The sequence below is a fragment of the Alsobacter soli genome, assembly GCF_003004785.1.
Lineage (GTDB): Bacteria > Pseudomonadota > Alphaproteobacteria > Rhizobiales > Beijerinckiaceae > Alsobacter > Alsobacter soli.
This window is the reverse complement of sequence record NZ_PVZS01000002.1, coordinates 109,710-223,309: the sequence shown is the minus strand read 5'-3', so window position 1 is coordinate 223,309 and position 113,600 is coordinate 109,710. Positions and strand designations below refer to the sequence as shown.

The window sequence follows — 113,600 nt, the reverse complement described above, 5'->3', positions numbered from 1 at the left end:
ATCTGGCCATGGAGACCCTCTGGGCGCTCGTCATCGGCGTCTCGATCGCCCTGGGGCTCGACCTCGCGTTGCGGGCCATCCGGCTGAAGATCGCGGACGCGATCGGCCTCGGAGCGGCAGCTTCCGTCCAGGCCCGGATCTACGCGCGACTGCTCGGCGCCCGGCTGGGTGAAAAGCCGGCGGCCGCAGGCGGCGTCCAGACCGCGCTCCGGGAGGTCGAGGCGCTTGCGCAGCTGCTGCCCAACCTCGTGGTCTCCGTAGCTGTCGATGGGCCCTTCTTCCTGCTCGCCCTCGCGCTGCTGGCCGCGCTCGGGGGTCCAGTCGCGTGGGCTCCGGTCGCCGCCATCCTGGCGATCACGGCGGTCCAGGCGCTCGGGAAGGTGCGTGGCGACAAAAGCGCGGAGGCCGCCCGGCTGTCGGCCACGCAGGCGAACCTGCTGCTCGAAACCGTGGCGGGCGCCGAAACCGTGAAGCTGACCGGGGCGGTGAGCGCCTTGATGCGCCGCTGGGAGCGCCTTGTCGACGCCGCAGCCTTCGTGGGCCACACCATGCGCCTGCACGCCGCCTTTTCGGCGCAGGCGGCGATGACCATCTCGCAGGCGGCCATCGCGGTCGCCATCGTGCTCGGTGTGCACCAGATCGCCGATGCGTCCATGACGATCGGCGCCCTGTCCGCCTGCACCATGCTGATCGGCCGCATCATCTCGCCGCTCAGCATGATCGGCAGCCAATTGCTTCGCCTGGCCCAGGCGTTGCGCAGCGCCAAGGCGGTGGAGGCTCTGCTGAACGCCCCCCAGGACGTGGCGCAGGACCCCACCTCGGGGCAGCGCCCCATCCGCGGCGAACTCGTGTTCAAGGGCGCCGGATTCACCTATCCGGGCGAGAAGGCTCCGGTGCTTCGCGACATCAACCTCACCATCGCTCCGGGCGAGAAGGTGGGACTCATCGGCCGGGCGGGCAGCGGCAAGAGCACTCTGCTTCGGCTGATGCTACGCCTCTATGACGTCGACGCAGGCGCGCTTCTGCTGGACGGGCACGACATCCGGCAGGTCGCGCCGGACCGGCTGCGCAGGCATTTCGGCTTCATGCGCCAGGATGTCAGCCTGTTCGACGACACGCTGCGCAACGCCATCTGTTTCGGGCTCGACGAGGTTCGACAGGACGATTTCGAGCGCGTAGCCGCCCTCGCCGGCGTGAGGGACTTCGCCGCGCGCCACCCGGAGGGCTATGGGCTGCGGGTCGGTCCGCGGGGCGAGCGGCTGTCCGGGGGCGAGCGCCAGTCGGTGATGCTGGCGCGCACCCTGTTGGGCGCTCCGCAGGCCCTGATCATGGACGAGCCGACGGCGGCCATGGACAACACTACCGAACTGCGGATCGTGCGCGACCTCAGGGACTGGATCGGAGACAGGACGCTGATCATCGCCACCCATCGCGCGCCCATGCTCGGTCTCGTCGACCGCCTGGTCTGGATCGAGGAAGGCCGGATCGTGGCGGACGGCCCAAAGGACACCGTGCTCAGGGCCCTCGCCGGGGGAACGACGGCGGCCTGAGCGCTTCGAGGGCGGCGATTTCCGACCCGTTCGCCGGCTAGTTGGGCAGCCCTGTCTGGAACATTCCCCGCAAGGAGGGCTTCGTCATCGAGGGCTCGATGCCGGGCAGACGCGGAGACACGCCCAGGAGTCGTTCGTACTCGGCTTCCACCAGGCCATAGCCCAGCCCGGCGGCCTGCTCGACGCGCGACCGATCCCGGATGGTGATCTTGCCCCGGCGTGCCCGCACGCCTCCCTCGCCTTCCAGAATGTGAAGCGCCTGCGTGACCCCGGCGCGGCGCACATGCAGCATGGTCGACATCGCGTCGTGGATGATGGAGATCTCGTCGCCGACCCGATCGGCGAGCATCAGCAGCAGGCGCGCCACGCGCTGCTCGATGGACGCCGCGCCCGCGCTGAGCAGGGCGTAGGCGGTCTGCATGTGGAGCACGTGCTGGTAGCGCAGCAGCAGCGTCCAGGCGCGCGGGGACGACCGAAGCCTGGGAAGGAACTGCTCGGCCGCGATGGACAAGGCCTCGCCGTCCACCTGGACCGTGCACCGCATGGGCAGCCGCGAGACGCCCATCAACAGGGACGCCCCGATCATGCCCTCATGGCCCACAAGGGCGGTGGAGAGTTCCGGAGCGCCTGCGCCGAAGGAGAGCGAGCAGACGCCGCTCAACGGGAAAAGCAGGTGGTCGAGCTTGTCCCCGGCGTCGAAGGGGGCGGCTCCCCTGCGCAGTTCGACGCAGGTGAAATGCGGGCGAAGCCTGTCGAACTCCTCCTCGGGCATGCGGGACAGAAGAAGGTTCGCGTTCACGTCCACTCCAGGGCTGGCCGCGGGACCGCTCAACACGGCGCGGGCGAGATCGGTCGGACGCATCGGCTTCTCGAAGCAGGGCACGCCGCGGAACTGCGCCGGGATGATCGTGTCGCCGTATCCGGTGGCGAAGACGAACTGGATGCCGCGGGTCTGCAGTTCAGTGGCGAGCGGGTACACCGTGTCGCCGCCCAGCTTGATGTCCAGGACGGCCGCGTTGACGACCTCGTTCTCCAGCAGCCTGTTGGCTGCCACGCGATCCGGAACCGGACCGACGACCTCGGCGCCAAGGGTGCGCAAGGCCGCGGCGAGATCGGCAGCGATGTAATAATCGTCCTCTACGACGAGAACACGACGTGGCGTGAGCTTGGCCAACTTGAATCCTCACCGTCCTACCGGCCCCCCAGCCGCCGGACCACAATCGTTAACTGGTCGGTTTGGTTCAATGGCTCAGGCAAAGATGTCGAAATCATTCTCCTTGACATTCCAACAAAAAACGAAATCAACCCGCTTCTTGGCGAAAGCTCAAAGTTTGAAGCTTCAATGCACGTAAAGAGCAAACTTACGCTACGACAATTTTCATCCGCAGCTTGGCCTCCGCCCCGAGCGGAGGCGGCGAACACGAGCGAACTCCGGGCCACGGACGATGGGCCGGCCGGAACTTGGTCCGCAGCCGCTCAGAAATTCACCTTGTCCCCGCCCTTGAGTTCCAGCGGGGCGCGCGCCTCGTCGGGCGTGGCGACCTCGAGGCCCAGGCCTCCGATGATCTGGCGGGCGGCCCGAGGCCGTCGCGCACGGTCTTGTCCAGGTCCTGCACGCCGGGGTGGGTCCAGGGGGCCCCGCAGAGCTCGACGAGGGGCGCCAGGTGCGGCGGGTTGCGCGCTCTGCGGCGCGCCGGGGAGCATTGTGGGACAGGTTCGCGCCTGAGGGAACCGGCTCAGGCCGTGGCGGCGCTTCTGGGAGCCATGCGAGAAACGCCGGCCCGCTCGGCCATGAAGGCCGCCAGCGCCGCCTGCTGGCTTGCGTCGAGCCGCAGCCCCAGCTTGCTGCGCCGCCAGAGGATGTCGGCCGGCTCCACCGCCCATTCCTGGTCCATCAGGTATTCGACTTCGCGGGCCGTGAGGTCGGCCCCGAAGGTCTCGCCCAGCTCGGCCAGGCTGCGGGCGCCGGCCAGGATGCGCTCGGCGCGGGTTCCATAGGCGCGGGCCAGGCGGCGGGCGTGCTCGGCCGCGATCCAGGGATAGCGCCGGCGCAGGTTGTCCACGAGCGAGTCGAATCCGAGCCGGTCGAAGTCGCCGCCCGGCAGGGGCGTTCCGCCCGTCCAGGAGGGCTTGTCGAGGGTCGGCAAATGCGGCGCGAGCTTGGCGAGCGCAGCCTCCGCGAGGCGCCGGAAGGTGGTGATCTTGCCGCCGAACACGGACAGGATCGGAGCGGCCCCTTCGGGCGCGTCGAGCTTCAGCACGTAGTCGCGCGTGGCTTCCTGGGCCTTCGTGGCGCCGTCGTCATAGAGCGGGCGCACGCCGGAGTAGGTCCACACCACGTCCTCGCGGCGGATCGGCGCCTTGAAGTATTCGCCCGCCGCGGCGCAGAGGTACTGGATCTCCTCCTCGCTGGCCGCCACCGCAGAGGGGTCGCCCTTGAAGTCACGGTCCGTGGTGCCGATCAGGGTGAAGTCCTGCTCGTAGGGAATCGCGAAGACGATGCGGTTGTCGGCGTTCTGGAAGATGTAGCACTGCGGCCCGTCGAAGATCCTGGGGACCACGATGTGGCTGCCCTGAACCAGGCGGACGGAGGCCGGCGACTGGCCGCCCAGCGTGGCGTTCGCGACCTGGGCGACCCAGGGCCCGGCCGCATTGACGAGCGCGCGGGCCCTGATCACCTGCCGCTCGCCCGAGGCCGACAGCGTCTCGACCTTCCAGAGCTCTCCCTCGCGAGCGGCCGACACCACCTTCGTGCGGGTCCGGATCGCGGCCCCGCGCTCGGCCGCGTCGCGGGCGTTGAGCACGACGAGTCGCGCGTCCTCCACCCAGCAGTCGGAATACTCGAAGCCCCGGGCGAAAGCGGCCTTCAGCGGAGCGCCGGCCTGGTCGCGGCGGAGGTCCAGCGAACGGGTCGCGGGCAGCAACCTGCGGCCGCCGAGATGGTCGTAAAGGAACAGCCCGAGCCGCAGCATCCAGGACGGGCGCAGGCCCGCGTGGTGGGGGAGGACGAAGCGCAGCGGCCAGACGATATGGGGCGCCATGCCCCAGACCACTTCGCGCTCGGCCAGGGCCTCGCGGACCAGGCGGAACTCGTAATATTCAAGGTAGCGCAGGCCGCCATGGATGAGCTTCGTGGAGGCCGACGACGTGGCGCTCGCCAGGTCGTTCTGCTCGAACAGCACCACGGAGGCGCCGCGTCCGGCCGCGTCGCGCGCGATGCCGGCTCCGTTCACCCCCCCGCCGATGATCGCCAGATCGAAGATGTCGCCTGTCGCGCCCACGCCCGTCACCCTGTCCCGAGGCCTGCCTGGCCCTCACAACAGCATAAGCGCGCATCCGGTTTCATACAATCCGCAAACGAAAGGCGAAGCGAAACTCACTCGGCGGCGACCTCCCCTTCTTCCTGGGAATCCGGGCGCGTCTCGACCACGTCAACGCCTTCCTGAGCGCAAAGGCGCCGGACCGCCTCGGACGGGAGCCGATCGGTGACAAACGTGTCGACCTCGGCGAGATGGCCGATCCGCACGGGCGCGGAGCGCTCGAACTTGAGGCTGTCGGCCACAAGAATTGCCTTGCGGGCGTTCTCCAGGATTGCGCGCGATACGCGCACTTCGCGGTAGTCGAAATCCAGGATCGCGCCCTCGGGATCGATGGCGGAAGCGCCCATCACGGCGTAGTCGACCTTGAACTGCCGGATGAGGTCCACGGCGGCGGAGCCGACCACGCCCCCGTCCGAGCGGCGCACCGGCCCGCCGGCCACAATCACCTCGATCTTGGGATGCGGGTAGAGCAGCGTCGCGACATGGAGGTTGTTGGTGATCACCAGCAGGCCCTCGTGGTCCTTGAGGCAGCGGGCGACTTCCTCCGTGGTGGTGCCGATGTTGATGAAAAGGGAGGCGTTGTTGGGGATCAGGGCCGCTGCCGCCCTGCCGATGGCGGCCTTCTCATCGCGCGCCAGGAAGCGCCGCGCCTCGTAGGCCAGATTCTCGACGCTGGAGGCCACCACCGCGCCGCCGTGCACGCGCGAGAGGATGCGGCGGTCGCACAGGTCGTTCAGGTCCTTGCGGATGGTCTGAGGACTCACCTCGTAGCGGAGCGCCAGTTCGTCGACGCTGACGCGGCCCTGGACGCGAGCCATGGCCACGATCTCGTTCTGGCGCGGCGACAAGGCGGTCATGGGCGGCTCCGGGAGGTCGTCTGCTTTCGCATCATGTTTCGTTTGCCTTCGAACTGCACGCCCAAAGGTGGCGAGCATGCACCATCCTGCCGTCGGACCCTGGTCCGGCGCGACGCGTTGTGCGTATCCGCGCCAGACGAGACGCCAAGCAGGACATCATGCCCGAACCCAAGCTGACCCACCGGCGCGTATCGCGCCTGGGCTTTCCCGTGAAGGTGATGGCCCGGGAGGACCTGAAGAGCAATGACAGCCGGCGCGCCGCCAGCAACCCGCACCTGAAGGTCTCCCTCGAGTATGTGGACGCCATCCTGGACCACCTCGACCGGCACGACATCCGCATGTACCGCATGTCCTCGGACCTGGCGCCCTACGCCACCCATCCGGACATGCCGCAATTCCACGGCATGGTGAAGGAGAGCGCGTCGGAGTTGCGTGCGATCGGGTCGAAGGCGAAGGCGCTCGATATCCGCCTTTCGTTCCACCCCTCGCAGTTCGTGGTGCTGAGCCCGGATCCCGAGCTGGTGCGCAAGAGCGTCTGGGACCTGGCCAGCCAGGCCGAGATGCTCGACCTCATGGATCTCGGGCCAGAGGCCGTGCTGGTGATCCATGTGGGCGGGGTCTACGGCGACCTGCAGGCGAGCCGGGCGCGCTGGGTCGAGACCTGGAAGACTCTGCCGGAGCCTGTGCGCCGGCGGCTGGTGCTGGAGCACGACGACCTGCGCTTCTCGGCCGCGGACGTGCTGTGGATCCACGAGCACACGGGCGTGCGGCTGATCTTCGACTACCAGCACTTCTGGTGCCTCAACCCCGAGCGGGCGGAGCTGCGGGCCACGCTGGCGGCGATCCTGCGGTCGTGGCCCGAGGGGCAGCAGCCGAAAATCCATTATTCCTCCCCCCGGACGGAGCTGCGCGAGCATGCGAGCATCGACAAGGCCACCCGCAAGAAGGTGATCCGGCGGGTCGCGCCGGTGTTCACGGGCCACGCCGATTTCTGCAACCCGTTCGAGTTCGCGACCTTCATGCGGGAGGCTGCCGGGCTCGACTTCGACGTCATGCTGGAAGCCAAGGCCAAGGACCTCGCGCTGCTCCGGCTGCGGCCGGATCTGCTGCGCTACGCCCCGGACGTCGCCGTCCGGTTCGGCCTCGCGCCCGAGGACGCGGGCCGGCTCGAGGCCGAGGAGGACGAGGTCCTGGACGAAGAGCCCGTGGCGGGCGGCGCATAGCCGCCTCCTTGGCCTGAACGGAAGCCGGTATCGGGCGTTGTTCCCTCGGCCTGCAGAGGGGGCTTCGCATGGATTTCTACAGTTTCTCGTTCGGGGAGGTCACGGCGGCGCAAGGCGACGCCGACCAGCCGCCCGTGCTTACCGCGGAGCTGAACTTCGGCTTCCGGGACGCGGGGGCCGGCCCGGTCCAGACCGTCAGCCTGCGGCTGCGCCAACCGCAGGTCGCGGGGCGCACGCCCGAGAGCTACCGCCGGGAGGCCTATGCCGCCGCCGCCGGCCTGCTGAGGGCGGCCGCGGAGCTGTGCGAAGCGCACAAGGTCGACGAGCTCGAGGCGCGGACCCGCGCCTCCACCGCCATCCTGCTCGACGAGCGCCCGTAGGAGTTCCTGCATGGCCAAGGACCGCGCCCCCAACGGGCCGCACGGCGCGTTGCAGCTGCCCTCCGTCACCATCGACAGCTACAACCTCGAACTGCGCCGCGAGGACGGGTTCATCGGCGACCGCGCCAGCAAGCGCGCCTTCGTCGAGGTGCTGGAGGACTGGCGCGAGCGCTTCCGGCAATTCGACGAGGACCCGCTGGGCGACAAGCCCAGCTCGGAGATCGGGAAGAAGAAGCTGGAGGAGATCTTCCTGACCGGCGACCCGGACGCGGCAGGCGTGATCCATGGCGCGATCGAGGATTTCGCCCAGGAGCTGGCCGCCGTCACCCGGCGGTTCCTGCGCGCCAAAGGGTGGGACGGCACGGAGGCCATCGCGGTGGGCGGGGGCTTCCGGCAGGGACGCATCGGCGAACTGGCGATTGGGCGCACGAACGCCCTGCTGAAAGGCTCGGGTCATCCCGTCAGCCTGGTCCCGATCCGGCACCATCCGGACCATGCGGGCCTCATTGGCGTGGCGCACCTCGTCCAGCCCTGGGCGCTGAAGGGGCACGAGGCCCTGATCGGGGTCGATATAGGCGGCTCCAACATCCGGGCCGGAGTCGTGCTGCTGAAGCTCGACAAGGCCAGTGACCTGTCGCGCGCCGAGGTTTGGAAGAGCGAGCTGTGGCGGCACGCAGACGATAAGCCGAAGCGAACGGCCGCGGTCGACCGGCTGGTCGAGATGGTGAAGGACCTGCTGAACCGGGCCGAGAAGGATGGCCTGCGGCTCGCGCCGGTGATCGGGGTGGGATGCCCGGGTGTCATCGAGCCGGACGGCTCCATCGACCGCGGCGGCCAGAACCTGCCCGGCGGGAACTGGGAAAGCGACCACTTCAACCTGCCGGAGACGATCGCCAAGGCCGTGCCGACCATCGGCGACCATGAAGCGGTGGTGCTCATGCACAACGACGCCGTGGTGCAGGGCCTGAGCCAGATCCCGTTCATGACCGACGTGGCGAAGTGGGGCGTGCTGACGATCGGCACCGGCCTCGGGAACGCCCGGTTCACGAACAAGGGCGCGCAAAAGGACAAGTAGCGCCGACGGGCTCGTTGATCACAATCATTCCGTGCAGGCCGGCGGCGCCGCTACAACTGGCGTCAGCGCCCCCGAGCCCGACGGAGCGAACCCGTGGAGCGGCATCACAAGCTCGACCTCGGCTTCATCGCCTTCATGATCCTGGCAGGCCTGCTGCTGCAACAGACCTGGACGACCTGGCGTGAGGTGGAGACCGTCCCGTACAGCGAGTTCCAGACCCTGCTGAAGGACCACAAGTTCGCCGACGTCACCGTGGCCGACCAGTACATCCGGGGCACCCTGAAGGAGCCACAGAAGGACGGGCGCAAGGTGATCATGGCCGTGCGCGTCCGGGGCGACATCGCCAGGCAGCTGGACGAGAGCGGCGTTCCATATTCCGGCGTGGCGGAGTCCGGCTGGGCGGGCACTCTCCTGGGCTGGATCATCCCGGGCCTGCTGATGTTCTGGCTGTGGCGGTCCATGCTCGGCCGCATGGGCGGGCGCGGCGGCTTGGGCGGGCTCATGTCCATCGGGCAGAGCAAGGCCAAGGTGTTCGTGGAAAAGGACATCAAGGTCGGCTTCGACGACGTGGCCGGCGTGGACGAGGCCAAGGACGAGTTGCGCGAGGTCGTGGCCTTCCTCAAGGATCCCGCCAAGTACGGCCGGCTCGGCGCGCATGCGCCGAAGGGCATCCTTCTGGCGGGGCCGCCCGGGACCGGCAAGACGCTGCTCGCGCGGGCGGTGGCCGGCGAGGCTGGCGTGCCGTTCTTCTCCATGAACGGGTCGGAGTTCGTGGAGCTCTTCGTGGGCGTCGGCGCCGCGCGGGTGCGCGACCTGTTCGAGCAGGCGCGGGCCAACGCGCCCTGCATCATCTTCATCGACGAACTCGACGCGCTCGGCCGGGCCCGGGCGCTGGTCGGCATCGCGGGGGCGAACGACGAGAAGGAGCAGACCCTCAACCAGCTCCTGAGCGAGCTCGACGGCTTCGACCCGAGCGTCGGCGTGGTGCTGCTGGCGGCGACCAACCGGCCGGAGATCCTCGATCCGGCGCTGCTGCGGGCCGGGCGTTTCGACCGGCAGATCGTCGTCGACCGTCCGGACAAGCGCGGGCGGGAGGAGATCCTGCAGGTGCACCTGCGGAAGGTGAAGGCCGCTCCCGACCTCGACATCACGAAGGTCGCAGGGCTGACGCCGGGCTTCACCGGCGCGGACCTCGCCAACCTGGTGAACGAGGCCGCCATGCTGGCCACCCGCCGCGGTGGCGACGCCGTCAACGGGGACGACTTCGTGCAGGCGATCGAGCGCATCGTCGCCGGGCCGGAGAAGCGCAACCGCGTGATCAAGCAGGAGGAGCGGCGGATCGTGGCCTATCACGAGATGGGCCACGCGCTGGTGAGCCTGCGCCTGCCCGGCGTGGAGGAGGTGAAGAAGATCACCATCCTGCCCCGGACGGTCGGGGCGCTGGGCTACACGCTGCAGATGCCGACGGAGGACCGCTACCTGATGCGGCGCTCGGAGCTGGAGGCCAAGATGGCCACGCTCCTGGGCGGGCGCGCCGCCGAGGCGCTGGTGTTCGGGGACGTCTCGACGGGCGCCAGCGACGACCTGCAGAAGGCGACCGAGATCGCCCGCGCCATGGCGGCGCAATATGGCATGGAGCCGAGCCTGGGAGAGGCCGTGTTCGAGGCGCCGCCGAGCCGGTTCCTGCCCGGCCAGCCGGGCGGCGGCGAGGTCCCGATCAGCGAGGCCACCGCGGCCACGCGGGACGCCGCCATCATCCGGCTGGTCGGCAAGGCGGAGGAGCGGGCTCGGGCCATTCTCACCGCCGACCGCGCAATCCTGGACCGGTGGGCGGCTCTCCTGCTGGATCACGAGACGTTGGGCGAGGCGGACATCGCGGAGCTCAAGGCGGAGCTGGCGCGGGCCGAAGCCGAGCGCGGCCCGCGGGCGGTCGCCGGGGGCTATAAAGCCTGAGGGAGGCCGCCATGGGCGAGGACCTGCTTCGGATGCGGGCCATGGTGCTCGACGCGCCACGCACGCCCTTGCGGCTGGAGCGCAGGCCCCTGCCCTCTCCCGGGTCCGGCGAGATCCGCGTGCGGGTCGAGGCCTGCGCGGTGTGCCGGACGGATCTCCACGTGGTGGACGGGGACCTCCCCGAGCCGAAGCTGCCGCTTGTCCCCGGGCACGAGATCGTGGGCGTCGTGGACGCGCTGGGGGAAGGGGCGACCGGCCTGAGCCTCGGGCAGCGGGTGGGCGTGCCATGGCTGGGGCACGCCTGCGGGCATTGCCCCTATTGCGCAGCGGGGCGCGAGAACCTGTGCGACCACCCGGCCTTCACGGGCTACACCCGCGACGGCGGCTTCGCCACGCACGCGATCGCCAGCACCGACTTCGTGTTCCCGCTGGACGGCTTCGACGATCCTGCTGCGGCGGCGCCGCTCATGTGCGCCGGGCTGATCGGCTGGCGCTCGCTGCAGGCCGCCGGCGACGCGCGGCGGATCGGCATCTACGGCTTCGGGGCGGCGGCGCACATCATCGCGCAGGTGTGCGCGTGGCAGGGCAGGCGCGTCTTCGCGTTCACGCGGCCGGGCGACGGGGCCGCGCAGACCTTCGCGCGCGCGCTCGGGGCCGAATGGGCCGGCGGCTCGGACGAAGCGCCGCCGGAGGAGCTCGACGCCGCGATCCTGTTCGCGCCGGTGGGCGAACTGGTGCCGACAGCGCTGTCGCACGTCCGCAAGGGCGGGCGCGTGGTGTGCGGCGGCATCCACATGAGCGACATCCCGCGCTTCCCCTACGCGCTGCTGTGGGGCGAGCGGGAGGTGGTCTCTGTGGCCAACCTGACCCGGCAGGACGGGGTGGACTTCCTCCGGGTCGCCCGGCAAGCGGGCGTCAAGACCTCGATCACGCGCTACCCGCTGGAAGAGGCGAACGCCGCCCTGGACGACCTGCGATGCGGGCGCCTCCAGGGCGCGGCGGTGCTGATCCCGTAGCGGCTCGTGCTCACGGAAGCGTGGCGCGCCGCCGCGTCGCAGATGCCGAACCGACGGCGCCCTGCCGCGTTGGGCCGTCTCCCCTCTCCCCGGAGACCCCGATGAGCGCACAGGAAGGCGAAGGCATGTCCAGACGTCAGATGGTCGGCGCGGCCGGCATGGGATTGGCCGCCATGGCGGGCGGGAGCAGCCCCGCCATGGCGCAAGGCGGCGCCGGCGGCGGCGCGTCCCAGCCGGCCTTGCAGGACCCGATCAACAAATTTCCCAAGCCGCCGTTCAAGCGGCAGTCGCAGCCCTGGCCCGGGTTGGCGCGGGACATGGATCCCAAGCCGGACCACGGCGAGACGAGCTACAAGGGCTCCGGCCGCCTCGCCGGCCGCAAGGCGCTGATCACGGGCGGCGACTCCGGCATGGGCCGCGCGGCGGCGATCGCTTACGCCCGCGAGGGAGCGGACGTGGCGATCAACTACTTCCCAACGGAGGAGCCCGACGCCCAGGAGGTGATCGCACTGATCAAGGCGGAGGGCCGCAAGGCCGTCGCCATCCCGGGCGACCTCCGGGACGAGGCGTTCTGCCGGCAGCTGGTCGAGAAAGCCGTGCAGGAGCTCGGCGGGCTCGACATCGTGGTCAACAACGCGGCGCGGCAGCAGTCGCGCGTTTCGATCATGGACGTGTCGTCCGAAGACTTCGACGCCACCATGAAGACCAACATCTACGCGCCGTTCTGGATCCTGAAGGCGGCGCTGCCCCACCTGAAGGCGGGCTCCTGCATCATCGGCACCACCTCCGAGCAGGCCTATGACCCGTCGCCGGAGCTCTACGACTACGCCCAGACCAAGGCGGCGACCATGAACTACGTGAAGTCGCTGGCGAAGCAGCTCGGGCCGAAGGGCATCCGGGTGAACGGCGTGGCTCCGGGGCCGATCTGGACGCCGCTGCAGGTATCCGGCGGGGCCAGCATGGAGAAGCTGGAGAAGTTCGGCGGCCAGACCCCGATGGGGCGGCCAGGCCAGCCCGTCGAGCTCGCCTCCATTTACGTCCAGCTCGCGGCGGCGGACGCCAGCTACGCCACCGGGCAGGTCTACGGCGCGGCGGGCGGCAGCGGGCAGCCGTAGGAAAGGCGGTTCGTTCCCCGCGCGTCATCCCCAGCGGCCTGCGCAGCAGGCCGGGCAGGGGATCCCGGGCGTGCATGGCCCTGGATCCCCTTCCCCTTCGCGCCTGCGGCGCTCCGGCCGGGGATGACGGCGCGTTTCCTCCATCGGGGATGCAAGCTACAACGCCCATCCGCGAAGAACGCTGGAGCGCCTCGCCATGGCCGACTGGAACGCCGCGCAGTATCTGAAATTCGAGGACGAACGGACGCGGCCTTCGGTCGACCTGCTGGCGCGGGTGCGTCACCCTGGACCGAAGCGCGCGGTGGACCTCGGCTGCGGGCCTGGAAACAGCACGGAGCTTCTGGTCCAGCGCTATCCCGAGACGGCGGTCGAAGGTTTCGACAGTTCGCCCGACATGCTGGAGAAGGCGCGCAAGCGGTTGCCGGGCGTGGCCTTCACGCTGGGCGACATCGACGGCTGGCGGCCGGCGGAACCCTGTGACGTGATCTTCGCCAACGCGGTCATGCAGTGGCTGCCGGACCATAGACGGATTTTCCCGCAGCTCGTGCAGGCGCTGGCGCCCGGCGGCGTTCTGGCCGTGCAGATGCCCAACAACCTCGACGAGCCTTCCCACCGGCTGATGCGCGAGACGGCGGCGGACGGGCCCTGGGCCGCGGCTCTCGCCGGGGCCGCGGAGGCGCGCACGAAGATCGAAAGCTTCGAGACCTATTACGGGCTGCTGCAGGGAGCCGGATGCGCGGTCGACATCTGGCAGACCACCTATGTGCACCCGCTGCAGGGGCCGGCGGCCATCGTGGAGTGGCTGAAGAGCACGGGCCTGCGGCCCTTTCTGGATCCGCTCGACGCGGAGCAGCAGCGCGGTTTCCTGGACGCCTACCTGCGGCGGATCGTCGAGGCTTATCCGACGCAAGCCGACGGGAAGGTGCTGCTGCGCTTCCCACGCCTGTTCATCGTGGCGCAGCGCGGATGAACGCATTCCGTCCTTGTAAGGACGGCTAAGGACGGCGCCTTATGCCGTCATCCCCGGGCTTGTCCCGGGGATCCACGCGCCGGGGCCAAGCGTGGATGGCCGGGACAAGCCCGGCCATGACAGCCCTTCGTTGCTTCCCTGCGAGGCGAAGCAATCCAGGGGGCTGCCGCAGCGCCAGCCGGCCAGCAGTCCTGGATTGCTTCGTCGCTGCGCCCCTCGCGGGGGCGGAATTGGGAGCCGCTCCGGCGGAAAGACGGCGTGCCTGGGCCAGTGGTCAATGCAGCGTCACGGATACCGGGGCGATGCCGTCGATGAGGGCGTCTCGGGCGCGGCGGGCCTTGTCGAGCGCGGCGAGGCTCTGCTCCAGGCTGCTGCGGCTCGAGCCGGAGAGGACCATTCCGCCGAGCAAGGCTGCGATGGCGAAGAGCGTCAGCGCCGTGTTCCAGGCCAGCAGGCCAGCGATCACGCCGAGGAGCACGAGGCCGCCGAGCCCGGCGGCTCCGCGGGCGATGACGATGAGCTTGCGGGAGCGCTCGGCGGCGGCGGCGTGCAGCTCCATCTGATCCTCGAGGCGGGCGATCTCGTCGCGCGGCGAGGTGAAGCTCATGGAGGCGCCTGGGTTGCCGGGATGTCCAAGCCCTCACATAGGCGCTCTCCGGCGCGGCGCCAACGCGCCCATCGCCACCTTCGACGCGGGCCGTCTCGCAAGTAAACCGCAGCCACAGACGTCGTATTCAGGGATCTCCGCCGGGTGCGAACACACGGTCACCTTCCACATGCTTTCCGGATCCTGAATCGATCCCCAAGCATTCGCGTGATCAGATTCACTTAACCTGAACATCGATTCAGCATGGCGCTTAACGCCTCGGCCAGTTCGCCGGGGTGAAATTGCCTCAACACAGCAACGCCTCCCGAGGGAAGCAGCCATGATCGCCACCGACCTCAACGCCTTCGCCGACCTCGTCATCCGCACCGGGCGCGTCACCTTCGGGGACGTGCAGAGGCTTCACCGCAACGTCCTGCCGGACGGCGTCAGCTCGCGCGAGGAGATCGAGACGCTGCTGCGCATCGAGCGCGAGGTGCGCCGATACGATCGCTCCTTCGCGGCCTGGCTGGTGGCCAACGTGGTCGACTACGCGGTCTGGGGCGAGCGCCCGACCGGCGTGCTGACCGAGGAGATGTCCGACTGGCTCGCGCCGCTCCTCGACAAGAGCCGCCCGGTGCTCGTGCGCATCGCCAAGGAGATCGCCGCCGAGGCGCAGGAGGTCGGCACGTCGCTCGACGAGATCGTGGCCGCGGCGGACGCCTGCCCGGTTCCGGCCGAGGCCGAGTCCGCCGCTTCGCCCGTGGAGCTCGCAGCCTGATCGGCGCCCCGTGGACGGCGCCGCCCCTGGGCGGCTAGGCTCGCCCTTCCCTGGAGAGGCGCGCCATGATGATCGACCATATCGGATTTCCGGTCTCCGACTACCAGCGCTCGCTGGCGTTCTACACGAAGGTGCTTCGCGTGCTGGGCTACGGCCTGGTGATGGAGGTCGACGCCGAGACGAGCGGCGGGGGCGCCCACGCGGGCTTCGGCCGGGACGGCCGGCCGCAGTTCTGGATCACGGAAGGAGAGCCCATCGTGGGGCGGCTCCATGTGGCCTTCGCCGCCGCAGACCCGGAGGCGGTGGACGACTTCTACGCCGCCGCGATGGCGGCCGGCGCCACGGACAACGGTCCGCCGGGGCTGAGGCCCCACTATCACCCCAACTACTACGGCGCCTTCGTGTTCGATCTGGACGGGCACAACATCGAGGCCGTGTGCCATGAGGCCGGGCTGCGGTGACGCCAGGCGCGGAAGCAAAAAGCCCCGCTCACGCGGGGCTTTCGTTTTACGGGACGCCTGGGATCACTCGGCAGCCTTCTTGCGGCGGCCCTTGGCGGGCGCCTCGGGCTCTGGCTTACGCCGCCCCTGGCCAAGGCCCATGGTCTTCGCGAGAGCGGAGCGCGCGGCCGCATAGTTCGGCGCCACCATCGGATAGTCCTTCGGGAGGCCCCAGCGCGCACGATAGTCGTCGGGGGTCATGCCGTACTTGGTGGCGAGGTGACGCTTCAGGGACTTGAACGCCTTGCCGTCCTCCAGACAGATGATCGCGTCCGGCGTGATGGACTTCTTGATCGGAACAGCCGGCTTCAACTCGGGCGCAGGCTCTTCGACCTTACCATTTGCAACCTGATTTAATGCGCCATGCACGCTCGCAATGAGGGCCGGCAAATCCGTCGCGGAGATCGTGTTGTTGGCAACGTAAGCGGAAACAATATCGGCCACGAGGTCGAGCGAGTTCTGGGCTTCTTCAGTCATGATGCGCTCCGCATAGTTCGGAGCGGCAACTAGAGCCATAGCGATTAATTTTCAAGTCCAGAGTCGCAACATTGCGAGTTGTTCAGCTGAAGAAATTAGCGCCGGACCGGCACAATGACGGCTTGCGCGGCCAAGTCGATCGCCTCAGAGGCCCAGACGTGCTTCCAGAAGGCTGGCGCATTCCGGAGCGGGAAGGCCGAATCGCAGCCAGCGGGGACGTTGCGCGAAGGGCCTCGCCAGCACCCCACGGCGGCACAACTGATCGAACATCGCACGGGCGTCCTCGCAGGCCGCCAGCCGGAAAAGCGGACAGCCGCCCAGCAGCTCCAGCCCGAGCGCCTGCAGCAGGGCGTCCATGCGTCGGGCGTCCCTGCCCAGGCGCTCCGCCGCCTTGGCCAGCCAGGCCTCGTCCCGCAAGGCCCTTCTGCCTATCGACACAGCGGGACCGCTGACCGCCCATGGCCCGAAGCTCTCGCGGATGCGCTCGGCCAATCGACGCGGCGCGAGGGCGAAGCCAAGGCGCAGGCCGGCGAGCCCGTAGGTCTTGCCGAAGGAACGCATGACGAGGAGGCCCGCCTCCGGCATCCGCGGCGCGACGCTCGCGCCGGCGCCGAGCACGTCGATGAACGACTCGTCCAGGATCAGGAGCCCGCCGCGCGCCGCCATGCGGGCCGCCGCGGCGAGGAGATCGTCCGGCGAGAGGAGGCGGCCGTCGGGATTGTTCGGGTTCACGACGACCACCGCATCGAAGCGATCCGCCTCGCTGAGGCGCTCGACCGTCTGCACCTCCGCGCCCGCCCTGCGGAAGCAGCGCGCATGCTCCGCATAGGTGAAGCCGAGCACGCCCACCCGACGGGCGCCCGTCAAGGCTGGAGCGAGCTGGATCAGGGCCTGAGCGCCGGGGACGGCGACCACGCTGGCAGGATCGCGCACGCGGTAGGCCTCGGCTGCAGCCTGCTCCAGGGCGGCGATGTCGCGCGCCTCCGGCAGGCGCGCCCAGGCGTCCGGCTCGATGCTTCCGACCGGATAGGGCACGGGGTTGATGCCCGTCGACAGGTCGATCCAGGGCTCCGGCGCGTCGGGACAGCGCGCCCTTGCGGCGGCCAGGGCTCCACCGTGATAGAAGTTCGCGCTTCCTGCTTCGCTTTCGCCGGAGACGGCGGCGCATCCACCCTGTCCGAGGCCGTCCGGCGCCTGCAATGACATCCCACCCTCACCTGATCCTGGGGCTCGCGGCCCTCGCTCTCGAGGCCGCGGTCGGCTATCCCCCGGCTCTCTACCGCGCCATCGGGCATCCGGTCACCTGGATCGGCGCGCTGATCGGCTGGCTGGACCGCGCGCTCAACCGGGACACGGACCCGCCCGCGCGGCGGCGGGCGCGGGGCGTCGTGGCCCTCCTGGCGCTGCTCGCGATCCCGGGAACGTTGGCGCTGCAGCTTCAACTGGCGCTCGGGTGGTTCTGGGTTGGGTTCGCGATCCTGGTCGTGCTGGCGTCGAGCCTGCCGGCGCAGCGCAGCCTGGACGAGCACGTACGCGCCGTCGCGGACGCCCTCGACCGGGAGGGGCTGGAGGGCGGACGGCGGGCCGTCTGCATGATCGTGGGCCGCAACCCGCAGGCGCTCGATGAGGCCGGCGTGTGCCGGGCGGCGATCGAGAGCCTGGCCGAGAATTTCTCGGACGGGATCGTGGCGCCGGCGTTCTGGACCTGCGTGGGCGGCCTGCCCGGCGGCGTGCTCTACAAGGCGGCCAACACGGCGGACAGCATGATCGGCCACCGTACGCCACGGCATGAGGCCTTCGGGTGGGCGGCGGCGCGGTTTGACGACCTGGTCAACCTGCCCGCCTCGCGGCTCGCGGCGCTGTGGCTGGCGCTGGCCGCGCTTGTCACGCCATGGGCCTCGGCCGGCGCGGCCATCCGGGCCGTCCGGCGGGATGCGGGGCGGCATCGCTCGCCGAACGCGGGATGGCCCGAGGCCGCCACCGCGGGCGCGCTCGGGCTCAAGCTGGCGGGGCCGCGCGTCTATGGGGACAAGCTGGTCGAGGACGCCTTCATGGGGGACGGGCGGCGCGAAGCGAGCGCGGCCGACATTCGCAAGGCGCTGGCCTTGTACCGGCGCGCCTGCGCCGTGCAGTGGCTGACCGGGGCGGCGCTGGCCGCGCTGCTCATCGCGCGAGGGTGAGCAGGCGATCCAGGTCGACGTGCCGGGCCACGTGGTCGGCCAGCGCGTCGAGCGTGGCCTCCACGTCGGCCTCGTAGGCATAGGCGGAGGTTTGGGCGCCCATCCACCGCAGCCAGGCGGCGCGATGGCGATCGTCGCCGAACAGGCCGTGCACGTAGACGCCGCGCACCCGGCCGTCCGCCGAAGAGGCGCCGTCCGGGCGGCCGTCGGCGAAGCGCAGCACCGGGCGCGTGGCGTCCGGGCCTTGGGTGTCGCCGATGTGCATTTCGTAGCCCGAGAAGGGCGCAGGGTCGCCCAGCATCTCCCCCGACACAGCTTCCAGTCGCTTCTCGGGCGTCATCACCGTGTCGACCGCGAGCAGGCCAAGGCCCTCGACCGTCCCGGCCGGGCCCTCCATGCCGTGGGGATCGGCGACCGTGCGGCCCAGCATCTGGTAGCCGCCGCAAATGCCCAGCACGCGGCCGCCGCGGCGCAGGTGGGCCTTGATGTCGATGTCCCAGCCTTCCGCACGGAGGGCCGCGAGATCCGCGATGGTCGCCTTGGAGCCCGGCAGGATGACCACGGCCGTCTCGGCCGGGATCGGCTCGCCCCGCCTCAGCATGAGGAGACGCACGCCGGGCTCGTTCCGGAGCGGGTCGAGATCGTCGAAATTGGAGATGCGCGGCAGCACCGGGACGGCGACCGTGACGGGCGCGTCGGCCGGGCGCACGCGGTGGTCGAGCGCCACGGCGTCCTCGGCCGGCAGGCGGCCGGCGTCGGCGAAATAGGGGATCAGCCCCAGCGCGGGCCAGCCGGATCGCTCGGCGATGAGGTCCATGCCGGCGGCGAACAGGGTCGGGTCGCCGCGGAACTTGTTCACCAGGAAGCCGACGACGGTGGCGGCGTCCTCGGGATCGAGCACCGCGCGCGTGCCGACCACCTGGGCGATGACGCCGCCGCGATCGATGTCGCCGATCAGCACGACGGGCACGTCCGCCGCGCGGGCGAAGCCCATATTGGCGATGTCGTTGCGGCGCAGGTTGACCTCGGCGGCGCTGCCGGCGCCCTCCACCAGCACGAGGTCCGCCTCCGCGCGGAGCCGGCCGAAGCTGTCCTGCACGGCCTCCATGAGGCGCGGCTTCCAGGACTGGTATTCGCGCGCCTTGGCGTTCCCCAGGACCCGGCCCTGGACCACGACCTGGGAGCCGATCTCGCTCTGCGGCTTCAGCAGCACCGGGTTCATGTGGACGCTGGGCGCCACCCCGCAGGCGCGCGCCTGCACGGCCTGGGCGCGCCCGATCTCGCCGCCATCGGCCGTCACGGCGGCGTTGTTGGACATGTTCTGCGGCTTGAAAGGCCGCACCACGAGTTCGCGATTGCGGAAGGCGCGGCACAGGCCGGCGACGAGGAGCGACTTGCCCACGTCCGACCCCGTGCCCTGGAACATCAGGGCCCTGCCGCGCGCGCCGCTCAAAACTCGATGCCCTGCTGGGCCTTCACGCCCGCCTTGAAGTGGTGCTTCACCAACGTCATCTCGGTGACCAGGTCAGCGGCCTCGATCAGCTCCGGCTTGGCGTTGCGGCCGGTGACCACGACATGGAGGTCCGGGCGACGCGCCCTCAGGGTCTCGACCACATCCTCCAGCGACAGGTAGTCGTAGCGCAGCGCGATGTTGAGCTCGTCCAGGACCAGGAGGCGGATGGCGGGGTCCGCCATCAGCTCCTTGGCCTTGGCCCATGCGGCCTGCGCGGCCGCGATGTCGCGGGCCTTGTCCTGGGTCTCCCAGGTGAAGCCCTCGCCCATGGTGTGCCAGCGCACGAGGTCGGGGAAGCGCTCCAGGGCATGGCGCTCGCCCGTGTCCCACGCGCCCTTGATGAACTGCACGACGCCGACCGGCCATCCGTAGCCGAGCGCGCGCATGATGAGCCCGAAGGCCGCCGTGGACTTGCCCTTGCCGGGCCCGGTGTGGACCATCAGCAGGCCCTTGGACGCGACGGTCTTGGACGCTACCTCGGCGTCCTGCACGGCCTTGCGCTTGGCCATCTTCTCGCGATGGCGGCGGGCCTCTTCGGTCTCGGCGGGCTCGGTCATGGTCGCTCCGGGGTCGGGAGCGCATCAAGAGCATGGGGCGGAGGGTCGAGGCAAGGCGCGACCGCGCGGCACGGGGCTCGCCCTTCGCTTCATTGACTCCCCTCCCCCGGCCCGCCTAAGACTGACCACGTGACGGTCCCTCGCGAGAGGGCGAAGAGGGAATGCGGTGAGAGGGCCTCGCGCCCCCAATTCCGCGGCTGCCCCCGCAACTGTGAGCGGTGAGCCCCGCGCCACGACGCCACTGGGCGCAAGCCCGGGAAGGCGGCGCAGGGCGGCGATCCGCGAGCCAGGAGACCTGCCTTCACGCCAGACGACGCTGCGGGCGGGGCGCCCCGGAGCGGCCAGCGGCCTCGGCCGCACCAGCGGAGGCGGCGTCCGTCTTCGCAGCGCCCGGACAGGATACGCCGACAGGCGGGAGCGCCGGGAGCATGGAGCCCACCACCATCCATATCTGCGTCACCTGCCGGGTGACGGACGACCCGCTCGAGGCCGAGCAGGGGCGCGCCGGCGCGCGGCTCCACCGCGAGGTGGCCAAACTGGCCGAGGAGCGCGGCGCCGCCGTTCGCGTCGTGCCGGTTGAATGCCTGAGCGTGTGCAAGCGGCCCGTCACGGTGGGCTATGCCGCGCCGGGCAAGTGGACCTACGTGTATGGTGACTTCCCGCCCGAGGTCGGGGCCGAGACCGTGATCAACGGCGCCCTGCTCTACCGCGAGGCGCCGGACGGCCTCATCCCGTGGCGGCAGCGCCCCGACATGCTGAAAAAGGGCGTGATTTCGCGCTCGCCCCCGCTCGCGGCCGCGGCCGCATCTCCCGAATCCCCCCTGCCCGAGGCCGCCGAATGAACGCGCTCGCGAAAGTCCCCGTCACGATCGTCACCGGCTTCCTCGGCGCCGGTAAAACCACGCTGATCCGGCACGTGCTGGAGAACGCCGGCGGGCGCCGGCTGGCGCTCGTCGTGAACGAGTTCGGCGACGTCGGAGTCGACGGCGAGATCCTGCGCTCCTGCGGCATCGAGAGCTGCCCGGAGGAGAACATCGTCGAGCTCGCCAACGGCTGCCTGTGCTGCACCGTGGCGGACGACTTCGTGCCTGCGATCGAGGCGCTGCTGTCGCACGAGAAGCGGCCGGACCACATCATCGTGGAGACCTCCGGGCTCGCCCTGCCCAAGCCGCTGGTGAAGGCCTTCGACTGGCCGCCCATCCGCTCGCGCCTCACCGTGGACGGCGTGATCGCCGTGGTGGACGGCGCCGCCGTGGCGGCGGGCCGTTTCGCCGACGACCCCGACGAGGTGCTCGCCCAGCGCGAGGAGGACGCGGCTGTCGACCACGACAACCCGCTGGAAGAGGTCTACGAGGACCAGCTGCTCTGCGCCGACCTCGTGATCCTCAACAAGGCCGACCTGCTGGACGAGGGCGAGCTCGCCCGGGTGGCCGAAGACATCCGCAAGACCATTCCGCGCTCCGTGAAGGTGGCCCCGACCCGCGAGGGCAAGGTGGACGCAGACGTGCTGCTCGGCATTGGAGCGGCGGCCGAGGACGATCTCGCCCACCGCCCGTCGCACCATGACGCCGAGGAGGAGCACGACCACGACGACTTCGACAGCTTCGTGGTGGAGATGCCGGCGGTGTCCGACCCCGCCGCGCTGGTCAGCAAGCTCGCCAAGGTGGCCGAGGACCACGACGTGCTGCGCATGAAGGGCTTCCTGGAGGTGTCGGGCAAGCCGATGCGCCTGCTGGTGCAGGGCGTCGGCGCGCGTTTCCGCCATCACTTCGACCGGCCCTGGGCCGCCGGCGAGCCGCGGCGCAGCCGCCTCGTGGTGATCGGCGAGAAAGGCCTCGACCGGGCGGCCATCGAGGCGGCGCTGGCGGCCTGACGCCATGCACCTGCTCCGCACCGAGACACGCACGCTCGACGAGGCCGAGGCCGCGGTCGACCTGGCGCAGTCCCCGGCGGAGCTCGTGTTCCTGTCCTTTACGGACAGCGACATGACGGCGCTCGCCCGCGCCTGGGAAGCAGGGCGCGAGCGCTATCCGACCCTGCGCATCGCGTCGCTGGCGCAGTTGAAGCATCCCTATTCGGTGGACCTCTACGTCGCAGGGGTCGCGGCGAAAGCGCGCTTCGTGCTCGTTCGCCTGCTGGGCGGCATGGACTACTGGCGCTATGGGGTCGAGGAGCTCGGCCGCGCTGCGCGGCAGCATGGGTTTCAGCTCGCGATCGTGCCGGGAGACTACCGCCCCGACGAACGGCTCGAGGCTGCGTCCACCCTCCCTCCGGACGACCTGCGCCGCCTCTGGGGCTGGTTCCACGAGGGCGGGCCGGACAACCTGGCGAGTTGTCTGGCGTTTCTATCGACCCGCACCGGGCGCGCCCTCGCCTGGCGAGAGCCGGCGCCGGTGCCGTCCATGGGGGTTGCGCGGGAGTTCTGTCGCGAGCCCGTGGCGGCGGCCGGCCTCGCCCGCGCAGCGCGGGGTGGCTGGAAGGATCTGGCTAAAGACGCCAGCCTTCCGCCCCGTCCTTGCGAGCAAGGGAGCGACGAAGCAATCCAGGGCGAAGGGCGCGCACCCCTTGATTACTTCGCTGCGCTCGCAATGACGGAGGCGGGACCTCCGCGCGCGCTCGTCACATTCTACCGTTCCGTCCTGATGGCCGGCGACACGGCCCCGATCGCTGCGGTGGCGGACGCCCTGGCGAAGCGCGGGTTCGCGGTGACGGCGGCCTATGTGTCCAGCCTCAAGGATCCGGCGGCTGCCGAGGGCCTGGCGGCCCTGCTCGCGCGCGAGAAGCCGGACGTCATCCTCAACACGACGGCGTTCTCGGGGCGAGCGGACGCCGGCGGCGGCGTGCTGGACCGGGCGGACGCGCCGGTGCTGCAGGCCATCCTGGCCGGGTCGCGACTCGAGCCCTGGCGCGAGTCGAGCCGGGGCCTGGGGGCCGCGGACCTCGCCATGAACGTCGTGCTGCCGGAGCTCGACGGGCGCATCATCGCGGGCGCGGTCTCGTTCAAGGCCGAGACCGAACGCAGCGAAGCGCTGGAGTTCGCCGCCGTGGCGCATCGGCCGGAGCCGTCGCGGGTGGCGGCCGTGGCGGACCTTGCGGCGGCTTGGGCGCGGCTGCGCGGGACGCCTGCGGCGGAGCGGCGGATCGCCTGCGTGTTGTCGGACTACCCGCACAAGGGTGGACGCGCGGGCTATGCGGTGGGGCTGGATACGCCGGCCAGCGTGGCGGCCATCGTGGAGGCGCTGCGCGGGGCGGGGTACGCCGTTGGAGAGTCGCCCGACCCGCAGGATCTGATGCGGACGCTTGGCGGTGAGGGCTGCTGGGCATCAAGCTCAAACGGCGACGAACCTGTTCTCCCGCTCGTCGACTACGCCGCCCTGTTCGCCAGCCTCCCCTCCGCGCTGCGCGCCAGCATCGAAGGGGCCTGGGGCTCGCCCTACGCTGATCCTTCAGTCCGGGACGGCACATTTCGTTTCCGTGTCTTGCGGTGCGGAAACCTTCTTGTCGCCCTGCAGCCCGCGCGCGGGCTGGACAGGGACCGCAAGGCCGACCACCACGACCCGGCGCTGCCGCCCCGACATGGCTATGTCGCGTTCTATCTGTGGCTGCGCCATGTCGAGCGAATCCACGCCATGGTCCACTGCGGCACGCATGGGACGCTGGAGTGGCTGCCCGGCAAGGCCGTGGCGCTCTCGGCGGAATGCGCGCCGGAGGCCGTGCTCGGGCCCGTGCCCGTCGTCTATCCTTTCATCGTCAACAACCCCGGCGAGGCCGCACAAGCGAAGAGGCGCATCGCGGCCGTGACGGTGGGGCACCTCACCCCTCCCCTGGTGGAGGCCGGCCAGCACGGAGCCGCGGCCGAGGTGGAGGCGCTGCTCGACGAATATGCAGACGCGCAGGGCCTCGACGCGCGCCGCGCACGCATGCTGGCGGACGCCGTCCTGCAGCGGGCCGCTGAGACGGGGCTCGCTGCTGAAGCAGGGCTCGGGGGCTCGGACGACCCGCAGGCGGAGTTGCAGAAGCTCGACGCCTGGCTGTGCGACCTCAAGGAGGCGCGCATCGGGGATGGGTTGCACGTTTTCGGGCGCTCGCCGGAGCGCTGGGGCGAGGCGCCCAGCGACGTGGTCCAGGCGTGCGGGCCCGCCGAAATGGACGCGCTGTTGCGCGCCCTGGACGGCCGCTTCGTGGAGCCTGGCCCCGCCGGCGCGCCGTCGCGAGGCCGCGCGGATGTGCTGCCGACGGGGCGCAACCTGTTCAGCGTCGACCCGCGCGCCATCCCGACGCGCACGGCCTGGAACATAGGGAAGCGCACGGCCGAGGAGATCGTGACGCGGTACGCGCAGGACCATGGCGACTGGCCGAAGCGCATCGTGCTCGATCTTTGGGGCAGCGCCACCATGCGCACCGGAGGCGACGAGATCGCGCAGGCCATGGCGCTCCTGGGGGTGAAGCCCGTGTGGGACCACGCGTCGTCCCGCGTGTCCGGCTTCGAGATCCTGCCGACCGCCGTGTTCGGCCGACCGCGCGTGGACGTGACGCTGCGGATTTCCGGGCTGTTCCGGGACGTGTTCCCCGGCCAGATCGCGTTGTTCGACGACGCCGTCCGGGCGGTCTCGGAGCTGGACGAGGAAGACGAGGAGAACCCGCTCGCTGCCTCCCGGCGCGCATCCCGGGCGGATCCGGTCCGCGTGTTCGGGACCGCGCCGGGCGCCTACGGGCTGGGGCTCGGCCAAAAGCTGGCCGAGGGTCAGTGGCAGGACAGGGCGGAGCTCGGCGCGGCCTATCTGGCCGCAAGCGGCCACGCGTATAGCCGCAACAGCGAGGGCGCTGCGGCGGCGGAGGCCTTCGGCGAGCGGGTCGCGAGCGCGGACGCCTTCGTGCACGTGCAGGACATGGCCGAGCAGGACGTGCTCGATTCGGACGCTTTCGCCGAGCACGAGGGCGGCTTCGCGGCGGCCGCGACCAGCTTGGGCGCGAGGCCGGCGCTCTACCACGCCGACACGACGGCGCCGGAGCGCACCAAAGTGCGCACCCTGCGCCAGGAGGTCGCCCGCGTGCTGCGGGCCCGGGCCGCCAACCCGCGCTGGCTGGCAGGGCAGATGCGCCACGGCTGGCGCGGCGCGGCCGAGATCGCCGAGACGGTGGACAACCTCTTCGCCCATGCGGCGCTGGCCGAGGTGGTCGAGAGCCGGCAATTCGACCTGATGTTCGACGCCGCCTGCGGCGACGAGGCGATGCGCGCCTTCCTCCTGGCGGCCAACCCGGCCGCCGCGCGGGCCATCGCAGACAAATTCGACGAAGCGCAGCGACGCGGCTATTGGCGCCCCCGGCGGAACTCCACCGCAGCCATCCTGGCCGAACTGCGCGGGGAACACGGGGGAGCCGCATGACCCCGTCAAAGGGCGAGGCCGAGAGGCTGCGGAGGGGGTGGTGCCCCGGGGCGCTTCGGCCGATGCAGACGGGCGACGGTATGCTCGTGCGGCTGCGGCTGACGGGCGGCATCGTTCCGGCTGCGCTGGCGCGCGCCATCGCGGACTGCGCCCGGCGCTTCGGCAACGGCGCGCTCGACCTCAGCGGCAAGGCGAACCTGCAGCTTCGGGGCGTGACGGACGCCACGCTTGAGCCGCTGCTCGAACAGCTGCAGGCGCTCGGGGTGCTTGACCCCGATCCTGCCGCCGAGGCCGTGCGGAACGTCGTTTCCAGCCCGCTGGCGGGCCTCGACCCCGCCGAGGCCCTGGACGTGAGGCCGGTCGCGGCGGCGCTTGAGCGACGGCTGGCCGAAGATTCCTTGTTGCATCAACTCCCGGCCAAGTTCGGCTACCTCGTCGACGACGGCGGGCGCTTCGCGCCGCGGGACGTCAGCGTGGACGTCCGGTTCGAGGCTTTCCGGACGGATGCCGGCCCGCGCTTCGCTGTGCGGCTTGGCGGGTCCGAGGCGACGGCGAACACGATCGGCGCGTGCGCGCCCGATGCTGTCGTGGAGGTCGCGGCGGGGATCGCCGCCACTTTCATCGCGCTGCGCGTTGAGCGCGGGCCCGAGGCGCCGCGCCGCATGGGGGCCATGCTGGCGCAGGTGGGACTGGCGCCGTTCGGGGCCCTCGCCGGCATGGAGCCCGGTGCCGGCTCTTGGTCTCCCCCTTCGCGCAAGGCCTCGCAGCCGCTTGGGCCCATCCGGCTGGGAGCCGACAGTTCTGTGTTCGGCGTTGGCGCGCCATTCGGCCGCTGGTCGGCGGATGATCTCGAGCGTTTGGCGGACTGGTCCGAGCGCTTCGGGATCGCCGAGCTACGGCTGACGCCCTGGCGGGCGATTCTCATGCCGTTGTCCGCGTTGGCGGACCTCGCAGCCTTCGCCTCCTCCCGGTTCATCGTCGACCCTGCCGACCCACGCTTGGCCGTGGCGGCCTGCCCGGGTGCGCCCGACTGCGCCAACGCGTCGCGGCGCACCCGGGACGACGCGACCGCGTTGGCGGAGGTCGCCCGGGGGCTCGCGGCGGAGGGCGTGACCCTGCATGTTTCGGGCTGCGCCAAAGGTTGCGCGCGTCCGGAGCCGTCCGACGTGGCGCTGACCGCGCGGAACGGGCTATACGACCTCGTCCGGCGTGGGCGCGCCGGAGACACGCCACAGCGCTCGGGGCTGAGCCTGGACGAGGCCAGGGCGGCGATCGAGGAGATGAGGACGGGGTGAGCGACCGCATGGACTATATCCGCGAGGGCGCGGAGATCTACAGGCGGTCCTTCGCCATCATCCGGTCCGAGGCCGACCTGGCGCGGTTCACTCCGGAGGAGGAGGTCGTGGCCGTGCGCATCATCCATGCCTGCGGCATGGTGGAGGCCGCGGCGGACATCGCCTTCTCGCCGGGCGCGGCGATCGCAGCAAGGGCGGCGCTGAAGGCCGGCGCGCCCATCCTGTGCGACGCCAAGATGGTGGCGAACGGGGTTACGCGCGCGCGGCTTCCCGCCAACAACGACGTGATCTGCACGCTCGACGATCCACGCACGCCGGCGCTCGCCGCGCAGCTGGGCAACACGCGCTCGGCCGCCGCCATGGAGTTGTGGCGCGAGCGGATGGGCGGGGCGGTGGTGGCGATCGGCAACGCCCCGACCTCGCTGTTTCGCTTGCTGGAGATGCTTGACGCGGGCGCGCCCCGGCCCGCCGCCGTCATCGGCATGCCGGTCGGCTTCGTGGGCGCGGCGGAGTCAAAGGAGGCGTTGATCGCGGACGGGTGCGTGCCGTTCATCGTCGTGCGCGGGCGCAAGGGCGGCAGCGCCATGGCGGCGGCCGCCGTCAACGCGCTCGCGGGCGAGCGGGAGTGAGCATGGCCGGGACACTCCATGGCGTCGGGCTCGGCCCGGGCGATCCGGACCTGCTCACGGTGAAGGCCGTGAAGGCCGTGCAGTCCGCGCCGGTGATCGCCTATTTCTGCAAGAGGGGCCGGCGTGGCCATGCGCGCACGATCGTGGATTCCTGGCTGAAGCCCGAGCGGGAAGAGCTGGCGCTGGCCTATCCGGTGACGGTCGAGATCCCCTTCGCCGACCCGCGGTACAACGCGGCGCTCTCCGGGTTCTACGCCGAGTCGGCGGAGCGGATTGCTCGCGAACTCGAGGCCGGGCGCGACGTGGCTTTGCTGTGCGAGGGCGACCCGCTCTTCTATGGCTCCTTCATGCACCTCTATGTGCGGCTGAAGGACAGATTCCGGGTCAGCATCGTGCCGGGCGTGACCGGGATGTCCGGGTGCTGGACCGCGGCCGGCGCGCCCATCACCTGGGGCGACGACGTGCTCACGGTGTTGCCGGGCACCCTGCCCCGCGACCAGCTCGCGGCGAAGCTGGCGGCCACCGACGCCGCCGTGATCATGAAGCTCGGGCGCAACTTTCCGAAGGTGCGCGAGGCGCTGGCGGAGGCGGGACTTACTGACCGCGCGATCTATGTCGAGCGCGGGTCCATGGCGGAGGAGAAGGTGCTGCCCCTGCGCGACAAGCGCGACGACGAGGCGCCGTATTTCTCCATGATCCTCGTGCCCGGCCAGGGGCGTCGCCCGTGAGCGGCGGGCGGCTGTTCATCGTGGGGCTTGGCCCCGGTCCGGCCGAGTGGATGACGCCCGAGGCGAGCGCCGCGTTGGCCGAGGCGAGCGACGTCGTGGGCTATGGCCCCTATGTCGACCGCATCCCCGAGCGCGCGGGGCTCACCAAGCACGCGAGCGACAATCGGGTGGAAGTGGACCGCGCCCGGCGCGCGCTGGAGCTGGCCGAGGCTGGCCGGAGCGTGGCGGTCGTTTCGGGCGGGGACCCGGGCGTCTTCGCCATGGCGGCCGCGGTGTTCGAGGCGATGGAAGCTGGCCCAACGGGATGGCGGGAGCTCGACATCCGCGTGCTGCCGGGCGTCAGCGCCATGCAGGCGGCGGCAGCGCGGCTCGGGGCGCCGCTGGGGCACGATTTCTGCGCCATTTCTCTGTCCGACAACCTGAAACCGTGGACCGTGATCGAGCGGCGGCTGCGGGCGGCGGCGGACGGGGACTTCGTGATCGCGTTCTACAACCCGGCCTCCAAGGCGCGGCCGGGGCAGATCCATGAGGCGTTCGGGTTGCTGCGCTCGCTGAAGAACGGGTCCACGCCGGTCGCGTTCGCCCGGGCAGTCGGGCGGCCGGACGAACGGATCGTGCTCACGACGCTCGCCGAGGCGGATCCGGGGCTCGCGGACATGAGCACTCTGGTGCTGGTCGGCTCCAGCGAAACGCGGTTCCTGGAGCGCCCGGGCGACGAACGCCCGTGGCTCTACACGCCGCGCACTTACGGAGCCGGGCGGTGAGCCTCCAGCCAGGCCAGCACGGCGTCGAGATGGTGCTCCACCGGCGCGCCGGACGGCGCTGGCCGGGCGACCATGACCACCTCGACGCCAAGCCGGCGGCCTGCTTCCAGCTTCGCCGCGGTTGCGGCGCCGCCGCTGTTTTTGGTCACCAGCACGTCGACGCCGTGGCTTTGCATCAGCGCAGCCTCGGCCTCCACGTCGAAGGGGCCGCGGGCCAGGACGAGTTCGCAGCGGGGCAGCCGGTCGAGGCCGTCCGGGGCGTCGATGCTGCGCGCCACGTAGCGGTGCTGGGGCGCGGCGAAGAACTCCGGAAAGGACAGCCGGCCGACGGTCAGGAACACCGTCCGGGGCGCGACGCCGAGGGCCTCCACGGCGGCGGGCATGTCGGGGACGGTCGTCCAGCGGTCGCCTGGGCCGGGACGCCATTCGGGCCGCGTGTAGACCAGAAGGGGCGTCGTCATCTCCCGGCAGGCCGCGACGGCGTGACGCGACATCTGGGCCGCGAATGGATGCGTGGCGTCCACGACGGCATCGATGCGTTCGGATCGCAGGTAGCCGGCGAGGCCCTCGACGCCGCCGAAGCCGCCGACCCGCGTGGGAAGCGGGCTTTCGGCCGGCGCGCTGGTTCGGCCCGCCAGGGACAGGGCCGCTTCGATATCCGCCCGGCCCGCGAGCCGGCGGGCGAGCGCCGTCGCTTCGGTGGTTCCACCCAGGATGAGTACGCGCATGGCGGGTTTCTTGGCAGGAAGGCGAGGCCACTTGCAATGGCCTTCGCCGCGCGGCTTCCGAAGAAGCGGTTCAACGCCCCCACCCGTCTGGATTGCTTCGCTGCTCTCGCAATGACGAGGTGGTCGTCATGACCGGGCCGTGGCTCACCCTCGTCGGCATCGGCGAGGACGGCGTCGACGGGCTCTCGCCCGCGGCGCGGCGTTGCGTGGAGCGCGCCGCACTGGTGGTAGGCGGGGCGCGGCATCTGGCGCTGGTGGACGGGCTTGGGGGAGGCAAGCGAATGACGTGGCCTTCCCCGCTCACGGACGCCATTACCAGGATTCTGGAATGGCGCGGGCGGCCCGTCTGCGTGCTGGCGAGCGGGGACCCGTTCTTCTACGGCGTGGGGGCGACGCTCGCGCCCCATGTGCCGGCGGACGAGATGCAGTGCCTTCCGGCGCCCTCCGCCTTCAGCCTCGCGGCGGCCCGGCTCGGCTGGGCCCTGCAGGATTGCGCGCTCCTGTCCCTCCACGGCCGCGCGTTCGAGCGGATCACCCCGCACCTGCAGCCGGGCGCGCGCATTCTGGCGCTGTCCTGGGATGGATCCACCCCGGGTCGACTGGCGTCGTTCCTGGCGGAGCGAGGCATGGGGCGTTCTCGCTTCGTGGTGTTGGAAGCCATGGGGGGCGACCGGGAACGCATCAACGCGAGCATCGCGGACGATTTCGCCATGCCCGAGGTCGATCCCCTGAACGTGGTCGCGCTGGAGATCGTGGCCGATCGGGGCGCACTCGTCCTGCCGCTGGCTGCAGGGCTCGCGGACGCCCTGTTCGAAAACGATGGGCAGATTACGAAGCGCGACATCCGGGCCATGACGCTCTCAGCCCTGGCCCCGCGCCGAGGGCAACTGCTGTGGGACGTGGGCGCCGGGTCGGGATCCGTGGGGATCGAATGGATGCTGCGGCATCCCTCGCTGCGGACGATCGCCGTGGAGACGAGGCCCGACCGGGCGGCGCGCATCCACCGCAACGCGCTGGCGTTGGGGGTCCCGGAGCTTCGGATCGTGGAGGGCAAGGCCCCAGCCGTGCTTGAGGGCCTGCCCGCGCCGGACGCCGTCTTCGTCGGCGGCGGCGCGACAGATCCGGCGGTCCTGGACGCAGCCTGGTCGGCCTTGGCCGATGGCGGGCGTCTGGTCGTCAACGCGGTGACGCTCGAGACCCAGGCCGAACTGATGCGCCGCTACGCCGCCCTGGGCGGGGACCTGACCTCGATCCAGATCGCACGAGCCGACCGGGTCGGACCGTTCCATGGGTTCCGGCCGGCCATGCCGGTCGTGCAATGGGCCGTAACGAAAGGCGGCGCGGCATGAGCGCGCCCATGACGGCCATCGGCATCGGCTGCCGGAAGGGCTGCCCGGCGGCGTCCATCGTGGCACTGATCCGCCGCGCGCTGGCCGATCCGGCCTTGGCCGGCGCGGGCATGATGGCGGTGTTCACCACCATCGAAAAACAATCGGAGCCGGGCATCGCAGCGGCGGCGGCGGCCCTCTCGCTGCCGCTCGTCTACCTGCCGCGCGCGGCTCTGGAGGCCGTCGCTCCATCGGCCCAGACCCGATCGGAGCGCGTGGTCGAACTGTTTGGCGTGCCCTCCGTGGCGGAGACAGCGGCCTTGGCCGGCGCCGGGCCCGGCGCACGCCTGCTTGTGCCGCGCATCAGCGCGGACGGGGCCAGTTGCGCCGTGGCGGGGCCTGCAGAACCTTCGGAACAGACCTCATGACCGTCCACTTCATCGGCGCCGGGCCCGGCGCAGCCGACCTCATCACCGTGCGTGGACGCGACCTGATCGCCCGCTGCCCGGTCTGCCTCTACGCCGGCTCGCTCGTGCCAAAGGACCTCTTGGCCTACTGCCCGCCGGGCGCGCGGATCGTGGACACGGCGGCGATGTCGCTGGAGACCATCGCGGAGGAGTACGGGCGCGCGTTCGCCGCCGGAAAGGACGTGGCGCGGCTCCATTCGGGGGACCTCTCCGTGTGGAGCGCGATGGGAGAGCAGATCCGCCTGCTCCAGGAGCGCGGGATTCCCTACACCGTTACGCCCGGCGTGCCGTCCTTCGCGGCGGCGGCGGCGGCCTTGGGGCGCGAACTGACGCTGCCGGAAGTGGCGCAATCACTGGTGCTGACGCGCACGTCCGGCCGCGCTTCGTCCATGCCGCCCCGAGAGACGCTGACGGCCTTCGCGCAGACCGGCGCGACGTTGGCGATCCACCTGTCCATCCACGTGCTGGGCAAGGTGGTGGAAGAGCTCACGCCGCATTACGGGCCGGACTGTCCGGTGGCGATCGTGTTCCGCGCGTCGTGGCCGGACGAGCGCATCGTGCGCGGCGCGCTCGCCACCATCGAGGCGGAGGCCGCCAAGGCGCCCATGGAGCGCACCGCCCTGATCCTTGTCGGGCCGTCGCTCGGATCCCAGGACTTCCGCAACAGCGCGCTTTATGACGCGGACTATGCGCGCCGGTTTCGGACGCCGGGGTGGCGCGGGACGAGCAAGTAGCGAGCTTCCGCCGGCATATCCCGGGTTCTTTGACCGGGGGGCGAAGCCGCGGATTGGATGCGGCGTGGGGCCCCAACCCCTGAATCCCCTTCCCGACCTGCTTCGCAGGTCGCCGGGGATGACGCGGTTAGCTGGGCTCAGATCCCGGCGTGGCCAAGCGTCCATTGAACACCTCCTCCGCCTAGCTGAAGCGCAACCTTTTCTGCCGCGGCGGCGTTTGCGCTCGTGTTTTCGAAACGCGAGCGTTCCATGCCTTTCCACGCCCCTGCCGCCCTCCCCTGCCCTCGCGCACTGGAGGTACGGTAATGGCCGGGACCATGCGGGCCGCCATCCTGGAGGGCGCCGGCAGGGCGCGGGTGATCGAGGCGCCGATCCCGGAGCCAGGCGCCGGGCAGGTGCGGATCAGGCTGGAAGGCTGCGGCGTCTGCGCCTCCAACCTGACGCCGTGGGCCGGGCCGGCGTGGATGCAGTATCCGACAGCCCCCGGCGACCTCGGGCATGAGGGCTGGGGCGTGGTCGACGCCCTCGGAGATGGCGTGGACGGGCTCGCGGTCGGCGACCGGGTCGCGGCGCTGTCCTACAAGAGCTACGCGGAATACGACGTGGCAGAGGCCACGAACGTGGTGAAGCTGCCCGCCGCCCTGGCAGGGCAGCCCTTCCCGGGCGAACCGCTGGGATGCGCCTTCAACATCTTCCGCCGAAGCGACATCCAGGCGGGGCAGACTGTCGCCATCGTGGGGGTCGGGTTCCTCGGGGCGATCCTGACGCGCCTGGCGTCGCAGGCCGGAGCGCGGGTGATCGGGATCTCCCGGCGGGGCTACTCGCTCGATCTCGCGCGCCGCATGGGCGCCGCCGAGACGATCGCCATGGACGACCACAACGGGATTATCGCGCAGGTGAAGGACCTGACCGGCGGCGCCTTCTGCGAACGCGTGGTCGAGGCGGTGGGCAAGCAATGGCCGCTGGACCTCGCGGGCGAACTCACGGGCGAACGCGGCCGGATGATCGTCGCCGGCTACCACCAGGACGGGCCGCGGCAGGTCAACATGTGGCTGTGGAACTGGCGCGGGCTCGATGTGATCAATGCTCACGAGCGCGATCCGAAGGTTTACATGCAGGGTATCCGGGAGGCCGTGGACGCGGTGGCGTCCGGCCGGCTCGACCCTTCGTCGCTCTACACCCACCGTTTCCCCCTGGAGCGGCTTGGCGAGGCGCTTGACGCCACGCGCGACCGGCCGGACGGGTTCCTCAAGGCCCTGGTGACATTCTGATGAGCGATTTCACCGCCGCGGCGCAGCAGCCGCAGTCTTCGCGTCCGCGGGTCGGCTTCCTGGGCGTGGGCTGGATCGGGCGGAACCGGATGGAGGCCATCCTGGCGACCGGAGCGGTCGAGGCTGTCGCCGTCTGCGACGCGTCGGACGACATGGCCGCCGAAGCATGCCGCCTGGCGCCTGGCGCGACCCGAGTCGATTCGCTGGACGCGATCCTGGACGCCGGCGTGGATGGGGTCGTGATCGCGACCCCCAGCGCGCTTCATGCGGAACAGGCCATTCGGGCGCTGGAGCGCGGCGTCGCGGTGTTCTGCCAGAAGCCGCTGGGCCGCACAGCCGCGGAAGCGCGGGCCGTCGTGGAAGCGGCGCGGACTGCGGACCGGCTGCTCGCGGTCGACCTGTCCTACCGCTTCACGGAGGGCATGACCAAGATCCGGGAGGCGGTCCAGGCCGGAACCCTCGGCGGCGTGCATGCCGTGGATCTGGTCTTTCACAACGCCTACGGGCCGGACAAGCCATGGTTCTATGACCCGCTGCAGTCGGGCGGCGGATGCGTCATGGACCTTGGCGTGCACCTTGTGGACCTGGCGCTCTGGACCCTCGGATTCCCGGAGATCGAGCGCGTGTCATCGTCGCTCTTCGCCGGCGGGGAGCCACTCGCGGGACGAACCGACGCCGTTGAGGACTATGCGCTGGCCACCCTGACCCTGGCGTCAGGCGCCGCCGTGCAGCTGGCCTGTTCGTGGCGGCTCCACGCCGGGTGCGACGCCATGATCTCCGCTGCGTTCTACGGGCGGGACGCGGGCGCGGCGATGCGCAACGTGAACGGCTCCTTCTATGACTTCGAAGCCGAGCTGTATCGCGGCACATCACGCGAGCGCCTCGCCTCGCCGCCTGACGCGTGGGGCGGCCGCGCCGCGGCGGACTGGGCGCGCCGGCTCGCGGCCGGCGAGAGGTTCGACCCGCAGACCGAGCGCCTGGTGGACGTGTCTCGCGTGCTGGATGCGATCTACGGCCGCGCGACGGCGTACTGAGCCTCAGCCCGGCAGATCCACGAAGATCCTGGCCAGCAGATAGCCGAGCGAAGCCGTAACGGCCGTCACCAGCACACCCCAGGCGATATCCACGGCGGCCATGGCCGCCGAGTAGCCCTTCAGGGTGGCTAGGTTGGTGAGGTCGTAGGTGGCGTAGGCGAAGAAGCCGAACAGCGCGCCGTAGAGCGCCGCGTCAATCCATGACCCGGAGCGCGCGGCGGGCATCATGGCGAAGATCACGACCCCGACAACGTAGAGGGCGTAGAACGCCACCGCGGGCGGCAGGTTCGGGCGTTCCAGCAGCAGTCCGCCGATCTGCTCGACATAGAAGCGGCGGGCCACCACGCCGAGCCACACCAGGTCCAGCGGAATCATGACCAGGAAGGCGCAAACGTACATCACCAATGCGCGCTTCATGCTCGCCCCCGTGTTCGAACCCACCGGCCCATGTGCGGGCCAACCCGCCTGCTGGATCACCTTGCGGCGGAAGGTTCGCTTTTTTCGCAGGACTGCAACGCGACATTGAGGTTTGCGGAGGATCCTCGACCGAGAGGGCCCCAGGAGGGCGCGCCATGCTGGAACGGGACTGGAGAAGCCGCTTCCTGAAGCGGATCGTACGGCACGTCGACGAGACGGCCGAGCGGCAGAAGCAGATCACCGCGGCCAAGCAGGCGCACGCGGAGGTCCCGCTCCGGGCCGCCCACGAGCACGCGCGGCTCTTCCCCTACGGTCTGGTGGAGAAAAAGGAGGAAGCGGAGGCGCGCCGGGGAGCGATGGGCCGGTTCCCGAACAAGGCTAATACAGCGCCTGCGAAACCGGCAGAGACCAAGCAGAACGGCCTCATACGCCGGCCGCCGCCGGCGGAGAAGCCGACGCGCCAGACCTCCTGGCAATGGACGAGGCCGAAAGGACCATGAATCCGGGTCGGCGGCTCACCGCCGAACCCTCAGCCGCATGTTCAGGATGGAGGCTGCGGACGCGCATCAGCGCGGAGCGCCGCCATTAGGCCTGCGGCGGCTCACGCGCACTGGGATGGCCTGAGGCGCCGTACGATCCCAGGCCCGGGCCACGATCAGCACCAGCGTCATCGTCACCAGGGGCCCGGCGAATGCGGCGAGCGCGGCGGGGTACAGTGAAGTCATCGTCGATCTCCAGCAAAGGCTTGGACCAATGCGAAGCGACGGCGCTTGTTCCCAGCCGGCCGGCCTGGCGCCGATCCCCGAGGCTGAGCTCGGGGCCGAGCCTTATTCCGCCGCCGCCTTCGGCTTGCGGCCGCGCTTGGCGGGCGCCGGCTGGGGAGCGGGCGCCGGCTTGCGACGAGCCTGCCCCAGCCCCATGCTCTTCGCCAACTGGGAGCGAGAGGCGGCGTAGTTCGGCGCGACCATGGGGTAGTCTGAGGGCAGGCCCCAGCGCGCGCGATATTCGGCCGGCGTCATTCCATATTTGGTGGACAGATGACGCTTCAACGACTTGAAGGTCTTTCCGTCTTCCAGGCAGACAATATAGTCCGGCGTGACAGACTTCTTGATCGGAACGGCGGGACGCAACTCTTCCACAGGCTCTTCAACCGGCGCTCCGGAGACCGAAGCCAGAGCGTTATGCACGCTACCGATCAGCGTCGTGAGTTCGTCACGGGTCAGCTTGTTGTTGGCGACGTATGCGGACACGATGTCCGCGACCAGATCTATCACTGCGGTGCTGTGCTCGGACACGGTGTGCTCCGTTTATTCTCCGTCTGATCAACGTAGCTCTATTTGATTTATATGAAAAGAGGCCACTGCAACAAAATCAGGCGTGGACCGTATTGCCTTAAGACTTGCAGCTGACGGTTGTATTGCTTTTTCGTAAGGCAAGGCCCGTCAGCGTGAGCGATTCCGTCGCAGAAGCGCCGTCACCGGTCCGCCATTTTCTTGGCGTTTCAAGCATGAGCATCGCCATCAAAGGTCCAGGAAAGCACCAAGACGTGAGAACAACAGTCCTCCTGGCAATCGCCGTCAGCTTGGGCGCGCCCGTGGCGGCTCAGGCCGGCCAGCTGCGCGTGATCAACAAGACTCGCGAACCGATCGCCGAAATCCAGGTTTCCCATGGTCGCGACTGGGGCCCCGGGCAACTGGAAGGCCGCCCCATCCGGTTCGGCGAGGATCGACTGTTGCGGTGGGTCTCGGACGGCAAACACAAGATCCGGCTCATCAACCAGAGGCGGGAGGAGTGCGTGATCGACGGGATCGACTTCGAGGACGGGAAAGTCCTGACGGTCACCGACCGGGTGCTCACGCTCTGTGAGTGACCGCTGAAAATTTTTTCGTCAAAGGACGGAACCGGCGCGCCTATGCGGCGTTTTATCGTCGCATCATCGGAATGCCCCCTCCAAGATGCGCAGAGGCCCTTGCAGACCTGATCGTCTGCAAGGGCCTTTTCCTTGGCTGCCGGCCTTCACGGCGTCGCCGGGGCTCCGCTCGCCACGAGCAGGAGCGAACGGTCAATCTCCTCCAGCAGCACGCCCGCGACGTGCCCGAAGCTCACCACATCGCCAGGCCGCTTGCTCACGCCGAGCACCACGAGCGTGTGCCCGCCCAGGCGCGCCTGGCGCAGGATCGCCTCCTCGGCGCTCATGTTGACGCGCACGGCCGTATGCACTTGCACGCCAAACCGGTCGCCGAGCTGGACGATGTCCTTCAGGATGGCTTCGTTCTGGCCGCGCAGCGCCCGGAAACGGCGTCGTCGCGCGCGGTTGTTGTGGGCGCCCGGCACATACAGCGCGGTGAGCGGGCAACGGTGCGAACGGGCCAACGCAAGAGCGACTTCCGCGCCGCGGCGTGACACCTCGGTGCCCGTGACGGCGACCAGGATGTTCAGCTCTCCTCGGAGCGGCTCCTCGTGGTGCGTCCCCCGGGCGCTCACCAGCGCCACCGGGCCGTTGAAGACGGCCGTGATCTCGCTGACCCGGCGATGCAGGCCGCCTCTGCGGCTGACCACAGGCTCCAGGCCCTCGATCAAGAGGTCATAGCCGTTCTTGGCCTCGGCGGCGACCGCTTCGGCGCCGACAGCCGGCTGCGTGCGCGTGGTGACGTCCACGTCAAGCAGGACGGCGTCCTGTTCCGCCCCGTCCTGGGCCGATGCAGCCGCCTTCTTCACAGCGTCCTCCACGCCGGCTTCCGGCCCGACGGCGCGCTGTTCCCTTGCGGGGTCGACGCGCACGACCGTGACCGGGAGGCCCCGCGGACCGGCGAGCAGTCCCGCCACGCGGGACGCGAGCTTGCTGCTCGGGCTCTCGTCGGCGGCCACGAGCAAGCGCTCGAGCTGCGGGACAAACCCCTGGGCTTCGAACGCCTCGCGCTCGATCCGCTCGGCCTCTTCCGGCGTCAGCGGCAGGCGCCGGAGCGCCCATCGGAGCATGGGCGGCATGGCCATGGTCGTGAGGACCGCCATGGCGACGATCATGGTGAAGAGGTCGTTGCTGAGAGCGCCCATGGACAGCCCGATGGAGGCCACGATCACCTCCGTGGAGCCCCGGGCATTCATGCCGCACCCCAGGGCGACCGACTCGCCCCGAGACAGGCCCCCGAACCACCCGCCGACAAATGCGCCGCCGAACTTGCCGATGCTGGCGATCAGCACCAAGCCCGCGGTCAGCATCGCGATGCTGGGACTCTTGAGAATGGTGAGATCGGCGCTGAGCCCCGCCAGGCCGAAGAAGACGGGCATGAACAGGGCCACGATGAGGCCGCGGAGCTCCTCCTCGATGTGGCGCGTCAGGATGGGCGACTGACCGACGAGGACGCCGGCGACGAAGGCGCCGAGCACGGTATGCACCCCGATGGCGTTCGTGATCAGCGCCATCACGCCCGTGATGACCAGGATCACCGAGATCACCGGCATGTCGCTGACGAAGGTGTCGTTGGCCCATCGAATGGCCAGGAACACGAGGCGGCGGCCGATCGTGAGGCTCACGGCCAGAAACACGAACGTTCCGGCGAGGCTCTTCGCCAATGAGACGAGCTCGAATTGCCCATGCAGCGCGATGCCGAAGGTCAGCGCGATGATGATCCAGCCGATCGTGTCGTCGATGATGGCCGAGGCGACGATGACCTGGCCGATATTCCGGCGCAGGAAGTTCATCTCCCGGACAACCATGGCGACGATCTTCACCGACGAGATCGAGAGCGCAGTGCCCAGGAACAGAGACGTGATCAGGCGCAGCTCAGGGCGCGGCAGCATGGCGTCCGGCAGCGTCTCGCCCAGGGCGAAGCCGCAGGCGAAGGGCACAGCGACGCCGGCGACCGACACGCTGAAGGCGGCGCGCTTCACCTTCCGGACGAGGCCGAGATCGGTCTCCATGCCGGTGAGCAGAAGCAGCAGCATGATGCCGAGCTGGGAAACGGCGTCGATCATGGCCTTCTGCTCTTTCACCGGCGGAAAGAGCGCGTGCTGCCAATCGGGGGCGAGCGCGCCGAAGACCGAAGGACCGAGCAGGATTCCGCCAATGAGCTGGCCCATCACGGCGGGCTGCCCAACCCGCTGCATGGCCTCGCCCAGCAGGCGCCCCACCACAATGAGGACCAACACCTGCGAGATGAACAGAGCCTCGGATGGCCCGGAGGCTCCTGCAGGACCGGCCGCATGAGCGAGCGACGGCAAGACCAGCCTCAGCCCCGCTGCCGCGAGGAGGAGGATCACAAGGTGGCGAAGATGAAGGACAGGACGGCTGGAAAGCGAAAACGGCTGCACGCGGCGCCCTCAGACGAAGACGTCACGAGAACGGCGGAGCCGTTGGAAAGATCCGCCCTCGTCTGGGCCGTGAAGATCAGTAGAGCGCGCGCACGGTGGCGTGGCGCACCACGGTCACGCAGGGCGCAGGCGTATAGGCCCTGTACCAGCCGTGATCCCAGCGGCGCGGGCGATGTTCACAATAGCCTTCATAGCGGGCGGAGATCGGCACGCCCCGATCCGCGACCACCGGCCCGCGGAACTCGCCATTCAGTGCGATGAGCGGCTCGCTGACAATCGGCGGAGCCGCGCAAGCGCTCACCAGAACAGCCGCAGCGCCCAGCACGATGAAGCTCTTCATTCAGCCCTCCCTGATTCAGATGCGCATCGTACTGCAAGCCTCATGCTTCGCATAATGTTCCCTTGTTGCTGGAGCCCATCAGCAATTCGCGACCAGATGAGTTAACAGCAAACCTTTGTTAAGCACGATTGAGGAAACTCGCCTGTATCCCCGACCGGAGATAACAGACGTGAGCACACCTGCCCTCCGCCTGGCTGACGCTCATTCCACCAATGGGCTAGACGCCAACAAAGCCGAGGCGTTCATCCAGGGCATCTCGGACCGCATCGACCAGCTCGGCGAGATCGTCGACATCGCCGGCGACGTGAATGACGTCGTCAGGGGCGTCTTCTCCAAGGCGGCTCGTATTCACGATGTGGCCGTGGCCGCCGAACAGATGATCCGGTCGAACCAATCCATCGCGGCCTGCGCCGAACGGGCCCAAGGCTCCGCCGTCGCGGTGAAGGAAGGGCTGGCGAGCGCGACGGGCGCCATCCGGGAAGGCCTCGCCAGCGCCCACGAGAACGTCGCCACGCTGTCCGAGGCAGCCACGCAGTTTTCGGCCATCCTCCAGGAGGCCACCGCGACCGTGCAGCGGGTGTCGGAGTCGAGCGCGGCGATCAATTCGGTGGCGCGGGAAATCCAGCTCATCGCCATCAACGCCGGCGTGGAGGCCGCACGAAGCGGCGCCGCCGGGCGCGGGTTCGCGGTGATCGCGAACGCCGTCAAGGATCTGGCGGAGCAGACCCGGGCCGCGACGGCTGAAAACGCCCGCCAGCTCGCGGCCCTGGCGGAAACGATCGAGAAACTCTGCCGGCAGAGCCAAGACAGCGAGGCCAAGGCCCGGGCGGCGACCGCGGACAATGCATCCGTCGCGCAGCGCCTCGCCGCCTTCGACGAGTTCGGACAGAGCGTGCACCGCCTCGTCGCCGACATCGAGGGGATTTCGACGCCAGTCGCAGAGAACATCCGCGTCTGCGGCGCCGTCACGGATCATCTGGACACGCTGGTCGACGAACTCGACGAGTCGCGGAGCAGCTACCGGGAAGCGGCGCAGCGCATCGACTCGCTCGTGCGCACGAGCCAGGAACTGGTCGCCTTCATCGCCGGGTCCGCGGTGCAGGCCAAGGACGGCAAGCTCATCCGGGCGGCCCAGGAGGCCGCAGCCGAGATCTCGCGGCTGCTGGAGAAGGCGGTGGACGAGGGCGCCATCGGCCTCCACGACCTGTTCGACGAGGATTATCGGCCCGTTCCGGGCTCCGACCCGCAGCAGCACCTCACCCGGTTCACAACCCTGACCGACCGGCTGCTTCCGCCCGTGCAGGAACCGCTCCTCAGCCTCGACCCCCGAATCGTGTTCTGCGCCGCGGTGGACCGGAACGGCTATCTGCCGACGCACAACCGCATGTACTCCAAGCCGCTCAGCCCAGACCCCGTCTGGAACGCCGCGAATTGCCGGAACAGGCGCATCTTCGACGACAGGACCGGCCTTTCGGCCGGGCGCAACACCCAACGCTTCCTTGTCCAGACCTACCGCCGGGACATGGGTGGCGGACAGTTCGCCCTGATGAAGGACGTCTCAGCCCCTATCCGGGTGAAGGGCCGTCATTGGGGCGGCTTCCGGATCGGGGTCAAGGTCTAGACCGGGTCGGGACCTCCAGCGCCCGTTCGGGCGCGGGCGTCTCCTCCGCGGCTGGCTTGGCGTCGCGCAGCGGGCCCCACCAGCGGAAACCAGCGGGAATCAGGAAGCCGACCATCAGGAAGCGAGCCAGGTGGTGCACCCCGACATAGACGGGGTCGAGCCCGAGCGCGAAGGCCAGCACCGTCATGGCCTCCAGCCCTCCGGGCGCGAACGCCACGGCGGTCTCGCCGAAAGGCACCCCCACCGTCCATGTGACCGCGAACGCGCCGAGGGCGGACACCGCCAGGGATGCGCCGAAGGACAAGATGGCGGCCGGCGCGGTGCGCAGCACGGTCATCCCTTCCAGCCCGCGGAAGCGCTGGCCGATGAACACGCCGATCAGCGTGAATCCGACCAGCGACAAGGTCGCGGGCACGCCGGCATGGACGACGCCAGGGCCCGTGAGCACGCCCGTCGCCACCATGGGCCCGAGGATGAAGGCGCCGGCTACGTTGAATCGTTCGAAGACCAGCGCCCCGACCAGCGAGACGGCGAAAAAGGCGGCCAGTTCCCCGGGGCCGACGGGGGGCCGCACCACGGCGGCGCCCGCTCCCCCATGCTCGGCCGCGACGATCACCATGGGAAGGATCGCCACCAGCACGAACAGGCGCACCAGTTGCACGACGACGATGCGGGCGACATCGGCCCCGCGGTCAGCGGCGATCACCAGAATGGTCGAGAGCGCCCCGGGGGATGACGCCAGCACCGCATCCCGAAAGCTCCAGCCCGCCACGAGGAGAACCAGGGCCGAGGCCGCCGTCACCATCAGGACGTTGACGCCCAGGATGAGAAGGCTCGCCGGATAGGCCGCGAAGGCTCCGAGCGATTCGGGCGTTACGGCGGCTCCCATGCTCATGCCCGACACGATCAGCGCGAACTCGCGCAACGGAGCCGCCATCGGCGGCGCGACGCCAATCGCGGACAGCACCGCCACGCTCACCATGGCGCCCGTGAGCCAAGGCGCGGGGACGCCTGCCCACGCCGCCACAGAGCCGCCCGCGAAGGCGGCGGCGATCAGGCCAAGTTGTCCGATCAGCGCGGGCAGGATCGGGGGAGTTCTGCGACGCATGGATATGGCGAAAGGGGAAAGGATGGACAGGCGTTGACCTCGATCAATGACGGTCCGGAGCCTTCGCGTCAAATATCGAACCGTGATCAGCGGGAGCTGACCAGAGCCGAACCGCCGGTGGCGGGGGTCTCCGCGGTACGGCTCAGCTCCCGGTTCACGGTCTCCATGGCGACAACGCCGTGGGCCGGGGCGCCCGGCACGGTCTCGGGGGAGCCGTGTCGGGCGCTTCCGTTTCAAGAGCCCGCAATCGACGGAACAGACACAAAAGCGAACGCCTCCGGCAAGCCGGAGGCGTCAGACTTCGATTCGAGGGGCGGTCAGTGGGAGCCGGTGCACTTGCAGAGCCGGCAGACGTTGGCGATGGTCACCTCGTCGTGTCGGCCATAGACCAGGAAGCCCTCGCGCTTCAGCTGGGAGAACGCGCGGCTGACGGTTTCGAGCGTCAGGCCGAGGTAATCGGCGATTTCCTGGCGCGTGAGGGGCACGCGCACATTGGCCTGGTCGGGACGGCGTTCCGAGAGCGGGCCGGCGCAGCCGGCGCCTCCGCGGTTCGGCACGAGGCGCATCAGGAAGGTGGCGACGCGCTCAACGGCGGTCTTGCGACCAAGAAGCACGGCGTGGTCGTGCAGGGCGCAGATCTGGGCCTTCATGCGCTCGGACACCAGCCGCTGCAGCGCGGCTGAGCTTTCGGCGGTGTGACGGTCGTAGACCACGATTCGGGCCGGAAGCACCGTTTCGGCGGTGACGTCCGAGAGGCGGTTCGTGCTCAGGCCGAAAATGTCGCCCGGGCCGAGCAATTCGATGATCTGCCGCCGTCCATCTGGCAGGAGCTTCGAGAGCATCACGGCGCCCTCGAGAATCACGTACAGCGAACGGGCCTCGTCCCCCTCGTCCAGCACACATTCGCGCGCTGCGAGGTCGAGATGGCGGGTCGCCTTCTCGACCGGCTCGTCCATGGATTCGCGACGCGAAATGCCAAGCGTCCAGCGTGCGTCGTGCTTAGGCGGCAGACGGTCGCGCATCTCGTCGGAAAAGCGGGGATCGAGGGACATGGCGAGCCTCTTCGGGGGTGAGCGGCGCCAGGGAAGGCGCCCTTGCGGCGCCGCTGGGGGAATTCACTTGGGTAAAATGGAGAATACCAGCGGACGGGCGCCGCGCATCGGTGGATCGCCGTAAGCACTGCTACGGACAGCCGAAAGTCCTACCGAGGAGCCCAAAAGGGCTCACATCATGGACGCGATCGTTTCGGCGCTCAGCGGCTTGCGCAGCACCTGGATATTGCGAAGACCATGGATCTGCTTCTCGATCGCAGCCTGGGGCTGCCCCGTGATCGCGATGACACGCGGCGGCGTCTTCATGGTCTGGAGCCACTCGATCACCCGCGCCCCGCTGATGCCGGGCAGCAGCAGGTCCACGATGATCGTGTCCTCGGGGCTGGGAGGGGCGGACTCGAGGAAGCTTTCAGCGTCGGGATAGGTGCAGGCTTCATAGCCGAGCCCCTTGAGAAACGTGAGCAGGGAATCGCTCACGCCCGGATCGTCTTCGAGAATGTGGATCGTCACGGATTGACCGCCAGCTTTCGGCTCAGGGCGTGCTCATTATGCGAATGCACAGCGAGCCGGGGGCGCGCGTTGCTTTTCTGCAGTTTGGCGCCAATGAAGCTCGCGAACATCCGTATGAGTGCGGAGGAGCCGAGAAAAGCGGCGCCCGGCGCCAAACCGTGCATATCAGAAGTTGCTAAGCTGAAGCTTTGTTTTCGCGGGGGGCGGTATTGGAATGGCTAGTTTCGACGCACGTCCGAATACACGATGCGTACCAGATCAGCGGTATTGCGGGCGCCAAGTTTTTCCATGATGCGGGCCCTGTGAACTTCGATCGTGCGCGGGCTTATCCCAAGCTGGCGGCCCGCCTCCTTGTTGGACGCGCCCATGGCGATGCGCTCCAGGACCTCCCGCTCGCGCGGGGTCAACTGATCCTCTCCATTGAACGAGGCCAGGATCAGGTCTCCCGACTTGGCGCCCTTCTGCGCCCGGGCCTCGATGGCCTCGCGAACGCGCGCCAGCACCGTCTCGGCGTCGAACGGTTTCTCGATGAAATCATGAGCGCCGTGCCGGATGGCTTCAACGGCCATCGGGATGTCACCCTGCCCGGAGATCATGAAGACAGGGGCGCCGTAGTGCGGCCCCAGCTCCTGCAGCACCTCGAGCCCGGATCGCCCGGGCATGTGCACATCCAGGATGACCACGCTCGGCGTGCGCGTCCGCGCAGCGGACAGGAAGGAGCCCCCGTCCGGAAAAGCCGTCACGTGATATCCATCCATCTCGAAGACCAGGCGAAGCGCGTCGCGCACCGCACCATCGTCGTCGACGATGAACACCTCCTGCTCCATGCGATCCGCCGTGCTCATCTCTTCGCCGTTCGCCCCGCCTATCCGCAATCGTCCGGAGTGGACGGAACGCGGCTAGTATTCGATTTAAGGGTGGCGCTTGAAGCGTGCCACCGCCTTTTCATCCCTGCTGGTCCGACGCCGACGCGGGCGAGCCCCCGCCGTTGATCGGCAACTCGAGCTCGAATCGGGCTCCGCGCCCGTTACCGCCGGGGTCGACCTTCAGGTCTCCCGCATGATTTTGCGCGATCGTGCGCGAGATGGATAGACCTAGCCCCATACCGGTCCGCTTGGAAGTCGAAAAGGCCTTGAACAAGGTGGGTATGGCGGATGGCGGGAGTCCAGGGCCATTGTCCTCCACGCTGATCACGATGTGATCAGCGCGCCGCTCGGCGCCGATCGTCACCATGGGAAGCTCGCGGCCCTTCAGAGCTTCGTTGGCGTTGCGCAGCAGGTTGACGATGATCTGCTGGATTTGCACCGCATCGACCGACACGAGCGGAAGGTCCGACGCGTAGTTCCGCGTCACCCGCGGGGGGTTCCGCTGGCCCAGCATGACAAGTTCCAGCGCCTCGTCCACGATGGCGCGGATGTCGACGTCCCGACGCTGAGGCTCGCGCTTCTCCACGAAATGGCGCATGCGGCTGATGATCGCGCCGGCGCGTTCCGCTTCGTGGACCGCCTTCTCCAAGACCTGCCTGAAGGAGTCGATCGGGAGCGGGGCGCCCTGCACCGCCCGCGTGATGCTCCGGCTCGCCGCCTGCAAGTAGAGCATGATGGCGGTGAGGGGCTGGTTGAGCTCATGGGCGAGCGCCGCGCCCATTTCGTCCATGGCAGAGACGCGGGCCATGTGGACGAGGTCCGATTGCAGCTCGTTGAAGCGCCTTTCGGCTTCCTTGCGCGACCGAAGATCACGAATGATGCCGATGAACTGACGACCCTCCGGGGTACGCGCCTCTCCGACGGAGAGCTCCACCGGGAACTCGGTCGTATCTTTGTGGCGGGCGCGCACTTCCCGGCCGATGCCGATGATTCGCTTGGAGCCGGTGCTCAGGTAATTGTCGAGATACTGGTCATGGGAGTCGGCGTAGTCGGCGGGCATGATCAGCCGCACGTTCTGGCCGATCGCTTCCTCCGGCGTATAGCCGAACAGGCCCTCGCAGGCCTTGTTGTAGACCAGGATCTTGCCGCGCTCCTCGATGACGAGAATGCCATCGACCGCCGTGTCCAGCACGCTTGCGAGTCGCGCGTCCGATACTGTCGTGATTGCTGCGCCGTCGCGGAAATCCGCCATCCTGCCCGTGTCAGCCGTCCGCCCCTGGCCCAATATACTGGGGTGCAAGTGGTTGGAAGGCAACCATCCCGCATCGCGACATGTGACCTCCCTTCGTCGGGTGAGGCTCCGCTCGACGAAGATTAAACAGCCGCGGCGAGGCGGCGGGCCGCTTCCTGGATGTCCTCCGCGCGACGCGCGAAGCAAAGGCGGAAGTAGCGCTCCCCGCCAACGCCGAAGGCCGTTCCGGGCGCGATTCCCACATTCGCCTCATCGACGAGCCGGAGGGCGGCGCGGCGCGTGTCCTGCTCGCCCTTGATGGAGAAGAACAGATAAAATGCGCCGGCAGGATCCGCGAACTCCACCTTCCCGGTCGCGGCAAGGCCCGAGCAAATGATGTCCCGGCCCCGGCGAACCCGCTCGATCTGGTGCTGGACGAAGCCCTCGCCCTGCTCCAGGGCCGCGATGGCGGCGCGCTGGATGAAGGCCGGCACGCCCGAGCATGAATACTGCATGAGGTTCTCGATCACCTGGCCGAGCGCCGGGTGACATTCCAGCCAGCCAATGCGCCAGCCCGTCATGGCCCAGTTCTTCGAGAACGTCTGGACGAAGATGATGCGGTCATCCTCGGCCATGATGTCGTGGAACGAGGGCGCGCGCTCCGAACCGTCGAAGACGAAGCGCCCATAGATCTCATCGGCGATGATCCAGAGGCCGTGGCGGCGCGCCAAGGCGAGAATCGCCTCGAGCTCCTCCCGCGTGGCCGTCCAGCCCGTCGGGTTCGCGGGCGAGTTGACGATGATGAGCTTCGTGCGGGGCGTGACCGCTGCGGCGAGGCGCTCGACATCGAGCGACCAGCGATTCCGGACCGGGTCGACGGCCATGGGAACCTCGACAGGCACGGCGCCGCCGATCCCCACCGCGCCCAGGAAATTGGGCCAGGCCGGGGAAGGAATGAGAACCTCGTCCCCTGCCCCGGCGGCGACCCGGATCGCCATCTGGAGGGCGTGCATGCCGCCGATCGTCACGAAGAAGCGTTCGGCCGGCAGGGCCTGGCCGTAGACGCGGCTCATGTAGCGGGAGATCGCGTCGCGCAGCTCGGGCAAGCCGCGCTGGTACGTATAAAATGTCTCTCCCGCCGCCAGCGAACGGGTCGCGGCGTCCTGGATGAAGCTCGGGGTAGGCATGTCGCCCTCCCCCACCCAGAGCGGGATCAGGCCCTGGCGGCCGCGGCCGTAGTTGAAGACCTCCACGATGCCGCTTTCCGGCGCGCCCGCGGCCTCGGGCCGGACGGCGGACAGGAGCGCCTGCTCGGGCGAGGCGGCCTGGTCGTCAGTGGCGGGGCGGGAGTTCACGGCAAAGCTGTTCATCACGGGGTCGCTGGGGGTTCGATCGTCCATTCGGAAGCGGTCTTTCTGCCACGCTGCGGCGACCGCGTCTCGTCAATTCTCGTCATCGTTGGGATCAGCGGGGCTGCTGGATGCGCCTACGAAAAAGCCCCGGCATGGCCGGGGCTCGATGCGTGAGGCTCAGGCCTTCGCGGCCAGGATGTCGCGGATCTGTGTCAGGAGAACCTCCTCTTTGCTCGGGGCTGGCGGCGCCGCGGGCTCGGCAGCCTTCTGCTTCTGGAGCCGGGTGATCGCCTTCACGACCATGAACAGGACCCAGGCGATGATGATGAAGAACACGACCGTGTTGATGAAGCTTCCGAGGCCCATCACCGCGCCGGCCTTCTTGGCGTCGGCATAGGCCATGCCGAAGCTCACCTTGCTGGAGAGCGGAATATAAAGGTTGGAAAAGTCGATCCCGCCGGTGATCGCGCCGATGATCGGCATGATGATGTCGTTGACCAGCGAGTCGACGATCTTGCCGAAGGCGGCGCCGATGACCACGCCTATGGCGAGGTCCACCACATTGCCGCGCATCGCGAAAGCTTTGAATTCCTGGAGCATGCCGATCTCTCCCAGCGTGCAAATGACGTCTCCGGCTCCGTTTCCGCAGCCGCCCGGAAGCAAAGTTGCTCAATTGAACGCGAAAAGAAACCCGTGCGGAAAATTTTCAACCCTCAGTTTTAATATTTGTGATTTGGCAGGTTTTGGCTGTACTTCCGTCCCGTCGAGGGGCGCCGTAGACTGACGAACCCCGAAGGAACGGAGACGTCGCGTGCTGGCCGGCTGGTCCATTGTTCTGACCGCGTTGGTCTATCTCTGCGTCCTCTTCGCCGTTGCGCATTACGGTGATACGGCCGGGCGGCGCTGGGTGAGCGGCCGGGCGCGGCCCACCATTCATGCGCTGGCGCTGGCCGTCTTTTGCACGTCCTGGACCTTCTTCGGCTCCGTCGGGCTCGCGTCGCGCTCGGGCCTGGACTTCCTGGCCATCTACATCGGCCCGGGGCTGGTGATCGGGCTGTGCTACGGGCTGGTCGGACGCATCGTGCGGCTCGCCAAATCCCAGAACATTACCTCGATCGCGGACTTCGTGGCGTCTCGCTACGGTAAGAGCGAGCGCGTGGCGGCGCTGGTCAGCCTCACGGCGGTGATCGGCTGCGTGCCCTACATCGCGCTGCAGCTGAAGGCGATCGCTTCGTCCCTCACCACCCTGCTGGAGGCGGTTGACCCCGGGGCCGTGGCCCAGTCGAGCCCGTTCTTCGGGGGCGACCTCGCGCTCATCATCGCGCTGATCCTGGCCGGCTTCGCCACCGCCTTCGGCACGCGCCACGTCGACGCCACCGAACACCAGGATGGCCTGATGCTGGCGATCGCGGCGGAGTCCGTCGTGAAGCTTCTCTGCTTCCTCCTGGTGGGGGTGGCGGTCGTGTACGGGCTCTTCGACGGCGTCAGCGACCTTCTGGCCAAGGCGGCGGCCCGGGCGGACATGACCCCGATCCTCGACCGGGGGGCCGGCTGGCCGGCCTTCCTGGGCGTGACCCTGATGTCGGGGCTGATCATCCTGCTCCTGCCCAGGCAGTTCCACGTCACGGTCGTCGAGAACCGCGACGACGGCGACACGAGGCGGGCCGCCTGGCTGTTTCCGCTCTACCTGGTGCTGATCAACGTCTTCGTGGTGCCGCTGGCGCTTGCGGCCGACCTGCTGCTGCCGCTCGGCGTCGACCGCGACATGGCGGTGCTGGAGATGCCGCTGCGGCATGGCCAGAGCCTCACGGCCATGATCGCCTTCACGGGCGGGCTGTCGGCGGCGACCGCCATGGTGATCGTGGAGTGCGTAGCTCTCGCGATCATGATCTCCAACGACCTCGTGATCCCGGTGCTCCTGCGCCGACGGGCGCTCACGGGAGCCGCCGGGGCGCGCAACATGGGCGGGCTGATCCTGGCCGTGAGGCGCGTGGCCATCCTGGTGCTGATGCTGCTCGCCTATTTCTACTTCAAGAACATGGGAGAGGCGGCGCTCGCCTCCATCGGTCTGATCTCTTTCGCCGCCATCGCCCAGATCGCGCCGGCGTTCTTCGCCGGGCTCTTTTGGCGCCGGGCCACCGCGCTGGGCGCGACCGCCGGGATCGTGGCCGGCCTGATCGTTTGGGCGGCCACCTTGTTCGTTCCAAGCGTCGCCGACCCGGACTGGCTGACGTCGCTCGGCGCGCTCGGCGTGGATTGGCTTGGCGTGGACAAGTTCCTGATCGGGCCGGGCGGGCCCGAGGGATTGCGCTTCGGCCTCGGCGAAATCACACGGGGAGCAGCCTGGAGCCTGGCGGCCAACGGGCTCGCCTTCGTGGCCTTCTCTCTCGCCCGCCCGGCGACGCCCATCGAGCGGCTGCAGGCCAGCACCTTCGTGTCCCCCGACATGCCGGCCATGGGCCAGAGCTTCCGGCTGTGGCGCGCCACGGTGACGGTTGGCGAGTTGCGGGCCACCGTGGGGCGGTATCTCGGGGACGGGCAGGCGACCTCGTCATTCCAGTCCTTCTCGGCCGCCCGCGGCATGACGCTCGACCCGTCGCGGGACGCCGACATCCATCTTCTGCGATACGCCGAGCACCTGCTGGCCTCCGCGATCGGAGCGGCGTCCTCGCGCCTCGTGCTGTCGCTCCTGCTGCGCCGTCGCAACGTCACCAAGAAAGCCGCCCTCAAGCTGCTGGACGACGCCTCCGCGGCGATCCAATACAACCGCGACTTGCTGCAGCACGCGCTCGACCACGCCCGGCAGGGCATCACGGTTTTCGACAAGGATCTGCGGCTGATGTGCTGGAACCGCGAGTTCCAGGATCTCTTCGATCTGCCGCCGTCTCTCGCCCGGGTCGGCACTGGGCTCGACGAGATCGTAAGGTTCAACGCCGCGCGCGGCAGCTACGGACCTGGCGAGCCGGACGAGTTCGTCACGGCCCGGCTCGAGAGCTTCGTCAACGACGTCGAGCCGGTGCGCGTGCGCCTCCACGACAGCGGCAAGGTGATCGAGATCCGCTCGGCCCACATGCCGGACTCCGGCATCGTGACCACCTACACGGACATCACGGCCGCCGTGGAGGCCGAGGAGGCGCTCGAGCGCGCCAACGAGACGCTGGAGCGGCGCGTCCGCGAGCGCACGGAGGAGTTGCAGCGGTTGAACGAGGAGCTCGGTCGCGCCAAGGGCGAGGCCGAAGAGGCCAACGTGTCCAAGACACGCTTCCTCGCGGCGGCCAGCCACGACATCCTGCAGCCGCTCAATGCGGCAAGGCTCTACGCCACGTCGCTGGTCGAGCGCGCGGGAGACGGTGACGACGGCAACCTCGCCCGCAACGTGGACGCCTCGCTGGAAGCGGTGGAGGAGATCCTGACCGCCCTGCTGGACATCTCCCGGCTCGACTCCGGGGCCATGAAGGCGGAGATCTCGAGCTTCCGCCTGGACGACATCCTTAACCAGTTGCGGCTCGAGTTCGAGCCAGTCGCGCGCGAGAAAGGGCTGAGGCTCATCTTCGCGCCCTGCTCTCTCACGGTCCGTTCGGACCGGCGGCTCCTGCGCCGCCTGCTGCAAAATCTCGTTTCCAACGCCATCAAGTACACGGTGAAGGGGCGCGTGCTCGTGGGGGTGCGGCGCCGGCGCGGACGCGCGCGGGTAGAGGTCTGGGACACCGGCATGGGCATCCCGCCCTCCAAGCAGAAGACCGTGTTCCGCGAATTCCAGCGGCTCGACCAGGGCGCCCGGGCGGCGCGGGGGCTCGGGCTCGGCTTGTCGATCGTCGAGCGCATCGGCCGCGTGCTGGACCACGCCATCCGGCTGCAGTCACAGGTGGGCCGGGGATCCGTGTTCACGGTCGAGTTGCCGGTCGCCGCGCCCTTGCCGGCCATGGCGTCGCAGCGCGACGCCCGGCCCGCGCCCGCCGCCCCTTTGGCCGGGATGGCCGTCCTGTGCATCGACAACGAGCCCGCCATCCTGGACGGCATGGGCACGCTGCTCACGGGCTGGGGCTGTGCAACCGTCACGGCCTCCAGCCTGAAGGACGCGCAGGGCGCGCTACGCCGGCGCCGGCTGAAGCCCGACGTGATCATCGCCGACTACCACCTGGACGAGGGCGACGGCATCGAGGCCATCACGGCCCTGCGGTGGAAGCTCGGCGCCGACATTCCGGCCGTGCTCGTCACGGCCGACCGCACGCCGACCGTGCGCGACGTGGCGGCCGAGAAGGGCATCCACGTGCTCAACAAGCCTCTGAAGCCCGCGGCTCTGCGCGCGCTCCTGGCACAATGGAGGGCCACCCGGGCGGCCGCCGAATAAGGCGCGCCTGCCTGGGCGCAAGCCGAACTTTGCGCGCGCCGGCATGTTCGGGATCGCAGCGCGCGCCTATGTTTCCTGGCGAAACATCATCCGGCTCAGGAGACCCGCCATGAGCGCCGCCGCCACCTCCGCCACCGCCTTCTCGCCCGTCGCGGCGGGAACGCGCATCGGCCACGTCCACCTGAAGGTCGCCGACCTGCAACGTTCGATCGCCTTCTACTCGGGCGTGCTCGGCTTCGAGGTGCAGCAATACTATGGCGACCAGGCCGCCTTCCTGTCAGCAGGCGGCTACCATCACCACATCGGGCTCAACACCTGGGAGAGCCGGGGCGGCTCCCCTCCCCCTCGCGGGACGACCGGGCTGTTTCACACGGCGTTTCTCTACCCGAGCCGCAAGGACCTGGCGGACGCCCTTCGCCGCCTGATCGCGGCGGGCTATCCCCTGAGCGGCGCCTCCGACCACGGCGTCAGCGAGGCTCTGTACCTGGACGACCCGGATGGCAACGGGGTGGAGCTCTACTGGGACAAGCCGGAATCCGAATGGCCGCGCAACCCGGATGGCTCGCTGGCCATGGTCACGCGCCGGCTGGACCTCGATGGGTTGCTGAAGGAGCTGGAGGGCTAGCCCGCCCGTTTTCCGTCCTTGCGAGCGCAGCGAAGCAATCCAGGGCGGCAGGGCGCCAATCACGCAGGTGATTCGCCCTGCATCCGGATTGCTTCGTCGCTTTGCTCCTCGCAAGGACGGGGAGCTTACGCCGCTCGCTTGGCCCCTGCGGCGCGGCCATAGAAGGTCTCGCCCTTGGCGGCCATGTCGCGCAGGAGCGCGTTGGGCTCGAAGCGCGGGCCGTGCCGGGCGGCGAGCTTCTCGCATAGCGCCACGAAGGCTTTAGCGCCCATTCCGTCGATGTAGCTCAGCGTCCCGCCCGTGTAAGGGGCGAAGCCGAAGCCGATGATGGAGCCGACATCCGCCTCCCGGGGATCGGTGACAATGCCCTCCTCCACCGAGCGCGCCGCCTCCAGAGCCTGGGTGACCAGGAAGCGCTGCTTGAGCTCCTCCACGTCGAGCGCGTCCGGGTCGAGGCGCTGGCCTGCGATGTCCTTCAGGCCGGGCCACAGCGACTTCTGGCCCTTCTCGGGGTAGTCGTAGAAGCCCTTGCCGTTCTTGCGGCCGAGGCGGCCCTGCTTCTCCACCATCTCGACCAGCAGCTTCTCCTGCACGGGGTCGACCGCGGCGTCGCCCAGCTGGGCCTTCGTCGCCTTGACGATCTTGAGGGCGAGGTCGATGGCGACCTCGTCGTTCAGGGACAGCGGACCGACCGGCATGCCGGCCATCCGTGCGACGTTCTCGATCATGGCCGGCGGCACGCCTTCCATGAGCATGAGGTGGCCCTCGCGCAGGTAGTTCCCCACGCACCGGTTGGCGTAGAAGCCGCGCGCGTCGTTGACCACGATGGGTGTCTTCCTGATCGCCCGGACATAGTCCAGCGCCACCGCGAGCGCCTTGTCGCCGGTCTGCTTCGCGAGGATCACCTCGACCAGCAGCATCTTCTCGACGGGCGAGAAGAAGTGGATGCCGACGAACTGGTTCGGCCTCTGCGCGTGGCCAGCGAGGCCGGTGATGGGCAGCGTGGAGGTGTTGGAGCCGAAGATGGCGTCCGGCCGCATCGCGGCCTCGGCCTTGGCGATCACCTCGGCCTTCACCCGCGGATCCTCGAACACCGCCTCGATCACGAGATCGCAGTCGGCCAGCGCGGCGTAGTCGGGCGTCGCCGTGATGCGGGCGAGCAGCGCGTCCCGATCCGCCGTCTTGGCGCGCCCCTTCATGATCTGGTCGGTCATGAGCTTGTGGGAATGCGCCTTGCCCTTGTCGGCGGCCTCCTGGTCGCGGTCGATCAGCACCACCTCAATGCCAGCGTTGGCGGTGACATAGGCGACGCTCGCTCCCATGAAGCCGGCGCCGATGACGCCAACCTTCCTGATGACGGAGGCCGGCACGCCGGCCGGGCGGCGCGCGCCCTTGTTCAGCTCCTGCATGGAGACGAACAGGGTGCGGATCATGGCCGCCGCCTGCGGCGAGCGCAGGATGTTCGCGAAATAGCGGCTCTCGACCTTGAGGGCGAGGTCCATGGGCAGTTGCAGGCCCTCGTAGACGGCGTGCAGCACGGCCTTGATGGCCGGGTAGTTGTCCTGGGTCTCGCGGCGGTAGATCGCGTTCGCCGCCGGCCAGATCATCATGCCCTGGGGCGAGTAAACCTTGTTGGACGGCAGGCGATAACCCTCCGCATCCCAGGGCGCCTGGGCCTTGCCGCCGCCCAGGATCCAGGCCTTCGCCTTTGCGACGATCTCGGCCCGGGGCGCCGCCTCCTGCACGAGGTTCATGCTCTTGGCTGCGGCCGGGCGGATCTGCTCACCCTTGAACAGCATCTGGAGGGCGTCCCCCGTCGGCATCAGCCGCGCCACGCGCTGGGCGCCGCCGGCGCCCGGGAAGAGGCCCACCTTCACTTCGGGCAGGCCAACGCGGGTGGCCTTGTCGTCCGAGGCCACGCGGTAATGGCAGGCCAGCGCCAGCTCGAAAGCGCCGCCGAGGCACACGCCGTTGATGGCGGCCGCGAACGGCTTCCCGCAGGTCTCGAGGCGACGGTAGAGCAGGCTCAGCTTGCGGCTCTCGTCGAAGAAGAACCGCATGGCCGCTTCCTCGCCCTGCTGCTTGGCGAGCTGGGCGTAGGCCAGGCCGAGCCCCTGCAGCATGGTGAGGTCCGCGCCGCCCGAGAAGCTCTCCTTGCCCGAAGTAATGACGCAGCCCTTGATCGCCGCGTCGCCGGCCACCTCGTCCACGATGCGGCCGAGGTCCTCCATCACCTGCGGGGTGATGACGTTCATGGAGCGGTCTGCCATGTCCCAGGTCGCCAGCGCCACGCCGTCGGCGTCGACATCGAAGCGGAAATTCGCGAGTTCCATCGTGGTGTCTCCCTGATCCGCTTCAGATGCGCTCGATGATCGTGGCCGTGCCCATGCCGGCGCCGATGCAGAGCGTGACCAGCGCGGTGGACTTGCCGGTGCGCTCGAGTTCGTCCAGCGCCGTGCCGAGCAGCATGGCGCCCGTGGCGCCGAGCGGGTGGCCCATGGCGATGGCGCCGCCGTTCGGGTTCACCTTGGCGGGATCGGCGTCGAAGGCCTGGATGAAGCGCAGCACCACGGCCGCGAAGGCCTCGTTGACCTCGAACAGGTCGATGTCGCTGATCGACATGCCGGCGCGCTGCAGCACCTTCTTGGTGACGTCCACCGGGCCGGTCAGCATCAGGGCCGGCTCGGAGCCGATATTGGCGAAGGCCCGGATGCGGGCGCGCGGCTTCAGGCCTGCGGCGCGGCCGGCGTCGGCGTTGCCGACCAGCACGGCCGCGGCGCCGTCCACGATGCCGGACGAGTTGCCGGCGTGGTGGACGTGGATGACCTTCTCCACCTCCGGGTGAGCCTGCACGGCCACCGCGTCGAAGCCGCCCTGCTCGCCCATCATGGTGAAGCTCGGCTTCAGGCTTGCGAGCGACTGCATGTCAGTCTGGGGCCGCATGTGCTCGTCGTGGGCCAGGACCGTGAGGCCGTTAACGTCCTTCACGGGGACGACCGACTTGGAGAACCGACCCTCGTCCCAGGCCGCCTTGGCGCGGCGCTGGCTCTCGACCGCGTAGGCGTCCACGTCGTCGCGGCTGAAGCCGTACTTGGTGGCGATCAGGTCGGCGGAGACGCCCTGGGGCATGAAGTAGGACTTGATGGCGATAGCCGGGTCCACCGGCCAGGCGCCGCCCGAGGCGCCGATGCCGACGCGGCTCATGCTCTCCACGCCGCCCGCCACGGCCAGATCCTGCTGGCCGGCCATGACCTGCGCCGAAGCGAAGTTCACGGCGTCGAGGCCGGAGGCGCAGAAACGGTTGATCTGGATGCCCGGCACCTCGTCGCCGTAGTCGGCCACGATGGCGGCCGCGCGGGCGATGTCGCCGCCGGCCTCGCCCACGGGATCGACGCAGCCGAGCACGACGTCGTCGACGCGCTTGGGATCGAGCTCGTTGCGCTCGCGGATGGCGCGCAGCGCATGGGCGGCGAGCGCCAGGGAGCTGACCTCGTGCAGGGAGCCATCCTGCTTGCCACGGCCCCGCGGCGTGCGGACGGCGTCGAAGATGTAGGCGTCGGGCATTGGTGTCTCCCTGGAGTCCGCCGGCGTGCGGCGGTTGGGGTCATCTTACGTAACGAACTGCGGCGCGCGAACTCTCTCCCGTGCAGCGGGGAGATGTCCGCGCAGCGGACAGAGTGGGCGATCGAGCGCCGAACCACCGTCGTCGCGGCGCTCGGCCGCCTCCTCCCTGCCCTCCCCCGCTGCGCGGGAAAGGGTTCCGAACTCAGAACGCCTCGGCGGGCAGGGCCATGATGGAGTCGGCGCCGGCCGAGATGCGCGCCAGGTGGGCCGCGGTCTCGGGCAGCATGCGCTCCATAAAGAAGCGGGCCGTCACCAGCTTGGCGTCCAGAACGGCGGCGTCGCCCTCGCCGGCCGCCTTCTTGGCGGCCGCCGCCTCGACGATGCGGACCCACATGTAGCCCATGGCGACCAGGCCGAAGAGGTGCATGTAGTCGACGCTGCCCGCGCCCGCATTGTCGGGCTTGGCCATGGCGTTGTTCATGAACCACATGGTGGCTTGCTGCAGGTGCTGCAGCGCGCCGCCGAGAGGCTTGCAGTAGGGCGCGAGCGCCGGGTCCTCGCCCTTCTCCTTCAGGTAGGCGCCGACCTCGTTGAAGAAGCCCATCACGGCGCGGCCGCCGTCCTTCGGCAGTTTGCGGCCGACGAGGTCGAGCGCCTGGATGCCGTTGGCGCCCTCGTAGATCATGGCGATGCGGGCGTCGCGGACGAACTGCTCCATGCCCCACTCGGCGATGTATCCGTGGCCGCCGAACATCTGCTGGGCGCGCACCGCGTTGTCGAATCCGACATCGGTGAGCACGCCCTTCAGCACCGGCGTCATGAGGCCCAGCCAGTCGTCCGCCTGCTGGCGTTCCTTGTCATCGCCGCCGCGGTGGGCGACGTCGCTCTTCAGCGCCGTATAGAGCACCAGCGCGCGCGCCGCCTCGTTGAAGGCGCGGATCTGCAGCAGGTTACGCCGCACGTCCGGGTGGACGATGATCGGGTCGGCGGCCTTGTCGGCGGCCTTGGGGCCCGTCAGCGCGCGGCCCTGGATGCGATCCTTGGCGTAGGCGACTGCATTCTGGTAGGCGACCTCGGACTGGGCGAGACCCTGGATGGCGACGCCGAGACGGGCCTCGTTCATCATCACGAACATGGCGTTGAGGCCACGGTTCTCCTGGCCCACCAGCCAGCCGGTCGCCCCGTCGTAGTTCATGACGCAGGTGGCGTTGCCGTGGATGCCCATCTTGTGCTCGATGGAGCCGCAGGACACGCCGTTGCGCTCGCCGAGCGCGCCGTCCGCGCTCACCATCACCTTCGGCACCACGAAGAGGGAGATGCCCTTCACGCCCTCGGGCGCGCCCTCGATGCGGGCGAGCACGAGGTGAATGATGTTGGACGTGATGTCGTGTTCGCCGGCCGAGATGAAGATCTTGGTTCCGCTGATCTTGTAGGAGCCGTCCGGCTGCGGGACCGCCTTGGTCTTGATGAGCCCCAGATCGGTGCCGCAGTGCGGCTCGGTGAGGTTCATGGTGCCGGTCCACTCGCCGGCGATCATCTTCGGCAGGTAAAGAGCCTTCTGCTCGGGCGACCCGTGGGTGTGCAGGGCCGCGATCGCGCCCATCGTCAGGCCGGGATACATGGCGAGCGCCATGTTGGCCGAGGACGAGAACTCGTTGACCACCGCGGCCAGCGTGTAGGGCAGGCCCTGGCCGCCGAATTCGGGGTCGGCCGCCAGGCCGATCCAGCCGCCCTCCGCGAAAGCGTGGACCGCGTCCTTGAAGCCCTTCGGCGTGGTCACCCGTCCGTCCTCATGCCGGATGCAGCCCTCCAGGTCGCCGACCCGGTTCAGGGGCTGCAGAACCTCCTCGCAGAGCTTGGCGGCCTCACCGAGCACGGCCTCCACCACGTCGGGCGACGCATCCGCGAACCCGGGCAGGTTGCTGTGGCGCTGCATCTGGAAGACGTCGTTCAGCAGGAAGAGAACGTCCTCGACAGGAGCCTTGTAGGACGGCATGGGCGGCATCTCCTCGGGGCTCGCGGTTCGGCCGACAACGGCGGGACCGCGATTTAGTTCATATATAAACCATGAGCCCGCAGAATGGAAGCGGGTGCGCCGGGGAGCCCTGTCCTGAAGCCGTCCCTACCAGAAACTTAACAAGCGAAGGGCTGATCTTAACGGCCTGTTTACCCTGTCCCGAGAAAAGTCGGACCCGTGAACATGGCCCGAAAGGGCCGATTCACCGCCCGCGCGGGCTCAGGCCGGCGCGCGAGCGTCAGAAGCGGGCTGCCCGCCAGGACGAGCGTGACCATGAAGCAGGCGATACCGTGGAGCGTGAAGGGGGTCGACGCGAACGCGCGAGACGCCGCGAAGGACGCAGCGCGCCGGGCCGGCATGACCCTGGGGGAGTGGCTCAACACGGTGATCGTCGAGACCGCTTCGGAACGCGAGCAGCGCGAGGCCCACGAGCAGCGTGAGGCGGGCGAAGGCCGCGAACCGGCGGACATGCGCGGGCAACCGGAGCGCCGCGAACCCGGCGCCGACGAGCGCGGCCGCAGCAGCCAGCAGGACTACGCCGAAGAGGAGCGCGCCGCCGAGAAGCTGGCGAGCCTGGAGGCGCGGCTGGAGCAACTCGCGCGGCGCGCCGCCGACACCGCCCTGCCGCGCTCGGCCATCCGCGACGAGCGCGACCTGGGCGAGCCCCTGCCCGAACGCAACGACCTCGCCTCCATCCTCGAGCGGGCCATGCGGGAGAACCGCGCCCGCACGGACGCCGTCGAGGAAAAGACGGCCACGGCGCTGGATTCCATGGTGCGCTTCATGGAGCGCTCGGACACGCGCCGCCGGGACGAGATGACGTCGCTGGCGCAGGCCCAGGAGCGCACGTCCGCCGCGCTCAAGGAGGCCCTGGCGCTGGTCACGGGCCGGATGGATTCCCTGGAGCGGTCGATCAGCCAGAAAAGCTCGACCGAACTCGAGCCCATCAAGACCGCCATCCTCCGCCTCGAGCAGCGGCTCGAGTCCCGGGCGCAGGCTCCGGACGGATCTGCTTCGGCACGGGCCACGGCGTCCATGAAGGACCTCGAGGCCCGGCTGGTCGACATCGCCGACAAGCTCTCGGAAACCGAGCAGAACAGCAAGCGCGACGCCGAGCGCGCCCGGTCGGCCCGCATCGCCCGGATCGAGCAGAAGCTCGCCGCCGTTCTGGACGTCCTGGACGGGCGTTCCCCAGAGCCAGCGCCGTTCGACGCGGCGGACGACGAGGATGAGCCCACCGCGCCCGCCCACACGCTGGACGAGGCGATCTCGCAGATTCGCGCCCGCCAGGAACGCCTACAGGGCGCCCGGGCTCGCCGGACAGAGGACAACGAGCGCACCGCGGCGCTGCTCGACGGCTTGCGCGGCGACGTCGTCAACCTCTCCCAGCGCATCGACGCCATGGACGAGCGCGCATTCCCCACCGTGGAGGCGATGCGCCGTGAGCTTGCGGACCTCGCCCGGTCGGTGCAGGCGATCCATCACCGCAGCGACTTCGCGGCGCTGGAACGCAGCGTCGCGGACCTGGCGGGACGCGTCGAAAGCTGGGCCCGCAGCGGCTCGGCGGACGCCATCCTGGGCCCGGCGCAGCGCGTCATGGACGACATGCGTTCGCTCGTCGACGAGCTCCGGCCTGTCGCGAACCTCACGGCCCTGCGCGAGGACATCGGCCAGCTCGCCCTCAAGCTCGACCGCGCTCCGGCCGCCGGCATGCCCGCGGAGGTGGTCGAGACCATCCTATCCCAGATCGCCGACGTACGAGCGACCGTGGCCAAGGCCGCGCGCCCCGTGTCGCTCGAGCCGCTCGAGAAGCAGGTCGCGGCCCTCGGCCAGCGCCTTGACCTCGTGCTCGCCAAGCGCTCGCGCGGGGGCGGCGGCGAGACGGCGTCGGGGCTTGCGGAGCTGAGCGACGCGGCCGCAGAGATCCGGGAGGCGCTCGGGCGCCTCAATCCGGAGGAGACCTTCTCACGGTTGGAGCGTCGCCTCGACGACATCGGCCAGAAGATCGAGGCCTCTTCGCGCGACAGCGACCGCGGCGAGTTCGACGACCTGCGCAGCCGGCTCGACCGCGTCCAGACCACGCTTGAGCGCAGGACCGAGGCGCCCGACCTGAGCCCGCTGGAGAGCATGATCCGCTCCCTCGGGGAGAAGCTGGAGACAGTGCGCTCCGCCCCCCAGGACACGCCGTCGCTCGACGACCTCGCGGCCCAGCTGTCATCCATGACGGCCGCCCTGGAGCGGTCCGGAGAAGGCTTTACGGCCCTGCGCTCGATGGAGCGCTCCATCGGAGACCTGTTCGCCAAGATCGACGACGCCAAGAACGGCGCCCTTGAAGCCGCCGATGTCGCGGCCCGCAAGGCCGCCGAGCAGGCTGCGGCGCTCTTCTCCAGCGGCGGACAGGCACGCGGCGGTTCCGAGTTCGCAGAAGTGCGGACCCGGCAAACGCTCGAGGCCGTTCACGACACCCTCGAAAAGATCGTCGAACGGCTCGGGATGCTCGAAGCCGACATGGCGAGCGACCGCGTGCGGCTGCTGGACGTCGCCGAGAAGGCGACCCGTACGGGCTCGCCGGCTGCTGCGTCCACTTCTCCGAACGATCGCCCCGCCGTGGCCGCCGCGAGCGCGGCCGCCCAAAAAATGGCCGCGGCCGCCGCGGCGGCCGAAGCCGCCCGGGCCCTGGCTCCGGAGGCGAGTCGGCCGGCCGCACCCAAGCCGGCGCCCCGCCCCGCCGCCGAGCGGCCCGCGCAGCCCCCGATGCTGCCGGTCATGGATCTTGCCGAGGATCTCCCCCTGGAGCCGGGCAGCGGCAGGCCGTCGCCCACCGCGGCCGATCCCGACGCGGGACGCGGCGAGCTTCAGGAATCGGCGCAGGCGAGCTTCATCGCCGCCGCCCGCAAGGCCGCCCAGGCCGCCCAGGCGGCGGAAGACGCGCCCAAGTCCCTGCTGGGATCCATCCGCGCCGGAGACGGCGCCGCGAAGCCCGCGAAGAAGTCGAAGCCCGCCAAGCGGGCCGAAGCCGATCTCGCCGAAACGGCGGCCGCGGGCGGGTCGAAGGTCGACCAGGTTCGCGCCTACGTGGAAGCGAAGCGCCGGCCCATCCTGATCGGTCTCGCCGCCGTCGTGCTCGCGCTTAGCAGCGCCCAGGTCGCGCGCAACTTCCTGGAGAGCGAGACCGCCGACCCGGGCGCATCGGGTCCGCGCATCGACGTCCCGGCGCGCGATCCCGCGAAGCAATCAAAGGCGCCGGCCGCCGCCCCCGAAAAGCAGGCCGCCGCGCCTGCCTCGGCGCCTCCATCCGCCCCCGCGCAGTCGTTCACGGCGGCCGGGCCGGTGAACCCTCCGACCACCGCCTTCACGCGGCCAGGCGAGGCCAAGGACCCCACCACCGTGGGTTCCCTCGGGCCGGCGCCATCCGTGGCCACGGCCCCGCCTCTTCCGAACGCCCCGTCCCTCGGGCCGGACATCGGCCAGCCCTCGATTCTCCTGCCCGCCGGGCAGTGGCCCAAGGGCCTGCAGAAGGCGGCCGAGCAGAACGATCCGGCGGCTCTCTACGAAGTCGCCTCCCGCCTGAACGACGGGCGCGGCGCGGCCCGCGATCCCAAGCTTGCCGCGAAATGGTTCGAGAAGGCCGCGGGCCTGGGGCTTGCGCCGGCCCAGTATCGTCTCGGCAGCATCTACGAAAAGGGCGTCGGGGTTCCGAAGGACCTGGCCCAGGCGAAGAGCTGGTACCAGCGGGCGGCGGACGCAGGCAACGCCAAGGCGATGCACAATCTCGGCGTGCTGATCGCCGAAGGCGCGGGCGGCAAGCCCGACTACGCTGCGGCGGCCGTATGGTTCCGCAAGGCGGCGGAGCTCGGCGTGCGTGACAGCCAGTACAACCTGGCCATCCTGACCGCCCGCGGGCTCGGCGTGCAGCAGAACCTGCGCGAGAGCTGGCTCTGGTTCTCCCTCGCCTACGCCCAAGGCGACCAGGACGCCGGCAAGAAGCGGGACGAAGTCGCCGCCCGGATGGACGCGGACGCCCTCAAGGCGGCCCAGGCGGCCCTGCAGGCGTTCAAGGCCAAGCCGCAGGATCCCAAGGTCAACGACGTGGCGTCGCCAGCGGGGGGCTGGGAGCAGGAGCCGATCGGCCAGCAGCCCCTGCCGAAGGGCAAGTCGGCGCGGCTCTGAGGGCCCGGCGCCGCGGCGCCGGCGCAACGGCGCCAGGCAAACCGCCGCGCTTCAGCCGGCCGGCGTTGACGCCGGCGCGCCCGTCCGCTTGATGGAATTCGCCTCCGTCTTGCCGTTGAAAGGCGAACGCCGTGCAGATTTATCTGCCCATCGCCGAGCTTCCCATCAGCATCTTCCTGGTGCTGGGGATCGGCGCGGCCGTGGGCTTCATCTCCGGCATGTTCGGCGTGGGCGGCGGATTCCTGATGACCCCGCTGCTCATCTTCATCGGCATTCCGCCGGCGGTGGCGGTGGCGACCGAAACGGCCCAGATCGCGGCCTCGTCGATGACGGGCGCCATCGCGTATTGGCGCCGGCGCGCGCTGGATTTCAAGCTGGGCGGCGTGCTGCTGGCCGGGGGCGTCGTCGGCACCGTCCTGGGGGTCGCTTTCTTCAACGCCATGCGCCGACTGGGACAGCTCGATCTGGTGATCACGCTGTCCTACATCACGCTGCTCGGGTCGGTCGGGGGGCTCATGCTCACCGAGAGCCTGAAGGCGATGCTGAGCGCCCGCAAAGGGATCTCCGCGCCCCTCGGGCGGGCCGGGCATCCCTGGTATTTCGGGCTGCCGCTGCGCATGCGCTTCAATCGCTCGAAGCTCTACGTGAGCGTGCTGCCGCTGCTGTTCCTCGCCATCCTGATCGGGTTCGCGGGCGCGGTGCTGGGCATCGGCGGCGGGTTCCTGATGGTCCCGGCGCTGATCTATCTGTTCCGCGTCCCCACGGCCGTCGTGGTCGGCACCTCCCTGTTCCAGATCCTCTTCACCATGCTGGCGGCGATCATGCTGCACGCCGCCACCAACCAGTCGGTGGACATCATCCTGGCGATGCTGCTGGTCTTCGGCGGCGTGTTCGGGGCGCAGTTCGGCGCGCGGGCCGGCCAGAACATCCGGGGCGACCACTTCCGCCTGTTGCTGGCGCTGATCGTGCTGGCCGTCGGCGTCCGCTTCGCCTCCGAGATCGTGCTGCGGCCGGACGAGCTGTTCTCGCTCGGACTGATCGAGATCCGCCGATGAGGAGGGCGGCGCTGGCGCTTCTGGCCTGCTGGTGGGCGGCTGCGGCCCGCGCCGAGACCATGGTGCTGTCCCTTTCCAGCCACCGGGTGCAGATCACGTCCACCTATACGGGCGCCGAGCTGGTCATTTTCGGCGTCATCGACAACGAGCGGCGCAGCGTCACCCGGCAGGAGCCTTACGACGTGGTGGTCACCGCGGCAGGGCCGCGCGCGTCGACCGTGGTCCGGCAGAAGGTGCGGCTCGGGCCGATCTGGATGAACCTCGCCCAGCGCAAGTTCGCGGACGTGCCTACGACCCTGGCGCAGATCTCGTCGCGGCCGATCGTGCAGATCGCCTCGCCGGACCTGCGGCGGCGCTTCGGTCTAGGGCTGGACTCAATCCTCGACCCGGCCGGGTACGACCTCATCTACGACCCGACCTTCCGGACCGCGCTGATCCGGCTCCAGCGCGAGGCGGGCCTCTACCGGTCGGAAGAGCGCGGGGTGACGTTCATCACGCCGTCCATCTTCCGCGCCGTGGTGCCTGTGCCGGCGACGGCGCCCCTCGGCGGGTACGACGTGGATGTGGCGCTGTTCTCGGGCGGCGTGCTGCTGGCGCGGGAGGACACCAATTTCGAGGTGACCAAGGTCGGCTTCGAGCAGGCGGTCGCGCAGGCTGCGCGCCAGCATCCGATCTGGTACGGGGCCGCCACAGCGTTGATGTCCGTCGCCTTCGGCTGGCTCGCCACCGTGATCTTCCGGCGTGATTGACCCGTAGCCCTCTGGGCAGGGGCGGCCTCCTCCGCTATCGCTGTCCGCCATCGAACGAGGAGACGCCATGACAGCCGCCGAAGCCCCGCCGCAAGCCCTGGCGCCCGACGACCGGGCCATTCCGGCGAGCGCCATGGCGCTTGGGGCGGCCGGCGTGATCCCCTTCGTGGCGCTCACGGTGGCGACCCTCGTAGAGTTGGACCATCGCTACGGGCTCCCGGCGGGCATGGCGCGGGCCGCGCTGGTCGGCTACGGGGTGGTGATCGCGTCCTTCCTCGGCGGCGTGCGCTGGGGGGTGGGGCTGCTGATCCCCAACCGCGCGCACGCGCCAAGCCTGTTCGCCATGTCGGTGCTGGCGCCCTTGGTGGCGTGGGGCGCGCTGTTCATGCCCAGGCCCCACGACCTCGTCGTGCTGATCGGCTGTTTCCTGGTGCTATGCGTGTCCGACGTGGCGCTGGCGTGGCGCGGCTCGGCGCCGCGCTGGTACGGGACCTTGCGTCTCATCCTGACCGCAGCCGTGGTGTTGACGCTGCTCGCAGCCCTGGCGCTGTCGCCGGGGCTGGAAGGATAGCCTCAGTCCGGCCGGAGTTGGGCGGGAGCGACCGTGTAGACGCGCTCCGCGCCGGCCACGTGGGCCGTGAAACGAGCGCCGAACAGAGGCGCGAAGGCGCGGTCCAGCACGTTGAGGCCGCCCGCGTAGGCGCCGAAGGCCGGCATTACGCAGCGGCGTCCGTTGGAGACGAAGCAGCGGCGGCGCACGGCGCGGCCCCGGCCCCCCACCTTGGCGGCGGGATGGAGGTGGCCCGCAAGCTCCGGCCCTGTTTCCCCTGGCTTCGGCTCATGCCGGAAGGCGACGTCGCCGACGACGATCTCGTCGCAGCCCTGGCCGCCGAGGCCCGCCGGGGCGACGGGATCGTGGTTGCCGGCCACCCAGATCCAGTCCGCCCGGCCCTGGAGGGCGCGCAGCGCCGCGAGGTCCTCGGCCGGGATGCGCTCCAGGGCGCGGCCGTCGTGAAGGCCGTCGCCGAGCACCAGCACCGTGGCTGGCCGGAACCGGGCGACCACTGCGGCCAGGGCGGCGAGCGTGGCGCGGCTGTCGTAGGGCGGCAGCATGCGGCCGCGGGCCGCGAAGGCGGAGCCCTTCTCGAGGTGCAGGTCGGCCACGACAAGGAGGCGCTCGCGCTCCAGCCACAGCGCGCCGGAGCGGCAAGCCAGGAACGCGAGACCGCCGACGGGGAGCGGCGCCTCGGACGCCTCGCCCGGCGCCCAGGACAGGGGACGCGCGTTCACGCAGGCGCCCTCTCGCCCAGCGCCTCATCCATCATCTGCGCTTCCGCCTCGGCCAAGATGTCCTCCGCCGCCTCGCCATAGACCGCCTCGCGGCCGATCTCGAGCATCACCGAGATCGCAAGCGGCGAGACGCGTTCGAGAGCCTTGTGCACGATTCGCCCCCGGACGCGCGACAACATGCCTGCCAGGCGCTTCAGGTCGAGGAGACCTGTCGCCGCATCCTGGCGCGTGGCCTTGAGCAGGATGTGGTCGGGCTCGTGCCGGCGCAGCACGTCGTAGACGAGGTCGGTCGACATGGTCACCTGCCGGCCGGTCTTGCGCTGGCCGGGGTGGTTGCGCTCGATCAGCCCGGCGATGATGGCGCACTGGCGGAAGGTGCGCTTCATCAGGGCGGATTCGTCCAGCCACTCCTCGAGGTCGTCGCCCAGCATGTCCTCCGAGAAAAGCTCGGCGAGATCGAGCCGGCCCTGGGCCACGGCCGCGTTGAGGTCGGAGAGGCCCCAGACGGCGAGGCCGTAGTCGGTCGCCACGAAGCCCAGCGGCCGCAGGCGCAGGCGCTCCAGGCGGCGGGTCAGCAGCATGCCGAGCGTCTGGTGCGCGAGCCGGCCCTCGAAAGGATACGCGACCAGGTAGTGGCGCCCGGCGCGCGGGAACGTCTCCACCAGCAGGTCGTCCCGGCGCGGCACAAGCGAGCGCTGGCGCTGGTTCTCCAGCCACTCGGCGACGCCGCCCGGCAGGCGGCCCCACTCGCCGGGGTCGGCCAGCATGGCGCGGACGCGCGCGGCCAGGAAGGTCGAGAGCGGGAACTTGCCGCCCGCGTAGGAGGGCACCTTGGGGTCCGTGCCGGCCGGCGCGCGGGACACCACGACCTCGTTCTCGGCCAGCGCCTCGAAGCGCAGCACCTCGCCGGCGAACACGAAGGTGTCGCCGGGCAGCAGGCCCTCGGCGAAATATTCCTCCACCTCGCCCAGCACGCGCCCGCCACGCGCCACCACGCCGGGCGAACCCGGGCGGGCATGCTTGATGCGGCCGAGACGCACCTTCAGCATGGCGGCCTCCACGATGGCGCCGACATTCATGCGGTACTGCTGGGCCACGCGCGGGTTCGACGCGCGCCAGAGGCCGTCCTTGCCCCTGCGGATCTTGGCGAAGCGCTCGTACGTCGCGAGCGCGTAGCCGCCGGTCGCCACAAAGGCGAGCACCCGGTCGAAGTCCTCCCTCGGGAGGCCGGCGTAGGGGCTGGCGGAGGTCACCTCGGCGAAGAGCTCGTTCGCGTCGAACGGCTCGGCGCAGGCCATGCCGAGGACGTGCTGGGCCAGCACGTCCAGCGCCCCGACGCGGGCGTCGGGCGTGTCCTGGGCGGCCTCCTCGACCGCGTCCAGGGCGGCGCGGCACTCCATGATCTCGAAGCGGTTGGCGGGGACCAGCAGCGCCTGAGAGGCCTCGTCCATGCGGTGGTTGGACCGGCCGATGCGCTGCATCAGGCGGCTCGCGCCCTTCGGCGCGCCGATGTTGATGACGAGATCCACGTCGCCCCAGTCGATGCCCAGGTCGAGGGTGGAGGTGCACACCACGGCGCGGAGCTGCCCCGCCGTCATGGCGGCCTCCACCCTCCGGCGCTGGGCGACGTCCAGCGAGCCGTGGTGGAGCGCGATGGGGAGGCCGTCTTCGTTGATGCGCCAGAGCTCCTGGAACATGAACTCGGCCTGCATGCGGGTGTTCACAAACACCAGCGAGGTGCGATGCGCCTTGATGGCCTCGTACACGTCGCCGAGCGCATGGACGGCGTTGTGCCCGGCGAGCGGCAGGATGCGCGCGCCCTCCAGGATGCGGATGTCCGGCCTGGCGCCGCCTTCCACCACGACCAGGTCGGCCATGGGCTGCGCCAAGCCGCCGTTCGGGACGGCGACGGCGCCGCGACTCTCCGGCGCGACGACGCCGTGACTCTCCAACGCGATGGCGCCACGACCCTGCGGCGCCAGATAGCGCCGGAGGTCGTCCGGCTCCCGGACCGTGGCCGAGAGCCCGACGCTCGTGAGGTTGGGCGCGAGCCGCCACAGGCGGGCGAGGCCAAGGGACAGCAGGTCCCCGCGCTTGGATGTCACCAGCGCGTGCAACTCGTCCAGCACCACCCGGCGCAGGTTCCGGAACAGCGCGCGTGCGTCCCGGTGCGCGAGCATGAGGGCCAGTTGCTCGGGCGTGGTCATCAGGATGTCGGGCGGGCGCTGCACCTGCCGCGCGCGCTTGTGCGCGGGGGTGTCGCCCGTGCGCGTCTCGATGCGGATCGGCAGGCCCATCTCGGCGATGGGCGCCTCGAGGTTGCGGGCGATGTCGGTCGCCAGCGCCTTCAGGGGCGAGACGTAGAGGGTGTGCAACCCCCTCCCCTCCAGCCCGCCCGGTGGCGCCTCGGCCAGCTCCACCAGGCTCGGCAGGAAGCCCGCGAGGGTCTTGCCGGCGCCCGTGGGGGCCACCAGCAGAGCCGAGCGGCCGGCACGGGCCTTGCCGAGCAGCGCCAGCTGGTGCGGGCGCGGCGCCCAGCCGCGCGCCGCGAACCAGGCCGCGAAGCGGGGCGGAAGCAGGGCGGCGTCGGGCGCGGGGGCGTTCACGCCCAACAGGTAGCGCCCGAAGACCTCGGCGTCATCCCTTGGCGCAGGCCAGCACCCGTGTGCGGGGCGACACATCGGCCCAGTCTCAGCACGGGCATGGTGCCGCCATGGCCGACGCAGGGAGGCCAAATGATCAGAAAAACGGCGCCCGGGCGGCGACCGGGGCCCCACCAACCGAGGAGTTTCGCAATGACCGCCACCGCTCTCGCATCCATGCTCCGCAAGTCCCTGGTCGGCCTCACGGCGGCGGTCGCCCTGGGCGGCGCGGCGGTGGCCAGCGCCTCCCCTGCCTCGGCCGACGGCTGGGGACGCCACTACCATGGCTATCACGGCTACTACGGCTACCGGCACGGATGGGGCGGCGGCGCAGTCGCGGCTGGCCTGGCCGGCGGCCTGGCGCTCGGAGCGCTCGCGGCAGCGGCGGCCCAGCCCACTTACGTGGCCGGCGATTGCTACGTGGTGCGCGAGCGCGTGCTGACGGACTATGGCTGGCGCCGCATCCGCCGCACCGTGTGCGAATGACCTTTCGGGCAGGCCGTCGCGTCCTCTGAGCCTTCCGACGCGACGAATCCTGGACGGCCCCGCTGCCCCCGCGGGGCCGTTTCCATGTCAGACAGTCGCGAACGAGGAGCGCGCCAGCCGCCGGTAGAGCAGACCCTGGCCCAGGCCCCGCACGGCCAGGAACACAAGGAAGGCCAGCCACAGGCCCTCGTTGCTCCAGGCCCCCGACATAGCGTGCGCGCCGTAGTAGACCCCCAGGTAGATCGCCAGCGCGGCTAACATCAGGTTGCGCATGGCCGCCGTCCAGGTCGCGCCGACATAGACCCCGTCGAAGGTGAACGCGGCGGCTCCGACCAGCGGCGTGAGCGCCGCATAGGGCAGGAACGCCTTGGCCGCGTCGCGGACCGCGGCGCTCGTGGACACCGCGTCTATGAAGCGGGCGCCGCCGAACCAGGCGCCCAGCCAGACAGCCGCGCCCACGGCGACGCTCAGATTCAGCGTCAGCCGCACCACGCGGCGGAAGCCACCCTCGTCGCGGGCGCCCAGGGCCTGGCCGCAGAGTTGCTCGGCGGCCGTCGCGAAACCGTCCAGGAAATAGCTGCCGAACAGGAAGAGATTGTAGAGCACGGCGTTGGCCGCGAGCGTGACGTCGCCGGCGCGGGCCCCCTGCGAGGTGAAGAACGCGAAGGCGGAGAGCAGCGCCACCGTCCGGATCGCCACGTCGCGATTCACCGCCAGCATGCGCCGGAGGGCGGCGGCGTCCATGATCTCCGTCCAGGAGACGCCGCGTGGCAGGGCCCCTGCCCGACGGAGGACCCAAATGCCGCCAGCCAGCCCCAGCGCTTCCGCAACGAGGGTCGCGAACGCGGCGCCGGCGACGCCCCAGCGCAGGCCCGAGACGAACAGCAGCGTGGCGGCCACCTTCGTCAGGTTCAGCCCGACCTGGACCACGAGCCCGAGATCCGTGCGGCCCCGCCCAATCAGGGAGCCGAGCACGGCATAGTTGGCCAGCGCGAAAGGACCAGACCAGATACGGACCGCGACATAGTCGCGCGCGGCCGCCGTCACCGCGGGGCTGGCGTCCATGAGGGCGAAGGTCGCGGCCATGATGGGCCGCTGCAGGGCTATCAGGGCGCAGCCCAGGGCGGCCGCGAGCAAGAATGCGCGCGCCAGGGCCCGTGCGACCTCCCTGTCATCCCCTGCGCCATGGGCCTGGGCGGTGAGCCCGGCCGTGCTCATCCGCAGCGAGCCCAGGCCCCAGAACAGCATGTCGAACAGCACGGCCCCAATGGCCACGGCGCCGAGCAGGTGAACCTCGCCCAGCCGTCCGATGACGGCGGTGTCCACGAGCCCGATCAGCGGCTCCGTGAGGTGCGCAAGCATGAGCGGCGCGGCGAGCGCGACCACGCTCGCCGCCGTCGCCCGGACGGGCCGGCGCGGAACCTGGGCGTCCAAGGCGTCAGCGGCGGCCGAACAGCCGCATCAGCAGCCAGATCGGCAGCACGATCACGGCGCCGTACACGAAGTAGCGGAACACCTCCCGGACGGCGCCGAAGCCGAGGTCCATCACACGGTCGAACAGGTCCTTGATGCCCCTCAGCAGGTCGGGAGGCGTCAGGCCGAACAGGGACAGGGCGGCGCCGACCAGGATGGACAGGAAGATCAGCTTCAGCAGCACGGAGCCCGGCGAGCCGCCGAGCATGCGGGTGAGATCCTGGTTGGCCATCAGCCTCCTCCGGCCCGGACCGTTCCGGGCGTTCTTCGCAGCCCTTCATGTAGCATCGATCGCGGCCGATTCACGACCGGCGCCGCCCTGGCTGCTTCCTCGCCGTCATCGCGAGCGCAGCGGAGCCATCCAGGGGCGCCGGATGGATTCCGCCGCCGCCTGCTCGGCGCTGGACCTCGGCGCCGCCCCGCGCTTTGATGCGGCCGCAAGAACCGGAAACGCCAATGCTGATCGATCCCCGCGCCTTCGACCCCGCCAACGTCGATCCCGAAACCGCCAGGCTCAACGACGACATCATCGCCAAGCTCGCCGGGCTGCCGGACCAGTGGTCCGTGCCGCCCGCCGTGGTGCGCGAACGGCGCAAGCAGGGGCTCGGCGCCTTTCCGCTGGTCCCGTCGAGCTCGCTGGCGAAGACCATCACCATCGAGGGGCCGGGCGGACCGCTGGAACTGCGCGTGATCGCGCCGGACAACCCGAAAGGCGTGTACCTCCATATCCATGGCGGCGGATGGGTGTTCGGAACGGCCGACATGCAGGACGATCGGCTGGAGCGGCTGGCCCACAATTGCGGGCTCGCGTGCGTCTCCGTGGAATATCGGCTGGCGCCGGAGCACCCCTACCCGGCCGGGCCGGACGACTGCGAGGCGGCCGCGCTGTGGCTCGTGCGGGAGGCCGGGGCCCGTTTCGGCACGGAGCGGCTGTTCATCGGCGGCGAGTCCGCCGGGGCGCAACTCTCAGTTGTCACCATGTTGCGCCTGCGCGACAAGCACGGGCTGACGCCCTTCCGGGGGGCCAACCTGACGGCTGGGTGCTACGACCTCGCACAGACGCCCAGCGTCAGGCGCTGGGGCGACCTGAAGCTCATCCTCAACACCCGCGACATCTTCCTGTTCGCGCAGAACTTCCTGCGGCTGAAGGGCGACGTGCGCGACCCGGACGTCTCGCCCATCCACGCCGACCTCACCGGCCTGCCGCCGGCGCTGTTCTCCGTCGGCACCCGCGACCCGCTGCTGGATGATAGCCTCTTCATGGCGTCGCGGTGGCTCGCCGCCGGCAACGCGGCGGAGCTGGCTCTCTGGCCCGGCGGCGCCCACGTGTTCATTGGTTTCCCCGGCCCGCTGACCGAGCAGGCGCTGGCGAGGACGGACGCGTTCCTAAGCGGGTTGTGACGCGGAGCGGCCGGGCATCCAGCCGGGCCCCCGGCCCTTTTGTGCTCACACTGCGCCGTCATCCCCGGCCGGAGCGCCGCAGGCGCGAAGGGGAAAGGGACCCAGGGCGGCGCGCGCCCGGCTTGACCCATTCTAGTAGCTCGATACTTGCGCGTCTGCCCCTGGATCCCCTTCCCGGCGCTGCGCGCCGCCGGGGATGACGGCTGAAGGGATTAGGCGTGACGCCCGACTACGGCCGCCTTGCGAGGGCAGCGGCGGCTGCCCTTCGCCGTGGAGGCTCAGAACGCAGGAAGCGCCCTGCCCTACTCCACCGCGACAGGCTGGCCCGCCGCGATCTTGGAGGCGGCGATCACGGCCTGGGTGCGGCTCTCCACCCCGAGCTTCTGCAGGATCGCGGAGACGTGGGCCTTCACGGTCGCCTCGGACACCCCGAGCTCGTAGGCGATCTGCTTGTTGAGCAGGCCCTCCGACAGCATCATCAGCACGCGCACCTGCTGGGGCGTGAGACTGCCGAGGCGCTTCACGAGGTCGCCTGTCTCACGGTCGATGGGCGAGGTGAGGTCGACGTCGGCTGGCGTGAAGGTGCCGCCGTCGAGCACGTCGCGGATGGCCGTGCGCATGGTGTCGACGTCCACGCTCTTGGGGATGAAGCCGGAGGCTCCGAATTCGATGCAGCGGCGAATGACCCCGCGGTCCTCGTTGCCGGACACGACGACGACCGGGACCTCCGGGTGCTGGGCCCGCAGGTACATCAGGCCGGAAAAGCCCTGGACGCCGGGCATGGACAGATCCAGGAGGACGAGGTCGACCTCGGCGCCCTTGCCCAACCTTTCCGTGACTTCCTCGAAGGCTCCCGCTTCCAGGAGCTCGGCATCGGGCGCCACGCCGGCCACAGCGGTCCGCAGGGCGCCGCGGACAAGCGGATGGTCATCCGCGATGATGATCCGAGTGTGTGGCGACGCGCTCACTCTCCCCTCCCCCAGGGTCGAACCCGTTAACCGGTCCCGCATTGTGGACTTTCGGCGAAGACGTTAGCCTCCGCAAGCGGGCCGCGCATCTGAGAAACTGCGGATGCGCGCCAGCCGCTTCTTAAATTTGAAAACCGCCGGGCGTAAGCGACCTCCGCTTCCAACAATGGCCCGCCGCAACCCCTGGACGCAGGATCCGCCGATGACTTCCAGCCGGATGGCTTTCGCCCGCTTCGCAGCGCTGGCGCTCGTGGGGGTCGTACTTTCGTCCGGGTCCTTTGTGGTGGTGGAGCGGCTGGGCGCGCCGGGGCCGGCCCTCGTGGCGGCGGCGACCATCTTCATCCTGGGCATGGCGGCGGTCGGCGGCGCGGCTTCAGGGACGATGCGGCTGCCGGTCTTCCTCACCCAGGGACGGGGGCTGCCCGCCGCCGGCCTGAGCGTCGCGACTGCGACGGCGGCCCTGTTCGGACTTCCCGGCCAGCCGGCGATCGGGATCACGCTCGGGCTTTTCCTAGCGGCCTTCCTGATGGGGCCGGCGCTCCGACGTTCCGGCGCCCCGACGTGGCCCTGCTTCCTGGGGGTCCGGTTCTCGAGCCCCTTGCTCCGCGCCCTGTCGGCTGTCGTCCTGGCCGCTGCCTCGATCGGGCTCGGGGCCGCGGCCCTCGCCCATGCCGCCGTGGCGCTGGCCGGCGCCCTTGACCTGACTCAGCCGCAGGCGGCCGCGCTGGCGGGCCTCGTCCTGGCACTCACGGCGGTTCCAGGCGGCGCACGCAGCCAGACCCGCGCCGGGGTGGCGCTGGGGCTCGTGGTCCTGGCGGGAGCCGCCGCCCTGTGGTTCGTTCGTGACGCGACCTCGCCGGAGCGCATGCTGACCCTGCTGGCGCCGATCACCCGCCCGGACAGCGTGGCGGTCGGAGTGGCCGCCGCGCTCTGCGCCCTGTGTCTGCCCTCGGCGCAGACGATCTGGCCGGGCCTTGACCGGCCGGAAGACATGCGCATCGGCCTGTTGTGGGCCGGCGTGCTGACCGGGGCGATCGCCTTCGGGATCGGCCCGGCCGCTTCGCAGAGCGGCGGCCTTTTCGCCGACCTCGCCTTTCATGCGCTGGTCACGGCCGGCAGCCTTGCGGCGTCCGGGGCGCTTCTGCTCGCTGCCGGGCAGGCGATCGGGTTCGACATGCGGCCTGGCGTCGACCGGCGCTGGACGCCCGCGTCCTGGCGCTTCGCGGCGCTGCGCTTCGCGACCGTGGGGGCCATCGCGGCGGCCGGCGTAGGGGCCGCCCTTTACCCCGCCAAGGCGGCGTCGATGGCCGATCCGGCGGCCGCCCTCGCGGTGGGCGCGCTGCTTCCGCCGCTGCTGCTCGGGGCCGGCTGGAGCCGGGCCAATGCGGCAGGGGCCATCACCTCCCTGGGAGCCGGGCTCGCGGCGGCCTTGGCGCTCATCGACGGCAGGCTCGGTTCTCCCGAGATGGGCGGCGCCTCGGCGGGCCTGGTCGCCTGCGCGGTCGGGTTGGCCGCCGGAGCGACGGCGAGCCTGTTCACGCGGCGCTCGGCCCAAACGCCCCGCCCGCTCGCGGACGACATGCTCTAGGCCGGGGCCGCTAGCTCTCGGCGCTCTCGTCCAGCTCGGCCTCGCGGCGGAGCAGCTTCTCCAGGATCTCCATGCGGTCCGCCTCGGCGGGCGGCTTGTCCCAGCGGATGCGGGACACGCGCGGGAAGCGCATGGCCACGCCGGACTTGTGGCGCGTGGAGCGGTTCAGGCCCTCGAAGGCGATCTCGAGCACCAGGCCCCGGTCCGGCTCGTGCGTGACCTCGCGCACCGGGCCGAAGCGATTGATCGTATTCCGGCGAACGAAACGGTCGAGTTCGGCCAGCTCCGCGTCGGTGAAGCCGAAATAGGCCTTGCCGACGGGCACCAGCTCTTCGCCGGCCGGACCGTCGCGCCAGACGCCGAAAGTGTAGTCCGAGTAGAAGGACGAGCGCTTGCCGTGGCCGCGCTGGGCGTACATCAGCACGGCGTCGATGACGTGCGGGTCGTGCTTCCATTTCCACCAGAGCCCCTTTGGGCGTCCGGGCACATAGGGGCTGTCGGCCCGCTTGATCATGCAGCCCTCGACGGCGGCGGCGTCCACGCCGGCGCCGGCCTCGCCCGGGTTGGCGCGGGCGGCGGCGAGCTCCTCCCAGGTCCTGAACGGGATTAGGGGCGAGATGTCGAAGCGCGGGTTGCCGGCGGCCGCCAGCATGGCTTCCAGCCGCTCGCGCCGGTCGCAGAAGGGCAGCGGCCGCAGGTCCTCCTCGCCCCAGTGCAGGAGGTCGTAGGCGCGCACATGGGCAGGGAACTCCACCAGCATCCTGGGCGACACGCTCTGCCGGTTGAGCCGCTGCTGCAGCACGTTGAAGCTCTGCACCCGGCCTTCGCGCAGGATCAGCAGCTCGCCGTCGATGGCGCCGTCGAAGTCGATGGCCTCCACCAGGTCCGGGAAACTGTTCGAGATGTCCTCGCCGGTGCGGGAGTAGAGGCGCTGCACGCGGCGGCCGTCCGGGCGCGTGCCGCCCACGACCTGGACGCGGATGCCGTCCCACTTCCACTCGGCCGTCATCTCGGCGGGGTCGAGGCTGTCGAAGTCCGAGTCGTCGATCGGATGGGCCAGCATCGGCGGCCGGAACGGCGCCGGGTCGGTCGCCTCCGGCCGGGGGCCGCGTCCCTCCACCCAGGCGAACAGGCTCTCATAGGGCGGCTCGAGGCCGTGCCAGACCTCCTCGATGTCGTTGGGGTCGAGTTCGCCCAGCGCCGCAACGGCGCTCTTGGCCAGGCGGGCGGAGACGCCGATGCGGAGGCTTCCCGTAATGAGCTTCAGGAGGGCCCAACGGCCGGTCTCGTCGAGGCCGTCGAGCCAGCGGGCCAGCAGGCCCGGGAGATCCGAGCGGTGGCTGACCTGAAGCGATTCGATCACCTCCGCCAACGAAGGCGGCGGCCGGTTGTGGCCCCGGGCGACGGGCCGGGGCTCCACGAGATCGAGATCGCCGTCAAAGCCCGTGGGCTCCGCGCGCGCATGGCTCTCGGCGGGGCTGGGCCAGAGCAGCGCCACCGTCTCGGAGAGGTCGCCGACGTAGTCGTAGCTGAGGCCGAAGAGCACCGGGTCCGTGCGCTCGGCGATGAGGGCGCGGATAAGGCCGGGCTTGGCGTTCGCGAAGGACAGGCCGCCGGCCAGCGCCGCAAGGGCGAAGCCGCGCTCGGGGTCGGGCGTCGTGCGGAAATAGTCCGTCATCAGCCGCAGCTTGTTGTTGCGGCCGGGCTCGTAGCCCAGGCGGTCGAGCAACTCGGCGAAACGGTTCACGTCGCCGCCTCCGCAGGCGCGGCCTCGCCGGCCAGGACGTTCGTCTCGGGCTCGACTTCGCCCTCGTCGCCATAGCCCAGCATGTGCAGGGGCTGGGCCCGAATGCCGCGGGTGACACACCAGTGGACGAGCGCGTCCTCCTGCCCGTGGGTGACCCAGACCTCGCCGGCGCCCGTCTGGAGGATGGTCGCGCACAGGTCGTCCCAGTCCGAATGGTCCGAGACCACGAGCGGCAGCTCGACCCCCTTCTGGCGCGCCCGGGCGCGGACCCGCATCCAGCCGGAAGCGAAGGCGGTGACCGGATCGGGGAACTTGCGGGCCCAGAGGTCCTGGGTCGCGCTGGGCGGGCAAATGACGATGGCTCCGCCAAGCTTCGGGCGTTCGGCGGCCTGGACCTTGCGGATCTCGCCGAGCTGGACGCCCTGGTCCTGGTAGAACTGGGTCAGTCGCTCCATGGCGCCGTGGACGTAGATGGGCTCCTCGTAGCCGGCCTCGCGGATCAGGGCCATCAGGCGCTGCGCTTTCCCAAGGGCGTAGGCGCCGACGATGTGGGCGCGGTCGGGGAAGACCCGCACGGAGGCCAGGAGCCGGTCGACCTCATGGCGGGTGTCGGGGTGGCGGAACACCGGCAGGCCGAAGGTCGCCTCCGTGATGAACACGTCGCAGGGCACGAGCTCGAAGGGCGCGCAGGTGGGGTCGCGGGCGCGCTTGTAGTCCCCCGAGGCGACGATGCGCACGCCTCCGCACTGGAGCGCGATCTGGGCGGAGCCGAGAACATGGCCGGCCGGGTGGTAGCTGACCGTCACGCCGTTCAGGTCCACGCGCTCGCCATAGCGGACCGCCTGCGTGGCGCCGGCGAAGTCCGGTCCGTAGCGCACGGCCATGATGCCGAGCGTCTCGTCCGTCGCCAGCACGGCGCCGTGGCCGGCGCGGGCGTGGTCGGAATGGCCATGCGTGATCAGCGCCCGGCGGACGGGCCGGACCGGGTCGATGTGGGCGTCCGCCTGCGGGCAATACAGGCCGGAGGGGGTCATGGTCAGCAGGTCGGACGGGCGCATGCCGGTGAAGATAGGGCTTGCGTCCGCGCACGGCGAGGTTGCGGCCAGGCGAAGGGAAAGATCACTCCCTCAGCCAGGCGCCTCAGCCCAGGAAGCCCTCGACCGGTTGCCTCACCACCTCGGCGGCGCGACGCCCGACCACGGGGGCGAGACTCTCAAGCCGCTCGGCGACGAGGCGGCGGACCAGTCCAGCCAGGATGTCGTCGACGAGGGCCGCGCCCTTGTAGACCAGGGCGGAGTAAAGCTGGATCAGGGTGGCGCCGGCCTCGATCTTGGCCCAGGCCGTCTCGGCGGAGTGGATGCCCCCCACACCGACCAGCGGGAAGGCGCCCTCCACCCGCAGGAAGGCTTCGGCCAGCATGCGGGTGGCGAGCGGGAAGAGCGGCTTCCCGGAAAGTCCCCCCGCCTCCTTGGCTATCCCCTGCTCGCGAAGCGAAGCAGGACGGCTGACCGTGGTGTTGGAGACGATGAGCCCGTCGATCCCACGGCGGCGGGCGACGGCGACAACCGAGTCCAGATCCGTCAGTGCGAGGTCGGGCGCGATCTTGAGCAGCACCGGCTTGCGGCCGTGTCGCCCGGCGGCGGCCTCCCGGGCCGCCAGGACGCGGGCGAGCAGATCGTCGAGAGCGGCCTCGTGCTGGAGGTCGCGCAGCCCGGGCGTGTTCGGGGAGGATATGTTGACCGTGAAGTAGGAGGCGACCTCGGCGAAGGCCTCGACCCCCTGCACGTAGTCGGCCGCGCGGTCGCTGGCGTCCTTGTTCGCCCCGATGTTGACGCCCACGATTCCGGGACGGCCCGCCCGGGCCTTGAGCCGCGCGAGGCCAGCGGCATGGCCTTCGTTGTTGAAGCCCAGGCGGTTGACCACGCCCTCGTCCGCCGGAAGCCGGAAGATGCGGGGACGCGGATTGCCGGCCTGCGGCTTGGGGGTGAGCGTGCCGACCTCGGCGAAACCAAAGCCGAGCCCCAGCATGGCGTCGGGAACCTCGGCGTTCTTGTCGAAGCCTGCCGCGATGCCGACCGGATTGGGGAAGTTTAGGCCGAACGCCTCCACCCGCAGCCTCGGATCATGATCCGGGCGCGGCAGCGGCGGCATGCGCGAGAGCGCCTGGATGGTGAGCCCATGGGCCGTCTCGGCGTCCATGCGGTGAAGCAGCGGGAGGGCGAGCGCGCCCAGGCGCCCGGCGAGCATGCGGCCGATCACGCGACGTCCTCCGGGAAGAGGTGGGAGTCATCGGGCCCAAGGGGGAGCGGAACGACCGAACGCGCCGCGGAAACCGGCAGGGGCGCATAGAGATGGGGAAAAAGGGCGCCGCCTCGGGAGGGCTCCCACTTCAACGCGGGCCCGAGGTCGTCTCCCTCGACGGCGACCAGCAGGAGGTCCTGCTGGCCCCTGAAGTGCTTGGCCGCCGTCTCGCGGGCTTGGGCGCCGGTGGAAAAGTGGATGTAGCCGTCGGCCAGGTCCACGGGTGCGCCGCGGAATTCGCCCGCAGCATCGGCTGCGCGCCAGAGCGGGGCGGGTACGATCTTGTAGATGAGCATGGGATCCTCGCCGCCCGGGCTTACGCAATGCGCCCGCCGGGATCAACGTTTCGTCCACGCTTTTTGGGGTAGGCGATTGCAATTCGACGGCCGTGGGATTAATTCCATATGCACGGACGAAGATCCTTCTGGCTCGACGGGACAGGCTCCATGACGACAAGGCTTTCCCATGCGCAGGTCTGGGCGGCGATCGACGCGCTCGCGGCCAAGTACAATCTTTCCGCCTCGGGCCTGGCCCGGAAGGCCGGGCTCGATCCGACGACGTTCAACAAATCCAAGCGCACGTCGCCTGACGGACGGGACCGCTGGCCCTCGACGGAATCCATCGCCAAGGTGCTCGACGCCACCGGCGCGCAGCTCGAGGAATTCATGGCGCTGATCACCCCGGCGCCAAGGACCGACATCAAGAGCCGGACGCTGCCCCTGCTGGGGTTCGCCCAGGCGGGCGCGGGTGGGTTCTTCGACGACGGCGGCTTCCCGGTCGGCGAAGGCTGGGACGAGGTGGAGTTTCCCGACCTGCCGGAGGGCGACGCCTACGCGCTCGAGGTTTCGGGCGACTCCATGCTGCCGCTGTATCGGGACGGTGACGTCATCATCTGCTCGCCCACCGCCTCGGTGCGCCGGGGCGACCGGGTGGTGGTGAAGACCACCGGCGGCGAGGTGATGGTGAAGGAGCTCAAGCGCAAGTCGGCCAAGGCTGTCGAGCTTGTCTCCATCAACCCGGACCATGCCGAACGCGTGCTGCCTATGTCGGACGTCGTGTGGGTGGCCCGGATCCTGTGGGCGAGCCAGTAGGCCGGCGTCGGCCGGGTCCGCCCAGCCCGCTGTTCGCGTTCGCCTGACCGCGGAGCCGCTTCCGGACGCTCGCCGGCGCCAGCGGATTGCGAGCGCGGACGAAGGGAGGAACAGCAGGCGCGGAACGCCCGTATAATTACCAAGCATCAATTTTGCAATTGAATGCGCCTTTTGGGTGTGCTTATCGACGTCGCGCTTTCGTGAGACGTCGATCCGTCATCCTCAAGATCTCGGGACACAACTCATAATTGTACAACGCCACACGGAAGCAACTTTTCTTTCTTGGAGGGGTTCCCGTGAAAAAAGCAGCTATTCTGATGGCCACCGCGTTCCTGGCCTTGCCAAGCGTGACGGCCCAGGCGGACAATCTGAGCTTCACCATCAAGAACACGTCGAAGTACATCATCTCGTCTTTCCAGACGAATGAGGGACACGGCTGGAGCAAGAACTGGCTTCGCGGGGAAGTCGGCGCCGGGCAATCCCGCAGCCTCGAGTTCCTGCGCGACGGACCTTGCGACATCGAGGTGCGCGTCGGCTGGCGCACGACGGACGGCGGCCAGGTGATCGGCGACGCGTGGAACATCGACATCTGCGACGCCCAGACGGTGTACTTCGACGGCCGCAAGGTGACGTACGAGTGATCAGGCCGGAACCGGCGCGGTACGCCGCGCCGGTTTCACCACTGGAACGCCAGCCCAGGCGGGCCGCTCAGCCCTTGCGGGACTGCAGGAAGGCCTCGTGCTCGCGCATGAGCTCGCCCGATAGGCCCTTGGCGATCAGGGCGCGCGTTTCGGCCACGCCGTAGAGCGCCGCGAAGGAGCCGAAGCGGGGCCCGCGCTCCGCGCCCAGGAGGATCTGGTAGAGCGTCGAGAACCACTGCTGCGACACGCCGGGACGCCCATCCGGGCTCTTGGACTTGCCGCTCGTGTCCGGGAAGTGCCGGCGACCGACCTCGTAGACGGCGAACTGGATGGCGTCAGCGTCGGTGGAGCCCTCGAACTCCCTGAGCGACTCCGACAGATCCTCCAGGGCGGCGCGCTCCGCGTCCGTAGGCGCGCGGTAAACCTTCGCGGGGCGGACGAAGTCCCGGAAGTAGGCGACCGCGTAGCGGACCAGCTTGTCCAGGCGCGGGTTCGTCTCGGGCGATGCGCCCGGGGCGTAACGGCGCAGGAAGCCCCAGAGCACGGCCGGGTCCTCCGAGTTCGCCACGGCGACCAGATTCAGCAGCATGCCGAAGGTGACGGACGTCCCGGGCGCGCTCGCATCGGCGCTGTGGATCGTCTCAGGCGCAGGCGGAGAGCCGCCATGGATGTGCCACGCGGGATTGGCGAGTTGCTCGCGCAGCCCCTGCTTCTGGAAGCGCTCCAGGAAGCCGAGATAGTCGTCCACGGCCCGCGGGATGACGTCGAAGTGGAGCTTCTTCGCCTCGCGGGGCTTGTTGTACATGAACAGCGACAGGCTCTCCGGGCTGGCGTAGCCGAGCCACTCCTCGATGGTGAGGCCGTTGCCCTTGGACTTGGAGATCTTCTGGCCCTTGTCGTCCAGGAAGAGCTCGTAGTTGAAGCCCTCCGGGGGCTCGGCGCCGAGCGCGCGGGCGATCTGGCCCGACAGCTTGACGCTGTCGATGAGGTCCTTGCCGGCCATCTCATAGTCGACGCCCAGCGCCACCCAGCGCATGGCCCAGTCCGGCTTCCACTGCAGCTTGCAGTGGCCACCCGTGACAGGCGTCTCGAAGCGCTCGCCGGTCTCGGGGTCGCGCCACACGATCGTCGCCGCGTCGACCTTCACCTCGTCGATCGGGACCTGCATGACGATCCCCGTCCTGGGGTGAACCGGCAGGAAGGGGGAGTAGCTCTGGGCCCGTTCGGCGCGCAGGGAAGGCAGCATGATCGCCATCACGGCGTCGTAGCGCTCCAGCATGAGCCTGAGCGTGGCGTCGAAGCGGCCGGACTTGTAGCACTCGGTCGCGGACAGGAACTCGTACTCGAAGCCGAAGGCGTCCAGAAAGGCGCGCAGGCGGGCGTTGTTGTGCTCGCCGAAGCTCGGATGGGTGCCGAAGGGGTCCGGGACCTGGGTCAGGGGCTTGCCGAGCGCGGCCTGGAGCACGTCCTTGTTCGGCACGTTGTCCGGCACCTTGCGCAGGCCGTCCATGTCGTCCGAGAAGGCGACGAGGCGGGTCGGGATCTTGTCGTCCGTCAGCACCCGGAAGGCGTGGCGCACCATGCTGGTGCGGGCCACCTCGCCGAAGGTGCCGATATGCGGCAGGCCCGAGGGGCCGTAGCCGGTCTCGAAGAGCACTTCCTTCTTGCCCGAGCGCTTGACGCGTTCCACCAGTTTGCGCGCTTCCTCGAAGGGCCAGGCCGCGGCGTTCTGGGCGGCCTCCTGGAGGGTCTGCGGCTGGTCGGTCGCGGGCGCGGACATGGGCTTGCTTTCGATGAGCGGCACGGATTCAAGCCCGGCCGCCATCCCTGGCCCGGGCGCGCCGGACCATAGGGAGCGCGCAGGGGCGGGTCAATGCGAGAGGCGGGGAGCCTCAGTAGAACCCGACCGGGAAATAGCGCAGGTACAACTCTGCGTAGACACCGCGCTCGGCCACGCGCTGGAGGGCCCAGTCGATGGCGCGGCGGAGCACGACCTCGTTCTTGCGGGTGGCGATGGAGACGCCCTCCCCGAACCAGCGGCTCTCGCCATACGGTCCGCCCACGAAGGCGCAGCACTCGTTGGCCTCCTGGCCGTTCAGCCACACCGCCATGGTGAGGCCGTCGGCGAAGAGCAGGTCCACGTCGCCGTGCTGGAGGGCCGCGCGGGCGCGGTCCAGGTCGTCGAAGGTCTTGCGCTCGGCCTTGGGGAAGAAGGTGGCGAGGTAGTCCTCGTGCGCCGAGCGGGCGACCACGGCCACGGTCTTGCCGGCCAGCGTCTCTGGCGAGGGGTCGATCGCGGTTCCCGCCCGGGCCACGAAGCGGGCGGGCGTGCGCAGGTAGGGCGCGGTGAAGCCGAAGCTCTCGCGCAGCTTGGGGGTGACGCGGACCGAGGCGACGACGGCGTCGCCCCGGCCCTCCTTGAGGGCGTCGAACAGCGTGTCCCAGCGGCGGGACTGGACCGTGCAGGCGACGCTGAGCGCGTCGCACACGGCCCGCGCCAGATCGACGTTGAAGCCCGCCAGCTTGCCGTCCTCGGTGAGGAAGTGCATGGGCGGGTAGTCGTCCTCCGTGAGGAAGCGGATGACGCGGATGGAGGAGAGGTCGGGCTTGTCCGGCCGCTGCGCGGGATCCCAGAAATTCGGGATGAAGACGCCCGAAGGCTCCTCGGCGCGGGCGGGCGGCGCCCACCACAGGGGGAAAAGAAGTGAAACCGCGACCAACACGCGCAGCCACTTCAACCCAGAGACGCTCAAATGAGATATGTTGGGTTGTAAAATCATCGTTTCCGCTGTTTCGACTTCACGAAAGCCTGCGGCTGAACTAGTCTGGCTTCGCATAACATCTTTTTCTTCATCATGGAATTTCGATGACGGACGCGGGGGCCATTGCGGGCCCGGCGACGGCGCCGCATGGCGTCGCGCTGCCCCGCACTCTTGAATTCCTGGCCGACTGCGGCGTTCCGCAGGCCCACCTCAGGGCGTGCCTCGAGGAGGGCGCGCGCACGGGGCGCAGCGTCGACGAGGTCTTGCTGGATTGGGGCCTTGTCGAGGAGGACGCGCTTTACCGCGCGCTCGCCCGCCGACTTGGAGCGCCGTACCTGACGTCGCCTCATGTGCGCGTTCCCTCCCGCCCGGCGCCGGCCGGCGCGGTCATGGCGCCGCTCGCGCAACCGGGCGGGCCTCGCTTCGCCCTGGCTCCCCGGGGCGCCGCGATCGAGCTCCTGGTCGGGCGGGTGCGCCCGGGAGCGAGCCTGGACGGCGCCGCGATCACCAGTCCTTCCCGCCTTGCGCGCTCGCTGCGGTCGGCGTTGGACCGGTCCATCGCCCACGCGGCGGCCCATGCTCTCCCGGACGCCTTCCCTCACCTTTCGTGCAGAAGCAGTCTGACGCGAGGTCAGCGGATCGTGGCCGGAGCCGTTGCGGGCTTGGCTGGGTTCGCCGCTCTGCTGGCCCCGGCGCAGATCGGCGACGCCCTAAGCACGGCGCTTGGGCTGTTGTTCCTGACCGGGGTGGTCGCCCGGCTGATGGCGCTGATGAAGAGCTCTCGGCCGGAGCCGGCTCCGCCGCTTCGGGACGAGGACCTGCCCGTCTACACGATCCTGGCGCCGCTTCTGCGGGAAGCGAGGGTGCTGCCGCAGCTCGTCTCGGCGCTCTGCGCGCTGGACTACCCGCGCGAGAAGCTGGACATCAAGCTCCTCATCGAGGCGAACGACGGCGAGACCCTGGCTGGCGCCCGGGCGCTGCGCCTGCCGGAGTTCATCAGCGTGGTGGTGTGCCCGCCGGGCCGACCCCAGACGAAGCCGCGGGCCCTGAACATCGGCCTGCGGACGGCGCGAGGGTCGCTGTTGACGATCTATGACGCCGAGGACATCCCCGACCCGGACCAGTTGCGCAAGGCGGCGGCGGCGTTCGCGCGCGCGGATGGCTGGCTCGCCTGCCTGCAGGCCCGGCTCGCCATCCACAACCCCGGGGACAGCTGGCTCACCCGCCTGTTCGCGCTGGAATACGCCGCGCTTTTCGGGGTCTTGGCGCCGGGCTACACCGCGATGGAGGGCCCGACGCCGCTGGGCGGGACGTCGAACCATTTCCGTGTCGACGTCCTGCGCCGCGTTCTGGGATGGGACGCCTGGAACGTGACGGAGGACGCCGACCTCGGGCTCCGGCTGGCTCGGCTGGGCTACCGCGTCGGGAGCCTCGACTCCGAGACGCGGGAGGAGGCCGTGCGAACGCTGCCCGCCTGGATGGCGCAGCGGACGCGCTGGCAGAAAGGCTGGATGCAGACGACCCTCGTGCACGCCCGCGGCGTTCTGGACCGGCGCCTGGCGCTCGACGACCGGCTCCTGCTGGGGGCCCACACCCTGGGGCTTGTGGCCGCCGCCCTGGGGTCGCCGCTCTTCCTGGCTGTCACGGCCTTGCGGCTATGGGACGGCTCGCTGCTGAATCCGGCCGGACTGGCGGGCCATCTTCATCTGGCGGTGAGCCTGTCCCTCCTTGCCCTCGGGCCGGTCGCGCTGGGCGCGCCGATCCTGCTTGGGGCCGCCCGGGCGCGGCTATCCGTCCGGTGGCGGGATGCGCTTGTCTACCCCGTCTACCTGGCGCTCATGACAGCCGCGAGCTGGCGCGCCGTGTGGGAGCTGCTGACCGAGCCCCAGCGGTGGAACAAGACCGAGCACGGGTTGTCCCGGCGGGCCCCGATCATCGCTCCGCCGGAATGGGGTGCGCGCGCGAGTCTCTTGCCGCCTCAGCAGGCGCTCAGAAATAGCGTTCGACGTCCTTGGCGGACTCGGCCGGCGGGCGCTGGAGGTTGAAGCCGCCGACGAAGCGGCCGTTCTTGTCCATCAGGTAGACGATGGCGGTGTGGTCCATCGTGTATTCCCCGCCCTCCATGGGCACCTTGCGGGAGAACACCCGGTAGGCCTTCTGCACGGCGTCGATGGACGGGCGGTCGCCCGTCAGCCCGACGATTCGCTTGTCGAAGCTGGACAGGTAGGTCTTCATCAGCTCGGGCGTGTCGCGCTCGGGGTCCACCGAGATGAAGAAGGCCTTGAGGTCATCGGCCTTGGCGCCCAGGGCGTCATAGAGCTGCGTGACGTCCTGCAGGGTGGTCGGGCACACGTCCGGGCAGTGGGTGAAGCCGAAGAAGATGAGCGACGGCTTGCCCTTCAGCACGGCCTCCGTCACCGGCTGGCCATCCTGGTTCACCAGCCGGAAGGGCCCCCCCACCGCGGACGCCACGCTCTGCTGCTGGCCGGGCGCGAACACCAGGTAGGCGGCCACGCCCAGGCCGATGACGCCGAACAGGAAGGCGAGCAGGGGCAGCACGAGCCGGTTGGGGGAACGCGGAGCGGCGGGCGTGGACATGGGATCAACCTGACAGGTTCAAAAGCACCAGGCGAGCGCGGCCGAGACGACGTCCGTGAACACGGCTTCGCCCTGCGCGGCCCAGAGCAGGAGCCCGGCGACGACCACCGCGGCCGCCGCGCCGAGCCAGAGCGAGACGCGCAGGCCCGAACGGCCGGCCTCTCCGGACGCTTCCCACTGGGCAGGCTGGGCCATGGCGCAACTCCAAGGGCCGCCGACGCGGCCTGGACCTCATATAGAGCCAACCCGGCCGGAGCGCCAATGCGGCGCATCAAAGCAGCGCGGTGCGCGCTCAGGAGCGAAGACCGTCATGCAGGGCTCGTCATGGCCGGGCTCGTCCCGGCCATCCACGCCGACGGCCAGGGCGTGGATCCCCGGGACACGCCAGGGGATGGCGGCGGAGAGGCCTCAGGCCGGCCTCGCGCGCCGCTTTTCCGGCGTGCGGACGACCGGCCGATCCAGGAGAAAACCTGCGACGTGGTCGGCGTAGGCCCGACGGGCGTGGCGGGGCGTCAGGTTGTGGTCGGCGCCGGGGATGATCCGCATCGACACGCCGGGCAGCGCGAGCGCGTCGCGACCGCCCGGGCCCATGTGGCGGGCCAGTTCATCGCGCCCGCCGTCATCCTCGGCATAAACGAGGAGGACGCGGACGGCACGGGCCGCCAGGGCGTGGAAGCCGGCGCGGACCGGGTTCTCATCAGCGGCCCGGGGCCTCGCCAGGGCGGCGGCGCGCCCTCCAAGCCCTCTGATCGCGCGGCTCAGGAGCTCCCGCGCGATGCCCAAGCCTTTGACCTCGCCCCTGAGCAACCGAGTCCAGGTGGCACGGTCGGTCAGTCGCGCCAGGTAGAAGCCCGTGGCCCGGTAGCTGTCGCGCATGGCCGCGTCCAGCGACAGGCCGTCATGCCAGGCGAAGACCTGGTTGTTCAGCATCACCAGCCCGGTGACCCTGTAGTCAGCCAAAGCGCTGTGGAAGGCGCGGTAAGCGCCGCTGCACTGGCCTGCGACCGTGATGTCCGAATAACCGCGCGCCGCCAGCCAGTCGATCGCCTGGACCACGTCAGCATGGGACTGGTCGGCGTAGAACAGTCGCCCGCGGCCGTCCCTGGGCTCGCCAGAGTCGCCGAAGCCCAGCATGTCCATGCGCAGGGATGCGACGCCCTGCCCGGCCAAATGGCGGCACAGGTCCACGGTCTGGCGCGCCCAGCCCGTGTGCGGGTTGCCGCCCGCGTTGAGGATGACGACGACGGGGCGCCCCGGGGCGGGATTCGCTGGCTCGTTCAGGACCCCGACGAGGTCGCCTGCCGTGCCGAACGCGGCGAGTTGTTCCGACCACCCGCCGCCCTGAAGCGTGGGCCCCATGCCCTTCCCCTCCGCTGCTGCGCGGCTCCGGCCGGGGATGGCGGTGGAGAGCGGGGCAATCACCTTCGGCGAGGGCGCGTCAGGACCAGTCGCATGCGCTTCGGCCGGACCACCCTCCCCGGTCATCCCCGGCGGCGCGAAGCGCCGGGAAGGGGATCCAGGGGCAGCCGCTGCAACGCCGTCCGCCAGCCATTCTGTGAGCCTGGCCCAGTCGGCGTCAGGCGTTTCGGCCGTGGTGGGGTCACGAAGCAACGATGCGAGACCGGCGAACGGCGCATCCTCGAAACGCGCCTGCGACCAGTTGGCGGGCGGCGGCGCTGCCGCCTCCGCCATGCACAGGATGCGGGGCGCCGGAGGGTGGGGCAGCTTGCGCCAGTCCAGGCGCTTCAGCGCGTCCAGGGTGGATCGGGTGAGCAGGAAGCCCGCGGTGTCGACGCCGTCGACGGGTTCGTCAGCGACTATCGAACTGACGCCCGGGGGCGCGAGGACCGCGGACAGCGCCGTCATCTCGCGGCCATAGGCGCGGCCGGACTGCGGGGGCGCCAGCAGGGCGAGCCCGGCGATGTCGCCGCGCTCGGCCGCGGCCTGGGCGGCCAGCAGGGCTCCGAGGCGCAGCCCCACGAGGCAGACCGCGCCGACGCGCGTCTCGCGGCGCAGCGCAGCGATGGCCTCGCCGATCGAGGCGAGCCAGGCGGCGACACGGTCGGGATCGGCGTCCGAGCCCAGGCTGTCGCCCGTGCCGGGGTAGTCGAAGCGGAGCGTGGGCAAACCGGCGGCCGCCAGCCGATCGGCCAGCCGGCGCCAGGAGCGCCGCGCGCCCAGTTCTTCAAAGCCATGGGCGGAGCACAGCACGACGCCGCGCTCCCCGGCGGCTGGATGGAGCCACCCGGCGCAGCCGGCGAAGGCCAGCGGGATCACGGCTCGGCCTCATACGGGCACGAGGCCAGGCCGTTCAGGGCCTCGACACGCCCCAAAGGCGAGGCGCTGGCCCCAGGGGCGGGCCGCAGGCGGACGCGCTTTTCGTGCCCCGGCGCGAGGTGGAACCAGTTGTCTTCCGGCCAGTAGGCGTCGTCCACAACATGGACGGACTGCGCGAAGCGGTCCGTGGACACGACGAGGGACCACCCCTCCCCGTCCCGGTCCAGGCGGGCCGACAGGCCGAGCGCCTGGCGAGCGTCGCCCCGACCGAGCGGGAAATGGAATGCCTCGGCCAGCACTGCGCCGGAGCGCGCGTCCCGCAAGGCGGCGACGCAAACGTCGTGCGAGGGCGGGCCGAAGCGGTAGGCGTAGGTTACGTCGAAGAAGCCGCCCAGCAGTTCGGCGGAGGACAGGGTCAGGGCGGACCTTGGCGACAGCGCCACGGCCCGTTCAGCCCGGGCGACCGGGACCGCGCCCTCGCGCAGGCAGGCGAAGCTCAGCAGCGCCTCCACGGGCCGCGGCGTGTCGTTCAGGAGGTGCAGAGCGAGGCCGTTCACGCCTTCATCCGTGGCGGCCAGCTGCACAGGACGGAACGCGCGCCTGAGGGCCGAGAAGGCGGATTTCGGCCTGCCGGCTGCGTCGACGAGGCCCCAGCCGGCCCCGGGCCACAGGTCCCGCAGGAACCAGACGAGGCCGCCGGCGGTGGGCGAGCCGGGTCGTCGCCATTCGGCGAAGGTCGCCTCCATCACCTCGGCCACGGCGGCCCGGGACAGGTCCAGGTAGCGCTCAGGGTCGCTCGCGCGCAGCGCGACGGGGTCGACGCCGTAGAGCAGGGCCACGTAGTGGTCGCGCACATCCTCGAAATCCCAGGCGGCGCCCGAGTCACGTGGCGCGCGGCGCTTCCACAGCGGATCGCCGACCGGGCCGGGCAGGAGCCGGCGCAGCGTCGCGGCCTCGGGAACATTCGCAAAGGCGAGGCACTCGGAGGCGAAGCGCACGCCGGCGCGGCGAGTGTCCTCCAGGGGGCGGCGGTAGGCGCCCACGCCGTAGTAGTGCGTCACGCCCTCGTCGGCGGCGAAAGGCAGCGGACCGCCGAAGGGGCTGTTCTCCACATAGGCCAGGTCAGGCCGCAGTTGGGCGACCACCGCGGGCAGGACTTCGCGCGTGATGGGGCCGGACCAGCAGTCCGGAGGAGCGCCCAGCATGGCGGCCTGCTGGGCGGCTTCGCTCCCGCCGCAGAACACGGCGAGGCTGGGCGACGACTGGTTGCGGGACAGGAAGTGGCGCGCCTCGGCGACGAGGCTCGACACGAAGGCGGGGTCGTCGGCCGGGTGGTCGAGGTTGGCCAGCATGGCGTCCTGCCAGACCAGGATGCCGAGCTCGTCGCACAGGGCGTAGAAGAGATCCGTCTCGTAGACGGTGGTCCCGCTCACCCGCAGCATGGTGAAGCCGGCGTCTCGGACCTGCTCGAGGGCCTGGCGACATTCCTCGGGCGCGGCGTTCAGGGAGACGACGTCCAGGGGCGTCCAGCAGGCGCCGCGGCAGAAGACCTTGCGCCCGTTGACCACGAGGGCGAAGCCCTTGCCGTCGGTCCCGCGGTCCACCTCGATGCTGCGGAAGCCGACCCTGCCGAGGTCCAGGGCGGCCTCGCCAAGCCGAATGCCCACCGGATAGAGCGGCTGCGGGCCGTAGCCGTTGGGGAACCAGCGGTCGACATCGGCCAGGTTCAGCTCGCCTTCGAGCCGCCCCGGGGCGGTCTCGCGCAGCGGCGCCTCGGCCCCGGCGCAGCAGAGCGCTGCCAATGTCGGCGCCGCAGCCGAAGGCTCCAGGTCGACCCGGACCCGAAGGCGGCCGCCCTGGTCGTCCAACGCCTCGGCGCGCAAGCCGACCTCCCGGATGCGCACGCCGCCTCCACGAATGCGGGTGACCGGGCGCCAGGGACCCACCACGTCCACCGGCGGGCACCAGCCGGGCATGTGGCCCAGCAGCGTCGTCCGCATCCGACGAAGCCCGTCGCCGGCGATCATGGGGGCGCGCCAGCGCCCGCGGGGACGCACCGCGGCCACGCGGTCGGCGATCGCGCGAAACGCGATTGCGAGCACGTGCTCGCCGGAGAGCTCGACGTCCACCTCGTGGGCGAGGAACATGTTGTCGGACAGCAGGATGCGCCGGTCGTCGAGCCACACCTCGGCGGTCGTGGCGAGACCTTCGAAGCGGAGGGTCTCGGGCCCCTGCCCTTCCAGGCGGGCGCGATACCAGACGTCCTTGTCGTGGAGACCCTGCGGCCGTTCGAAGCTCCACGCCCCGGCGTCCGCGAGAGCGGCAGCAGCCGTGCCGGGGACAGCGGCCGGAAGCCAACGCAGGTCCAGCGGCAGATCGGACGGGGCGGCGGCCGCGCCCGGTCCGGTGGTCGCCAGCTCCCAGGCCTCCACGGCCCGCACCGTGTCGGCGCTCGATGTCCAGCGGGCCATGGTCAGGCTCCCAATGTGGCCGCGAGGGCCGGGACGCAGGCCTCCCAGTCGGACGCGAGCGCGTCCAGGTGCGGGTTCAGGCCGTCGTGGCGACCGCGGGCGACAGCCCGGGCCATGTTGAATTGGAGGGTCTTCGCGCCATGGGCGATTCGCAGCGCGGCGGCGCGCTGTTCGGCGTAGGGGGAGCCTTCGCCGGGCGCGAGCCAATCGAGGAAGCTCGCCAGCAGCTCGAAATTCGCGCCCAGCTGGCGCGCGGTGTTGAAGGCGTATTTGTGGAAGGCGTTGTGGTCGCGGTCAGCCAGCGCCTGCAACTGGCCGGACAGGCGGGGACGCCAGGCCTCCACGGGGTTGGAGGATGGCGCGCGCTCAAGATGGCGGTAGAGCAAGTCCTTGGCGGCCGCGCGCAGGCGCGCTTCGTCGAGCGCCGGCTGGTCCAGTTTGACGAACTCGACATAGGGGAACATCGTCGCGTCCGAGCGCTGGCCCGGCAGGCGGTTGAACACGCCGTCGAAATCCTCGCCCTGGAGGCGGAAATAGCCGGCGTTGTGGAAGTACTCGAGCGTGCGCGCGCCCTCGTCCAGCCGATTGATCCCGATCGTCGTCTTCGTGTGCTCGGTCCTGTAGGACACGCCCTGGGTGTCGGGCAGCCAGAAGCCGTCCGCCTCCACCAAGACGACGCGGCCCCGTCCGAGCTGCTCGGCCACGTGGCTCTCGAGCCGGTCGAAGACGGACAGCTCCAGGAGGGTCAGTCCGTAGAGCCGCTCCAGGTCCTCCGCCGGGATCTTGAAAAAGGTGAACTGGTCGCCTTCGAAGTCCTGCGTCACCGCGAACGCCATAGCGGCGGCCGGCTCGCGGCCGAGCGCCCCCAAAAGCTCGATCCAGAGGTCGACGGAGCAGTTCGTTTCCGGCCAGCTCCGGTCGGGGCCGTGCAGGGCGTGCGGGCCACAGCCCGCGCCTGCGATGGCGGGACCCGCCGAAACGGCGGGCGCGGCGCGGCGTGCGGCGAGTTGGACCACCGGCATGTTCAGCCCCACAACACCCGCCGCAGCGAGCGCGGCCACGCCTCGACGTCCACGCCGTGATGGCGGAACAGGGCGAGGGCGACGCGCTCCATGCCGAAACCCACGCAGGCCGTGTGGGCTGTCTCGCCGGAGGCGGTCGTCAGGCCCCAGGTCTGGCCGAAGTGGTCCTGGTGGTAGTTGAAGCTCAGGCAGGCGGTCGGCTTCACCGCGCTGTTCACCGGCACCAGCAGCTCGAACTTGAGGCCCTGGTCCCGCTGGCTGCTCGCCATCATGCGTCCGGCGCGGCCGAAGAAGGGGTCGTTGGCCACGTCCACCTCGAAGGGCAGCTCCAGCACCCCGATGAGCTCGCGGCCGCGCTGCAGCCAGGCCTCGCGGAAGGCGAGGACCTCGTCGCGCGTGCCCATGCGCACGTACTCGCGCATGCGGAACATCTGCATGCGGGCCGGATCCTGCGAGGGCTCGTGGCGGAAGCAGTAGGACAGCAGGTCGAAGAGGCGGCCGTTCGCTGGCAGGGCGCCGCGCTTCGCCGCCATCGGGTAGAGCGGGTAGCAGGCGGCCGGCGTCAGCACGACGTCGGACATCTCCTGGCGCGCCGACCAGTCCTTGCCCTCGGACAGGCACTGGAGGAGGTCGGCGTGCCCGGCGTCGTCCCCGCAGAAGCAGTGCACCGTGCCGGCGAGCTGCGGGAAGCTCTTCAGGTAGCCGCTGCGCTCGAAATGGGCGCGGTTCATGCCGGGGGGGAAGCGGACCACCTCGGCGCCGTCCTGGCGGCCGAAGGAGGTGATCAGCGCGTCGAAACGGTCGATGACGTCCTCGAAGGCGCCGCTGCGGCCGTAGAGGCCGGGCACGCCCGTGTCGATCAGGAGGCCGGCGTCGAAGAGCTGGTCGAGAAAGGAGACTTGCGCGTCCATCGGGTCACCCCACGAGATCGGTTTCGAGGCGGGAGACCAGCAGCATCGCGGCCGTGTTCCCGACGATGCGGTCGTTGCTGATCATCAGCGGCGCGGACATGGCGTCGCGCAGGAAGCGGCCGACGCTGTAGGCTCCGTCGTTGCGGTAGCCCTGGATGCCGGCCACCTGCATGGCCGCCTGGCACACCTCCACGGCCGTGCGCGAGGCCAGGAGCTTCACGTTGTTGATCGCCACCGCGTAGCCCATGGAGGACAGGCCGTCCTCCGTCGCCTTCGCCTCCTCGTAGCGGCGCAGCGCGGAGGAGAGCGCGCCGTGGAGGCCTTGCAGCTTCGCGGCCGCGTCCGCGAGGTGGAGCGCGCCGGGCGGGGTCGCGTCCGGGCGCCTGCGCGCGTCCGCGCGCACGAAGGCCTGGGCGCGGGCGAGCGCTGCGCCCGCGATCCCGCTCCACACGCTGCCCCAGAGCAGGTGCGAGTGCGCGAGCATCGACTGCGCGGCGATCTCCGCGAAGGGCTTGGGCAGGATCTGCTCGACGGGAGCGGCGCCCTCGAAGCGGAAGCCCTCGGAGCAGGTGCCGCGCATGCCGAGCGTGTCCCAGCCGCCCGTCTTGTGCAGCGCGTACTGGTCGCGGGTGAAGACGGCCATGACCTGGTCGGACGACGGCGCGTCCGGGTTGCGGCGGGCGGTGACCATCAGGGCGTCCGCCTGCGGGCCGTAGCTGATGACGGTGGCGTCCTTGCCGAGGGTGAACACCCCTCCGTCCTGCTCGACCGCGCAGACCGAATTGCGGAGGTCGCCGCCGATGCCCGCTTCGGTGGTGGCGGAGGCGATCAGCAACTGCTCGGTCGCGACCCGCCGCATGAAGGCCCGGTGCCACGGGTTCTCGGCGCCATGGGTGATCAGGCTCGAGGCCTTGATCTGGTGCATGGCGAAGATCATGCCGGCGGAGGAGCAGCCCTGGCCGAGCACGCTGCAGACCATGGCGATGTCCGCCAGGCTGGCGCCCTCCCCGCCGAAGGCGACCGGGATCATGGCGCCGAGCAGGCCCTCGGCCTTCATGGCGTCCACGGCCTCCCGGGGGAAGCGCGCCTCGCGATCCACCGCGTCCGCATGGCGGGCCGCGATCTCGGCGACGCGCCGGGCGCGGCGGTTCAGGGCGAGGCCGTAGGCCGACCGGTCCTGGGGCGCGGCGTCGGCGAGCCGCGTGGCGGGTTCCTGGAAGCCCATCACGCCGCCTCCCTCTGGGACAGCAACTCGCCGACGACCTGGCCGATCGCGGCGATGCTGGAGAAGGAGCGACGGTTCAGGTAGCGGTCCGGAAACTCGATCTCGAAGCGGTCCTCGAGGGCGAGCATCAGCTGGACGGATGCAAAAGAGGTCAGGCCCGCCTGGTAGAGGTCGGCCTCGTCGGCCAGGGTGTTCGCCGGCACGGGAAGCCGCCCCGCCTCGGCGATGATCGCCACGATGGTGTTCCGGATCGCCTCGTCCATGGTCCGCCCTTTCGTTGTCCGCGCCCGGTGAGGGCCCTTCGCTCGCCTCGACGGCGCGGTTTTTCCCGCCATCGTTAATCCGTGACACGAGGGTGGCCGGCGTCCCGAAGCGCTCCGTTGGGAGGCTGCCGTGTCCGGATCCGGGACCGTCCAGGAGGGGATCGTTCCGTCCTGGGGCGCCTTCGCCGGCGGGGGGCCGAGCAACTCGCGTGTCGTTCTCGGAATTGCAATTTCTGCGCGCAAAACGGGCGGCGCCGCCGGTAAGGTTAACGGAGGGTTAAAGCTGAGGGCTCGCGAGCGGTGTGACACGAGTGGCGGGTCAAGGAGGCTGCGTTGCTTCGCCCGATCCTTTTTATGAGCGCTCTTGTGCTTGCCGGCCTGTCCGCCCAGCCGGCGAGCGCGGGGTTGTTCAGCCTGCTGTTCGGCGAGCCCCCCAAGCCGACAATCCGTTACACGGCTCCGGAACCGCTGCTCCAGACGCCGCAATGGAGCGCGCCGGCGACCCGTGCCCGCCGGGACGCCCGCCCGATGACGCAGGTCACCCCGGCGCGGCGGGAAGGCGCGGCCCGGATCATCGCGGCGCCTCAAAGGGGCTCGGCGTACTGCGTGCGCACCTGCGACGGCTATTACTTTCCGCTGGACGCCAAGGCGCAGAACGGCATCGGAGACGCCGAGATGTGCTCCCTCGCCTGCCCCGGCCCGGCCATGGAAGTGTTTCGCAAGACAGGGGACGACATGCGGGACGCGGTAGGCCCTTCCGGCGCCCCTTACCGGAGCCTTCCGCAGGCGTTCACCTATCGCAAGGCGACGGTCGCGGCCTGCGCATGCCGAAAGCCGGCGTCCTACGCCGAATGGGCTGCGCGGATGCTGGCGGATCCCACGCTGAGGCGCGGCGACATCGTGGTGAACCTGGACAGCGCCGCAGTATTCAATGGGTCCCTGCAGCGCGGCCAGCCCGTCCGCCAGGCGGACCTCCGGGACATCCGCGAGCCGGGCGCGGTCAGCGCCACGGGGTGGCGGCGCGCCGACCGGTCGCTCGGCTTCACGTTCCGGCAGGAACTGGTCAAGTCGGGCGGGTTCACGGTTGCGTCAGCCTCGACCAGCGAGCCGATCGCGATCGTGATCACCCCGGCGCGCTCGGCCTTCGCCAAGACATCGGCGTCCGCGCCGGCGGCCGTGCCCGTCAAGGCCGTGCTCGGATCGCCCTTCCAGTCCGCCGCCGGAGACCGCTAGCCGGCGGCTCCCGAGGCCGCGCCGTCGCGCAGGGCGCGGCGCAGCACCTTTCCGACATTGGTCTTGGGCAGGGATTCCACGAATTCGATCCGCCGCGGAACCTTGTAGGCGGTGAGGCTTTCGCGGCAGAAAGCGCGCAGACTCTCGGGCGTCAGGCCCTCGTCCTTCTTGACCACATAGGCGACGACCACCTCGCCCGAGTGTTCGTCAGGCGCGCCCACCACGGCGGCTTCGAGCACGCCCGGATGGCTCGCAAGCACGTCCTCCACCTCGTTGGGGTAAACGTTGAAGCCGGAGACAAGCACCATGTCCTTGATGCGGTCGACGAGCTTGATCTGCCCGTCCGGCAGAAGCACGCCGATGTCGCCCGTCCGGAAAAAGCCGTCGGCGGTCGTGACGCGCGCGGTTTCCTCGGGTCGGTTCCAATAGCCCGCCATCACCTGCGGGCCCCGGATGCAAACTTCGCCCGGCGACCCCATCGGGACCTCTTCCCCTTCCGGGCCCCGGATCGACACCTCGGTCGACGGCAGGGGATAGCCGATCGTCCCGGAGAACTCCTGCAGGTCGAGGCGGTTGGCGCAGGCCACCGGCGACGTCTCGGAGAGGCCGTAGCCCTCCACGATGGCCTTGCCGGTGAGCTCCTTCCAGGCCCTGGCGACGGCCTGCTGGGTCGCCATTCCGCCCGATACGGAGAAGGCCATGTGGGAGAAGTCGACGGTCTTGATCGCGGGATTGTGCAGCAGCGCGTTGTAGAGCGTGTTCACCATCACGACGCAGGTGAACGGCCGGGTTGCGAGCGTCTTGATCAGCCCCGCGATGTCCCGCGGATTGGCGATAAGCAGCTGGCATCCGCCGAGCCGCGTCATGAACATGCAGCAGGCCGTCAGGGCGAAGATGTGGTAGAGCGGCAGCGCCGTCACCATGATCTGCGGACCGCCGCTCATGAAGGGACGCATCCAGGCCTCGCACTGGGCGACATTCGCGGCCACGTTGCGGTGCAGGAGCGTTGCGCCCTTGGCCACGCCCGTGGTTCCCCCCGTGTATTGCAGGAAGGCGATGTCGCCGGGCTCGAGCGGGACCGGGGAGAATGGACGCGCCCCGCCCGTCGCAAGGACGCCCGAGAAGGGATGCGCGCCCGGCAGCGCGAAGGGAGCCACGGCCTTCTTGACGTGACGGGAGACGAAGTCGACCAGCTTGCCCTTGAGGCCCAGCATGTCCCCAGGCCGAACCAGGACGACGCGGTCGAGCTTCAACGCGCCCGCGGCCTGCTCGACCGTATGGCCGAAGTTCTCCAGCACGAAGAGGGTGCGGGCTCCGGCGTCTTGCAGCTGATGCGTCAGTTCGCGGGCCGTGTAGAGGGGATTGACGTTCACCACCACGCCGCCGGCGAGCAGGGCGCCGAAAAGGATGGCCGGATAGGCGGCGACGTTCGGCAACATGATCGCGACGCGATCGCCCTTGCGCAAACCCTGGTCCTGCAGCCAGGACGCGACCGCCTCGGCGGCGCGGCCCAGTTCGGCGTAGGTCAGCCTCTTGCCGAAGCTCTCGAGCGCAGGTCGGCGCGGATAGAGCCGCACGGCGTCGCGGAAGAGGTCCGCCAGGGTCCCGACAGCGTCGGGGTCGATGGCCTCGGCGACGTTCGGCGGATAATGGTCGAGCCACGGGAATTTTGGCGCCGCCACCGCCCGCGCTGTTTCCGCCATGGTTGTTCCTCCCGCCTTTCCGGCGCTCACGGCCAGTTTGTTCATACTTAAACGATCTCGGGCCCGGCGCGAAAGCCCCACCCAGCTTACGCGAGAGCGGCGTGCGTCGCGACCCGCGTGGGCGCCCTAACGGGCGCTTGAGCGTTGATGATGGTCATGGCGGGGCTGATCATAGTAGCGTAAGCGACGCCGCTGCGCCTGAAATCCACGTTTGCCGACAGCGCCCGTCGGCAGGGCCGAAGCAGCTTCGAGCCAGGGCGCGCATTGGAGATGGGACAGGAACTGTGCGCCGCCGTTTTCCGATCGCGATCCATCTGGCGATATTCGGCTTGACCATTCTCCTGCCCGCGGCGGCGGCGGGCGCGTTGGTCGCCTGGCGGCTCGCCTCCAACGAGCGCGTCCGCCTGGAACGCACTGCGCATGATTTCGTCAATGACCTGTCGCAGGACCTCGACCGGGAGCTCGAGGTCGTGATGGGATCTCTCCAGGCGCTCGCGACGTCGCCGGCCTTCAGATCGGGCGACCTCGAATCGCTGGACAAGCAGGCCAGGCAGGTGGCCGCGCAGCTTCACGCCGCGGTGCTCCTCCGCGACAGCCATGGTCAGCAGCTGCTCAACACTCTGGTGGACTGGGGCACTCCCCTGCCCGTGAGCACGGATGCCGACGTGCTCAACGCCGACCGGCGCGCCATCAGCAGCGGCCAGCCGGTGGTCTCCAACCTGTTCACGGGCACACTGACGGGCCAACGCTTCGTGATGGTGGGCCTTGCGATCGAGCTGGGCGGCAAGCCAGGCTACGTGCTTTCGGTGTCGCTGACGCCGGAGGTGATCCGGGAGTCGATCACAAGCGCCTTGACGCCGCCGGACTGGAACGCGTCCGTGGTCGACGGCAATTACCGCATCATCGCGCGATCGCGACAGCATGAGCGATTTCTGGGCGTGGAGGCGACGCGATCCTTTCAAGAGAACGCAAGCTCCGGTCGCGACCTGTGGCGAGGCGTGACGCTCGAGGGTATGGAGGTGGTCTCGCTGGCGCGGCGCTCGCGGCTGGCGCCCTGGTGGGTGAGCGTCAGCGTGCCCAAGGCCACGCTTGAGGCGCCCATGTGGCAACTGATGAGCGGCGTCGCAGGGCTGACGGGGATCGGGCTCGCGGGCTCCATGGCGCTCGCCTTCGCGTATGGGCGCACTCTCTCCGGGCCGATCCGGGCAGTCGCCCGTACAGCGGCCGGCCTGGCGCGTGACGAAGAGGCCAAGCCGCCGGAGTCCGCGATCGCCGAGGTGCAGGCGATCTCCCGGGCCCTCGTGAACGCGTCGGACGAACTGCGGCGGCGCGCGCAGCAGCGCGACGCGGCCCTGCGCTCAGCGGAAGCGGGTGAACAGCGGCTGCGGGCCACATACGAAAACGCCGGCGTGGGCATCGCCGAGATCGATGACCAAGGGCGCTTCGTGGCTGTGAACGACGCGCTTTGCAGCATCACGGGCTACCCCCGGGCCGAGCTGCTCGGGCTGCGCTTCAGTACGCTGAGCGCAGCGGAGGAGGTCGCAACCGACGTCGACCTCTTCGAGCGCCAGCGCCAGGGGGAGCAGACCAGCTACGTGGTGGAGAAGCGCTTCCGCCGCAAGGACGGCGCCGTGCGCTGGGTCCGGCTGTTCAGCTCCGCGGTCTCGGGCCCGGAGGGCTTCTCCTATGCGGTGCGCGTCGTGCTGGATGTCACGGACGAGCGGCTGGCCTCGGAGCACCAGGCTTTGCTGATCGCCGAGCTCAACCACCGGGTCAAGAACACGCTGGCCGTGGTTCAGTCGCTCGTCGCGCAGACGTTGAAGTCCACGAGTTCTCCGGCCGCGTTCCGGGACGCCCTCACCGGCCGGATCATGGCCCTGGCTCGCTCGCATGACCTGCTCAGCGAGTCCGAATGGAAGGGCGCGACCCTCGACACGCTGATGCGCACGACCCTGAACGCGCATGACGGGCCGGAGTGGCTACGCGCCACCATCGAGGGGCCGGCTGTGCGCGTGGGACCCCGAGCCGTGGTGTCGCTATCCCTGATGGCGCACGAGTTGGCCACCAACGCCACCAAGTACGGAGGCCTTGCGACGCCGCAGGGCAGGCTCCGCGTCAGCTGGAGCGTGACGGAGGACAACCGAACGCTCCAGCTGCAATGGCGGGAGCTGGTCGCCGGCCAGGCGGAACCGCAAGCCGGCCGGGCTGGCTTCGGCAGCAGGCTGATCCGCCTGTCGATCGAGCAGGAGCTCAATGGCCGTTTCGAAACGACCTACGAGGGCGGCTTCACGCTGCTCGCGAGCATTCCGCTGGAGATCCTGGCCCGGTAGGCCGAGAACGGCTTACGCCTCGCCGCCGGCCGCCCGTGGCGTGAACGGGGCGGCCACGACATTGGCGTTCGGCCCGGCGGCCGCAGCAGCCGCAGCCTTGCGCTCCGAAGCCGGAACCGTCTTGCGCTCGGCCGGCTCGCGCTGGGTGAAGCGCTGCAGGGCGCCGATGCCCTCGATGTCGTCCAGGAAGGCGCTGAGCGCCGTCTCGTTGGCCTGCGGCGTGGCCTTGCTGGGCAGCCCCTCCATGGCCAGGGCGCGGTCGCTCCAGGTCTGGTCGTCCGTAACTTCCGGGCCGAACCAGGCGGGCGGCCAGAAGCGGCTCGGGTCCTCGCCCTCGGCGAACTCGACGTCGATCAACTCCACGGGCTGGGAGGTCAGCAGGCGGGTGATCTGAACCATGCGGCCGCCGGCGTCCATGCGGGTGCGCTCAAACCCGATCCGGGCTGCGCACGATTCGAGCAGCGCTTCCGCGTGCCGCCGGGGCACGTCGAAGCGTTCTTCCGTGGCGGGCCCGTCGCCATCCTTGGTGATCAGGACAAGCGTGCTGCTCTGCTGCCCGATCTCCACCGCCTGCTGCCGGTCAGACTGGCCCTGGAAGTAGCCGATCACCGAACGGTCAGAGATGCCGCGCTCCTTGCGCGCAAGCCGCGCGAGCGCCGGCGAGACGAGGAACCGCCGAGCCGATTTCATGGCCATGTCCTTCTTGAACCTTAACCCAGGAGGCCCAAATGGGTCCGCCGCATGGGGTGGAGACTGGGCGAGCATCAGAGATTCGTCAATGCGAGCCGCAACCTTGAATTGTGTATCGTGACAGATGAAAAGATCGCCACATTTCGGACACAGTCTCGTTCCGCGCACGGGCGGTCAATCGATCGATTTTTGCGCCAAGCTTACGTTTGGTCCGGCTCCGTAAACTTAGAACAACGCTGAGAATCTGACTTTCAGACTGTTCATCACCCATGCGTCTTCACAAGATCTCGGCGCCTCTGTCGCGTTCTGCTTCGGGTCAGGCGAGACTTATTGGCGCGCACCGCCAAGATAAGCGGGCCGATTGGGGGGGCCAACCACAAAGGCGACGCCGTGGGCCCGAGCGGCGCATCAAGGGGCGAACCTTGACGCCCCGCCGCTTCCCTGCATGAACTCGATTTTCAAGCCTGGCTTTCACCTACCCTGGGCAATCGCCGCAGCGCTGGCCTTGATATCGGGCCTTCTACGGATCCGCCGTTCCCTTGGGGAGCGCGGAATGCTTTTATGCGCGCGAATACAAGGCCGATTCAGCGGCCACGCAGGTTCAGGGAGCGACAATGAGCACCGCCGCCGACGCCCATCATCACGGGGCGAGCACCAGCTTGACCGAGATGGAGATCGAGCACGGGCTGCCTCCCGGTTGGGGCGAGGGCTGGACGGCCCGACTGGTGTTCTGGATCGCCCTCGCCTTTTCGGTGTTCCAGATCGCGACCGCCGTCTACGCCATCCTGCCGGCCCAGGTGCTGCGCGCCGTCCATGTCGGCTTCCTGGTGCTGGTGGGCGGGGCGCTGATCGCCAACCACAAGGCGCCGAACAGCCTGCTGAAAACGCTCGGCTGGGTCGTGGCGCTCGCGGGTTTCGCGGCCGGGCTGTACCACTGGGTGTTCTTCATCGACCTGGTGAACCGCGCGGGCGACCTCACCACGCCGGACATGATCGTGGGCGTGGCGACGCTGGTGATCCTGTTCGCCGTGTCCTGGGTGCTCATGGGCGCGGCGCTGCCGCTGATCTGCCTGGCGTTCCTCGCCTACGGGATGTTCGGACAGTACCTGCCGGCGCCGCTCGACCACCGCGGCTATGGCTTCGACCAGATCATCGAGCAGATGTCGTTCGGCACGGAGGGCATCTACGGCACGCCGACGGGCGTGTCGGCGACCTACATCTTCCTGTTCGTGCTGTTCGGCGCCTTCCTGGAACGGGCCGGGATGATCGGGCTGTTCAACGACGTGGCGCTCGGCCTGGTGGGCTGGGCGCGCGGCGGCGCGGCCAAGGTGGCGGTGGTGTCCTCCGCCTTCATGGGCACGATCTCGGGCTCGGGCGTGGCCAACGTCGTTACGGTGGGCCAGTTCACCATCCCGCTGATGAAGCGCTTCGGCTACAAGCCATCCTTCGCGGGCGGCGTGGAGGCCACCGCCTCCATGGGCGGGCAGATCATGCCGCCCGTGATGGGCGCCGTGGCCTTCATCATGGCCGAGAACATCGGCGTGCCCTACGCGGAGATCGTCAAGGCGGCGATCATCCCGGCCATCCTGTACTTCGCCTCGGCGTTCTGGATGGTGCACCTGGAGGCCGGCAAGGAGAACCTGCGGGGCATGCCGCGCTCCGAACTGCCGAGCCCGCTGCTGGCGCTGAAGCGCCAGTGGCACCTGGTGCTGCCGCTGGCGTTGCTGGTCTACATGCTCATGCATGGCTTCACGCCGCTGTTCGCGGGCTCCGTGGGCCTGGCTCTCACCGTGATCATGATCCTGGGCGCCACCGTGGCGCTGGGGCTCGGCGCGCCGGCCTTCCGGATGGCGTTCTGGATCGCGATCGGCCTGCTGACCGCGTCCTTCCTGGAATTCGGCGTGTCGGTGATCGTGGGCCTCGTGGCCGTGCTGATCGTCGCCAACCTGTTCAGCCGGGGTGGGCGCGAGACCCTGGTGATGTGCCGTGACGCCCTGGCGGACGGCGCGCGCCAGGCGCTTCCGGTGGGCCTCGCCTGCGCCATCGTGGGCGTGGTGATCGGCACGCTGACGCTGACGGGCTCGGCGACCATCCTGGGCAACTACATCGTCTCGTTCGGCAAGACGTCGCTGTTCCTGTCGCTCGTGCTGGTGATGGTGACCTCGATCGTGCTGGGCACCGGCCTTCCGACGATCCCGACCTACATCATCACGGCTTCGCTGGCGGCCCCGGCGCTGCTGCAGCTCGGCGTGCCGCTGATCGTCAGCCACATGTTCGTTTTCTACTACGGCATCATCGCCGACCTGACGCCGCCGGTGGCCCTGGCCGCGCTGGCGGCGGCGCCGATCGCCAAGGCGTCCCCGGACGCGATCGGCTGGCAGGCGACGCGCATCGCCCTGGCCGGCTTCCTGATCCCGTTCATGGGGGTCTACGAGCCCACGCTGATGCTGCAGAACGGCGGCGCCATCGCGGCGTCCTACGGCTACTGGGTCGAGGTGGCGGTGGTGTTCGTGAAGGCGGCCATGACCATCGCCATGTCGGGCGTCGCGGCGATCGGCTTCCTGAAGACGCGGACCACGCCCGTGGAGCGCGTGCTGGCCGGCGTCTCGGCCGCGCTGCTGATCTGCGACTTCCCGTTCAGCGATACGAGCGGCTTCCTGCTCGGCGTCGCGGTGATCGCGGTCAACATGGTGCGCGCCGCCCGGGTGGAGCGCACGGCGGCGGCTTAGAGGTCGAACCGTCGCGAGACCGAAGCGGCGAAGCGATCCAGGGGGCGGGCGCCCGACGTCCTGGATTGCTTCGTCACCCTTCGGGCTCCTCGCAACGAGGGCGAGAGGGCGCCTGCCCGCTTTGGACCTAAACCCGCGCGATCACCCGGCGCAGTCGGCGATGAGGCGGCGCATGAAGGCGACGCCGCGCTCGATCTCGTCGAGGGTGATGTACTCGTCCGGCTGGTGCGCCTGGTCGATGGAGCCGGGCCCGCACACGATGGTCGGAAGCCCGCCCTTCTGGAAGCGCCCGCCTTCCGTGGCGTAGGGCACCGTGATGGTGGAGTTGCGGCCGGCGAGCCGCAGCGCCAGGGTTTCGGCCACGGAACCGGGGTCAGGCGCCAGGCCCGGCACGTCGACGTCCAGCGTGGTCTCCACGGAGCCCGGCCAGCCTGCGCGAGTAAGGCGCGGGATCACGACGCGCCGGGCGTAGTCCTCCAGCATGCGGGCGGGCTCCGCCTCATCGGTCCCCGGAACGCCGCGGACCTCCCACTCGAAGCGGCAAAGCTTGGGCAGAATGTTGCGGGCGCTGCCGCCCTGGATGACGCCGACATGCACGGTGGTGAAAGGCGGATCGAAGCGCCCGGTGGGATCTCCCCGCTCCCGGAACACGTCCGCGATGCGGTCGAGCTCATGGACGAGCGCCGCCGCGCCGAAGATGGCGTTGGATCCCAGGTCCGGCTTGGACGAATGGGCCTCGTGGCCATGCACCGCCGTGGAGTAGGTGAAGACGCTCTTGTGGGCATCCGCAACCTGCAGCTCCGTGGGCTCGCCGACGATGACGGCCTGGGGCCGGGGCAGATCCACGCCCATGCGGCGGATCGTGTCCACCACGCCGAGGCAGGTCGTTTCCTCGTCGTAGCTCAGCATGATGTGGATGGGCGTCTTCAGCGCGGACGCCTGCATCTCGGGCACGAGTGAAAGCGCGATCGCCGCGAAGGCCTTCATATCCACGGCGCCGCGGCCATAGGCGCGTCCGTCGGCGACCCGGAGCGTGAAGGGATCGCTGGTCCAGGTCTGGCCCGCCACGGGCACCACGTCCGTGTGACCGGAGAGCACGACGCCGCCCCGGTCCGTCGGGCCGATCGTGGCGAAAAGAGCGGCCTTGTCGCCGGTCTGGTTCGGCACGCGCACGCTCTCGACCCCCAGGCCGGAGAGGTAATGCTCGACGAATTCAATCAGGGGAAGGTTCGAGCGCTGGCTCTCGGTGTTGAACGACACAAGCCGCTCGAGAAGGTGCAAGGGGGTCATGGGACTCTCGTTCATGGCGCCCAAACCTAGGGCGCTTCGCGCGCCGACTCCACCGGCAAGAATCGGTCCTGCGCAGGGCGTGAGCTGTTCCGCGCGAAATGCATGGCGCGACGGCTCGTCAGTGCATCACCCGGCGCTGGTTGGGCGTATCCAGCGAGAAGGCCGGGATCTCGACGGAGAAGGTCTCGCCCTCCTCGGTCTCCATGCCGTAGGCCCCTGACATGATCCCTTCCGGCGTCTCCAGCGGACATCCGCTGGTGTACTCGAAGCGCTCGCCGGGGCGCAGGCGCGGTTGCTTGCCGATCACGCCCTCGCCCCGCACTTCCTTCACGGCGCCGCTGGCGTCCCGGATGTGCCAGTGGCGGGTGCGCAGGGTGACGGTCTCGTCCCCGAGGTTCTCGATCTCCACCGTGTAGGACCAGAAATACTGGTTCTTCTCGGGCGCCGACTGCTCCTCCATGTAGGCGGGGGAGACGGTGACCTGGATATGGCGGGTGACGGCCCGGTACATGGAAGCGCGATCTCCTGCGCGGGAGCGAAGAGCCCGCCTCGTAATGCATTTCAGACGAAAGGGGAATGCGGCGGCGATGGCCAGAATCGCTCCCGGCCGCGCGCAGCACCCGCCAGGGTATCCGGCAAAAGGTGTGAGTCCGGCGCGCGCCGCCCTGGATCCCCTTCCCCCCGCGCCTGCGGCGCTCCGGCCGGGGATGACGGAGGGAATCCAGAAAGCGGGGAAATCATCAGGAGGGTCAGTTCACCCCCGCCCGGCCTGGACGAAGTCGGCGAGCAGGTCGTCCGGGTGCTCCAGGCCCACGGAGAGGCGCAGCATCCCGTCCGTGATGCCGAGTTGGGCGCGATCCGCGGGGCTGAGCCGCTGATGGGTGGTGGTGGCCGGGTGGGTGACGATGCTCTTGGCGTCGCCCAGGTTGTTGGAGATCTTCACGATCCTCAACCGGTTGCCGAAGGCGAAGGCGCCCGCCTTGCCGCCCTTCACCTCGAAGGCCACCATCGTGCCGCCGCTCGCCATCTGGCGCTGGGCGAGCGCGTGCTGGGGATGGTCGGCGCGGCCGGGATAGATCACCCGGCCGATCCCGGGCAGTTCGGCCAGCGTATCCGCGACGCGCGCCGCCGTGCGGGATTGGCGCTCGACGCGCAGCGACAGGGTCTCCAGGCCCTTCAGCAGCACCCAGGCGTTGAAGGGCGAGATAGCCGGGCCGGTTTGCCGCAGCAGGTTGTGGACATGGTCGGCGATGAACTGCTCGGATCCGAGGATCACACCGCCGAGACATCGGCCCTGGCCGTCGATGTGCTTGGTGGCCGAGTAGACCACGCAGTCGGCGCCGAGCCGCAGAGGCTTCTGGTGCATGGGCGTGGCGAGGACGTTATCCACCACGAGCTTCGCCTTGGCGTCATGCGCGATGGCGGCCACTGCGGCGATATCGATCACCTCCAGGGTCGGATTGGTCGGGCTTTCCAGGACGAACACCTTGGTGTTCGGCCGCACGGCTGAACGCCACTGGTCCAGGTCCGTGCCGTCGACCAGGGTCGAAGCCACGCCAAAGCGCGGCAGAAGGTCCTCCACAATGTAGCGGCAGGAGCCGAACAGCGCGCGGGCGGCCACCACGTGGTCGCCGGCCTTCACCTGGCCCATCAGGGCCGCGGTGACGGCGGCCATTCCGCTCGCGGTGGCGCGGGCCGCCTCGGCCCCTTCATGGAGCGCCATGCGGCGCTCGAACATGGAGACGGTGGGATTGGAGAAACGCGAATAGATGAAGCCCGGGTCCTCACCGTTGAAGCGGGCCTCGGCCGCCTCCATGGTGTCGTAGGCGAACCCCTGGGTGAGGAAGAGTCCTTCCGACAGCTCCCCAAACGACGAGCGCATCGTCCCGCCATGGACCAGCAGGGTGTCGGCGTGGAGGTTCTGCAGGTCGAAGCGGCTGTCTTGCGCGGGCATGGGCGCCTCCGGACACAAAAAATCCGGCCAGATCAAAGACCGAGCCGGACATGCGCCGTCCCGGCCTTTTAGCAGGTTTAACGTGGATGCAAGCCGGCCGGCACAAAGACCACGATCGTCCACAGGTGCTTACGCCCGGCAGCGTGCCTTGGTCAACCGGCAGTTTGGCGGGCCGAATCCGATTACGTGCTTGCGCCGTCCCTTCGATGCGATACAGGGGGGCATCCAGCCGCGCACAGCAGGACCAAGCCTTGACCTTCAAGCCGGGCATCCTCCCCTCGCAGTCGATCGAGGCCCTCGTGGCGGCGGGGCGCATCCGCGCCGAGGAGCCGCTGGCGCAGGGCCAGATCCAACCGGCGAGCCTCGACCTGCGCCTTGGGCGCCGGGCCTTCCGCGTGCGCGCCAGCTTTCTTCCGGGCCACAAGGCCAGCGTGGAGGAGCGGATCGCGCAGCTGTCCTTCCACGAGATCGACCTGACCCGCGGCGCGGTGCTGGAGACGGGAGCGGTCTACATCGCCGAGCTGCTGGAGAGCCTCGACCTGCCGCCGGAGCTCGCCGCGGGAGCCAACCCGAAGAGCTCCACCGGCCGCCTCGACGTGTTCACACGCGTCATCGCCAATGGCGCGCGCGAGTTCGACCAGATCGCGGCCGGCTATTCCGGCCCGCTGTTCCTGGAGATTTCGCCCCGCACCTTCCCGGTGCTGGCGCGCACCGGCTCCCGCCTGTCGCAGGTGCGGTTCCGCGCCGGTGCGGTGCGGCTGGACGACGCCGAGCTCGCCGCCCTGCATGCGCGCGACCGGCTCGTCACCTCCGCCGAGCCCTCCATCCAGAGCGGCATCGCGGTGAGCGTGGACCTGGAAGGCTTCGGGCCGGACAGGCTCGTCGGCTACCGGGCGAAACGCTATACGGGCCTCGTCGACGTGGACGCCGTGGGGGCGCGGGCCGTGGAGGACTACTGGGACCCGCTCTATCTCAAGAACGAGGGCGAGCTGATCCTGGATCCCGGGCAGTTCTACATCCTGGCCTCCAAGGAGGCCGTGCACGTTCCGCCGGACTTCGCGGCGGAGATGACGCCCTTCGACCCGCTGGTGGGCGAGTTTCGCGTTCACTACGCAGGCTTCTTCGATCCTGGCTTCGGGCACGCAGGCGCAGGCGGCGCCGGCAGCCGCGCGGTGCTGGAGGTCCGCTCGCGCGACGTGCCGTTCATTCTCGAGGACGGGCAGATCGTCGGCCGGCTCGTGTACGAGCGGATGGCGGAGCGCCCGGCGGCGCTTTACGGAGCGGGGCTGGGCTCCAACTACCAGGCCCAGGGGCTCAAGCTCTCCAAGCACTTCAAGGGCGGCTAGGCGGAGGCTGCGCCTTTGCTGTTTTCCCTGTCGGCCCCCATTGCGGCCGGCTCCGATTCAGCCCTATAAGACGGGGCGCGCGGGCGTAGTTCAGTGGTAGAACGACAGCTTCCCAAGCTGTATGTCGAGGGTTCGATTCCCTTCGCCCGCTCCAACCTTTCTCCTCCTCATCAGACACGTCGGGCTGCCGGTGTCGCCCACTCCACGCCGCCGGGCGATGGCGCTCTCATGCGCGCGTGATCGGCGACGCCGCCAAGATCAGCCCCGTGCGACCGCGGGTGAGTCAACCGCGAGGCGTGTGATCGGGCGCAACGAGAGCGGCTGCGTCCGGGTGCAATCTGCCCGCATGCGCCAGGGAGACACGTTCGACACCATCCACCACCGTAGCCCGATCGCCGGCCCCTTGCGCCCCGAAGGCTTCGGGCGCCTTCGCGGCCGAGGCTTGGGATCCCGCTGGCCGAGCTTCCGCTTCGATCAGATCGACCTGATGGCGGATGGCGTGATGGATACGTCCGGCTGCCGGAGCATCGATGAGGAGGGCCCGACCATGATGATGAACGGGTGGTCAATGGGAAGTTGGATGACGGGCATGGGCCTGATCTGGCTTTTGGTCGTCCTCTGTCTCGTGCTCGGGGCGGCTGCGCTTGTGAAGTACCTGATGCAGGACTGACGCGCGCCGCCCGGATGGGCGGCCCCTGCGGGGACGGCTTACAGTGGTCCTGCTCTGGGACAGGAGCCCGCGGGTGTTCGCCCGCTACCGGGGAGCGGACGCCCTCTGATGGAGCGTGCGCCGGCGCGCAAGTTCACGGCGCCGCGCCTCATGGCTGACGCCACCCCTGAGATCAATTCGCGAAACGCTTAGTCGCGTGGCGCCAAAGCGCCCCCACGGCGTGACCTGTGGGCCGCCGGGGCGACATCGGCTTCCCGCCCCCGGCTTGCTGGCCGGCGGCCTGCGCCTGGGTTTCCAGCAGCGAGGATATCGCCGATCCCCCTCCCCTCAGTCTTTAGGTGAAGATTTGGTCCGCCCGGCCCGGGCGCGAGGCCAGAGTGCCTACTTCAACAGGCGTATCACCCCCACAGCGACTTTACGGGCTTTCGAGAAGAGATCAGGTTATCTTCTCAACTTCCGGAAGTCTTCCTCATTAACCTTTCCGGAAGTCACAGCGAGCGATGCTGATTCCGCCCGCAATAGCCTGCGTGTGCCTCAAGGGAGGACCTGTGATGGCTGCAGCAATCCAAAGCGTTGATCTTGCCGTGCTGGGGCGCATGGGATTGATCTACTTCCATCTGCTGGCGGCTCTGGCCGCCGCCGGAGCCATTACGGCTGGCGACATGGCCATCCTTGGTCATGCGCACCTGGACCTCAAGCTCCTGGGTCATGCCGCACGATGCACCACCATCGCGCTGGTCGTCCTATGGATGACTGGCCTTTCGGTGATCCTGATCGACACGCACGCCGATCTGGCGCTGATCGCCGGATCGGGCAAGCTCCTGGCGAAGCTCTCGGTGGCGAGCGTGTTGACCCTCAATGGCGTCGCGCTGCATCGGGTCGGCTTCCCGGCGCTCGGCAGGGCCCACGCGAACCCGCGGCGGGCCGCCGTCCTGCCGTGCCTGCTGGGAGCGGTGAGCCTGAGCTCCTGGATGTTCGCGGCGTTTCTGGGCATCGCGAAACCGATCGCACCCGTCATGGGCTTCGGCGGATTCGCTGCGCTCTATGCGTGCGCCATCGTCGGGGGCGGGGCAGCCGCGCTGGCGTTCATCCGGCCGCGGCTCGCGGAAAAGCTGGACCGGCCGGACTCCCCCGGGCGCGAGCCGCGCCGCGGACTCGAGGGCCCCGCGGACATGAACCTGAGAGAAGCGGCGTGAGGCTGGTCCGAATGCGGCGCGCCCAAGCCTGCTGGGCGGGATCCTAGAAGCGGACATCACCGGGCGGCGTAGCGCGCCCGGGCGTCGTTGAGATGCCGGGTGATGGCGGCCACGGCGGCCACCATGTCCTTGCCTGCGATGGCGTCCACGATGGCGGCGTGCTCGGCGAAGCTCTTGCGGTTGTTCGCCTCGGTGTTCGCCAGGATGGGCCGCTCGTTGATGATCCACTCCACCACGGCGTCGTGCATGGCGACGAAGATCGGGTTTCGGGGCATTTCGGCCAGGACGCGGTGAAAGGCCACGTCGGTGCTCACGAAATCCGGCCCGGCCCCGATGGCGGCCCCGTTCGCGGCCAGCGCGTCCTTGAGGCGGGCCATGTCCTCCGCGGTGGCGTAACTGCAGGCGTGCGTGACGAGGAAGATCTCGAGCGCGAGGCGCGCCTGCTCGAAATGGTCGAGCCCTGCGGGCTGCTCCAGGAGGCGGCGGGCGGACGAGCCGAGTTCGTTGAGGAGATGGCGCGGGGTCGGACGCGTCACCTTGGGCCGCTCGCCGGCTCCGAGCTGGACGAGCCCCATCTTCTGCAGGGCGAACAGGGCCTCGCGGACGGAGGAGCGGCCGACGCCGAACAGCGCCATCAGCTCCCGCTCGGGCGGGAGGGAGGCTCCTGCCTTGTAGGTCCCGTTGCGGATCGCGGCCTCGAGGCGCTCGACGATCTGGTCCGACAGCTTCCGCTTCCGGACGGGACCGAGCACCTGACCGGCCATTCTTGGCTCCTCCCTGCTCCGGCTCATCAAGTTGGCGCTGCGGACTGCCTCGCCTTACCGGAAGGTATAACTCTCTGGCTCTGCTTGACAAGGACGCTTTGGTCTAGTTGTCATACCAGAACGTGCGGCCCGCCAGAGGCTCGCCGATCGCGCATGGGAGGAACGGGCATGACTGGATTCACGAGACGCACGGTCGTGGCGGGGCTCGCCGCGGGGGTGTTCATGCCGGCGGTCGGGGCGCGCGCGCAGTCGGCGACGATCCGCTGGGGCGAGTCCCTCGCCGCCAACCATCCCCAGGTGCTGATGGCCGAGCGCATCGCCAAGGACGTCAAGGACAAGAGCGGCGGCCGGCTTGAGATCCAGGTGTTCCCCAACGCCCAGCTGGGGACCGGCAAGGAGATGATGGACTCGGTGTCCGCCGGCGTGCTGCAGATGACCACCGAGGGCGCAGGGGCCGTCTCGGTGTTCCTGCCCCCGCTCTCGGTGTTCGAGGCCCCCTACCTCTGGCGCGACGCCGCGCACCTGGCCAAGGCGCAGGGCTCGCCCCTGTTCGCCAGGATGAACGAGGACCTGGCCGCCAAGCGCGGCATGAGGCTGCTGGCGGTCACCTATTACGGCAAGCGCCACCTCACCACCGGCTCGAAGCCCGTGCAGAAGCCTGCCGACGTGGCCGGCCTCAAGCTGAGGGTGCCGCCGGTGGACGTGTTCCGGGCCATGGTGGAGGCCTGGGGCGCTCAGGCGACGCCGATCGCATTCCCCGAACTCTACCTCGCCCTGAGTCAAGGTGCGGTCGACGGCCAGGAGAACCCCCTGCCCACCATTCAGAGCGGCAAGTTCTACGAGGTGCAGAAGCACCTCATCCTCACCCAGCACGTCATCACGCCGCGCCTGCCCATCGTCAACGAGGCGTTCTGGAAGGGCCTGCCCGCCGCCGACCGCGACCTCATCAAGGCCGCCATGGACGCCGCGGTCGCTTGGCAGAACCAGGAGCTGCTGAACCAGGAGGCGGCGCTGGTTGGCCAGCTCAAGACGGCCGGCATGTCAGTGGTCGAGCCCGACGTGGAGCTGTGGCGCAAGCCGGTCCTGGACGTTGTGCCGAAGCGCTTCGAGGAGCGCTGGGGCAAGGGAACCTTCGACGCCCTCGCCAACCTCTGAGGCGGGCATGGCGACGTCCCACCTGCGCGCGGGCTTCGACCGTGCGGTCGCCGCAATCGCGGCGCTGTTGCTCGTGGTCCTGCTCGGGGTCGTGACGCTCGGCATCGTCACCCGCGCGATCGGACGTCCCTTCAGCTGGACGGACGAAATAAGCGGCTACCTGATGGTCTGGGTGTCCTGCCTGGGCTGGATCCTGGCGACGCGCCACAACGCCCATATCCGGATCCGCTACTTCCAAGACAAGCTGCCGAAGGCGGCGTGGCGCGGGACCGAAACGGCGATCCAGGCTGCGCTCGCCGTGGCCGGGCTCGTGGTGGGCTGGGAAAGCGTCCTGCTGGTCCAGAAGAACTACGACATCGAGGCCGTGAGCATCCCGGTCTCCACCGCGTGGATCTATGCGCCGCTCGTCCCGGCCGGCTTCGTCACCGCCGCCCAGGCGATCGGCGACCTCGCGACCCGCGCCCTGCGCGGCCCCCACGCCCCGGACCCGTCGGCATGATCGCCCTGATGCTGAAGATCTCCGGCGCGTGGCTCATCGCCATCGTCGCCGGCATGCCGCTCTACGCATCGATGACCATCGCGGCGCTGGCGTTCCTTTACTTCGGAGGAGTGCCGGTCACCCTGCTGCCGCAGAAGATGGCCGGCGCCATGAATTCCTTTCCCATCGTGGCGGCGCCGCTGTTCATCCTGATGGGCAACATCCTGGCGCGGGCGCAGATCACGGACCGCATCGTCGCCTTCGCCAGCGCGGTGATCGGATGGGTCCGGGGCGGCTACGCCCACGCCAGCATTCTCACCAGCATGATCTTCGCCGGCATGGTGGGCTCCGCCGTGGCCGACGCAGCAGGTTCGGGCGCGATCGAGATCCGCGCCATGACCAAGGCCGGCTACAAGCCCGAGACGGCGGCCGCCATCACAGCGGCGGCCGCGACCATCGGGCCGATCATCCCGCCGTCGCTGCCGATGGTGATCTACGGCGTCTCGGCCGACGCTTCGATCGGCCGGCTGTTCATCGGCGGGCTGATTCCCGGGGTGCTCATGGGCCTGGCGCTCATGGTCATGGTCAGCATCGTGGCGCGACGCGAGGGCATGGCGCGCAAGCCTTTCGCCGGATGGGGCGAAATCTGGCGCACCTTCCTGCGCGGCTCCGGTGCCTTGATGACGCCTGCCCTGATCCTCGGCGGGATGTTCTCGGGCGTGTTCACGCCAACGGAGGCCGCCGCGGCCGCCTGCCTGTGGGCCTTGTTTCTCGGCTTCGTCGTCTACCGCACGCTCGAGGTGAAGGACCTCGGCCCGATCCTGGTCGACACGGTCGAGACCACCGGCCTGGTGACGGTGCTGGTGATGGCGGCCGGCGCGCTCGGCTGGTGCATGTCGATTTCCCGGCTGCCCCAGACCCTGGCGCCGATGATCGTCCACACCATCCACAGCCCGGTCGCGTTCCTGCTGCTGTGCAACCTCCTGCTGCTCGTCATCGGCTGCTTCATGGAGGCGCTGGCGGCGATGCTGATCCTGATCCCGATCCTGGTTCCGGCGGCGCTGAGCTATGGCATCGACCCGACCCAGTTCGGCGTCATGGTGATCCTCAACCTCATCCTGGGCACCATCCACCCGCCGATCGGGGTGGTGCTATTCGTGGTGACGCGCATCGCCGACGTGTCGTTCGAGACGATGTCGCGCGCCATCCTGCCTTGGCTCGTCCCGCTGCTGCTCGTTCTCGCCGCGATCACGCTGTGGCCGCCGTTCACCACGTGGTTGCCGAAGCTGGTGTTCGGCTAGGCTGGCGCGCTCGCTTCCAGCGGAGAAGCCGGGTTCCGCCCGCGCGGACCGAGGTGGGCCCGCCGGCGCACGGGTTGGCTCAGGCCCGCAGGACTCCGACGAGGGTGCGGCCGATCTCGGCGATGGCGGCGTTGCGCGCGTCCATCGAGGCCTCTGTCCCGGTGAGGTAGATCGCGGCGCACACAGGCTCCCGTCCCGGGGGCCAGATCGCCGCGAGCACGTTTCGCGTGCCGCGCCCTCCAGCCCCGGTGCGATCGGCGATCCGCCAACCCTGGGGCAGGCTCGCTCGCAGAAGCGGGCCACCGACCTGATTGGCCACAAGCCAATCCTGGAGCTGCCTGCGGGATTTCGGGGAGAGCACGTCGCCCAGGAGGAGCTTGCGCAGGCTGTCCGCGGCGGCGGCAGGGGTCGTGGTGTCGCGGGGATCGCCTGGCGCCGCTTCGTTCAGCTCGGTCTCGCGGCGGTCCAGACGGGTCGCCTCGTCGCCGATGCCGCGCATGAAGGCTGTCAGCCCTGCGGGCCCGCCGATGTTGTCGAGTATGAGGTTGCCGGCCGCGTTGTCGCTCAGAGCCGTCGCGGCCGCGCACAGGTCGCCGAGCGTCATGGCGCCGCCGACATGCTTCTCGACCACGGGCGAATACGTGACGAGGTCGCTGCTTCTGATCGCAACCTCATCGCCCAGCCGCTTTTGGCCGCCGTCAACGCGGGCGAGCAGCGCGGCGCACGCGAACGCCTTGAAGGTGCTCGCGATCGGAAAGCGCTCTTCAGCCCTGTGCGACCAGCGACGCCCTGACCCGACTTCAAACACGCTGGCGCCGACCCGGGCGCCCAGTCGTGCTTCAACCTCGCGGATCGTGGCGACCAGCGGATCGGCCGTTTCGGCCATGGCGGCCGGAGGCAAAGCGAGGGCAGCCGTCGCGGCCACGCTCCGAACGACAAGGGTGCGGCGAGTCATCAGGTCGGTCACGCGAGGGCTCCTTGGGGCGCGCTCCGATGGAGCGCCTAACGAATTGGGGGACATGGTGGCGGATTTCGGGGCGGGAGCCGCCCGCACGAGGCCTCAAGGGCCGGAACGATGCTGTCGCGCGCGCGATTGAGAAAGGGTTTCTGGCCAGGGTCGCCCTGGCGTTCGGAGTTGGACAGGCTTGAAGCTCGCCACTTTCAACGTCAATGGCGTCAACGGGCGCCTGCCGGTTCTTCTACGCTGGCTTGAGGAAGCAAAGCCCGAGGTGGTCTGCCTGCAGGAGCTCAAGGCGCCGCAGGAGAAGTTTCCGGCCGCCGCGCTGGAGAAGGCGGGCTATGGCGCGATCTGGCAGGGCCAGAAGAGCTGGAACGGAGTCGCATTGCTGGCCAGGGGCGTCGCCCCGCAGGAAACACGTCGCGGCCTTCCGGGCGATCCGGAGGATGAACAGAGCCGGTACATCGAAGGGGTGGTGGCCGGCGTCCTCGTCGGCTGCCTCTACCTGCCCAACGGCAACCCGGCTCCCGGACCGAAATTCGACTACAAGCTGCGCTGGTTCGACAGGCTGAAAAATTACGCGGCTGACCTGCTTGCGCACGACATCCCGGTCGTGCTGGCCGGCGACTTCAACGTGATGCCGACCGACCTGGACGTCTACAAGCCGGAGCGCTGGCGCGATGACGCTCTGTTCCGCCCCGAGGTCCGGGACGCCTACGCCGAGCTTGTCGCCCAGGGGTGGACAGATTGCCTGAGGGCGCTCCATCCGGATGAACGCATCTACACGTTCTGGGACTACTTCCGGAACGCGTTCGGACGCGACGCCGGGCTTCGCATCGACCACCTCCTGGTCGGCCCCGCCCTCCAGGACCAGGTGCGCGCAGCCGACGTG

General features: G+C 69.8%; 98 protein-coding genes, 1 tRNA gene, 1 pseudogene and 2 riboswitches (2 of these 102 cut by a window edge). Of the genes and pseudogenes, 49 read left to right on the top strand and 51 right to left on the bottom strand.

The window, feature by feature from the left end; translation table 11 throughout:
- A protein-coding gene (locus SLNSH_RS02625) for an ATP-binding cassette domain-containing protein (protein ID WP_158266646.1) crosses the window boundary here: on the top strand, positions 1-1,550 show its 3' portion. It extends 655 nt beyond the left edge of the window; only the last 1,550 of its 2,205 coding nucleotides appear in the window; the start codon falls outside the window, past its left edge; the stop codon is at positions 1,548-1,550.
- Positions 1,551-1,587: 37 nt separating this feature from the next.
- Here SLNSH_RS02625 and SLNSH_RS02620 read toward each other — a convergent pair whose 3' ends face one another.
- The 4 genes and pseudogenes from SLNSH_RS02620 to SLNSH_RS02605 form a co-directional block, all read right to left on the bottom strand.
- Positions 1,588-2,724: a helix-turn-helix domain-containing protein gene (locus tag SLNSH_RS02620; protein ID WP_106335086.1), complete on the bottom strand. Its 1,137-nt coding sequence runs from the start codon at positions 2,722-2,724 to the stop codon at positions 1,588-1,590.
- 302 nt (positions 2,725-3,026) lie between these two features.
- Positions 3,027-3,125, bottom strand: a pseudogene (locus tag SLNSH_RS25280) (3-keto-5-aminohexanoate cleavage protein); the annotation flags it as partial.
- A gap of 161 nt (positions 3,126-3,286) precedes the next feature.
- Complete coding sequence (glpD, locus tag SLNSH_RS02610) at positions 3,287-4,831, bottom strand: glycerol-3-phosphate dehydrogenase (protein ID WP_196240199.1); 1,545 nt, start codon at positions 4,829-4,831, stop codon at positions 3,287-3,289.
- Between the two features lie 95 nt (positions 4,832-4,926).
- Entirely contained in the window at positions 4,927-5,727 is an 801-nt protein-coding gene (locus SLNSH_RS02605) for a DeoR/GlpR family DNA-binding transcription regulator (RefSeq protein ID WP_106335084.1), read from the bottom strand.
- 158 nt (positions 5,728-5,885) lie between these two features.
- Here SLNSH_RS02605 and uvsE point away from each other — a divergent pair, with 158 nt between their 5' ends.
- The 7 genes from uvsE (at position 5,886) to tam (ending at position 13,459) form a co-directional block, all read left to right on the top strand.
- Entirely contained in the window at positions 5,886-6,950 is a 1,065-nt protein-coding gene (gene uvsE, locus SLNSH_RS02600; protein ID WP_106335083.1) for a UV DNA damage repair endonuclease UvsE, read from the top strand.
- A 68-nt stretch (positions 6,951-7,018) separates the two neighbouring features.
- Complete coding sequence (locus tag SLNSH_RS02595) at positions 7,019-7,330, top strand: hypothetical protein (RefSeq protein WP_106335082.1); 312 nt, start codon at positions 7,019-7,021, stop codon at positions 7,328-7,330.
- Positions 7,331-7,340: 10 nt separating this feature from the next.
- Positions 7,341-8,405, top strand: coding sequence for an ROK family protein (locus SLNSH_RS02590; RefSeq protein WP_106335081.1), 1,065 nt, complete (start codon positions 7,341-7,343; stop codon positions 8,403-8,405).
- A 93-nt stretch (positions 8,406-8,498) separates the two neighbouring features.
- Positions 8,499-10,358, top strand: coding sequence for an ATP-dependent zinc metalloprotease FtsH (ftsH, locus tag SLNSH_RS02585; protein ID WP_425352965.1), 1,860 nt, complete (start codon positions 8,499-8,501; stop codon positions 10,356-10,358).
- 32 nt (positions 10,359-10,390) lie between these two features.
- Positions 10,391-11,374 carry a zinc-dependent alcohol dehydrogenase family protein gene (locus tag SLNSH_RS02580; protein ID WP_106335184.1) on the top strand — a complete coding sequence of 328 codons (984 nt, stop codon included), beginning with the start codon at positions 10,391-10,393 and terminating at the stop codon, positions 11,372-11,374.
- Positions 11,375-11,571: 197 nt separating this feature from the next.
- Positions 11,572-12,489, top strand: coding sequence for an SDR family oxidoreductase (locus SLNSH_RS02575; RefSeq protein ID WP_245421997.1), 918 nt, complete (start codon positions 11,572-11,574; stop codon positions 12,487-12,489).
- A 196-nt stretch (positions 12,490-12,685) separates the two neighbouring features.
- Positions 12,686-13,459 (top strand): trans-aconitate 2-methyltransferase, encoded by a 774-nt coding sequence (gene tam, locus SLNSH_RS02570; RefSeq protein WP_106335079.1) that lies wholly within the window; start codon positions 12,686-12,688, stop codon positions 13,457-13,459.
- Between the two features lie 274 nt (positions 13,460-13,733).
- Here the strand turns inward: tam and SLNSH_RS24450 are convergent, their stop codons facing one another.
- Positions 13,734-14,066, bottom strand: coding sequence for a hypothetical protein (locus SLNSH_RS24450; protein WP_146140168.1), 333 nt, complete (start codon positions 14,064-14,066; stop codon positions 13,734-13,736).
- 319 nt (positions 14,067-14,385) lie between these two features.
- Here SLNSH_RS24450 and SLNSH_RS02560 point away from each other — a divergent pair, with 319 nt between their 5' ends.
- Both SLNSH_RS02560 and SLNSH_RS02555 read left to right on the top strand, forming a co-directional pair.
- Complete coding sequence (locus SLNSH_RS02560; protein ID WP_106335077.1) at positions 14,386-14,823, top strand: hypothetical protein; 438 nt, start codon at positions 14,386-14,388, stop codon at positions 14,821-14,823.
- Between the two features lie 68 nt (positions 14,824-14,891).
- Complete coding sequence (locus SLNSH_RS02555) at positions 14,892-15,284, top strand: VOC family protein (protein ID WP_106335183.1); 393 nt, start codon at positions 14,892-14,894, stop codon at positions 15,282-15,284.
- A 63-nt stretch (positions 15,285-15,347) separates the two neighbouring features.
- Here the strand turns inward: SLNSH_RS02555 and SLNSH_RS02550 are convergent, their stop codons facing one another.
- Both SLNSH_RS02550 and cobD read right to left on the bottom strand, forming a co-directional pair.
- The gene (locus SLNSH_RS02550) at positions 15,348-15,800 is read right to left on the bottom strand and encodes a Ros/MucR family transcriptional regulator (RefSeq protein ID WP_106335182.1); all 453 of its coding nucleotides are present in this window, start codon (positions 15,798-15,800) and stop codon (positions 15,348-15,350) included.
- A gap of 144 nt (positions 15,801-15,944) precedes the next feature.
- Entirely contained in the window at positions 15,945-17,006 is a 1,062-nt protein-coding gene (cobD, locus tag SLNSH_RS02545) for a threonine-phosphate decarboxylase CobD (RefSeq protein WP_106335076.1), read from the bottom strand.
- On the opposite strand from cobD, the gene cbiB reads away from it, so the two are divergent.
- A complete protein-coding gene (gene cbiB / locus SLNSH_RS02540) occupies positions 17,000-17,980 on the top strand; it encodes an adenosylcobinamide-phosphate synthase CbiB (protein WP_106335075.1) in 981 nt (326 codons plus the stop codon). The two genes, cobD and cbiB, sit on opposite strands and share 7 nt — an antisense overlap.
- Here the strand turns inward: cbiB and SLNSH_RS02535 are convergent.
- Both SLNSH_RS02535 and cobO read right to left on the bottom strand, forming a co-directional pair.
- Positions 17,964-19,406, bottom strand: coding sequence for a cobyric acid synthase (locus SLNSH_RS02535; RefSeq protein ID WP_106335074.1), 1,443 nt, complete (start codon positions 19,404-19,406; stop codon positions 17,964-17,966). The genes cbiB and SLNSH_RS02535 overlap by 17 nt on opposite strands.
- Positions 19,407-19,429: 23 nt before the next feature.
- The gene (gene cobO, locus SLNSH_RS02530) at positions 19,430-20,050 is read right to left on the bottom strand and encodes a cob(I)yrinic acid a,c-diamide adenosyltransferase (RefSeq protein WP_106335073.1); all 621 of its coding nucleotides are present in this window, start codon (positions 20,048-20,050) and stop codon (positions 19,430-19,432) included.
- Positions 20,051-20,166: 116 nt separating this feature from the next.
- A riboswitch (cobalamin riboswitch) is annotated at positions 20,167-20,367 on the top strand.
- A 111-nt stretch (positions 20,368-20,478) separates the two neighbouring features.
- Between cobO and SLNSH_RS02525 the strand changes: the two genes are divergently transcribed.
- The 7 genes from SLNSH_RS02525 to cobJ are packed head-to-tail and all read left to right on the top strand — an operon-like array spanning position 20,479 to position 28,853.
- Positions 20,479-20,892 (top strand): DUF1636 family protein, encoded by a 414-nt coding sequence (locus SLNSH_RS02525; protein WP_106335072.1) that lies wholly within the window; start codon positions 20,479-20,481, stop codon positions 20,890-20,892.
- Positions 20,889-21,923: a cobalamin biosynthesis protein CobW gene (gene cobW / locus SLNSH_RS02520; RefSeq protein ID WP_106335071.1), complete on the top strand. Its 1,035-nt coding sequence runs from the start codon at positions 20,889-20,891 to the stop codon at positions 21,921-21,923. The genes SLNSH_RS02525 and cobW overlap by 4 nt, the downstream gene beginning before the upstream one ends.
- Before the next feature lie 4 nt (positions 21,924-21,927).
- Positions 21,928-25,437, top strand: coding sequence for a cobaltochelatase subunit CobN (gene cobN, locus SLNSH_RS02515; RefSeq protein ID WP_106335070.1), 3,510 nt, complete (start codon positions 21,928-21,930; stop codon positions 25,435-25,437).
- On the top strand, positions 25,434-26,732 hold the full coding sequence (gene cobG, locus SLNSH_RS02510) for a precorrin-3B synthase (protein WP_106335069.1): 1,299 nt from the start codon (positions 25,434-25,436) through the stop codon (positions 26,730-26,732). Before cobN ends, cobG begins: the two co-directional genes overlap by 4 nt.
- Positions 26,729-27,361: a precorrin-8X methylmutase gene (locus SLNSH_RS02505; RefSeq protein WP_106335068.1), complete on the top strand. Its 633-nt coding sequence runs from the start codon at positions 26,729-26,731 to the stop codon at positions 27,359-27,361. Before cobG ends, SLNSH_RS02505 begins: the two co-directional genes overlap by 4 nt.
- A 2-nt stretch (positions 27,362-27,363) precedes the next feature.
- Entirely contained in the window at positions 27,364-28,089 is a 726-nt protein-coding gene (locus tag SLNSH_RS02500; RefSeq protein ID WP_106335067.1) for a precorrin-2 C(20)-methyltransferase, read from the top strand.
- Positions 28,086-28,853, top strand: coding sequence for a precorrin-3B C(17)-methyltransferase (gene cobJ / locus SLNSH_RS02495; RefSeq protein ID WP_106335066.1), 768 nt, complete (start codon positions 28,086-28,088; stop codon positions 28,851-28,853). Before SLNSH_RS02500 ends, cobJ begins: the two co-directional genes overlap by 4 nt.
- Here the strand turns inward: cobJ and SLNSH_RS02490 are convergent.
- A complete protein-coding gene (locus SLNSH_RS02490) occupies positions 28,835-29,581 on the bottom strand; it encodes a cobalt-precorrin-6A reductase (protein ID WP_106335065.1) in 747 nt (248 codons plus the stop codon). The genes cobJ and SLNSH_RS02490 overlap by 19 nt on opposite strands.
- Before the next feature lie 128 nt (positions 29,582-29,709).
- Here SLNSH_RS02490 and cbiE point away from each other — a divergent pair, with 128 nt between their 5' ends.
- From cbiE to SLNSH_RS02465, 5 genes are all read left to right on the top strand, one after another.
- Positions 29,710-30,930 carry a precorrin-6y C5,15-methyltransferase (decarboxylating) subunit CbiE gene (gene cbiE / locus SLNSH_RS02485; protein ID WP_106335064.1) on the top strand — a complete coding sequence of 407 codons (1,221 nt, stop codon included), beginning with the start codon at positions 29,710-29,712 and terminating at the stop codon, positions 30,928-30,930.
- Complete coding sequence (locus tag SLNSH_RS02480; protein ID WP_245421989.1) at positions 30,927-31,337, top strand: cobalamin biosynthesis protein; 411 nt, start codon at positions 30,927-30,929, stop codon at positions 31,335-31,337. Before cbiE ends, SLNSH_RS02480 begins: the two co-directional genes overlap by 4 nt.
- Positions 31,334-32,110, top strand: coding sequence for a precorrin-4 C(11)-methyltransferase (gene cobM / locus SLNSH_RS02475; protein ID WP_106335063.1), 777 nt, complete (start codon positions 31,334-31,336; stop codon positions 32,108-32,110). The genes SLNSH_RS02480 and cobM overlap by 4 nt, the downstream gene beginning before the upstream one ends.
- Before the next feature lie 305 nt (positions 32,111-32,415).
- Positions 32,416-33,381 carry an MDR/zinc-dependent alcohol dehydrogenase-like family protein gene (locus tag SLNSH_RS02470; protein WP_245421987.1) on the top strand — a complete coding sequence of 322 codons (966 nt, stop codon included), beginning with the start codon at positions 32,416-32,418 and terminating at the stop codon, positions 33,379-33,381.
- A complete protein-coding gene (locus SLNSH_RS02465) occupies positions 33,381-34,415 on the top strand; it encodes a Gfo/Idh/MocA family protein (protein WP_106335062.1) in 1,035 nt (344 codons plus the stop codon). Before SLNSH_RS02470 ends, SLNSH_RS02465 begins: the two co-directional genes overlap by 1 nt.
- Before the next feature lie 3 nt (positions 34,416-34,418).
- Here SLNSH_RS02465 and SLNSH_RS02460 read toward each other — a convergent pair whose 3' ends face one another.
- Positions 34,419-34,832, bottom strand: a complete 414-nt coding sequence (locus SLNSH_RS02460; protein ID WP_106335061.1) for a DUF2177 family protein — start codon at positions 34,830-34,832, stop codon at positions 34,419-34,421.
- Between the two features lie 155 nt (positions 34,833-34,987).
- On the opposite strand from SLNSH_RS02460, the gene SLNSH_RS02455 reads away from it, so the two are divergent.
- Positions 34,988-35,332 carry a hypothetical protein gene (locus tag SLNSH_RS02455; RefSeq protein WP_106335060.1) on the top strand — a complete coding sequence of 115 codons (345 nt, stop codon included), beginning with the start codon at positions 34,988-34,990 and terminating at the stop codon, positions 35,330-35,332.
- Positions 35,333-35,398: 66 nt separating this feature from the next.
- On the opposite strand, the gene SLNSH_RS24805 is transcribed toward SLNSH_RS02455, so the two are convergent.
- Positions 35,399-35,557, bottom strand: a complete 159-nt coding sequence (locus tag SLNSH_RS24805) for a hypothetical protein (RefSeq protein WP_158266645.1) — start codon at positions 35,555-35,557, stop codon at positions 35,399-35,401.
- Positions 35,558-35,659: 102 nt separating this feature from the next.
- Positions 35,660-36,127 (bottom strand): Ros/MucR family transcriptional regulator, encoded by a 468-nt coding sequence (locus SLNSH_RS02450; protein ID WP_106335059.1) that lies wholly within the window; start codon positions 36,125-36,127, stop codon positions 35,660-35,662.
- A 212-nt stretch (positions 36,128-36,339) separates the two neighbouring features.
- On the opposite strand from SLNSH_RS02450, the gene SLNSH_RS02445 reads away from it, so the two are divergent.
- Complete coding sequence (locus SLNSH_RS02445) at positions 36,340-36,702, top strand: hypothetical protein (protein ID WP_146140167.1); 363 nt, start codon at positions 36,340-36,342, stop codon at positions 36,700-36,702.
- A 146-nt stretch (positions 36,703-36,848) separates the two neighbouring features.
- Here the strand turns inward: SLNSH_RS02445 and SLNSH_RS02440 are convergent, their stop codons facing one another.
- Positions 36,849-39,053: a cation:proton antiporter domain-containing protein gene (locus SLNSH_RS02440; RefSeq protein ID WP_245421985.1), complete on the bottom strand. Its 2,205-nt coding sequence runs from the start codon at positions 39,051-39,053 to the stop codon at positions 36,849-36,851.
- A 166-nt stretch (positions 39,054-39,219) separates the two neighbouring features.
- On the bottom strand, positions 39,220-39,483 hold the full coding sequence (locus SLNSH_RS02435) for a hypothetical protein (protein WP_106335057.1): 264 nt from the start codon (positions 39,481-39,483) through the stop codon (positions 39,220-39,222).
- A gap of 169 nt (positions 39,484-39,652) precedes the next feature.
- Between SLNSH_RS02435 and SLNSH_RS02430 the strand changes: the two genes are divergently transcribed.
- Positions 39,653-41,104 (top strand): methyl-accepting chemotaxis protein, encoded by a 1,452-nt coding sequence (locus SLNSH_RS02430; protein WP_106335056.1) that lies wholly within the window; start codon positions 39,653-39,655, stop codon positions 41,102-41,104.
- Here the strand turns inward: SLNSH_RS02430 and SLNSH_RS02425 are convergent.
- From SLNSH_RS02425 to mscL, 7 genes are all read right to left on the bottom strand, one after another.
- Entirely contained in the window at positions 41,094-42,212 is a 1,119-nt protein-coding gene (locus tag SLNSH_RS02425; protein ID WP_106335055.1) for an AbrB family transcriptional regulator, read from the bottom strand. The two genes, SLNSH_RS02430 and SLNSH_RS02425, sit on opposite strands and share 11 nt — an antisense overlap.
- 317 nt (positions 42,213-42,529) lie before the next feature.
- The gene (locus SLNSH_RS02420) at positions 42,530-43,264 is read right to left on the bottom strand and encodes a Crp/Fnr family transcriptional regulator (RefSeq protein WP_106335054.1); all 735 of its coding nucleotides are present in this window, start codon (positions 43,262-43,264) and stop codon (positions 42,530-42,532) included.
- A 171-nt stretch (positions 43,265-43,435) separates the two neighbouring features.
- On the bottom strand, positions 43,436-43,774 hold the full coding sequence (locus SLNSH_RS02415; RefSeq protein WP_210202467.1) for a response regulator: 339 nt from the start codon (positions 43,772-43,774) through the stop codon (positions 43,436-43,438).
- A 218-nt stretch (positions 43,775-43,992) separates the two neighbouring features.
- A complete protein-coding gene (locus SLNSH_RS02410; RefSeq protein ID WP_245421983.1) occupies positions 43,993-44,619 on the bottom strand; it encodes a response regulator transcription factor in 627 nt (208 codons plus the stop codon).
- 100 nt (positions 44,620-44,719) lie between these two features.
- Positions 44,720-45,892, bottom strand: coding sequence for a two-component system sensor histidine kinase NtrB (locus tag SLNSH_RS02405; protein ID WP_106335053.1), 1,173 nt, complete (start codon positions 45,890-45,892; stop codon positions 44,720-44,722).
- A gap of 122 nt (positions 45,893-46,014) precedes the next feature.
- On the bottom strand, positions 46,015-47,241 hold the full coding sequence (locus SLNSH_RS02400) for a pyridoxal phosphate-dependent aminotransferase (protein WP_106335176.1): 1,227 nt from the start codon (positions 47,239-47,241) through the stop codon (positions 46,015-46,017).
- A 159-nt stretch (positions 47,242-47,400) separates the two neighbouring features.
- Positions 47,401-47,823: a large conductance mechanosensitive channel protein MscL gene (gene mscL, locus SLNSH_RS02395; RefSeq protein ID WP_106335052.1), complete on the bottom strand. Its 423-nt coding sequence runs from the start codon at positions 47,821-47,823 to the stop codon at positions 47,401-47,403.
- Between the two features lie 211 nt (positions 47,824-48,034).
- Here mscL and SLNSH_RS02390 point away from each other — a divergent pair, with 211 nt between their 5' ends.
- Together SLNSH_RS02390 and SLNSH_RS02385 are read left to right on the top strand one after the other, a co-directional pair.
- Entirely contained in the window at positions 48,035-51,574 is a 3,540-nt protein-coding gene (locus tag SLNSH_RS02390) for a PAS domain-containing hybrid sensor histidine kinase/response regulator (protein WP_106335051.1), read from the top strand.
- A gap of 109 nt (positions 51,575-51,683) precedes the next feature.
- Complete coding sequence (locus SLNSH_RS02385; protein WP_106335050.1) at positions 51,684-52,199, top strand: VOC family protein; 516 nt, start codon at positions 51,684-51,686, stop codon at positions 52,197-52,199.
- Between the two features lie 125 nt (positions 52,200-52,324).
- On the opposite strand, the gene SLNSH_RS02380 is transcribed toward SLNSH_RS02385, so the two are convergent.
- The 3 genes from SLNSH_RS02380 to SLNSH_RS02370 all read right to left on the bottom strand — a co-directional run bounded on the left by SLNSH_RS02380 (position 52,325) and on the right by SLNSH_RS02370 (position 57,759).
- A complete protein-coding gene (locus SLNSH_RS02380; RefSeq protein ID WP_106335049.1) occupies positions 52,325-54,532 on the bottom strand; it encodes an FAD-dependent oxidoreductase in 2,208 nt (735 codons plus the stop codon).
- A gap of 22 nt (positions 54,533-54,554) precedes the next feature.
- The gene (locus SLNSH_RS02375) at positions 54,555-55,763 is read right to left on the bottom strand and encodes an acetyl-CoA C-acetyltransferase (protein WP_106335048.1); all 1,209 of its coding nucleotides are present in this window, start codon (positions 55,761-55,763) and stop codon (positions 54,555-54,557) included.
- A gap of 202 nt (positions 55,764-55,965) precedes the next feature.
- On the bottom strand, positions 55,966-57,759 hold the full coding sequence (locus SLNSH_RS02370; protein ID WP_106335047.1) for an acyl-CoA dehydrogenase C-terminal domain-containing protein: 1,794 nt from the start codon (positions 57,757-57,759) through the stop codon (positions 55,966-55,968).
- A 294-nt stretch (positions 57,760-58,053) separates the two neighbouring features.
- Between SLNSH_RS02370 and SLNSH_RS02365 the strand changes: the two genes are divergently transcribed.
- The 4 genes from SLNSH_RS02365 (at position 58,054) to SLNSH_RS02350 (ending at position 64,325) form a co-directional block, all read left to right on the top strand.
- Entirely contained in the window at positions 58,054-61,950 is a 3,897-nt protein-coding gene (locus tag SLNSH_RS02365) for an SEL1-like repeat protein (protein ID WP_146140166.1), read from the top strand.
- A gap of 131 nt (positions 61,951-62,081) precedes the next feature.
- Positions 62,082-63,005: a sulfite exporter TauE/SafE family protein gene (locus tag SLNSH_RS02360; RefSeq protein WP_106335045.1), complete on the top strand. Its 924-nt coding sequence runs from the start codon at positions 62,082-62,084 to the stop codon at positions 63,003-63,005.
- A complete protein-coding gene (locus SLNSH_RS02355) occupies positions 63,002-63,754 on the top strand; it encodes a TIGR02186 family protein (RefSeq protein ID WP_106335044.1) in 753 nt (250 codons plus the stop codon). Before SLNSH_RS02360 ends, SLNSH_RS02355 begins: the two co-directional genes overlap by 4 nt.
- Before the next feature lie 67 nt (positions 63,755-63,821).
- Positions 63,822-64,325 (top strand): DUF3429 domain-containing protein, encoded by a 504-nt coding sequence (locus tag SLNSH_RS02350; protein ID WP_106335043.1) that lies wholly within the window; start codon positions 63,822-63,824, stop codon positions 64,323-64,325.
- A gap of 2 nt (positions 64,326-64,327) precedes the next feature.
- On the opposite strand, the gene pdeM is transcribed toward SLNSH_RS02350, so the two are convergent.
- Both pdeM and SLNSH_RS02340 read right to left on the bottom strand, forming a co-directional pair.
- Positions 64,328-65,044: a ligase-associated DNA damage response endonuclease PdeM gene (pdeM, locus tag SLNSH_RS02345; protein WP_245421981.1), complete on the bottom strand. Its 717-nt coding sequence runs from the start codon at positions 65,042-65,044 to the stop codon at positions 64,328-64,330.
- Positions 65,041-67,725, bottom strand: coding sequence for a ligase-associated DNA damage response DEXH box helicase (locus SLNSH_RS02340; protein WP_106335042.1), 2,685 nt, complete (start codon positions 67,723-67,725; stop codon positions 65,041-65,043). The genes pdeM and SLNSH_RS02340 overlap by 4 nt, the downstream gene beginning before the upstream one ends.
- 114 nt (positions 67,726-67,839) lie before the next feature.
- Between SLNSH_RS02340 and SLNSH_RS02335 the strand changes: the two genes are divergently transcribed.
- Positions 67,840-68,172: a hypothetical protein gene (locus SLNSH_RS02335; RefSeq protein ID WP_245421979.1), complete on the top strand. Its 333-nt coding sequence runs from the start codon at positions 67,840-67,842 to the stop codon at positions 68,170-68,172.
- 87 nt (positions 68,173-68,259) lie between these two features.
- Here the strand turns inward: SLNSH_RS02335 and SLNSH_RS02330 are convergent, their stop codons facing one another.
- Together SLNSH_RS02330 and SLNSH_RS02325 are read right to left on the bottom strand one after the other, a co-directional pair.
- Positions 68,260-69,606 carry an MATE family efflux transporter gene (locus SLNSH_RS02330; protein ID WP_342587852.1) on the bottom strand — a complete coding sequence of 449 codons (1,347 nt, stop codon included), beginning with the start codon at positions 69,604-69,606 and terminating at the stop codon, positions 68,260-68,262.
- A 4-nt stretch (positions 69,607-69,610) separates the two neighbouring features.
- The gene (locus SLNSH_RS02325) at positions 69,611-69,877 is read right to left on the bottom strand and encodes a DUF6460 domain-containing protein (RefSeq protein ID WP_106335041.1); all 267 of its coding nucleotides are present in this window, start codon (positions 69,875-69,877) and stop codon (positions 69,611-69,613) included.
- Positions 69,878-70,104: 227 nt separating this feature from the next.
- On the opposite strand from SLNSH_RS02325, the gene SLNSH_RS02320 reads away from it, so the two are divergent.
- Positions 70,105-71,046: an alpha/beta hydrolase gene (locus SLNSH_RS02320; protein WP_106335172.1), complete on the top strand. Its 942-nt coding sequence runs from the start codon at positions 70,105-70,107 to the stop codon at positions 71,044-71,046.
- A 302-nt stretch (positions 71,047-71,348) separates the two neighbouring features.
- Here SLNSH_RS02320 and SLNSH_RS02315 read toward each other — a convergent pair whose 3' ends face one another.
- A complete protein-coding gene (locus SLNSH_RS02315) occupies positions 71,349-72,056 on the bottom strand; it encodes a response regulator transcription factor (protein WP_106335040.1) in 708 nt (235 codons plus the stop codon).
- Positions 72,057-72,216: 160 nt separating this feature from the next.
- Here SLNSH_RS02315 and SLNSH_RS02310 point away from each other — a divergent pair, with 160 nt between their 5' ends.
- Positions 72,217-73,602, top strand: coding sequence for a hypothetical protein (locus tag SLNSH_RS02310; protein WP_146140165.1), 1,386 nt, complete (start codon positions 72,217-72,219; stop codon positions 73,600-73,602).
- Between the two features lie 10 nt (positions 73,603-73,612).
- On the opposite strand, the gene SLNSH_RS02305 is transcribed toward SLNSH_RS02310, so the two are convergent.
- The 4 genes from SLNSH_RS02305 to SLNSH_RS02290 all read right to left on the bottom strand — a co-directional run bounded on the left by SLNSH_RS02305 (position 73,613) and on the right by SLNSH_RS02290 (position 77,946).
- The gene (locus SLNSH_RS02305; RefSeq protein WP_106335038.1) at positions 73,613-75,349 is read right to left on the bottom strand and encodes a cisplatin damage response ATP-dependent DNA ligase; all 1,737 of its coding nucleotides are present in this window, start codon (positions 75,347-75,349) and stop codon (positions 73,613-73,615) included.
- Positions 75,346-76,407, bottom strand: a complete 1,062-nt coding sequence (locus SLNSH_RS02300) for a ligase-associated DNA damage response exonuclease (RefSeq protein WP_106335037.1) — start codon at positions 76,405-76,407, stop codon at positions 75,346-75,348. The genes SLNSH_RS02305 and SLNSH_RS02300 overlap by 4 nt, the downstream gene beginning before the upstream one ends.
- A gap of 82 nt (positions 76,408-76,489) precedes the next feature.
- Entirely contained in the window at positions 76,490-77,596 is a 1,107-nt protein-coding gene (locus tag SLNSH_RS02295) for a quinone-dependent dihydroorotate dehydrogenase (RefSeq protein ID WP_106335171.1), read from the bottom strand.
- 8 nt (positions 77,597-77,604) lie between these two features.
- The gene (locus SLNSH_RS02290) at positions 77,605-77,946 is read right to left on the bottom strand and encodes a DUF952 domain-containing protein (protein ID WP_106335036.1); all 342 of its coding nucleotides are present in this window, start codon (positions 77,944-77,946) and stop codon (positions 77,605-77,607) included.
- A 150-nt stretch (positions 77,947-78,096) separates the two neighbouring features.
- Here SLNSH_RS02290 and SLNSH_RS02285 point away from each other — a divergent pair, with 150 nt between their 5' ends.
- Both SLNSH_RS02285 and SLNSH_RS02280 read left to right on the top strand, forming a co-directional pair.
- Complete coding sequence (locus SLNSH_RS02285; protein WP_106335035.1) at positions 78,097-78,741, top strand: S24 family peptidase; 645 nt, start codon at positions 78,097-78,099, stop codon at positions 78,739-78,741.
- 296 nt (positions 78,742-79,037) lie between these two features.
- Entirely contained in the window at positions 79,038-79,382 is a 345-nt protein-coding gene (locus SLNSH_RS02280) for a hypothetical protein (protein ID WP_146140164.1), read from the top strand.
- Positions 79,383-79,449: 67 nt separating this feature from the next.
- On the opposite strand, the gene SLNSH_RS02275 is transcribed toward SLNSH_RS02280, so the two are convergent.
- The gene (locus tag SLNSH_RS02275; protein ID WP_106335170.1) at positions 79,450-81,162 is read right to left on the bottom strand and encodes a lysine--tRNA ligase; all 1,713 of its coding nucleotides are present in this window, start codon (positions 81,160-81,162) and stop codon (positions 79,450-79,452) included.
- Between the two features lie 112 nt (positions 81,163-81,274).
- Entirely contained in the window at positions 81,275-82,105 is an 831-nt protein-coding gene (locus tag SLNSH_RS02270) for a transporter substrate-binding domain-containing protein (RefSeq protein WP_245421975.1), read from the bottom strand.
- A gap of 143 nt (positions 82,106-82,248) precedes the next feature.
- On the opposite strand from SLNSH_RS02270, the gene SLNSH_RS02265 reads away from it, so the two are divergent.
- Positions 82,249-84,189 (top strand): glycosyltransferase family 2 protein, encoded by a 1,941-nt coding sequence (locus SLNSH_RS02265; protein ID WP_106335032.1) that lies wholly within the window; start codon positions 82,249-82,251, stop codon positions 84,187-84,189.
- On the opposite strand, the gene SLNSH_RS02260 is transcribed toward SLNSH_RS02265, so the two are convergent.
- From SLNSH_RS02260 to SLNSH_RS02230, 8 genes are all read right to left on the bottom strand, one after another.
- On the bottom strand, positions 84,134-84,742 hold the full coding sequence (locus SLNSH_RS02260; RefSeq protein WP_106335031.1) for an SCO family protein: 609 nt from the start codon (positions 84,740-84,742) through the stop codon (positions 84,134-84,136). The two genes, SLNSH_RS02265 and SLNSH_RS02260, sit on opposite strands and share 56 nt — an antisense overlap.
- An 18-nt stretch (positions 84,743-84,760) precedes the next feature.
- Positions 84,761-84,937: a hypothetical protein gene (locus SLNSH_RS24800; RefSeq protein ID WP_158266644.1), complete on the bottom strand. Its 177-nt coding sequence runs from the start codon at positions 84,935-84,937 to the stop codon at positions 84,761-84,763.
- Positions 84,938-85,150: 213 nt separating this feature from the next.
- Positions 85,151-87,019, bottom strand: a complete 1,869-nt coding sequence (locus SLNSH_RS02255) for an alpha/beta fold hydrolase (RefSeq protein ID WP_106335030.1) — start codon at positions 87,017-87,019, stop codon at positions 85,151-85,153.
- Positions 87,016-89,490 (bottom strand): glycoside hydrolase family 2 protein, encoded by a 2,475-nt coding sequence (locus SLNSH_RS02250; protein WP_106335029.1) that lies wholly within the window; start codon positions 89,488-89,490, stop codon positions 87,016-87,018. The genes SLNSH_RS02255 and SLNSH_RS02250 overlap by 4 nt, the downstream gene beginning before the upstream one ends.
- A gap of 2 nt (positions 89,491-89,492) precedes the next feature.
- Positions 89,493-90,551, bottom strand: coding sequence for a DUF1839 family protein (locus SLNSH_RS02245; protein ID WP_245421973.1), 1,059 nt, complete (start codon positions 90,549-90,551; stop codon positions 89,493-89,495).
- Positions 90,515-91,423 (bottom strand): amino acid--[acyl-carrier-protein] ligase, encoded by a 909-nt coding sequence (locus SLNSH_RS02240; RefSeq protein WP_106335028.1) that lies wholly within the window; start codon positions 91,421-91,423, stop codon positions 90,515-90,517. The genes SLNSH_RS02245 and SLNSH_RS02240 overlap by 37 nt, the downstream gene beginning before the upstream one ends.
- 4 nt (positions 91,424-91,427) lie before the next feature.
- Positions 91,428-92,648, bottom strand: coding sequence for an acyl-CoA dehydrogenase family protein (locus SLNSH_RS02235; RefSeq protein WP_106335027.1), 1,221 nt, complete (start codon positions 92,646-92,648; stop codon positions 91,428-91,430).
- On the bottom strand, positions 92,648-92,899 hold the full coding sequence (locus SLNSH_RS02230; RefSeq protein WP_196240203.1) for an acyl carrier protein: 252 nt from the start codon (positions 92,897-92,899) through the stop codon (positions 92,648-92,650). The genes SLNSH_RS02235 and SLNSH_RS02230 overlap by 1 nt, the downstream gene beginning before the upstream one ends.
- Before the next feature lie 366 nt (positions 92,900-93,265).
- Here SLNSH_RS02230 and SLNSH_RS02225 point away from each other — a divergent pair, with 366 nt between their 5' ends.
- Positions 93,266-94,144: a DUF2865 domain-containing protein gene (locus SLNSH_RS02225; RefSeq protein WP_106335025.1), complete on the top strand. Its 879-nt coding sequence runs from the start codon at positions 93,266-93,268 to the stop codon at positions 94,142-94,144.
- Here the strand turns inward: SLNSH_RS02225 and SLNSH_RS02220 are convergent.
- The gene (locus SLNSH_RS02220; RefSeq protein WP_106335168.1) at positions 94,141-95,847 is read right to left on the bottom strand and encodes an AMP-binding protein; all 1,707 of its coding nucleotides are present in this window, start codon (positions 95,845-95,847) and stop codon (positions 94,141-94,143) included. The genes SLNSH_RS02225 and SLNSH_RS02220 overlap by 4 nt on opposite strands.
- A gap of 329 nt (positions 95,848-96,176) precedes the next feature.
- Here SLNSH_RS02220 and SLNSH_RS02215 point away from each other — a divergent pair, with 329 nt between their 5' ends.
- A complete protein-coding gene (locus tag SLNSH_RS02215; RefSeq protein WP_146140163.1) occupies positions 96,177-98,177 on the top strand; it encodes a sensor histidine kinase in 2,001 nt (666 codons plus the stop codon).
- 12 nt (positions 98,178-98,189) lie between these two features.
- Here SLNSH_RS02215 and SLNSH_RS02210 read toward each other — a convergent pair whose 3' ends face one another.
- A complete protein-coding gene (locus SLNSH_RS02210; protein ID WP_146140162.1) occupies positions 98,190-98,867 on the bottom strand; it encodes a CYTH domain-containing protein in 678 nt (225 codons plus the stop codon).
- Between the two features lie 614 nt (positions 98,868-99,481).
- Between SLNSH_RS02210 and SLNSH_RS02205 the strand changes: the two genes are divergently transcribed.
- The gene (locus tag SLNSH_RS02205; RefSeq protein ID WP_106335022.1) at positions 99,482-101,596 is read left to right on the top strand and encodes a TRAP transporter permease; all 2,115 of its coding nucleotides are present in this window, start codon (positions 99,482-99,484) and stop codon (positions 101,594-101,596) included.
- A 141-nt stretch (positions 101,597-101,737) separates the two neighbouring features.
- Here SLNSH_RS02205 and argE read toward each other — a convergent pair whose 3' ends face one another.
- The 3 genes from argE to SLNSH_RS02190 form a co-directional block, all read right to left on the bottom strand.
- A complete protein-coding gene (gene argE / locus SLNSH_RS02200) occupies positions 101,738-102,886 on the bottom strand; it encodes an acetylornithine deacetylase (RefSeq protein ID WP_245421971.1) in 1,149 nt (382 codons plus the stop codon).
- 118 nt (positions 102,887-103,004) lie between these two features.
- Complete coding sequence (apaG, locus tag SLNSH_RS02195) at positions 103,005-103,397, bottom strand: Co2+/Mg2+ efflux protein ApaG (RefSeq protein WP_106335020.1); 393 nt, start codon at positions 103,395-103,397, stop codon at positions 103,005-103,007.
- A gap of 243 nt (positions 103,398-103,640) precedes the next feature.
- Positions 103,641-104,840, bottom strand: coding sequence for an O-succinylhomoserine sulfhydrylase (locus tag SLNSH_RS02190; protein WP_106335019.1), 1,200 nt, complete (start codon positions 104,838-104,840; stop codon positions 103,641-103,643).
- A 48-nt stretch (positions 104,841-104,888) separates the two neighbouring features.
- Positions 104,889-104,963: riboswitch (SAM riboswitch) on the bottom strand.
- An 83-nt stretch (positions 104,964-105,046) separates the two neighbouring features.
- Between SLNSH_RS02190 and SLNSH_RS02185 the strand changes: the two genes are divergently transcribed.
- The 4 genes from SLNSH_RS02185 to SLNSH_RS02170 all read left to right on the top strand — a co-directional run bounded on the left by SLNSH_RS02185 (position 105,047) and on the right by SLNSH_RS02170 (position 108,052).
- Entirely contained in the window at positions 105,047-106,186 is a 1,140-nt protein-coding gene (locus tag SLNSH_RS02185; protein ID WP_106335018.1) for a 2'-deoxycytidine 5'-triphosphate deaminase, read from the top strand.
- Between the two features lie 79 nt (positions 106,187-106,265).
- A tRNA-Gly gene (locus tag SLNSH_RS02180) sits at positions 106,266-106,340 on the top strand.
- A 192-nt stretch (positions 106,341-106,532) separates the two neighbouring features.
- On the top strand, positions 106,533-106,856 hold the full coding sequence (locus SLNSH_RS02175) for a hypothetical protein (RefSeq protein ID WP_106335017.1): 324 nt from the start codon (positions 106,533-106,535) through the stop codon (positions 106,854-106,856).
- A 551-nt stretch (positions 106,857-107,407) separates the two neighbouring features.
- On the top strand, positions 107,408-108,052 hold the full coding sequence (locus SLNSH_RS02170; RefSeq protein ID WP_146140161.1) for a hypothetical protein: 645 nt from the start codon (positions 107,408-107,410) through the stop codon (positions 108,050-108,052).
- 56 nt (positions 108,053-108,108) lie between these two features.
- Here SLNSH_RS02170 and nanR read toward each other — a convergent pair whose 3' ends face one another.
- Positions 108,109-108,816: a transcriptional regulator NanR gene (gene nanR, locus SLNSH_RS02165; protein ID WP_245421969.1), complete on the bottom strand. Its 708-nt coding sequence runs from the start codon at positions 108,814-108,816 to the stop codon at positions 108,109-108,111.
- Positions 108,817-108,984: 168 nt separating this feature from the next.
- On the opposite strand from nanR, the gene SLNSH_RS02160 reads away from it, so the two are divergent.
- The 3 genes from SLNSH_RS02160 to SLNSH_RS02150 are packed head-to-tail and all read left to right on the top strand — an operon-like array spanning position 108,985 to position 111,750.
- Positions 108,985-109,971, top strand: coding sequence for a sialic acid TRAP transporter substrate-binding protein SiaP (locus SLNSH_RS02160; protein WP_106335015.1), 987 nt, complete (start codon positions 108,985-108,987; stop codon positions 109,969-109,971).
- A gap of 7 nt (positions 109,972-109,978) precedes the next feature.
- Complete coding sequence (locus SLNSH_RS02155) at positions 109,979-110,470, top strand: TRAP transporter small permease (RefSeq protein ID WP_106335014.1); 492 nt, start codon at positions 109,979-109,981, stop codon at positions 110,468-110,470.
- The gene (locus SLNSH_RS02150; protein WP_106335013.1) at positions 110,467-111,750 is read left to right on the top strand and encodes a TRAP transporter large permease; all 1,284 of its coding nucleotides are present in this window, start codon (positions 110,467-110,469) and stop codon (positions 111,748-111,750) included. The genes SLNSH_RS02155 and SLNSH_RS02150 overlap by 4 nt, the downstream gene beginning before the upstream one ends.
- 79 nt (positions 111,751-111,829) lie before the next feature.
- On the opposite strand, the gene bla is transcribed toward SLNSH_RS02150, so the two are convergent.
- Entirely contained in the window at positions 111,830-112,705 is an 876-nt protein-coding gene (gene bla / locus SLNSH_RS02145; RefSeq protein ID WP_106335166.1) for a class A beta-lactamase, read from the bottom strand.
- Between the two features lie 190 nt (positions 112,706-112,895).
- On the opposite strand from bla, the gene xth reads away from it, so the two are divergent.
- A protein-coding gene (gene xth, locus SLNSH_RS02140; RefSeq protein ID WP_106335012.1) for an exodeoxyribonuclease III crosses the window boundary here: on the top strand, positions 112,896-113,600 show its 5' portion. The gene runs 87 nt beyond the window's last position; the window shows 705 of its 792 coding nt (coding positions 1-705); its start codon is at positions 112,896-112,898; its stop codon lies beyond the right edge, outside the window.

Bases quoted from the DNA above. Each gene is read 5' to 3' on its own strand.
- SLNSH_RS02605 (WP_106335084.1), bottom strand. From the start codon at position 5,727: ATGACCGCCTTGTCGCCGCGCCAGAACGAGATCGTGGCCATGGCTCGC.
- uvsE (WP_106335083.1), top strand. From the start codon at position 5,886: ATGCCCGAACCCAAGCTGACCCACCGGCGCGTATCGCGCCTGGGCTTT.
- SLNSH_RS02595 (WP_106335082.1), top strand. From the start codon at position 7,019: ATGGATTTCTACAGTTTCTCGTTCGGGGAGGTCACGGCGGCGCAAGGC.
- SLNSH_RS02590 (WP_106335081.1), top strand. From the start codon at position 7,341: ATGGCCAAGGACCGCGCCCCCAACGGGCCGCACGGCGCGTTGCAGCTG.
- SLNSH_RS02580 (WP_106335184.1), top strand. From the start codon at position 10,391: ATGCGGGCCATGGTGCTCGACGCGCCACGCACGCCCTTGCGGCTGGAG.
- SLNSH_RS02575 (WP_245421997.1), top strand. From the start codon at position 11,572: ATGGCGCAAGGCGGCGCCGGCGGCGGCGCGTCCCAGCCGGCCTTGCAG.
- tam (WP_106335079.1), top strand. From the start codon at position 12,686: ATGGCCGACTGGAACGCCGCGCAGTATCTGAAATTCGAGGACGAACGG.
- SLNSH_RS24450 (WP_146140168.1), bottom strand. From the start codon at position 14,066: ATGAGCTTCACCTCGCCGCGCGACGAGATCGCCCGCCTCGAGGATCAG.
- SLNSH_RS02560 (WP_106335077.1), top strand. From the start codon at position 14,386: ATGATCGCCACCGACCTCAACGCCTTCGCCGACCTCGTCATCCGCACC.
- SLNSH_RS02555 (WP_106335183.1), top strand. From the start codon at position 14,892: ATGATCGACCATATCGGATTTCCGGTCTCCGACTACCAGCGCTCGCTG.
- SLNSH_RS02550 (WP_106335182.1), bottom strand. From the start codon at position 15,800: ATGACTGAAGAAGCCCAGAACTCGCTCGACCTCGTGGCCGATATTGTT.
- cbiB (WP_106335075.1), top strand. From the start codon at position 17,000: ATGACATCCCACCCTCACCTGATCCTGGGGCTCGCGGCCCTCGCTCTC.
- cobD (WP_106335076.1), bottom strand. From the start codon at position 17,006: ATGTCATTGCAGGCGCCGGACGGCCTCGGACAGGGTGGATGCGCCGCC.
- SLNSH_RS02535 (WP_106335074.1), bottom strand. From the start codon at position 19,406: ATGTTCCAGGGCACGGGGTCGGACGTGGGCAAGTCGCTCCTCGTCGCC.
- cobO (WP_106335073.1), bottom strand. From the start codon at position 20,050: ATGACCGAGCCCGCCGAGACCGAAGAGGCCCGCCGCCATCGCGAGAAG.
- SLNSH_RS02525 (WP_106335072.1), top strand. From the start codon at position 20,479: ATGGAGCCCACCACCATCCATATCTGCGTCACCTGCCGGGTGACGGAC.
- cobW (WP_106335071.1), top strand. From the start codon at position 20,889: ATGAACGCGCTCGCGAAAGTCCCCGTCACGATCGTCACCGGCTTCCTC.
- cobN (WP_106335070.1), top strand. From the start codon at position 21,928: ATGCACCTGCTCCGCACCGAGACACGCACGCTCGACGAGGCCGAGGCC.
- cobG (WP_106335069.1), top strand. From the start codon at position 25,434: ATGACCCCGTCAAAGGGCGAGGCCGAGAGGCTGCGGAGGGGGTGGTGC.
- SLNSH_RS02500 (WP_106335067.1), top strand. From the start codon at position 27,364: ATGGCCGGGACACTCCATGGCGTCGGGCTCGGCCCGGGCGATCCGGAC.
- SLNSH_RS02490 (WP_106335065.1), bottom strand. From the start codon at position 29,581: ATGCGCGTACTCATCCTGGGTGGAACCACCGAAGCGACGGCGCTCGCC.
- cbiE (WP_106335064.1), top strand. From the start codon at position 29,710: ATGACCGGGCCGTGGCTCACCCTCGTCGGCATCGGCGAGGACGGCGTC.
- SLNSH_RS02480 (WP_245421989.1), top strand. From the start codon at position 30,927: ATGAGCGCGCCCATGACGGCCATCGGCATCGGCTGCCGGAAGGGCTGC.
- cobM (WP_106335063.1), top strand. From the start codon at position 31,334: ATGACCGTCCACTTCATCGGCGCCGGGCCCGGCGCAGCCGACCTCATC.
- SLNSH_RS02470 (WP_245421987.1), top strand. From the start codon at position 32,416: ATGGCCGGGACCATGCGGGCCGCCATCCTGGAGGGCGCCGGCAGGGCG.
- SLNSH_RS02465 (WP_106335062.1), top strand. From the start codon at position 33,381: ATGAGCGATTTCACCGCCGCGGCGCAGCAGCCGCAGTCTTCGCGTCCG.
- SLNSH_RS02460 (WP_106335061.1), bottom strand. From the start codon at position 34,832: ATGAAGCGCGCATTGGTGATGTACGTTTGCGCCTTCCTGGTCATGATT.
- SLNSH_RS02455 (WP_106335060.1), top strand. From the start codon at position 34,988: ATGCTGGAACGGGACTGGAGAAGCCGCTTCCTGAAGCGGATCGTACGG.
- SLNSH_RS24805 (WP_158266645.1), bottom strand. From the start codon at position 35,557: ATGACTTCACTGTACCCCGCCGCGCTCGCCGCATTCGCCGGGCCCCTG.
- SLNSH_RS02445 (WP_146140167.1), top strand. From the start codon at position 36,340: ATGAGCATCGCCATCAAAGGTCCAGGAAAGCACCAAGACGTGAGAACA.
- SLNSH_RS02435 (WP_106335057.1), bottom strand. From the start codon at position 39,483: ATGAAGAGCTTCATCGTGCTGGGCGCTGCGGCTGTTCTGGTGAGCGCT.
- SLNSH_RS02425 (WP_106335055.1), bottom strand. From the start codon at position 42,212: ATGCGTCGCAGAACTCCCCCGATCCTGCCCGCGCTGATCGGACAACTT.
- SLNSH_RS02420 (WP_106335054.1), bottom strand. From the start codon at position 43,264: ATGTCCCTCGATCCCCGCTTTTCCGACGAGATGCGCGACCGTCTGCCG.
- SLNSH_RS02410 (WP_245421983.1), bottom strand. From the start codon at position 44,619: ATGAGCACGGCGGATCGCATGGAGCAGGAGGTGTTCATCGTCGACGAC.
- SLNSH_RS02405 (WP_106335053.1), bottom strand. From the start codon at position 45,892: ATGGCGGATTTCCGCGACGGCGCAGCAATCACGACAGTATCGGACGCG.
- SLNSH_RS02400 (WP_106335176.1), bottom strand. From the start codon at position 47,241: ATGAACAGCTTTGCCGTGAACTCCCGCCCCGCCACTGACGACCAGGCC.
- mscL (WP_106335052.1), bottom strand. From the start codon at position 47,823: ATGCTCCAGGAATTCAAAGCTTTCGCGATGCGCGGCAATGTGGTGGAC.
- SLNSH_RS02385 (WP_106335050.1), top strand. From the start codon at position 51,684: ATGAGCGCCGCCGCCACCTCCGCCACCGCCTTCTCGCCCGTCGCGGCG.
- SLNSH_RS02380 (WP_106335049.1), bottom strand. From the start codon at position 54,532: ATGGAACTCGCGAATTTCCGCTTCGATGTCGACGCCGACGGCGTGGCG.
- SLNSH_RS02375 (WP_106335048.1), bottom strand. From the start codon at position 55,763: ATGCCCGACGCCTACATCTTCGACGCCGTCCGCACGCCGCGGGGCCGT.
- SLNSH_RS02370 (WP_106335047.1), bottom strand. From the start codon at position 57,759: ATGCCGTCCTACAAGGCTCCTGTCGAGGACGTTCTCTTCCTGCTGAAC.
- SLNSH_RS02365 (WP_146140166.1), top strand. From the start codon at position 58,054: ATGAAGCAGGCGATACCGTGGAGCGTGAAGGGGGTCGACGCGAACGCG.
- SLNSH_RS02355 (WP_106335044.1), top strand. From the start codon at position 63,002: ATGAGGAGGGCGGCGCTGGCGCTTCTGGCCTGCTGGTGGGCGGCTGCG.
- SLNSH_RS02350 (WP_106335043.1), top strand. From the start codon at position 63,822: ATGACAGCCGCCGAAGCCCCGCCGCAAGCCCTGGCGCCCGACGACCGG.
- SLNSH_RS02340 (WP_106335042.1), bottom strand. From the start codon at position 67,725: ATGTGTCGCCCCGCACACGGGTGCTGGCCTGCGCCAAGGGATGACGCC.
- SLNSH_RS02335 (WP_245421979.1), top strand. From the start codon at position 67,840: ATGACCGCCACCGCTCTCGCATCCATGCTCCGCAAGTCCCTGGTCGGC.
- SLNSH_RS02325 (WP_106335041.1), bottom strand. From the start codon at position 69,877: ATGGCCAACCAGGATCTCACCCGCATGCTCGGCGGCTCGCCGGGCTCC.
- SLNSH_RS02315 (WP_106335040.1), bottom strand. From the start codon at position 72,056: ATGCGGGACCGGTTAACGGGTTCGACCCTGGGGGAGGGGAGAGTGAGC.
- SLNSH_RS02310 (WP_146140165.1), top strand. From the start codon at position 72,217: ATGACTTCCAGCCGGATGGCTTTCGCCCGCTTCGCAGCGCTGGCGCTC.
- SLNSH_RS02300 (WP_106335037.1), bottom strand. From the start codon at position 76,407: ATGCGCCCGTCCGACCTGCTGACCATGACCCCCTCCGGCCTGTATTGC.
- SLNSH_RS02295 (WP_106335171.1), bottom strand. From the start codon at position 77,596: ATGCTCGCCGGGCGCCTGGGCGCGCTCGCCCTCCCGCTGCTTCACCGC.
- SLNSH_RS02290 (WP_106335036.1), bottom strand. From the start codon at position 77,946: ATGCTCATCTACAAGATCGTACCCGCCCCGCTCTGGCGCGCAGCCGAT.
- SLNSH_RS02285 (WP_106335035.1), top strand. From the start codon at position 78,097: ATGACGACAAGGCTTTCCCATGCGCAGGTCTGGGCGGCGATCGACGCG.
- SLNSH_RS02275 (WP_106335170.1), bottom strand. From the start codon at position 81,162: ATGTCCGCGCCCGCGACCGACCAGCCGCAGACCCTCCAGGAGGCCGCC.
- SLNSH_RS02265 (WP_106335032.1), top strand. From the start codon at position 82,249: ATGACGGACGCGGGGGCCATTGCGGGCCCGGCGACGGCGCCGCATGGC.
- SLNSH_RS02260 (WP_106335031.1), bottom strand. From the start codon at position 84,742: ATGTCCACGCCCGCCGCTCCGCGTTCCCCCAACCGGCTCGTGCTGCCC.
- SLNSH_RS24800 (WP_158266644.1), bottom strand. From the start codon at position 84,937: ATGGCCCAGCCTGCCCAGTGGGAAGCGTCCGGAGAGGCCGGCCGTTCG.
- SLNSH_RS02250 (WP_106335029.1), bottom strand. From the start codon at position 89,490: ATGGCCCGCTGGACATCGAGCGCCGACACGGTGCGGGCCGTGGAGGCC.
- SLNSH_RS02240 (WP_106335028.1), bottom strand. From the start codon at position 91,423: ATGGACGCGCAAGTCTCCTTTCTCGACCAGCTCTTCGACGCCGGCCTC.
- SLNSH_RS02235 (WP_106335027.1), bottom strand. From the start codon at position 92,648: ATGGGCTTCCAGGAACCCGCCACGCGGCTCGCCGACGCCGCGCCCCAG.
- SLNSH_RS02225 (WP_106335025.1), top strand. From the start codon at position 93,266: ATGAGCGCTCTTGTGCTTGCCGGCCTGTCCGCCCAGCCGGCGAGCGCG.
- SLNSH_RS02220 (WP_106335168.1), bottom strand. From the start codon at position 95,847: ATGGCGGAAACAGCGCGGGCGGTGGCGGCGCCAAAATTCCCGTGGCTC.
- SLNSH_RS02210 (WP_146140162.1), bottom strand. From the start codon at position 98,867: ATGAAATCGGCTCGGCGGTTCCTCGTCTCGCCGGCGCTCGCGCGGCTT.
- SLNSH_RS02205 (WP_106335022.1), top strand. From the start codon at position 99,482: ATGAGCACCGCCGCCGACGCCCATCATCACGGGGCGAGCACCAGCTTG.
- argE (WP_245421971.1), bottom strand. From the start codon at position 102,886: ATGACCCCCTTGCACCTTCTCGAGCGGCTTGTGTCGTTCAACACCGAG.
- apaG (WP_106335020.1), bottom strand. From the start codon at position 103,397: ATGTACCGGGCCGTCACCCGCCATATCCAGGTCACCGTCTCCCCCGCC.
- SLNSH_RS02190 (WP_106335019.1), bottom strand. From the start codon at position 104,840: ATGCCCGCGCAAGACAGCCGCTTCGACCTGCAGAACCTCCACGCCGAC.
- SLNSH_RS02185 (WP_106335018.1), top strand. From the start codon at position 105,047: ATGCGATACAGGGGGGCATCCAGCCGCGCACAGCAGGACCAAGCCTTG.
- SLNSH_RS02175 (WP_106335017.1), top strand. From the start codon at position 106,533: ATGCGCCAGGGAGACACGTTCGACACCATCCACCACCGTAGCCCGATC.
- SLNSH_RS02170 (WP_146140161.1), top strand. From the start codon at position 107,408: ATGGCTGCAGCAATCCAAAGCGTTGATCTTGCCGTGCTGGGGCGCATG.
- nanR (WP_245421969.1), bottom strand. From the start codon at position 108,816: ATGGCCGGTCAGGTGCTCGGTCCCGTCCGGAAGCGGAAGCTGTCGGAC.
- SLNSH_RS02160 (WP_106335015.1), top strand. From the start codon at position 108,985: ATGACTGGATTCACGAGACGCACGGTCGTGGCGGGGCTCGCCGCGGGG.
- SLNSH_RS02155 (WP_106335014.1), top strand. From the start codon at position 109,979: ATGGCGACGTCCCACCTGCGCGCGGGCTTCGACCGTGCGGTCGCCGCA.
- SLNSH_RS02150 (WP_106335013.1), top strand. From the start codon at position 110,467: ATGATCGCCCTGATGCTGAAGATCTCCGGCGCGTGGCTCATCGCCATC.
- bla (WP_106335166.1), bottom strand. From the start codon at position 112,705: ATGACTCGCCGCACCCTTGTCGTTCGGAGCGTGGCCGCGACGGCTGCC.